Origin of the sequence: Sphingomonas sp. DBB INV C78 (assembly GCF_042693015.1) — a bacterium.
In the GTDB taxonomy this organism is placed as follows: domain Bacteria; phylum Pseudomonadota; class Alphaproteobacteria; order Sphingomonadales; family Sphingomonadaceae; genus Sphingomonas_E.
This window is the reverse complement of the sequence record NZ_CP170544.1, coordinates 4,884,828-4,999,550: the sequence shown is the minus strand read 5'-3', so window position 1 is coordinate 4,999,550 and position 114,723 is coordinate 4,884,828. Positions and strand designations below refer to the sequence as shown.

The following is a 114,723-nucleotide window of genomic DNA, read 5'->3' as shown; positions in this document are numbered from 1 at the left end:
CACGGTCGGCAGCGGCTGGTTGACCAGATAGGCCAGCGCCACATCGTTGGTGCTGACGCCGTGGCGCTTCGCGACGGCCCGTGCGGCGGCCAGGCGGGCGCGGTTGGTGTCGTTCAGATACATCTGGGCGAGATCGCCGCGCAGATCGGCCTCGCCGCTCGCCTCGATCTTGGCGAAGAAGCCGCGGCTCTGGCTGGAATAGGGGATCATGGTGAGATCGCCATGGACCGCGGCGAAACCGTCCTCATAATATTGGCCATAGCCCTGCGCCGCCTGGCCTTCGGGGTTAGGCTTGGCGAGGCCCCAATAAGGCTGGACGGCGACGAAGCCCTGATGGCCGATCGACTTCGCATAGACCTGCGCGGCCTGGATGCGTTCGGGCGACCAGTTGGAGGCGCCGAAATAACGGATGCGGCCGGCCTTCTGGTGGCCGATCAGCGCATCGATGATCGGCTGCACGGGCGCTTGCGGGTTGTCGGCGTGGAGCCAGTAGAGATCGATCGTCGCCAGCCCAAGATGATCGAGGCTTTCGGTGAGGTCGCTTTCCAGATCCTCGGGCGTGACGCGGTTGCGCCAGTCGCCGACACGCAGATCGACCATGCAGCCCTTGGTGGCGACGACGATCCCATCGCGGCCGCGGCGCTTCAGCCAATCACCGATCGTCCGTTCGCTGGCGCCCTTGGGAACATCGGGCACCCAATCGCCATAGCCGCGCGCGGTATCGATGAAATTGCCGCCGAGTTCGACAAAGCGATCAAGGATGGCGTCCGCCGCATTCTGATCGATCGCAGTGCCGAACATGTTGGTGCCGTAGCAGAGTCGGCTGACGTCGAGGTCGGTATGGTTCAGCTTCACCTTGTCCAGCATGGGCATCCTCCTTGTTTGTCCGCGATATACGACTCATTTGGACAATCGACTACGCATTTCGATGGTGCATGGCGGCCATGATAGCGATAATCGGGCATTGATCGCCGCACGGCATACGCAAATTCCGACGAGGGCAGCATGGACGACCTGGTACAACCCAAGACGGCGGACGTGGCCTATGAAACCGACGAGCCGGTGCGTTACGAGACGGACGGCGCGGTCGCCTATGTCATCATGAACCGGCCGCGCTTCAACAATGCGCAGAACAGCCAGATGACCTATGCGCTGGACGCCGCTTTCCGCCGCGCGACCGACGACGATGCGATCCGCGCGATCGTACTGAAGGGCGAAGGCAAGCATTTCTCCGCCGGCCACGACATCGGCACGCCGGGCCGCGACGTGACCAAAAGCTGGGACCGGGTACATATGGTGCCCGATCACACTAACAAGCCGGCCGCCGAGTTCCTCTACACGCGCGAACATGAGGTCTATATCGGCATGTGCCGGCGCTGGCGCGACATCCCGAAGCCGACCATCGCCGCAGTGCAGGGCGCGTGCATCGCCGGCGGGCTGATGCTGGCCTGGGTGTGCGACATCATCGTCGCGACCGACGACGCCTTCTTCCAGGACCCCGTCGGCCGCATGGGCATACCCGGCGTCGAATATTTCGCCCACGGGTTCGAGCTGCCGCCGCGCATCGCCAAGGAGTTCATCCTGCTCGGCGAACGCATGCCGGCGGAGCGGGCGTACCAGTTCGGCATGGTCAACCGGCTGTCGACCCGTGCGACCTTGGATGCCGATGTGAAGGCGATCGCCGATGAACTCGCCACGCGGTCGCGGCTGGGCAACTGGCTGACCAAGCAGGCGCTCAACCATGTCGAGGATCTGAGGGGCAAGCGGACGGCGACCGATGCGCATTTCCACATGCACCATTTCGCCCACGCCCAGAACGACATGATCGCGGCGAACAGCCTGGGCGGGCTGGATGCGAAGTCGATGGCGGCGGCGAACAAGGCGGCGGCGGGAGAGGAGTAGCCGCTCGCGACACTCAATCTCCATCGTCACCCTGAACTTGTTTCAGGGTCCACTCCTCCACCTGCGCGGTCCTCGTTTGTGGCACGGTGGATGCTGAAACAAGTTCAGCATGACGAGTTTTGTTTTGAGCGTGCGTGCTCCCCCTTCGCGCGGCAACGCTTTCCGGCTAGCTCTCTCCCCACGAGGCGCGATCCAGCGCGCCCGGCGGGAGGAGTGACGAATGGCGAGCGTATCGGACGACCTGCCCAAGCAGCACGAAGCGACGCAGAGCGAGAAGCTGGTGATCGCCGCCTCGTCGCTGGGCACGGTGTTCGAATGGTATGATTTCTACCTCTACGGCCTGCTCGCGACGATCATCACCGCGCAATTCTTCTCGGGAGTGAACGAGACGACGGGGTTCATCTTCGCGCTGGCGGCGTTCGCGGCGGGCTTTGCGGTGCGGCCGTTCGGGGCTTTGGTGTTCGGGCGGATCGGCGATCTGGTCGGGCGCAAGAACACCTTTCTCGTCACCATGGGGATCATGGGCCTTTCGACCTTCCTGGTCGGCCTGCTGCCGAGCTATGCGTCGGCTGGTGTCGTCGCACCGGTCGCACTGGTGCTGCTGCGGCTACTGCAGGGCCTGGCGCTGGGCGGCGAATATGGCGGGGCGGCGACCTATGTGGCCGAACATGCCCCCAACAACCGCCGCGGGCTTTACACCAGCTTCATCCAGACCACCGCAACGCTGGGGCTGTTTGCGGCTTTGCTGGTGGTGATCGGCGTGCGCTACGCCGTCGGCGAGGAGGCCTTTGCGGACTGGGGCTGGCGCGTGCCGTTCCTCGTTTCGATCCTGCTGCTGGCGGTTTCGATGTGGATCAGGCTCCAGCTTTCCGAAAGCCCCGTCTTCCAGAAGATGAAGGACGAGGGCAAGACATCGAAGGCACCCCTGACCGAGGCATTCGGCCAGTGGAGCAATCTGAAGGTCGTCATCATCGCGCTCGTCGGTGCCGTCGCGGGACAGGCGGTCGTCTGGTACACGGGCCAGTTCTACGCGCTGTTCTTCCTTGAAAAGACGCTGAAGGTGGATGGCGCGACAACCAACATCCTGACCGCGATCGCGCTGGCACTCGCGACGCCGGCCTTCGTCTTCTTCGGCTGGCTTTCGGATCGCATCGGCCGCAAGCCGATCATCCTGACGGGCTGCGCGTTGGCCGCGCTTACCTATTTCCCGCTGTTCGAGGCGCTGTCGAAATCGGCCAATCCGGCGCTCTACGCCGCGCAGCATTCGTCCCCGGTCAGCGTGACGGCCGATCCCGCGGATTGCTCGGTCCAGTTCGATCCGGTCGGCAAGAACAAGTTCGACAGCCGATCCTGCGACATCGCCAAATCCTATCTGGCGAAGGCGGGGGTTTCCTACACCAATGTCGAGGCGCCGGCGGGTAGCGTGGCGCGGGTGACGATCGGCGACATGACGATCGCCTCAGTCGATCCCGAGCTTGCCGCGGGGGCGAACCGGGCAGAGGCGATCAAGGATTTCCAGGGCCAGTTGAAGGCCGCGCTCGACGCCGCCGGCTATCCCGAAAAGGCCGATCCCGCGAAGATCGACAAGGTGATGGTGGTGGTCGTCCTCACCATCCTCGTCCTCTATGTGACGATGGTCTATGGCCCGATCGCGGCGCTGCTCGTCGAACTGTTCCCGACCCGCATCCGCTACACGAGCATGTCGCTGCCCTATCATATCGGCAATGGCTGGTTCGGCGGCTTCCTGCCGACCACAGCCTTCGCGATGGTCGCGGCGACAGGCGATATCTATTACGGGCTCTGGTATCCAATCGTGGTGGCCGCGATCACGCTGGTCGCGGGCTTCCTGTTCCTGCCGGAAACCTACAAACGCAGCATCGACGATTAGGAGAGCGGAGCCCGCCATGATCCCCACGATCACCGCCTTCGAAAGCTCACCCGATCGCGGCCGCGGGCTGGCGCGCGACATGCGCGTGCGCTGGGCACTGGAAGAAGTCGGCCAGCCTTATGACGTCCGCCTGCTCTCCTTCGCGGCGATGAAGGAGCCCGCACATCTGGCGCTGCATCCGTTCGGCCAGATCCCCACCTGGGAGGAAGGCGAACTGGTGCTGTTCGAATCCGGCGGGATCATACTCCATATCGCGGAGCAGCATGCGGGCCTGCTGCCCGACGATGCCAATGCGCGGGCGCGCGCGATCACATGGATGTTCGCGGCACTCAACACGGTGGAGCCGCCGATCGTCGATCGATCGATGGCAACGATCCTGGAACGGGACAAGAGCTGGTACGCGGAACGGCTGCCGATGCTGGACAAGCAAGTCCGCGCCCGGCTGGATCAATTATCCGCCCGGCTTGGCGACGGCGAATGGCTGGACGGCGCGTTCAGCGCCGCCGACCTGATGATGGTGACGGTGCTGCGCAGGCTGAACGGATCGGGCCTGCTGGAGGACTATCCGAATCTGTGCGCCTACATCGCCCGCGGCGAGGCACGGCCCGCATATCAGCGGGCCTTCGCCGATAAATTGGCGGTTTTCGCGGCTTCCGCTAGCGGGTGAGTATTAAGCGACCGGTTTGCGCTTCATCAGCGCCATCCGCAGGCAGCGACAGACGACCTCGTCGCGCTGGTTCCAGAGTTCGTGGCGGAAGGTGATGATGCCGGCATCCGGACGCGATTTGCTGTCCTTCAGTTCCACGATCTCGGTCTCCGCGCGCATCGTATCGCCGATGAAGACCGGCTTGGGCATTACCAATTTGTCATAGCCGAGATTGGCGATCAGCGTGCCGAGCGTGGTTTCCTGCACCGACAGACCCACCATCAGGGCGAAGGTGAAGGTGCCGTTGACAAGGATCTGGCCGAACTCGCTGGCCTTCGCAAATTCCGCATCGATGTGGAGCGGCTGCGGATTGTGGGTCATCGTCGAGAAAAGGAGGTTATCGGTCTCCGTCACCGTGCGACGGATTTCATGGACGACGCGATCGCCGACCTGCCATTCCTCAAACCAACGACCTGCCACCTGACGCCTCCCCCAACATTATCGTCACCCCGGATTTGTTCCGGGGTCCACTCCTCAACTTGCGAGGACGGCACATGCGGCACGGTGGACCCTGAAACAAGTTCAGGGTGACGAAGAATTATTCGCTCTTCTCCACGCGGACAAGCGTGACACCTTCGGCGACCTGCGCACCCGCCACGGCTTTCAGTTCGACAACCTTGCCGTCGAAGGGCGCGATCAGCGCCTGTTCCATCTTCATCGCTTCGAGGACGACGAGTTTCTGGCCCTTGGTGACGGTTTGTCCTTCAGTGACATCAACCGAGACAATCCGGCCGGGCATGGGTGAGAGGATGGAGCCGTCGGAGGCGCCGGCGCCGCCCTTGCCTTCGGTGCGGTCAGGTTCGACCACGAAAGCGGCGCCATCCTCGAAGTAGATGGTCTTGCGGCCGTCCTGCACTGAGGTGCGTCGCGTATCATACCAGAGGGCGTGATCGCCGACTTCGACATCCGCCGGCTGACTATCCACCGACATGCGAACCTGGCGTGCGGCCGGCGCGTTGAGCCGGAAGCCGAAGCGGGCGCGCGTAAGTTCAAAGAGTGGGCTTCCCCACTTATCGAGCATGTGCTCGCCACGGAAAGCAAGATCATCCGCCGCATATTGCAGCAGCGCATTGGACGGCTGCGGGGCTTCACACAGACTATCGATATGCTCACCGATGAAGCCGGTAGTGACATTGCCGTCGGCAAACTCCCCACTCTCAAGCAGGCGTTTCAGAAACCAGGCGTTGGTTTTGACCGGCTCGCACTCGATTGTTCCGCAGGCATTGGCGAGGCCGGCAATGGCATCCTTCCGGGTCTCGCCCCAGGATACCACCTTGGCAATCATCGGATCGTAGAAGGGGGAAATCGTGTCACGCTCCTCGACACCGGTTTCGATCCGCTCGCTATTGGGCAAAGCTAAATAATCCAACCGCCCCACGCTCGGCAGAAAACCCTTCGCCGGATCTTCCGCATAAAGCCGCGCCTCGACGGACCAGCCATTGATCGAAAGTTCATCCTGCTTCTTCGGCAGCGGTTCTCCGCTCGCCACGCGGAGTTGCCATTCGACGAGATCCTGGCCGGTGATCTCCTCGGTCACGGGATGTTCGACCTGGAGGCGGGTGTTCATTTCCATGAACCAGATGCGGTCCGCGCGCAGCCCTTCTGAGGCATCGGCGATGAATTCGATGGTGCCGGCGCCGACATAATCGACCGCCTGCGCCGCCCGCACCGCCGCGCCGCAGATCGCTTCGCGGGTCGCTTCGTCCATGCCGGGCGCGGGGGCTTCCTCGATCACCTTCTGGTGGCGGCGCTGGAGCGAGCAATCGCGTTCGAACAGGTGGACGATGTTGCCGTGTTTGTCGCCGAAGACCTGCACCTCGAGGTGACGGGGCGACAGGATATATTTCTCGATCAGCACGCGATCGTCGCCGAACGAGGACGCCGCCTCGCGCTGGCAGGAGAGGAGCGCGTCGGCGAAATCCTGGCCCGCATCGACGCGCCGCATCCCCTTGCCGCCGCCACCGGCGACCGCCTTGATCAGGACGGGATAGCCGATCGCGTCGGCCTCCGCCTTCAACCGGTCGGGGTCTTGATTCTCGCCCAGATAGCCGGGGGTGGTGGGGACGCCGGCATCCCGCATCAATTTCTTGGCGGCGTCCTTCAACCCCATGGCCGTGATGCTTGCGGGCATGGGGCCGACCCAGACCAGCCCCACATCCATCACCGCCTGCGCGAAGGCGGCGTTTTCGGAGAGGAAACCGTAGCCGGGGTGGATCGCCTCGGCGCCGGTCGCCTTGGCGGCAGCGATGATCTTGTCGCCGACCAGATAGCTCTCGCGCGCCGGCGACGGGCCGATATGCACGGCCTCATCCGCCTGGCGGACGTGGAGCGCGTTCGCGTCGGCATCCGAATAGACGGCGACGGTACGGATGCCCATGGCGCGCGCGGTGCGGATGACCCGGCAGGCGATCTCGCCCCGATTGGCGATGAGGAGGGAGGTGATCATGCTGACTTCCTAGTTCCTCCCCGAGCTTGTCTCGGGGAGGGGGACCATGCGAAGCATGGTGGAGGGGCAAAGCGATGCTGAAGGATATTGCGCCGAGAGGGCAAGCGAAGAGCATGAAGCGTGCCCGGCGTCTGCGGCGCGAGATGACCTTGCCGGAGGTGCTGTTGTGGACGGCACTCCGCGAACGGCCTGCCGGTCTCAAATTTCGGCGACAGCATCCCAGCGGGGCTTATGCGCTCGATTTCTTTTGTAGCGATGCACGACTGGCGATCGAAGTTGATGGCGAGGCGCACAATCTTGGCGCCCGGCCGATACGCGACGAGGCACGCGACAACTGGCTGGTGGCCGCAGGAATAGCGACGCTGCGGATTCCGGCGGCGGAAGTCTTGAAGGATCTGGCAGCGGTGCTGGAAACTATCGTCGCGACGGCGCAGTCGCGATTGCCCCTCCACCACCCGGCTGCGCCGGGCGGTCCCCCTCCCCGAGACAAGCTCGGGGAGGATCTTTAGGCGGCCATCCCCCATCACATCCGAAACACGCCGAACGCCGGGCGTTCGGGGATCGGGGCGTTGAGCGTCGCGGCGAAAGCAAGGCCCAGCACGTCGCGGGTCTGGGTGGGGTCGATCACGCCGTCATCCCACAGCCGTGCGGTGGCGTGGTAGGGGTTGCCTTCATCCTCGTAGCGCTGGCGGATCGGCGCCTTGAAGGCTTCGGCTTCCTCCGACGTCCATTTCTCGGCATCGCGGTGGACGGTTGCCAGCACCGACGCCGCTTGCTCGCCGCCCATCACGCTGATCCGGCTGTTGGGCCAGGTGAACAGGAAGCGGGGCGAGTAAGCCCGGCCGCACATGCCGTAATTACCGGCGCCGAAGCTGCCGCCGATCAGCACGGTGATCTTGGGGACGGTCGCGGTGGCCACTGCCGTCACCAGCTTGGCGCCATGCTTGGCGATGCCCTCCGCCTCATATTTGCCGCCGACCATGAAGCCGGAGATGTTCTGGAGGAACAGCAAGGGCACGCGGCGCTGGCAGGCAAGCTCGATGAAATGCGCACCCTTGACCGCACTCTCGGAGAACAGGACGCCGTTATTGGCGAGGATCGCCACCGGCATCCCCCAGATGCGGGCGAATCCGCAGACCAGCGACGGGCCGTAGAGCGCCTTGAACTCGTGGAATTCCGACCCGTCGACGATCCGCGCGATCACCTCATGCACGTCATAGGGTGCGCGCACATCATTGGGGATCAGGCCGTAAAGCTCCTGCGGATCGAATTTCGGCGGGCGCGGTTCGGTCACGTCGATGTCGATCTTCGATGTCGTGTTGAGCGTCGAGACGATGTCGCGAACGATGGTCAGCGCATGTTCGTCATTTTCGGCGACATGATCGACCACGCCTGACTTGCGGCCATGGAGATCGCCGCCGCCGAGATCCTCGGCCGAGATCACCTCGCCCGTCGCCGCCTTCACCAGCGGCGGGCCGGCGAGGAAGATGGTGCCCTGGTTGCGGACAATCACCGTCTCGTCGGACATGGCGGGCACATAGGCGCCGCCGGCGGTGCAGCTTCCCATCACGCAGGCGATCTGCGGGATGCCCTTGGCCGACATATTGGCCTGATTGAAGAAGATACGCCCGAAATGCTCGCGATCGGGGAAGACCTCGGCCTGGTGCGGCAGGTTCGCGCCGCCGCTATCGACCAGATAGACGCACGGCAGGCGGTTCTGCTCGGCAATCTCCTGCGCGCGGAGATGCTTCTTCACCGTCATCGGATAATAGGTGCCGCCCTTCACCGTCGCATCGTTGCAGACGATCATCACCTGCCGGCCCGAGACGCGGCCGATGCCGGCGATCATGCCCGCGCCCGGCACCTCACCATGATAGAGATCGCAGGCGGCTAGCTGGCCGATCTCCAGAAAGGGCGAGCCGGGATCGAGCAGCCGTTCGACGCGATCACGCGGCAGCAGCTTGCCGCGCGCGGTGTGCTTGCTGCGCGAGGATTCGGACCCGCCGAGTGCCGACGTCGCGACGCGGGTGCGGAGATCATCGGCCAGCGCGCGGTTGTGCGCGCTGTTGGCGCGGAAGGCTTCGGAGCCGGTGTCGATGGCAGAGGAGAGGACGGGCGCGCTCATGCTCCGATCAGCTCCCGCCCGATCAGCATCCGGCGGATCTCGTTGGTGCCGGCGCCGATATCGAGCAGCTTGGCGTCACGCATGAAGCGTTCGACCGGCCAGTCCTTGGTGTAGCCGGCGCCGCCGAGCGCCTGCACCGCCTCCAACGCGACCTTCACGGCATTCTCCGAAGCGAGCAGGATCGCGCCGGCCGCATCGAAGCGCGTCGTCTTGCCGGCATCGCAGGCGCGGGCGACGGCATAGACATAGGCGCGGGCCGAATTGAGCGCGACATACATGTCGGCGACCTTGGCCTGCATGAGCTGGAAGGCGCCGATCGGCTGGCCGAACTGCTTGCGATCGCGGACATAGGGCAGCACGACATCGAGGCAGGCCTGCATGATGCCAAGCTGGATGCCCGCGAGCACGGTGCGCTCATAATCGAGGCCCGACATCAGCACCCCGACGCCGCCGCCGACGGGGCCCATTACATTGTCTTCGGGCACTTCGCAGTCGTTGAAGACGAGCTCGGCCGTGGGCGAGCCGCGCATGCCGACCTTGTCGATCTTCTGGCCGATCGAAAAGCCGGGCATTCCCGCTTCGATGATGAAGGTGGTGATGCCGCGGCCGCCCTCCCCAGTCTTCGCGTAGACGACCAGCGTGTCGGCATAAGTGGCGTTGGTGATCCAGAACTTCGTGCCGTTGAGGACGTAGCGATCGCCCTTCTTCTCGGCCTTCAATTTCATCGAGACGACGTCGGAGCCGGCCCCGGATTCGGACATTGCGAGGCTGCCGACATGCTCGCCCGAGATCAGCTGGGGCAGGTAGCGTGCCTTCTGGTCGGCATTGCCCCAGCGGCGAAGCTGGTTGACGCAGAGATTGGAGTGCGCGCCGTAGGAGAGGCCGATCGAGGCCGAGGCGCGGGCAATCTCCTCCTGCGCGACGACATGTTCGAGATAGCCGAGGCCGAGGCCGCCATCCTTTTCCTCGACAGTGATGCCGTGGAGGCCGAGCGCGCCCATTTCGGGCCAGAGATCGCGGGGAAACCAGTCCTCGGCGTCGATCTTCGCAGCGAGCGGGGCAATACGGTCGGCAGCGAAGCGGGCAGTGGTGTCGCGGATCGCGTCCGCCATCTCACCCAGCGCGAAATCCAGATTCTCGGCCAACGGCCCTCTCCTTCGATTATCGCCGGCCCATCTACAGGCCGCCTGACCCTAGGTAAAATTGAAATCACGCGGGGCATGGCATAGATGCCATCTATGATCGACCGCTACCTGCTGCGCTATTTCCTCGCCGTGATCGACCATGGCAATTTCAGCCGCGCGGCCGAACAATGCAATGTCTCCCAGCCGACGCTTTCTGTGGGCATCGCGAAACTGGAGCGGGCATTGGGCAAACCGCTATTCCACCGCACCAACCGGCGGGTGGAATTGACCCCGGCCGGCGCGCATTTCGCGGTCCATGCGAGGCGGATCGAGGCGGAGTTCAACCTCGCGGAAGCAGCGGTCGCCGGCCAGGGCAAAAGGCGGACGGTGCGACTCGGCGTGCTGGCAACGATCCCGACGGCGATGGTTAGCCGGATCGTCGCGGTGCAAGCGGGCGGCGACGAGCAGGTGGAACTGGTCGAAGGCCGCGAGCGCGATCTGCTCGACCGGCTGGCGCGCGGGCGGATCGACGCGGCGCTGACGCTGCTGCGCCCCGACAATGATCGCTATGCGCGCGAGCCACTGTGGAGCGAAGGCTATGGGCTGGCGCTACCGGAAGCGCATCCGCTGGCGGGCGAGGCCGTGATCGCGGGTGAGGCGCTGGCGGACAATGTGATGATCGTGCGCCGCCACTGCGAAGTGCTGGCCGAGACCAGCCATTATTTCACCACGCGCGGCGTGCGGCCTTTCTTCGCCGCCCGGACGACGAGCGAGGATCGCGCGCTGGCGCTGGTGGCGAGCGGCCTGGGGGTGACGGTGATGCCCGACCGCCACGCCGCACCGGGCGTGGCACGCGCGCGGCTGGCGGGGTTCGATCATGTGCGGGAAATCGGGCTGCTGTTCGCGGCGCATGTCGATGCGGCGGACCTGAGTGAGACGGCGACGGTGAAGGCGGTGCGGGAGGCAGTTGCGCGCGCCTAAGGCCCCCCGACCAAAGCCGTTCTGGCACGATCCGGCAATGCGTCCTCATTCCCGACCGGCGTCTTTTCGGAACCCGACAGGCAGCTTCCCGTATTTTTCGCCAAAGTCCTGCCTGTCGGGACACGCGGACCTTGCGGTCGCGCACTTAGACTCCACTCGTCACCCCGGACTTGTTCCGGGGTCCACTGTGCCACACACATCGCCGTTGATAATCGAGCGGGACAATCCGTCATGGAATGATCCGCTGGTGTCGTTCGGACTGGAGCCGCTGCGGCTGTCGCTTGCGTGGCGGTGGACCCCGGAACAATTCCGGGGTGACGAAGAAGGGATGTCAGTTCCCCCCGACCGTTTCTGCCTTTCGGCCGTCAATCGGCCCGTCCCCAAATCTGACGGTTGTTCATCAGCTAAATTTGCCCCCGCGGTCTAGGAAACACGCTTACCACCCAGCGGGTGCATGAATTGCGCGGCATAACCGTGCGGGATCTCTTCCGGCACGCCATAGCCGTTCGGCCAGCGGCCGGCGGGGTAGAAGAAGGTGCCGAACAATTTGTCCCAGAAGGGAAAGTGGATCGCGAAATTGACGTCCACCGCTTCCTTCTCCAGCCCGTGGTGCCAGTGGTGGAAGCGTGGCGTGACCATGAAGTGGCCAAGCCGATCGAAATCGCCGCGCAGATTGGCGTGGATCAGCGACGAATAGACATAGACCAGACCGATATAGATCTGGAGAGCGACGGGCGAGAAGCCGAGCGTCATCATCGGGATCGCCGTCACCCCGCGCAGCGCCGCGATCTCGAAGAAATGCATCCGCGCGCCGGCCAGCCAGTCCATCTTCTTCGCCGAATGATGGATGGCGTGGAAATTCCACAGGAAGGGAACGCGGTGGAAGGCGCGGTGGAACCAATATTGGACGAGATCGGTGAGCAGCATGATCTCGATGATCTGGACCACCAGCGGTTGGCCGCCGATCAGCGCGCGGACATCGCCCCAGCCGCCGCTATGCGCGAGGACGAGCTTCGACGGCGCGAAAGCTAGAAAGGTCAGCGCCTGCACCATCATCGAGCTGATCAGGAAATAGAACAGATCCTCGCGCCATTCAGGGCGGAACAGCCGCTGGCCGCGATCGCGGGGTGCCAGCCGCTCCAGCGGCGCGAACATCAGCCCGGTCAGCACCAGATTCAGCACGAAGAAATCCATGCCGAAGAAGATGCCCCAGCTTTCAACCTCGCGGGCTTCGGCGCCCGACCCGCCGAGCAGGCCGGCGGCCAGCGCAATGCCCAGCGCGGTAAAGCCCAGCGCCTTGCGCGGCCGCAGCAACAGGCTGAGGAGAGCGAGCGCATAGGCGCCCAGGATGATGGCGTGGACCAGCGGCCGGAAGCCCGACCATTCCTTCGCGGCCATCAGTTCCGGCGTCGAAAGCCAGCCCGGATAGCGCAGCGAAAGCACCATGCCGAAGCCGGCGACGGCCAGCAGCAATGCGAAGAAGCCGGCGAACCAGCCCGTGCCGAAACGCCGCGCTTCGAGCGGCGCTTCCAGATCATGCATCAGCGATTTCAGATAACCCGCCATTCATTCCCCCGTCAGGCCGGCAGGATCGCATCGTCACCCGAAGGTTCGGGGCCATAGCGGTTCGGACCCTTGGTGCCGGCCGAACACATGAAATAGAGCAGGATGAGTCCGCCCACCAGCGGCACGAACCCGATCAGCATCATCCAGCCGGATTTGTCGAGATCATGGAGACGGCGAACCTGTACGGCGAGCGCGGGGACGAACATCACGAGGACATAGAGGATGAAGAGCGGCACGCAGACGCCGAGCATCGCGGGCGGCTCACTGGTCTCTGCGGACAGCATGGCGCCGAAGATCGGCACGTAGAGCAACATACCGATCGCGAAATGCATCAGCGCAAACATCCAATATTCACGCCGACACGAACGCCCGCGAAAATCGGCATACCGCTTCAGCGGCAAAATCATCCAGTCCATGACCCGTCCTCTGATTCTTCTCCATGGGATGGGCAATCGCCGCATCCGTCGCACAGGCTGGAGCAGCGGCCGAGACGGCGCCACGGCTGCGCGACGAGGCTGGCCGTGGGTTGCGCGAAACGAAGCACGCGCGACGAAAATGCAATTTACGTCGACGAAAATGCAGTGGGCGGGTGACGAGAGCACCGCATGTTCCTATGATGTTCCCTGACAGAAGGAATGGTCCAGGTTCCGCGAACGTGACGCGAAAGATCATCCATATCGACATGGACGCCTTCTATGCGTCGGTGGAACAGCGCGACCGCCCCGAATTGCGTGGGCAACCGGTGGCGGTGGGCGGATCGAGCGCGCGGGGTGTGGTCGCGGCGGCGAGCTATGAGGCGCGCAGGTTCGGCGTGCGATCGGCGATGCCGTCGATCACCGCGGCGCGCCAATGCCCGGAACTGGTGTTCGTGAAGCCGCGCTTCGACGTCTACAAAGCGGTGTCGCGGCAGATCCGCGCGATCTTTGCCGACTATAGCGATCTGGTGGAGCCGCTGTCGCTCGACGAAGCCTATCTGGACGTGACCGCCAATCGTCAGGGCCTGGCGTCGGCGACCGCAACAGCGGAGACGATCCGTGCGCGAATCCTGGCGGAAACGGGGCTCACCGCGTCGGCGGGGATCAGTTACAACAAGTTCCTCGCCAAGATCGCGTCGGACCAGAACAAGCCCAACGGCCAGTGCGTCATCACGCCGGCGCAGGGTGAATCCTTCATCGCGACCCTGGTGGTGGGCAAGTTCCACGGGATCGGCCCACGCACCGCGGAGAAGCTCAACAAGCTGGGCATCTTCACCGGCGCAGATCTGCGCGCCAAGGATCTCGGCTGGCTGCAGCAGCGCTTCGGCAAATCGGGCCTCTGGTATCACGCGATCTCGCGCGGGATCGACGAGCGCGCGGTGACGCCCGACCGGCCGCGCAAATCGAGCGGATCGGAAACCACCTTTTTCGACGACCTGACCACGCCGGCCGCCGTGGAGGAAGGCGTGTGCGCCCAGGCCGACGAGGTGTGGGACTGGTGCGAGCGAACACACAGCAGCGCGCGCACCGTGACGGTGAAGGTGAAATATGCCGACTTCCAGCAGATCACCCGCAGCCGCACGCTCGGCCATCCGATCGCCAGCCGCGAGATGCTGCAAGGCGTGAGCGTCGAACTGGTGCGCAGCATCTTTCCGCTGGCCAAGGGGGTACGGCTGCTGGGCGTCACCTTGTCGAACTTCGAGGATGCGGAGGCACCGGCGCACGGGCAACTCGCCTTCGTGCTGTAAGTTTGATCGCAAGGCGCGGGATGCGGCGGGGCGTGCCGAGGGCGATAGGACTGCCATGACCGACGATAGGAATTTGACCGCCCGGATCGAGGCGGTGGCCTGGGACGATGTTGCGGACGCGCTAGATGCGCGCGGCTGGGCGTTGCTGCCGGGATTGCTTCGCCCCGACGAGTGCGCGGCGATCGCGGCGGACTATGATCGCGAGGCGCTTTACCGCAGCCGGGTGGTGATGGCGCGACACGGCTATGGCCGGGGCGAATATCGCTATTTCGCTTATCCGCTGCCGGATGTGGTGGCGCGGTTGCGCGCCGCGCTCTACCCCCGCCTCGCGCCCATTGCCAATCGCTGGCACGAGCGGATGGGGCTCGCCCCCCGCTTTCCCGCCGATCATGCGGCCTTCGTCGAACGCTGCCACGCCGCCGGCCAGACGCGCCCTACCCCGCTGATCCTGCGTTATGGCCCCGGCGACTATAACTGCCTGCATCAGGACCTCTATGGCGAGCATGTCTTTCCGCTGCAGGCGGCGATCCTGCTATCGCGGCCGGGTGAGGATTTCACCGGCGGCGAGTTCGTGCTGACCGAGCAGCGGCCGCGGATGCAATCGCGGGTCGAGGTGGTTCCCGTGCGGCAGGGCGACGCCATCCTGTTCGCGGTCAACCAACGTCCCGTGACGGGCAGCCGCGGGGATTATCGCGTGGCGATGCGCCATGGCGTCAGCACGCTCACCAGCGGGCAGCGGCACATGCTGGGGATCATCTTCCACGATGCTGCCTGATCTGTTCGACGACGCCCCGCGCGACCTGATGCTGGAACCCGGCGCTGTGGTGCTGGGCGGCTTCGCAGCCGGCCATGATGCCGCGCTGATGGATGCGATCGGCGTCATACTCGACGCGGCGCCGCTGCGGCATTTGGTCACCCCCGGCGGCTGGCGGATGTCGGTGGCAATGAGCAATTGCGGGCGTGTCGGCTGGGTCAGCGATCGGCGCGGCTATCGTTATGACCCCGTCGACCCGGAAAGCAGCCGCGCGTGGCCGGCGATGCCCGGCCTGTTCAAGACGATCGCGGCGCGGGCGGCGGAAGCGGCGGGATTCCCGGCCTTCGTGCCAGACGCCTGCCTGATCAACCGCTATGAACCGGGCGCCCGCCTGTCGCTGCACCAGGATCGCGACGAGGAGGATCGGGAGGCACCGATCGTCTCGATCTCGCTCGGCTTGCCCGCAACCTTCCTGTGGGGCGGGCAGAAACGCGGCGACCGGCCGCGCCGTATCCGCCTGACGCATGGCGACGCGGTGGTGTGGGGTGGGCCGGCCCGATTCGCCTTTCATGGCGTCGATCCGGTGGCTGACGGAATTCATTCGCTGACGGGACGGGCGCGCTTCAATCTGACCTTCCGCAAGGTCTTTCGCAGCTGATTTCGGTCTAACGCGCGGGCGATAAGTCGTGGAGATCGGCGGATACTGTCGCCGCAGATCGCGCAAAGACGCCGCCCTTCGGCATCATGCTTAACCAGCATGGTTTTCGATCCACTATGGGACAGCGACTTTCTGCGAGTCGTTAGCATGCGGTTTTCCGCCCGCATCGCGTCTATGGGCGAATGGAATTGTTTGAGTGTTGGGGGGTCATTCCTGTGAAAATCGGTCTTTTCGCCGCGGCCGTCGCGGCTCTCACTGTCGGCGCTGCGCCGGCCTATGCCGCGACCACGGTCGTGGATGGCAAGTGCGTGTCGGTTGCCGACAAGTTCGGCTGCCTGTTCAAGGGCAATATCAACAGCAACCCCAACGGCAATCCGAACAGCTTCAAGCGCGCGGAAGAGGCCTATAACCTCTACAACAACACCCATCTTTCGGCTGGTCCGGACATCACGCTCAACATCCTCGGCTCGTCCGACGATGCCAAGTTCGGCGATGTCGGCAGCTTCAAGTTCAAGGCCGGTAGCAAGGCCGAGGGTAGCTGGGATCTGACCGGGTTCGACGTGGATTTCTTCGCCGTGAAGGCGGGCAATAATTTCGTCCTGTTCAAGCTGGACAAGGCCGCGAGCATCGGCTCGTGGAGCACCGCGCAGCTCGGCGGCAAGGATCTTTCGCATCTGGTGTTCTTCGGCAAGCCGACGGTGGTGACGACGCCGGTGCCGGAACCCGCGACCTGGGCGATGATGATCGCCGGCTTCGGCCTGGTCGGTGGCGCCATGCGGCGGCGGACGGTGCGCCTGGCCCACGCCTGAAGCATCGCGAAGATCGGGATGAACCCTGCCGGATCGCTTCCGGCAGGGTTTTTCTATGGGTTAAGCGGCGGAGCCTTACTCGCCCGCACCCTCCTCTCCCTTGATGATCGTCAGCTTCTTGCCCGAACTGCCCGTGCTGAGGCTGTCGCCGGTCAACACGACGGTGGTGCCGGGCGTAAGCACCGTCAGCACGCGGGCGCGGAACGCCTCCGGGATGTGCAGGCGCTTGCGTTCCGCCTCCGGCAATTCCTGATTGGCGGCGATCGACTGGCCGGGCAGCGGCAGTTGCAGCCAATGCAGCCCCTTGTCGTCGATCGCGCCCAGCGTGAAAGCCGCGGTCTGCGTGACCGGGCCGTCGATGGAGATGGGCGTGCGGCCGATTTCCACGCCGTTGCGCAGCACCAGCAGCCGGGCATCGGCCGCGCTGATGATGATCGAGACCGGCCCGGCGGGCGCGCGTTCCGGCTCCCACCGGCCGCTATCGGGGACGAACGACGCCGTGCCGCCGCCACGCAGGGCAGTCGGTGTCGGCGCCACGCGCGGCACATCGGCATTGTTGGTGATGACGACGGTGAGGCCGAGGCCGGTGACGCCATAAAGCGGTCGCGCAAAGCCCATCGGCAGCCGGATGCAGCCATGCGATGCGGGGTAGCCCGGCAGCGATCCCGCGTGCAGCGCGATGCCGTCCCAGGTCAACCGCTGCATGAACGGCATGGGCGCGTTGTTGTAGAGGTTGGATTTGTGATCCTTGTTCTTCTGCAGGATGGTGAAGACGCCGGTCGGCGTTTCATGCCCCTTCTTGCCGGTCGACACCGTGGAAATGCCGATGATGACGCCGTTGCGATAGACATAGGCGCGCTGCGTCTGCAGGCTGACGATGATCATCACCGGCCCATCCGGCGCGACATCGGGCGCCCAGATGAATTCGCCGGGCTTGAGCTTGGCGACCGCTTCCTCGACCGTGCCCGCGTTGAGCACCGGCTGCATCGCCCGCGCCGATCCTGCCGCCATCGCCATGCCGGTGCCCAGCCAGGCCATCATCACGCGCCGATCGACCAGCATCATTGCGCCTCCATCCCGCTGCAAGTGGCCGGACCATGACGGAAAACGGCCAGGGACGCCACGTTAAAGCGGGCCGATGATGGACCGGAGCGCCGGGCAACCCTATAGATCGATGCGATATCTTGCTCCGCTGGGGGGACGTGAGATGCGCAAGCCAGCTTTACGAGCCTTTTTCTGGTTGCTGCTATTCGCGATGGGCCTGACGCTCGTGGCCCATGGCGATGCCATCAGCTATCGCGGGCCGAGCACCGAAGCCGCCCTCAGCTTCGCCATCGGCGCGCCAATGCTGGTGATCAGCCCCTTCTTCTTGATCCGCGCGACATTGCTGGCGATCGGCAATGCGAAGCTGATGGCAGGAGGCAAGATCATCGCCCGCTGGCATGTATCGGCCGATGCGTGGCAAGCGTTCCGCAAATATGATGCCCGCCGCACCAGCCAGGATCCCGCACTGGCAAACGACTTCACGGTGCTGAAGGCGCCGCGCGACCGCGGCGTCGACGTGATCGTAGGCGAACGCCAACTGGTCGTCGATGGATCCTATCATGTGCTGCGGCCACGCGGCCTGCCGGAACTACGCGGCGTGGGCTGGCTGGGGCCGCCGGCCGACCCGGAATGCATCGAGTTCCGCATTGCTTATCCATCGCGCTACGGAACCCGACATATGTGCCTGCGCGTGCCGGTTTCCGTGCTGCAGCGGGAGGAAGCGCGACGCACCTTTTTCCATTTCCAGAGGATCATCCCGCCCCCCAAGGAGGGTCTCGTCTTCCGCGATCCGACGCGCGCGATCCGCATCGGCCTGCTGATGGCGGTGGTGGGCACGGCAATGACGGGGGTTGCCGCGATGCTCTTTTCGCGCGGAGCCATGGGAGACGGTGTGATCATCCTGCTCGGCGTCGGGCTGGGCGCGGTCGTGGGCGGGTTGCTGGTGTCAGCGATCGCGCTGGTTGTGCGGCAGACGTCTCGCCGGTGAAGATCATTGAGGGGAATCGGCGGCCGGCGTGTCGGGCGCGAGGATCGGCACCGTCGCTTCGGGCAGGATCACCGTCGATTTGAGCGCCGTCTCCGACATCACGAACAACGCGCCCGGTGCAAGCAGCGGCCCCAGCCGCGTGCGGAAGGCATCGGGGATGCGGAGCCTGTCGCCGTCGCCGGGGAACATCCGATCGGCCGGGGCATCATTGCTGCCGGGCAGCGGGATGGGTGACCATATCTGCGCGCCACCGTCGATGGTGCGGAGCAGGAAGGCCGAGGTGGCGGTGATCGGCGCTGGAATCTCCACCATCGTCCGGCCGATCTCGATCCCGCCGCGCAGCACGCTTAGCTTGCCGTCGCGCGCACCGACGATGATCGCGATCGGCCCTTCGGCCACGCGATGGGGCTCCCAGCGGCCGCCATCGGGCACGACCTCCGGCACGGGCGCGACATCGCCGACGATAGCCACCGTCATTCCGATCGGCGTCATCCCGTAAAGCGTGCGGGCGAAGGCGGGCGGCAGGCGGATGCAGCCATGCGAGGCGGGATAGCCCGGCACATGCCCGGAATGGATGGCGATGCCGTCCCAGGTGAGCCGCTGCATGAAGGGCATCGGCGCGTTGCTGTAGAGGTTGGAATTGTGCATCCGCGCCTTCTGCAGCAGCGTGTAGATGCCGACCGGCGTTTCATAGCCTTCGCGTCCCGCCGAAATGGTCGACGCGCCGATCAACAGGCCGTCGCGATAGACATAAGCGCGCTGCTCACTGAGGCGGACCAGGATGAAGAGCGGCCCTTCCCGCGCGGCATCGGCCTTCCAGAGGAACTGGCCGGGCTTGAGCCGGGCGATGCCCTTGTCATCCAAGGTCGGGACGGCCGGCGCGGACGGCTTCTTCGCCTTCGCTGCCGTCAGCAGGAAGGCGCCGCCACAAAGCCAGGCCATCGCAGTGCGCCGATCGCTGCCGATCATCTCGATTCACCGTCGTTTCGGGTGCAATCATCGCAAGAGCGGGCAGTTTGTTCCATGGCGGCGACACCGCGATTCAAATGAGCAAAGCAATCTGCTTGCCCCGCAGCCGGCGGACTGGCCTTCTGCCCCATCGAAACGAAAGCAGAATGGGAGAGGACATGGCCATGTCGCGACGCGAGGCGATGATCGGTGGCGCTGCCGCAACGGCCGTGGCGGCCAGCGGCGCAGGAATTGCGGCGCTGCCGGGCCAGGCGCAATTGCTGCGCGATCATGACGCGCTGGGGCTGGCCGAACTGGTACGCAAGCGCAAGGTGAGCGCGAACGAACTGCTCGACGCCGCGATCGCAACCGCGGAGGAGACCAATCCCCGCTACAACTATCTCGCGCTCAAGCTTTACGAGCGCGGCCGCGCGACGATTGCCAAGGGCCTTCCCGACGGGCCCTTCACCGGCGTCCCCTGGCTGCTGAAGGATCTCAACACCCATATCGCCGGTGAGCTAACCGGCCAGGGCAGCCGTTTTTACAAGGACTTCCGGCCGACGGTGACGTCCGAACTGGTGCGCCGGCACGAGCGCGCGGGCCTGGTGATCTTCGGCAAGACGACCACCCCCGAATTCGGCCTGACCGCGAGCACCGAGAGCAAGGCGACCGGCCTTACCCGCAATCCATGGAACCCCGACCATATCGCCGGCGGATCGAGCGGCGGCGCGGCCGCGGCGGTGGCGGCCGGCGTGCTGCCCGCTGCGCACGCCACCGACGGCGGCGGATCGATTCGCATCCCGGCATCCTGCTGCGGCCTGTTCGGCCTGAAGCCCAGCCGCGGCCGCGTGCCGATGGGGCCGCCGCGCACCGAAGGCTGGGGCGGCATGTCCACCCACCATGCCGTGACGGTGAGCGTGCGGGACAGCGCCGCGCTGCTGGACGCCACCCACGGCGTGGAACCCGGATCGCGCTATGGCGCGCCCAGCCCGGAACGCCCCTATCTGGAAGAGGTGCGGCGCGCGCCGGGCCGCCTGCGGATTGCGCTCAACCTGACGCCGATGATGGGCACGGCCGTAGACCCTGAGGTGGCGGAAGCGGTGCGCGCGGCGGCGAAGCTGTGCGAAAGCCTGGGCCATCATGTCGAGGAAGCCGCACCCAAGCTGGACGCCGCGGCGATCGGGCGGGCGTCCTTCGCGATCATCTCCTCATCCGTCGCGGCCGACCTGCAGGCGCGCGCGGCGCTGACGGGGATCAAGCCGGGGCCGGACGTGCTCGAACTGGCGACGCTCGCTTATTTTGACATGGGCCTGAAGATGACCGGCGTGGACTATGCCCGCGCCAATAATGATCTGCAGACGGCCGCGATCGCGGTTGCCGAGTTCATGCAAGGCTATGACCTTTTGCTCTCCCCCACCGTCGCCAGCCCGCCGCCGCTGCTGGGCGTGCTCGGCATGTCGCCGGCCGACATACAGAGCTATTTCAAAGCGGTGAGCGAGTTCATCCCCTTCAGCGGCCTCCAGAACCAGACCGGCCAGCCGAGCATGTCGGTGCCGCTGGCGATGTCGAAGACGGGCCTGCCGATCGGTATCATGTTCTCCGCCCGTTATGGAGACGAGGCGACCCTGTTCCGCCTGGCGGGGCAGCTGGAACAGGCGGCGCCCTGGGCTGCGCGGAGGGCGTTTGCTCCACGCCGAGGCTAGGCCGCGTGGACAAATTCTGATGGTGAACGACCGTCGGGTTGCGGGAGGTGTCTAGCGACTTCTGAAGGACAGAAAAGTCGGGGGAAACTGCCCCCCTCGTCACCCCGGACTTGTTCCGGGGTCCACCGTTACGCACGCACTGGCATTGATGATCGAGTGCCGGCGCTGCATCTAGAATCAGGCGACGCTGCCCAGACCTGAACCGTTAGGAATTCGCCCAGCCTGGCGGTGGACCCCGGAACAAGTCCGGGGTGACGGAAAGGGGGGATGTCCGCAACGTCGTCGTGTCCCGACAGGCAGAAATTCGTCGGAAATCTTGGGTTGCAAACGCCCCCCGAATTTACCCACGCGGCCTAGTTCAGAAGTCCATCACTCCCGTCACCAGCGCCTGCGTCGCACCGCCGATCCATACAGTATCGCCCTCCCCGCGCTCGACGCGGACGCGGCCCTTGCGGCCGAGGCAGGTGCCTTGGGCGGCGACATAGGGCGCGGTCGCCCGGCCGCTCGACAAGAGCCATTGCGCGACCGAGGCGTTGAGGCTGCCCGTCACCGGATCCTCGATCAGCGCGCCAAAGGGGTCGCTGAACAAGGCCCGCAATTCCCACGCGACCGGGCTGCCCGCCGGGTGCGGGCCGACGATGCCGATGTCGAGCCGGGTGGGATGATGCCGGGTCGGATCGACGGCGATCACCGCTTCGGCCGATTCCAGCAGCACCGCGATCCAGCCGGGGCCATTGTCCACCCATTGCGCCTCGACAATCGCCGACCGTTCGACGCGGAGCACCGCGGCGATCTCCGCGACGCGCGCTTCTTCCACCGCGCCGCTACGGATCAGCGGCGGTGCGGCGAAGGCGAGGCCCGCTTCGTCCTGGCGGATCGGCACGAGCCCGGCGCCGCATTCCTGCACGATCCGGCCGGGCTGGCGCGGCACGCCACCCGACGCCAGCCAGGCATGGCAGGTGCCGAGCGTCGGATGGCCGGCAAAGGGCAGTTCGCGCTCCAGCGTGAAGATGCGCACGCGATAATCCGCTTCCTCACTGGTCGGCGGCAGCAGGAAGGTGGTTTCCGACAGGTTCATCCAGCGGGTGATCTGCTGCATCGTCGCGGTATCGAGATCGTCCGCATCGGCGACTACGGCCAGCGGGTTGCCGGAAAAGGGCCCATCGCCGAACACGTCGACGAGGTGAAAACGGTGCGGCATTCTTGCGCTCCCGACAGGATCAATCAGGCTTTGGGCAGGTCGACGGCCAACGCCGCGATCTCGTCCGGGTTCAGCACCCAGGTGCGCGTCTTGCGGCCCTCGCGCGCCACCGGGCGGGTCAGCAGGATGCGCGCATCGGCCTTCGCATGCGGCTTGAACGCCACGAAATGGCGGATGCAATCGCCGAGCTTGCCAATGAACGGCGCGGTGCCGTCGAGATCGATCAGCGTGGCGGGTTCTTCCCAATCAGTAGCCATGGTCTTTCCTTGCTTGTCGGCCCTCATGCCCCCGGCCCCGCCCATAGCCGATAACAGACCGTGGTGCGAAAGCTGCCGCACCGTAATTATTTCGCGTCCGGCTTGACCGATGCACCATATGGCGCAGCCGATGCGGCGCAATGCCGCCTTCGGGCGTTCCCTCCCCACTGGTTCAGCCAGCATGGAGAGAGACAATGAAAAGCTGGATAATCGCGGCGTCGCTGCTGATCGGCACGTCCGCTTATGCGCAGACGACCCCGCCGGAAGGGACGATGCCGCCCGAGACGCCCACCGAGAGCGCGATGCCCCCTGCCGATCAGACGATGCCACCGGCAGATGCGACTATGCCGGCACCCGCTGAGACGACGATGCCGCCGGAAAATGCGGCTCCTTCGGCAAGCAGCATGCCGCCGCCAGCCAACCCCAACGCCGCGCCGATGTCCGAAGCGGCCCCCGCCCCGCAGCCTGCGACCAAGGATTATCCGCCCTGCACGCGCAAGCTGCGCGACAATTGCATCAACCCGGGCGAACGGCCGCGGTAAGCATCCTGTGACGCGAAGTCGCCGGGCGTATCAGGCCCGGCGACTCGTTCGGCAATTGCTTGGCGCCTCAGCGTATCAGGTGCACCACTCGATCCAGTGGGACCGGTTGTCGAAGCGGATCGTGGATCCGGCGATGCAGTGGCTCAGATAAGATTGGAAAGCTGCGATCGCGGCGGCAAGCGCGCCTCCCCCGGTCATGATTACCGCTGCGATGGCGGCAACCAGGCCCGCCGCGATCGCTTCGTTCAGGCAGCGCCGAATCTGTGCCTCATCGGGCGCCTCTATGATCAAAACAAGTTCGTGGCGAAGCTTCTTCATTTTGATGTGAGGCGGAAAGCCGCTGCAGAATCCGATCGGCTGAAAACTGTCGTCATAAACGGCGATAGTTTCCTCGACGAGGGCACGGCCCCCCGCGCTGCTGAAGTCGATAGCGGGACGCGCCTCAGCGATGGCTTTCGGGTCGCTCTTGGTGACGGCATCTTCCAATGAGCCATTTTGCGCGTGAATCCTCACGCCCTTCACCCAATCGGGGCAGGGATAGGTCGCGAAAGCAGCAACGGGAAGCATTACCGTCAACACCGGTCCGACGGGCGGATCGCCGATAAGATCGAAATCCCAGATGCCGTCCGCCGGCGGATCGATATAATAAACGGGGCTGAGGCGGATATTGGACCATCCACTCGAATTCACGCTTCCCAGCGCAGAAACGAGCAGCCTTATTCCAATAATATCAACAGAAAATGCCGCAACCTTGTCTACGGTCGCCACTTTTCTGGAATTATGAAGCGTGGTTATGAGTGCGGTCATAAAGCTTCTCCGTCAATAAGGACTGGATCAAAGCTCGACGGAAAATAGCAAATCACACATTTACTGCGAATCGTTTCGACAAAAGACGAATCCGTTTTGGATTGATTTCGATCATGGCGAAAAATCGACCAGAATATTGCTGGATAACAAGGGTGGTCAGGCAGCGTCCATTTGCTATCGCCGCACCCGCCGCGTCCACCATCGCCAGAAACACAAACCCCCGCCAGCTCGGATGACCTTGGCGGGGGATGTTGGCGCGCCCGGAACGATTCGAACGTCCGACCCTCAGATTCGTAGTCTGATGCTCTATCCAGCTGAGCTACGGGCGCGTTGGAGTGGCGCTATTAGTCGGGACTTCGATGCAGCGCAACCCCGTTGCCGCGGATAATTTGCGGCCTTAAAGCCATGGCATGGATCGAACCTCCAAGTCCGCGCTGCACGCCGCGCTTCTGATGCTCGTGATGCTGCCCGGATGCGGCCAGACGGGGCAAACCTATCCTTCGCTGGCGCCACGCCCGGTGGAAAAATTGTCGATCGAGGAGCCTGCGCCCGAATCAAGCGAGCCGATACCCGCCGCCAATGCGCCCACTGACGCGCAGATCGCGACGCAGACTGCCGCGGCCGAATCCGCGCGCGGCCGCTTCACCGAAGAACTGGCCGCCGCGAAGCGTGCGGTATCTTCCGCATCGGGGAAGGCGGTCGACAGCGAGGCATGGGTCGCAGCGCAGCAGGCGCTCAGCCGGCTCGATCAGACGCGGGGTCCGGTGACGACCGCGCTCGCCAGCCTCGACGAGATGATGGTCGCGGCCGGCGGCGCGCCTTCCCCAGCCCTCGCCGATGCCTGGGCGAAGATATCCGCGCTCGACGATGAGCAGCGCACCGCGTTCAACGCGCTGACGGCGGCGCTGACTCAGCCCTGACCTTGCACCGCCTGCGCATGTTCGCGGGCGAGCCGGACATAATTGGCGACGCCGGCCTGCTGCCCCGCAAGCTGTTCGGCGGTGAGATCGCGGACATATTTGGCAGGGCGCCCCGCCCACATCTGGCCGGAGGGAATGCGCTTGCCCGGCGTCAGCATCGCGCCCGCCGCCAGCATCGCATCGCTTTCGATCTCGCAGCCGTCCATGACGATCGCGCCGAGGCCCACAAAGGCGCGATCGTGGAGGCGACAGCCATGGACGATGGCGAGGTGGCCGATCAGGCAATCCTCGCCGATCACCGTATCATATTGCTTCGTCGTGACATGGACGATGGTGCCGTCCTGGATATTGGTGCGGGCGCCGACGCTGATCGGGGCGACATCGCCGCGCAGCACGCAATTGTACCAGACGCTGGCCCCCTCCCCCAAAGTGACATCGCCAATCAGCCGCGCGCCGGGCGCGATGAAGCCAGCCCTGGCAATGTCCGGCGAAACGCCGCGGAACGGCAGGATCGTCACGCCTTCCATGCGCCGACCTCCCAATCCCTGGCCTCGATTAGGTAGAGGATGGTGGGATTGTCCTCCGGCCCGAAGCGAGGATCGTCGAAATCGAGATCGGGCCGGCGCGTCATGCCCAGCCGCTCCATCAGCCCCCAGGAGGCGGTGTTGCGCTGGCTGGTGATGGCGATCACCCGTTCGCCCTTGACCACCCCGAACGCGAAATCGAGCGAGGCCGACGCGGCCTCGCGCGCATAGCCCTGCCCCCAGCAATCCTTGTCGATCCGCCAGCCGACCTCCAGTTCACCCGGCAACGTCGCGCCTTCGGCATCGAACAGCTTGAGGCCGCACAGACCGATCGGCCGGTCATCCTCCTTCCTGAACAGGCCGAAGAAGCTGAACCCGCGGTCGGCCTGCAGCCGGATCATCTTGTCGATCTTTTCGTCGCTCAGTTCGCGCGCCATCGGCCCGCCCAGATAGGTCATTACCTCCGGATCGGCGCATTGGGCGGCCGCCCAGTCCTTGTCGGCCTCGGTCAGGGGTTTGAGAATCAACCGCGCGGTCTCGATCATGCCTGTCTCCTTGCCGCCTTCCGTATAGCCTGAGGTCCGGCCGTGAAAGCCGTCGAAAGAGTCGGCACAATTTACACTCGTGAAACCTCGACTTGGTTAACCATCACTAAATAGAGCGGATTCCGGACAGTTTGACCAATTGGCACGGCTCCTGCTTGCAAGGGCCGGCACGAGCGGCGGGGCCGATCGACACGTGGCGATCCAGCGCCGTGGGAAAAGGACGTAGAAGTTATGTTTAAGAAGCTTGCTCTCGCTCTGGCGCTCTCCGGCGCCGCAACCTCGGCCCAGGCCGCGACCTTCATCTTCACCGACGGCCAGTATGGCGTGCAGTCGGGCCAGACCCTCGTCGCCGATTTCAACGGTGCCGACGATGCGCTGGTTTCGGGCAACAACTTCAAGTTCCTGACGGGCTCCTCGGGCGAGGGCGCGCAGCCCGATCCGGGCGATGCCACCCGCTATCTGTCGATCCTCGGCGGCGGCCACGCTGATATCAGCCTTGGCCAGGCGGCTTCGTTCGGTCTCGATGTCGGCTCGCTCGACAGCTACAACACGCTGACCCTGCTGTTCGCCGATGGCACCAGCCAGGACATCAGCGGCGACGACATCTTCGGTGGCGACGCCAATGGCGATCAGCACAGCCCGAACTCGAACGGCCGCATTCTCGTGACCGCCGACGCCGGCCAGACGATCGTCGGCCTGCGCCTCTCGTCGAGCTCGAACTCGTTCGAAGTCGATAACCTGGCCGTGACGCCGGTTCCGGAACCCGCCACCTGGGCGATGATGCTCGCGGGCTTCGGCCTGGTGGGTGCGGGGCTGCGCAGCCGCCGCCGCGAGGCGACTGCGCAGATCGCCTGATCCGCGCTCAGCTGACTTCAGCGCACAAGACCGCCGGCTACCGCAAGGTGGCCGGCGGTTTTGCTTTCACGCCCAACCAAGCGCGTCGAGGACGAGACGGATGTCGCCGGCAGCAAGCGGACCGCAGCGATCGAAGGCGCGCCGGTCGAGCAATTGACGCAAGCGCGATGCAGCAGGGCCAACGTCAGCATCGATCAACGCCGCCTGTTCACTCCGGACGGTGGCGCTAACCGCGCGGGCGCGCTCCCGCCAATAATTGCGGGCATAGCCGGGATGGTCGTTCAGGCTGTCCCAATCGATACCCGCGCTCGCTGCCATGGTGCGGGCGACGCGATCGACATTGGCTTCGCAGGCTTGCTCCATGGCACACCCCACATGCGCCAGCCCCAAGCGGGCAGACCAATGGCTTAGCTTGGGGCAAGCCCTTTATCTGTGGCAAACCTCACACCTTGCGACAAAGGCAACTGCGTCTTCTGAAGCGTTGGCGACGCCATAATGGCGAAATATGCGCCTGAATCAGGTGATATCCCGGATCGGAACGGCGAGGCATGGCGGAGCGTCGTCATATTTCGCGGCGCATCATTTGCCGCAACCTCGATTTTGGCCCGTTAACCTCCATTTGCCCTCCCTTCGTCTCGGCGAATCGGCGCGCCTGCCTTATGGTTGGCACCATGGAAACGATTGGCACCCGCATCGACGAGACAGGCACGCTCATACGGTCGGGCGGCGGCTTCGCGCTTCGCCGCGACCAGGGTGGCCGCATCGGCCTCGATCTGCACCGCGTGCCGGTCGAGCATGTCGAGAAGCGGGTTCGGGTGCGCGGCGTCGTGGTTGCCGACGACCTGATCGACGTGGACGGAGTCGCTTCAGCCTGAGGCTCAGGCCGCGTCGCGCCCCGCAACGTCGAGAATGCGGCCAGCCTGGGCATGGCCGCGCAATGTCGTGCGATGGACGACGCGGATGACATCGACGGGATGTCCCATCGCACTGTGCATCATGCGGTAATTGTCCCACAGGATGACGTCGCCTTCCTGCCAGGCATGCTCATAGATGAATTGCGGCTGGATCACGGCTTCGATCAGCGCCTCGATGAGCTCGTTGCCCTGGGCCTCGTCCATCCCGACGATGCCCTGAATATTGAGCGGGCAGATGTTCATGATGGCGACCTGCGTCACCGGATGCTGCCACACGATCGGACGCGCGAGCGGCGGATAATCGGGGAAGTTCGCCTTTGAATCGCCGACGCGGGTGCCGCCCGGATTGGCGAACTTCATTCTGGCGAGATCCGAGCAGAATTCGAACCGCGCCTCGACACCTCCCAGGCGCCGCTTCAGCCCGTCGTCGAGCGCCTGATAGGCGCGCGCCGTATCCAGCCAGGCGGTGCTGCCGCCCACTTCGGCCTTGTGCACCATGTTGAGAAGCGCGCCGGCATTCGGCACCTCCTGAAAGGCGAGATCGGTGTGCCAGGGGATGCGGCCATAGGTCGGCACGCCGTCAAACGCATAAACCGGGCCGCGCAGGCCGCCCTTGTTGGTGAGCAGGATCAGCTCGGGATGGCCGGGGAGACGGAGGCTTTCGATCGGATGCGGCTCAAGCTCGCCGAAACAGCGGCTGAGTTTCAGCAGCGTTTCCGGCGATGTGCCGACGCCCCGGAACAGGACGACGCCTGCTTCCCGCCAGATTGCGAGCAACTGACGCGTCGTCGCCTCATCCACGTCCTCGTTCAGATCGAGCCCCAGCACCTCCTGGCCGATATTCGGCAACGCCTTCGTGCGGAGCATGTCCTCATCCTCTCAGCAATGTTTCGAGGGAGTATGACATGCTCGCAATCGAAAGCGCCGGTCCATTTGGATGGGGCGGAGGCGCTCCGTTCTATTTTGCTCGGCTGACGCAGACTCCGCCGTCCGGCCCCACGGCGCCCTCGCATCGACGCAACGGGATCATCGGCTCATCGAGTTCCTTCAGGCGGTTATTGCCGTCGGCCCCGCGTTCGAGATCGAAGCCGTCATAGAGACGACCGCTCGCCGTATAGGTGCGGAACCGCAGCCGGGCATCTTCGACATCGACCACCTGATAAAGCTCGGTCGCTTCGGCCACCTTGTCGGGCTGGGTGCCGGCGCGATCGTTGAGCGCGTACATCTTCGATCCCGTCACCGAGACGAGATAGACCGGCCCCTGGGCAACGCCGGCCGAGTGCGCAACACGTGCAGCATCGCGCCCCGCCTCCGCGGTCAACCGGCTGTAGCAATGGTCATGGCCTTGCAGGACGAGATCGACCTTGCGCCGTTCGAAGACCGGCTTCCACGCGGCCTTCAGCTCCGCGGTGTCATTGGGCCGCGCGCAGGTGAAGATCGGCTGGTGGAACAGCACCACATTCCAGCGCGCCGTGCTGGCCGCAAGCGTCGCATCGAGCCAGCGGGTCTGGGCATTGAGCGCGCCCAAATCGAGCGCTGCCGTGCCATCGAGGATGATGAAACGGACGCCCTGATAGTCGACGAAATAGGTTGTCGCCTTGACCGGGTCCGCGCCATTGGCAGGAAGCGCGAACTGCAGGGGCCAATAGGGCCCGAGCTTGCGGCTCTCGCTGCCGTCGGGCTTGATCAGGTCCACATATTCATGGTTGCCGGTGGCCGGGAGCTGCGGGACCATCGCATAATTGAAGCCGCCCGCCTGGGTCCATTCGCCCCATTCGTCATCATGGTCGAGATCGTCTCGCTGGGCGACGAGATCGCCGGCATGGACGACCAGCTCTATCCCGCCATTGGCGTGGAAGGCCTGGCGGATGACGCGCGACGCATAGGTGAGAATGCCGTTCTGGGTGTCGCCCAGATAGAGGAAGCGGAATGGTTTGGCCGCAGCCGCGGCGGTGCGGAATTGCAGCCACTCGCTCCAGCCCGCACTTCCCTTCACACGATAGGCATAGGCGGTGTCCGGCTGGAGGCCTGAGAAACGGACCTGATGGTAACGCGCCGGGCCGTTGGCGCTGGTGATCTCGCGGCTGGTGCCAGCGACGATCCTCGCCTTTTCCTCCAGGGTTGGGCCGTCCACCGCCACCGCGATCTGCGCCTGGGCATCGAGCTGGGCCATGTCGGTGCGAAAGGCGACCGCCATTTCCCGCGACGGATCGGCACCGGCGGTCAGCACGATGCGATCCGGCAGGGTGCGCGGCGCATAAGGCAGCCCCGGTGAGCGCGGCACCGCCGCAGCCGGCACCTCGGCAGGCGCCGGCATGGTCGATACCATGCCGGCCAGAAGGAGCGTGCCGATTACGGCAGCCACGGAAACGGCGCGTCCCATCTGCTTGTCCCGATCAGAAGTTGGCGCGGATGCCGAACTTCGCCGTGAAGCTATACTCTTCATACTGCAGCAGGCGACGGGTGTTCGGGCCGCGCTGATAGGCGACATATTTGGCGTTGTTGATGTTCACCAGCTCACCGAAGATGGTGACATTGTCCATCACGCGATACTTCGCGCTGGCATCGAGCTGGAAGTGATCGCGGACATAGCGATCCTCCTCGGCGCTGCCGCGCAGCTCATCCAGATATTTGTCGCGATAGGTGCCAGCCAGGCGGATGCTGATCGGCCCCTTTTCGTAACCGAGCACGACGTTGAAGGTATGCTTGGACGAGTTGAGCAGCGGGATGTTGCGGAACGAGCCGTCCTCGTTCGGCACCGCCCCGTCGGCATCGGTGTAGGTGTAGTTGATGTTGGTCAGCAGGCCATCGAACGGCGCCGGCAGCGAACGGAAAGCCTGCGAATAGGCGATTTCGAAGCCGGTGATGTCCGCATCGCCGCTGTTGTAGCGGATCAGGGCTTCATCATAGGTGAAGCCGTTATAGTCATAATCTTCGACCGCCTGCTCGACGATATAATCCTTCAATTTCTTGTAGAAGAAGCCGCCTTGCAGCGCGCTTGACGGCGCGAAATACCATTCGGCGCCGACATCGACGTTCCAGGCGCGATATGGCTTCAGCAGCGGGTTGCCGATGTCCACTTCGGAATCGTCGCCATCGCGTTCCGCCTGAACGCGCGGTGCGAGTTGGCCGATATTGGGGCGGACGAGGCTCTTGAAAGCACCAAGGCGGAAGACGAGTTCATCGCTTGCTTCGTAGCGGACAAGCGCACTGGGCAGCCAATCGGTGTAGTGGCGCTTGATGCGATTGGGCGAGATGACGACCGTGTCCTCGTCCAGCTCGACACCGTCGACCTCCGTGCCTTCCGTGAGCAAGGTCACGAAATTGCCCTCGAGATCATTCTCGGTCCGCTCGACGCGGACACCGCCGATCACTCGGAGCGGACCGGCTTCGTAGCGGCCCATCAGGTAACCGGAATAGACGTCTTCACCGACGCGATAATCGGCGATGTTGGATTCGATCAGGCTATCGATCTCGTTGATTTCGAAGCCATCGATATTGGCGTTGATGAAATCGCGCTCGCCGCGTTTCTTGACGACCGGATCGATCATCGCGAGGCGATAGGTCTGCTTGCCGAGCACGTCCGCAACGGTGAAATCGCCGTCAAAGCCATCGAACACGTCGAGCGTCAGATCGTAATTCTTCTGCCGCAGCCGCGCCTTGCCCCCCGCCTGAACGGTGAAGGTGCCCTGCGACAACGGAATGGCATAAGCGACGTCGCCGCGGAAATTCCACTCGCGATCGCTGGAATCGCTCAGCGTGGTCCGCTCGAACTTGTCGAATTCATATTGCGACGGATCGTAAAAATCGTCCGAGCTCGGACCCGACACCGAATATTCCGGGATCTTGTAGTCCGAATAATCGAAGTCGACGGTCAGGTCGTCGCCCTCGGCCGCCTCGAAATCGCGGCGGAAGACGATCGGGTCGATCGAACCGTTCTCGACTTCGGTGGCCTTCGACCAGGCGCCCGAATAAGTGAAGGTCCATGGGCCGGTCTCGGTAACGCCGCCAAGCTGGTAGGACTGGATCTTCTGGACCTCGAAGCGGTCCTTGAGATCGCGCTCGACGCGGATGCGGGATTCGTCGTCAGGGTCGGTCAGGTCCCCGCTGTTGACGGTCGCCCGCGTCGTGCCGTCGGCATCGACCAGATTGGCGTCGCCCAGGTCGAACACCAGCCGGCGGCGATCTTCCTGGTCGGAAAAGCGGTTGTAGATGCCCTTGGCATAGAGCTTGGTCGTCGAGCTCGGCCGCCAATCGAGCGAGAGCGAGCCTCCGGTGCGCAGGCGACGGACGTCATAGTCGCGATATTCGAGGCTTTCGGCGAGGCCTTCATCATTCCAGTCGTCGGCTTCGATATTGTCGGTCTCGAACCTGCGCTTGTAGTAGGAGACACCGCCGGCGATGCCGAAATTGTCGGTGATGCGGGTCGAGAAATCGACGCTGCCCTTGGGCGTCAGCGATTCAGCATAGTCGTTGTACGACCCTTCGACCGAGACCGCGAGCAGATCCTTGCGGCGATCAAAGGCACTGGTCGTCTTGATTTCCACCGAGGCGCCGATCGTGTCGCCGTCCATGTCCGGAGTCAGCGATTTCTTGATCTCGATCGCCTCGACCAGTTCGGAGGCGACGACGTCGAGCGCGACCGAGCGGGTGTCGGCTTCCGGCGCCGGCACGCGCACGCCGTTGATCGACGCGGCGTTGAGGTTGGGATCAAGGCCGCGGACCGCGATGAAGCGGCCTTCGCCCTGATCGTTGAGCACATTGACGCCGGGCGCGCGACGGATGGCTTCCGCGACATTCTGGTCGGGAAACTGGCCGATCGAGTCACGGGTCAGGACGCTTTCGACGCCGTCGGCGGCGCGCTGACGCGACAATGAGCTCGACAGATTGGCCTGCTGGCCCATGACGAGGATAAGGCTGTCCGCGTCGCCGAGCAGGATTGCCTTGTTGAGCAAGCCGGTATCGGCAACCGTCACGCTCTCGCTGAAATCCTCCACGCCGCTATAGTGCGCGCGCAGCGTGTAGGTGCCCGGCGGCACGTCCGCGAAGCGATAGCTGCCGTCGCGCTTGGCTTCGACCTTACGGCCGAGTTCGACGATCGAGACTTCCGCGCCTTCCAGCGCACGGGTGCTCGATCCGTCAAGCACGACACCGGTAACATCGGCAGCTAGAGCAGCGGTGGACGAAGCCGCCAGCAAGGCAGCAATGATGAAGCGCGCGCGGCGGCAGGAAGTGACGGCCACTGATTTCCCCCTTGGATGATTTCGGGGGGCGCAGTCGCAGAACTCCTTTGCGGTTCGGCGTCACTCGTATGACAGATTCATGGATCCATTTGGGAGAAGATCGAATTTTCGTTGCGTTAGGAGGTGGATTGGTCTGCTGGCGTCAGCTTCCGCTTCAGCAAGATCTGATATGGCACCATCGCCACCAGAGCGACGATCAGGAACAACAGCACCGCGCCGCTCAGTCTTTGGTCGCCATGATTGGCGCCGACCAAGGCAAGCGCGATGCCGGGGTGGCGCGTCGCCGCCGCGAAGGCGAGTGTGGCGCGATCGCCGACGGCAGGACCACCCAATAGGTGACCGCCAGCCAACATCAGGGTGACGATCAGCGCCATCGCAACGATAGTGCCGTCACCGATGAGGCCAATGAGCGCTGGCCAAACCTTTGCGATGATCGGCACGAAGGCGAGCACGACAAGGCCCATTCCGATCTTCGCCACGATCGGTGCCGCCCGTTCGGCAAAGCGCGGCGCAAGCCACCGGCCGAGCAAGAGCCCTATGGCCAGCGGGCAGACCACGCCCAGAAAGATGTTGCTGGCGACGATGGCGGACGGAAAGCTCGCATGGACGCCATAATAAAGATTCAGCAGCACACCCCAGATCGGCACGGTAAACACCGCCAGCAGCGCCATCGCCGTATAGAGCCCATAGGCATATTCCGTGCGCCCGCCGAATTTCAGCATCTTGCCGGGCACGAGCGGCGGCACGGGTGAAATCGCCATCAGCATGATCGCCGCCTTGCTGGCGTGCGAGACGGGAAAGATCGCGATCACCGCCGCCGCCGCGAGCACCGGGATCAGGCTGACCGCAATCAGCCCGCGCGCCAACTGCGCTGGTCGACGCAGAACGTAAAGGAGATCGCCCCGGGAGGACGCCATTCCCACCGCCACCACCAATAGGGCCAGGCTGACGGTGAGCAGGATCGGAATGAGCTGCTTCAGCAATTCCACGGCATGGCATCTCCAATATGCCATGAGAGAATGCAGCGGCCGGGCCGGTGTGTAGATCGGGCAAATCCCGCATTGGCAATGATGAAACTACCGACATGGATCTCTCCGTAGTTTCACGGAGTTGCCAGCGATCTACAGCGCCCGAAGTTCAGGCCAATGATAGCCCGGCTTGTCCGATCGTTTCGGACAAGTTACTCCTTTTACCTTGCTGTCATGCAGTTGACGGTCGAATATAGGGCGACGGCAAAAAATTCAGGCCGACAATGCGGCCACCAAGCTGCAACAATTGAGGAGGATCACCATCAGAAAAGCGGCCGGCACTAGATAAAATATCATGCAGGGGGCTTATGAGTAGAGTGTTGCGTAAGATATTGATTGCCGATGACCATGGCGCCATGCGCCGCGGCCTGCGCGATCTGCTGGCGGAAAACCCGCACGGCCGGATCGTGGCCGAAGCAGCCGACGGGCATCAGGCACTGGAGATGGCGCGGGAAGCCAGGCCCGACATCGCGATCATCGATTATTCGCTGCCTTCGCTGAACGGGCTGGACCTGACGCGAGCCTTGAAGCGCGAACTGCCCGATATCGAAGTGCTGATCTACACGATGCATGATCGCGAAGAAGTATTGGCCGATGTGTTGCGCGCAGGCGCCCGCGGCTATGTGCTGAAATCCGATTCCGAACTGCATCTGCAGGCCGCCGTCGAGGCCATGGCAGAGCGCCGCCCTTATTTTTCCGGAATGGTATCGGAAGCGCTGCTCAAGCATTTCCTCGACAACAGCCTGCCGCACGCGGATCTCAATGCGCTGACGACGCGCGAGCGCGAAGTCGTCCAGCTCATCGCCGAGGGGCAGATCAACAAACGGATCGCCCATATCCTCGACATCAGTGTGAAGACGGTGGAAACTCACCGCGCGGCCGCCATGCACAAGTTGCGGCTGAAAACGACCGCCGAGCTGGTGCGCTACGCGCTGCGCAACAATATTATCGAGGCCTGACCGCGCCGTCGCGGCCAGGCCAGGCGATCTTCAGACGTCCTGTTTCCGCCGCCGCGGTACGCGCACCGAAACGAGCGTGCCGATCGGCAGCCGGCGGATCTCGAAATGGCCTGCCAGCGCCTCGATCCTGCCGCGCATGCCCGGCAGACCGACGCCGAGCGCACTTTCCGCCGCACCGGAACAGAGCGCGGGCACAATGCCGATCCCGTCATCCTGGATTTCCAGGATCAAATAGCCAGGCTGCTTGCGCAGCCGCACGAAGGCGTGTTTCGCCCGCGCATGCTTGACGATGTTGGCGAGCGCCTCCTGCGTCACGCGATACAGCGCCTGTTCGATGTCACGGAATCGCCGCCCGCATGAGGTATCAGCGATGAACTCGACGTGGAGGCCGGTGCGCCGGGCAAATCCCGCCACGAAAGTGCGCAACGCTTCCACAATGCCGCCACTACCCAGTTCGGGCGGGTGCAGTACGTAGCTTAGCGTCCGCAATTGTTCCTGCACCGCACCCAGCGCGGTTTCGATACCTGAATAGGCCCGCTCGGCTTCCGGGCCGTCTTCGTCGTGCCGCAAGCTCGGCAGGCTGAGTTGCATCACCGCAAGCTGCTGAGCGGTTTCGTCATGCAGTTCGCGGGCGATGCGCTTGCGCTCTTCCGCCTCAGCGCTCAGGAGCATCTGGCAGTAGCGCCGGCGATCGATTTCGCGCAGCCGGCGATCGGTGACATCGATGTGCGACAGAATGACCAGATTGTGGGCGCAGCGCAGCGCCTTCAGCACATAATGACGCGGCTCGCCATTCACGGTCAACGAGTAATCATGGTCAAACCGCACGACGCTACCGGTCTGAAGGCGCGCCAGGCCCAGCCGTATCGCCCTTGCATCACGGCTCGTCCGTTCAAACTGTCGACACAGCTCCAGGTAGCTGCGCCCCAGGAACGCGCCATCTGGATCATCGTCGCCCGTGGCGGCCAAGGTGCGCCAAGCGGTGTTGACCGCGACGATCTGCATATCCTCGCCAAGAATGGCGACCTGTTCGGGAAGAAGATCAATCAAGCCCTGAAGGAAGCTCGCCTGATCGGGCGACCCTTCAGTTGGCCAGATCTTCAGCTCGGGCGGAGCGCTACGCCGACGGCGACGTTCGAAGCCGGCGCGGGAAATATTGTCATTGGAAACTGGCGGCTTGGAATAAGCAACATCAGACATGGCCGTCCCCACGGTTGGAGTCTGAAACCCACGTACCTAATCGCCAGAAAGATGAGTCCCCCGACTCTCCGCTTATCCTCGCCGACTAAAATCCACCCTGAAACCCTGCCCCCAGAGATTCAGCGCAATACAGCCGCATATGGCGGACTGCTGATATTGCCTAGGCATTCTGCCCTAGGTCTTTACGCTGATACAACCAGAATTTTCCCCTAGGGGTAAATAGTGGGTTCCGATTGCGACGCGAGTCTTCACCTAGGGAAGATACTATAGGTGGCTCTGGACAGCGAGGCAGCAATACCCCACCAAGAGGAATGACCAAAAATAACATAGAGCAAACAACCCGATGGTTCGACTTTCGAGAGGTCGATTCCGCATTCGTCGACGAGGCGCCGACGCGCTACGTCACCGTCTCGCACATCAATGCACCGGCGCAGGCGGTGTGGGATGCCTTCTGCGATCCGGCGAGCTGGCCGCACTGGTTTCCGCATGTCGAGCGAGTCGTGCACGAAGGCGCGCTGGGCCTCGGCATGATCCGCAAATCCTGGGTCGCGGGCTGCGCCCATGTCGAAACCATGGTGATCTGGGATGAGCCCCACGCCTGGGGCTATATCGTCAACCGGGCGACCGAGCAGCTGGCGGCAGCGCAACTCGAACTGACGACCTTCGATCCGACAGACGATGGCGGCACGCGCGTCACCTGGACGCTCGCCTGCGAACCGCTGGACGGGATGAACTTCCTTGCGGCCAATCAGGACTTTCCGAGTTTCCTGAAGGAAATGCTGGATACCGCCATGGCACGGCTCCACGCCTATCTGGCAGGCGCAGACGCCTGAAAAAGCGGGCACATCGGCGGCCAGCTATGATAGCTTCGCCTGAACAGCGGGCAAATGCAGGGGAATAAGGATGCGGCCACATCTTGTCTTCGGCGCACTGATGATCGCGACTTTGGGCGCGCCTCTCACTCCTCCTGCCGCCGCGCAGATCTTCACGCGCCACATGTTCCGCGACCTGGACAAGGCCGACGTCGATACGCTCCGTCCACTGGTCCAGCAGGCGCTGAACGAAGATCCGGTCGGCCATGTCCGGCGGTGGGATTCGCCCAGCGGCAAGCGCGGCGCCCTTCAACTGATCGAGGGCGGTGTGAAGGCGGGTGCGACCACCGGCACGGTCAAGATCGTGCTGGTGCGATCCGACAGCACCACCAAGGCGCTCGTCTTCCGCTATCAGCAAGACGCCAAGGGCCAGTGGCGCACGGTGGGGTGATCAGTCCGCTCCATCAGGCGGGGCGCTGGAGAGCGCCGGTATTGCGCTGCGCCGCATGCTTGCCGGCGAGGTAGCCGAAGACCATGCCGGGACCAAGGGTGCCGCCGCCGCCCCCATAGGTCATCCCCATCATCGATCCCATCGCGTTGCCCGCGGCATAGAGCCCTTCGATCGGCTTCAAATCCACGTCCAACACCCGCCCCTGCGTGTCCGTCTTCGCCCCGCCCTTGGTGCCGAGCGCGCCCGATTTCACTTCCACGGCGTAATAGGGCCCGCCCTCAATCTTGCCGAGCGTCGCTTCCTTCTGGCCCTTGTGGTTGGGATCGCCCCAATAAAGATCATAATAGGAGTCGCCGCGGCCGAAATCCTCGTCGCTGCCTTTCTCCACCATCCCATTCCAGCGCGCGACCGTCGCCTCCAGCGCATCGCCGGGGATGCCAAGCTTCGCAGCCAGTTCCGTGAGCGTCGCGCCCCGTGCGATCCAGTCCGCCGGTTCCTTCGCACGCTGGCCGTCGCTCAGATCCAGCAACTGCGCGTCGAGGAAGCCCCATTTGTCATAAAAGGCCTGGTTGAAGATGCACCAGGCCGGCAGATTGGCGTAGGAGCAGCTATTGAGATCCTGCTCGTGGAACGCCGCGCCGAAGGCGTTGTAGTTCGCCGCCTCGTTGGTGAAGCGCTTGCCCTTCTTGTTGACCATGATTGTGCCGGGCAGCGTCCGCTCGCCAGTGAAGAGGATGCGGCCCATGGGATTGAGCGGGCCTTCCACCACCGGCATCCACCACGCCTCGCGCATCGAGCTCAGCATCGCGCCGGCCTTCATCGCCATGCGCAGGCCGTCGCCTGTATTGGTGCGGATCGAAACCGGACTGGTCAGCGGCCCGCGCAGGAAAGCGGCCTTGAACGCCTCATTATGCTCGAAGCCACCGGTCGCCAGCACCACGTTGGCCGCTCGGATCACGATGCCGTCGGTCAGCTCGACGCCGGTGACGACATCGTCCTCGATCAACAGTTCCTTGCCACCAACGCCCAACAGGAACGCGACGCCGCGATCGAGGCAACCGCGAAGCAGCCGCCCGACCAGCGCATGGCCCAGCCCGCGTTCGTCATTGTCGGCGCGGCGCTTCGCTTCCTCGGGCGGCAGCGGATCGGGAATCGCCTGCGCCAGCGAGGTTTCGCCGATCGTGAAATGAACGTGCGGCCAGTAATAAGGCGAGACTTCCACCCTGTCGCGCCATTCGCCAAGCTCGCCATAGGGATAGACCTCGCACTCCAGCGTCCGGCCGCCACGGCTGGCGGCGCCGGGCTGCTCCGGATGATAATCGGGGAAATGCGGCACCGCCATGAAGCGGACGGGCGTGTTCGCCTCAAGAAAGGAGACCATCTCGATCCCGCCATCGACATAGGCTTCCGCCATTTGCGGCTCGATCAAGCCATTCGACATCGACGCGAGATAGGTGAGCGCCTTTTCGCGGCTGTCTTCCTTGCCGAACGCCTTCTGGTGCGGGTTGCATGGAATCCAGATCTGTCCGCCCGACCAGGCGGAGGTGCCGCCGACTTTCTCGCCCTTCTCGACAACGAGAACCTTCGCGCCATGCTCCGCGGCGGTGAGTGCCGCCGTCATCCCCGCCGCGCCCGATCCCAGGACGACAAGGTCATAAGCTGCTTTCGGCATATCTCTACGCTCCCACCGCCTTTGCGGCGCTTTCGCTGCGGCACCGTTCACGCAGGAGATGCGGTGCTCGACGCTGTTGTCGCAGGGGATGCGAACATTGCTAGCTGGCGAGATTGCTAGCGGATCGGTCCCTGGCCTTGCAGGGGCCGAGGTTTCCTCCCTCAAGGCCGCGGCTGGACCACCGCATCGGCGCGCTTTTCGGGGCGGATGTAGATGGAGGTGAGTTCGGGGATGGCGGCCTTCATCCGTGCTTCGAGCTGTTCGATCAGCGCCTCGCCCTCTCCCATGGTCAGCGCGTCCGCGAAATCGGCGCTGATCGCGACGAAGACCGCGTCGGGCGCCGTGTGGATGGTACGGACATGATTGACCGCGGTGACGCAGCTTTCCTTGTCGAGCAGATCCCATACCGTCCGGATGAACCTTCACGTGCCGCCGATAATCTCGCGGACACGCGTCGCCAGCCCGTCCATCGCGAAAGGCTTGGTAATCATTGCCATGCCGGGCTCCAGAAAACCCGAGGCGAGCGCCGCATTTTCGGCATAGCCGGTCATGAACAGGATTTTGAGCTCCGGCCGCGTAACCCGCGCCGCATCGGCAAGCTGGCGTCCGTTGAGGCCGGGCAGCCCCATATCGGTGACCATCAGGTCGATCCGCTGCGTCGACTGGAGAATTGCCAGGCCGGCCGGACCATCGCTCGCCTCGATCGCCGCATAGCCGAGTTCGCTCAACAGCTCGACGATCAGACCACGCACGACCGGTTCGTCCTCGACGACAAGTACCACCTCACCTTCGTCAGCGCCCGGTGCGAGGTGTGCGCGATGCTCACCTTCCTCGATCTGCACATCGCCCTGGTAGCGCGGAAGATAGAGTTTGACGGTCGTTCCCTGCCCAATCTCCGAATAGATGCGGGCATAGCCTTCGGACTGGCCCGCGAAGCCATAGATCATCGAAAGCCCGAGGCCCGTGCCCTGGCCAAGCGGCTTCGTGGTGAAGAAGGGCTCGAACGCCCGTGCGATCACATCCTTGGTCATGCCCGCACCGGTGTCGGTGACGCAGACGCAGACATATTGGCCCGGCCTGACATCCCGTTCGTGCGCGGCATAGAGATTGTCGAGATGCGCGTTGCAGGTTTCGATGGTGAGCTTGCCGCCGTCCGGCATGGCATCGCGGGCATTGATCGCGAGATTGAGGATCGCGCTTTCGAGCTGATTGGGATCGCAGCGGGTAAGCCATAGCCCGCCGCCCTGCACGAGCTCCAGTTCGACCCGCTCGCCCAGCGTCCGCCGCAGCATATCTTCCATTGAGGCGATCAGCGGGTTGGCACGAACCGGCCGCGGATCGAGCGGCTGCCGCCGCGAAAAAGCGAGCAGGCGATGGGTTAGCGCCGCGGCGCGGGCAGCCGAATTCCTCGCCCCCGTCAGCCATCGCGACAGTTCGCTGCCCCGCCCCTGATCGAGCCGCGCCTGCATCGTTTCGAGACTGCCGCTGATGCCCTGGAGGAGATTGTTGAAGTCGTGCGCGATGCCGCCGGTCAGTTGGCCGACGGCTTCCATCTTCTGGCTCTGCCGCAGCGCATCCTCCACCGACCGCTGCTCGGTAATGTCGCGCCCCACGGCATGGATGCGGCCATTGTCGGGCACGGCTGTCCAGGACATCAACCGATAATCGCCCGACCGCATGCGATAACGGTTTTCCATCCTGAAAGTCGTGGCGCCAGCCGACAGCTTCGCCAGTTCATTGTCGGTTTCACCGGCATCGTTAGGGTGGAGGAACTCGAAGATCGATCGCCCGACCATTTCGGCTTCCTGCCAGCCGAGCATGCGTTCCGCCGAGGGGTTGACGGCAGTGATCTCGCCGTCGAACTGGCAGACCAGCATCAGATCCTGGCTGATTGTCCAGAGCCGGTCGCGATCCTGCGCATAGGCCTCCTCGGCCCGTTTCTGCGCGTCAATCTCAGTATTGGTGCCGACCCAGGCCGTGATTCTCCCGCGCGCATCGGCAAGCGGCAGCGCCCGCGAAAGATGCCAGTGATAATTGCCGGCTGCGTCGCGAAGACGAAATTCGGTTTCGTAGGTGACGCCGGTGGCCAGCGCGGTCGCCCACCGTTCTTCGGCCCTGGGCCTGTCCTCGGGATGAACGATCGTCGTCCACATCTCGCCATCAAGCGTGCCGCGCTCGACGCCGCAATAGGAATAGACGCGGTCATTGAACCAATCGAGCGAGCCATCGGCGCGTGCCGTCCACACCTGGTTCGGCATGTTCTGGGCAAGTGCGCCGAATTGCGCTTCGCTCTTTTCGAGCGCGCGCTGAATGCGGAGCCGATCGGTCACATCCTGTACCGCACCGACAAGCCGGATCGCCTGTCCCGCCTCATCGAACTCATAATCGGCCTTGCGCGCGATCGTTCGCTCCTCGCCCGTATCCGGGCGCCGGATGCGATATTCCACGTCGAGCGGCGCAGTTCCCGCCCTGCGGCGGGCGTCGTCCGATATCTGCCTGCGGTCCTCGGGAATGACCAGACGTTCGATCGTCATGGTCGACAGCTCGGCCGATGGTTCGAGTCCGAAGATGCGGCAGAATTCCACGGTGGCGCTGATCGTGTTGGCACGGATGTCGATCGCGAAAAGCCCGACGCCGCCGGCCGCCTGGGCACGGCGCAGCCGTTCCTCGCTTTCCATGAGGGCCTGCTGGGCCGCATATTCGCGGGTACGATCCCGCATCAGCTTGACGAAGCCGATTGCGGTCCCGCTTTCGTCACGGAGCGGGGCCATCTCGCTCAACCCCCAGAAGCGCTCGCCCGATTTCTTCAGATGCCAGCGCGCGTCCTGCGCACGCCCCGTGGCAAGCGCCTCGCGGCGTTTGATTTCTGGCCGGCGGCTTTCGCGATCTTCCGGAGTGAAGAAGATGGCCATCGGTTGGCCGAGCATCTCCGTCTCGCCCCAGCCGAGCATTTCGGCCGCCCCGCGATTCCATAGCGTGACATTGCCCTGGAGATCGGTGGCGACGATGCCGTAATCGATCGCGCTATCGAGAATCTGGCGATTATGCGCCTCTCGCTCGCTCAGCAACTCTTCGGCCCGGACGCGCTGGATATGTGCCCAGGACCGTTCGGTCACCTCGCGAATGATACCGAGTTCGGCTTGGCTCCATTGATGCGGAACCTTGTCATGGATCGCCATCAGGGCGGACAGCCGACCCTGCTTGATCAGCGGCACGCAGATCGTCGCCGCAATGCCGATATCCTGGAACGTCCCCGCCTCCTCTGGCCGGAGTTCCGCCAGATTGTCATTGATGATGAGGGGACGACCGGCATTGAGCTCGGTCACGGCCAACTCGCCGAAATCCGCGAGGCGGTATCTACCGACGATCGACGTCGTGTCGGGCGCATGCCAGTCGCCGCGGATGGTGAAGCCGTCCCCATCATCGTCCATGTCGGCATAGGCGCAATTGGACAGGCCGAGATGCTCGGCCGTCATCCGCGTCGTGATGGCCAGAATCTCGTCCGCATCACGGCAATCCTGGATCGCACGGCCAAGATCATCGAGAAACCTTAGCTTGGCTTCGCTCTCTTCCAGCGCGTGCCGCGTCCGCATCGCCTCGGTGGTTTCGACCACCACCGCGATGACCCCGGCCGGCTTGCCGTCATCGCCGCGCACCGGGGAATAATCCAGGTTCATCCAGGCCTGTTCGAGCCCGCCGCGGCGATTGAGCTTGAGAACATGATCCTTGTAGCTGAGCGTCCCGCCGGCGAGGCCGACGCGCATCACATTGTCGTTGAAGTCCGCAACCTCGTCCCAGCCCTCTCGGACGTTGGAACCGAGAAGCTGACTGTCGCGCCCGCCCGCGAACACCGCATAGGCATCATTATAGATCATGACGCCCATCTCGCCCCACAACAGGACAAGCGGCACCGGGCTGGCCAGCATCAGGCTGACAGTATGTTTAAGGGCCTGCGGCCAGCATTCTATCTGGCCAATCGGGGTGCTTCCCCAATCATGGCCGGCGATGCGACGCGCCATTTCGCCGCCCGCCGCCATAAAATTATATGCACCGCCCTCCACAGTCAGAGCCGGCTCCATGTTTTGCCCTTCGCTCTGGCCAGAGCCGAAAGCCGATTTTGGCGATGGCGCTCGAGCCCCCTTCCCCGATATTCCTCGCTGAACCCGATTGGAGCCGCAAGGTTCCGCCCGGTCTTCCATGATTTGGGAGGTCAGGCATCAATCCCGATCATTCTCCTCATGCGCCTTGCGCCCGAGATCATGCGGTCCCCCCGCGGGTTGGCCAGACACTATTTCGCCAACGTCGACATTGGCGGCAACGCCGGCGGGCCCGATCGCATTCAAAGCAGGGTCAGAATCCTCCGCCCCCGAAGGCACTGCATGGGCTTTGCGCGGTTGCTTGATCGATTTTGTCATCCGGCGTCTCCTCGCCTCTGGGCGTGATAATCGATCAGAGCCGCAGCGGTTCCTCCCCGAGGAATCGAGCGCAAGGAACGGCAGACCATTTCGGCGAGTTGATCCCATCTGTGAGAGCGAACATGCCGGCAAAACTGTGAAGATCGCCACATACAATGTGAACGGCATCAACGGGCGCCTGCCGGTGCTGCTCCGGTGGCTCGACCTCGCCAAACCGGACATCGTCTGCCTGCAGGAATTGAAGGCGCCGCAGGACCGGTTTCCGGGAAAGGCCATTCGCGATGCCGGCTACGACGCCGTCTGGCACGGCCAAAGCCGCTGGAACGGCGTTGCGCTGCTCAGCCGTGTCGGCGCGATCCATGAAACGCGGCGCGGACTGCCCGGCGATCCCGATGACATGCAGAGCCGCTATATCGAAGCCGCGGTGAACGGCATGCTCGTCGCTTGCCTCTATCTGCCCAATGGCAATCCGCGGCCGAGCGCCAAATTCGATTTCAAGTTGCGCTGGTTCCAGCGGCTGGAAACCCATCTCGCCTCGCTCATCGAGCTTGCGGCGCCCGTCGTCATCGCCGGCGACTTCAATGTGATGCCGACCGATCAGGACGTCTATGCGCCGGAACGCTGGCGGGAGGACGCGCTTTTCGCGCCCGAAGTGAAGCACGCCTATCATCGCCTTCTCGATCAGGGATGGACCGACGCCATCCGTGACCTGCACCCGCACGATACGATCTACACCTTCTGGAAATATTGGCGTGGGGCATTCGAGCGCAATGCAGGGCTGCGCATCGATCATTTGCTGCTCAATCCGCAGGCGGCCGCGCAACTGACCCGAGCCGAAGTCGACACCCGACCGCGCGGCTGGGAAAAAACCAGCGACCACGCGCCCGTCTGGATCAATCTTGCGGAAGCGCCGGGCGAGCGCGGCAGCGATAAACCTGGCATCTGATCGTTTTATATGCGTAAGGACTTGGCAACCATTCCTTCATTCGGAATGATTAACTTGCGGGAACTTGGACCCGGATAATGAAAGGTACGAATGATCTTGGAACGGCGCCCGCGCCGCTGGATCGTTCCATCTTTTTCATTTGAGGGATTTTGAGATACTGTTTCCTATCAATAAACCAGCCAAATGCTTGTCGGTAAAAGGTTTTGCGAAATTCTGACGCCCTTTCTCCCGCGCTGACGTTGTCCAGGCTAAAAGATAAGCTGGGGGCAGAGGTGGCGACCGTGAATCAGGTGTATGACCAGACCGCCGGCAAGCCGCCCGTCCGCCAAGGCCGGATGCCAGGGTCCAAAGGCCGCAAGTTCGACTGGCGCGGTCTGCGCCGACACGTCCCGGCACAGTATCTCTGGCCCATCCTGATGCTGCTCGGCATCTGCTTCGGCTGCATCGTCGGCGTGCTTGTCATATCCACGTCATCGCAGGACCGATTGCAGCTGGCCCGCGAACGCCAGGGGCTTGCCACTGCGCTCGATACCGCAGTCGCACTCACCATTCGCGACCTGCAGGATTATGCCAAATGGGACGAAGCGGTTCGCCACATCGCGCGCGACCTCGATCCCGCCTGGATGGCCGACAATGTCGTCGCCTATCTCGGGGAAACCCAAGGCTATACCTATATCTTCACGCTCGACGGGGCAGACCGGACGGTCTTCGCCAGCCAGAAGGGGAAGACGGTTCGCCTCGATGCGCGTCGCGTGCTCGGCCAGGGTTTTTCCAAGGGCGTCGCACGGGTGCGCACGATGACGCCGACGGGCGCCCCGATCATCGGCGGCTACAGCCGCGCCGGCGACGATCTCTACGTCTATTCGGTGGCGCAGATCGTCCCGCTGACCGACAAGGTCCGGTTGGGCAAGGGTCCGGTATCGCTGCTTGTCGTGGCCCAGCGGATTGACGGTGCGTTCCTTGCCCGCATGGCGGCCGATGAAAGTCTCCAGGGGCTTCGGCTGCATCTGGATCGCCCCCCACCAGCCCCGCGGATCGAACTGCCAAGCGACAATGCTCCGCTCGATGCCTGGCTCAGCTGGCATCCGGCCCAGCCCGGAACCGCGCTTAGAAGGGATGCCTTGCCCGCCACGCTTGCGGTTGCCTTGCTCACCATCATTGCGGCCGGCATCGTCGTCAAACGTGGCGCGCGTACCGTCGAGGCGCTGCAGGTCAGCGAAGCGCGGGCGCGCTATCAGGCGCTCCACGATGCACTCACGGGTCTTCCCAACCGACGCGCCCTGATGGAGCGGATCAGCCAGGCCGTGGCAGCCATGGAGCCGGTGAGGCTGCTCTACATGGATCTCGACGGCTTCAAGGATGCCAATGATCTCTACGGGCATGGCGCAGGGGACAAGCTGCTGCGGCAGGCGGCGCAGCGCATAACCGCAGCCTTGCCTTATGCTTTTGCTGCGCGGGCAGGCGGCGATGAATTCGCGGTCCTCGTCAGGGGCAATCACGCGCAGGGTCAGGCGCATATGGCCGAGGCGGTGATCGATGCCTTTGCGACGCCCTTCTCCACCGGCGATTTCTGGGTCGATCTCGGCGTCAGCATCGGCTGCGTCGATCGCCCGGCGCACAGCATGGACGATGAGGACGACATCATGCGCCATGCCGACGCCGCCATGTATGCGGCGAAAGCGGACGGAAAGCGCTGCTGGCGGTCCTACCGGCCCGAGATGGACGCCCATCATCATGTCCGCGTCGAGCTGGAAGCCGATCTGCGCGAAGCCATTGAGGGGAATGCGATCGACGTCGTCTACCAGCCGATCGTCGATGCCCACAGCAGGGCTATCGTGGCGGTGGAAGCCCTGGCCCGATGGCGCCACATGCGTCACGGCGACGTGCCGCCCGACGTCTTCATTCCGCTCGCCGAACGCAGTGGCTTGATCAGCGCGCTTGGCCAGGCCGTGCTGCAGCGCGCCTGCCGTGACGTCCTTCCCCTGCCGGTTTCCCTCGCCGTCAATCTATCGCCGGCGCAGTTCTGGGACAGCAGATTGGGTGCGGAGATCAGTGAAGCCCTCGATCAAACCGGCTTTCCGGCCGAGCGGCTTGAACTGGAAATCACCGAACAGTTCCTGTTGAGACGCCCGGAGGCGGCCGCCGATATTTTGCGGGAGCTTCGGCTGCTCGGCATCTCGATCGCTCTCGACGATTTCGGTGCCGGCTATGCCAGCATCGGCTATCTGCGACAGCTCAGCTTCGACCGGCTGAAGATCGACAAGCAATTCATCGCCCCCATATCGGAACGCGGATCAGCCGCCGAGCTTGTCGGCGTGATTGCGGCGCTGGGCCGCCTGCTGGAACTCGAGGTCACCGCCGAGGGGGTCGAAACCCCGCTTCAGGCTGAACTCGCATGCCGGGCCGGATGCTCGCAGCTCCAGGGTTGGCATTTCGGACGGCCAATGCCGATCGAGATATTGTGCGCGAACCTGGCAGGAGACGACGCGGCGACGCCTCTCGCCGCTGCCGTTCCCGCGACCTGATGAATCGGCTGCCGCGCATCGGCTGAGGGAACCTGACATGGCCCTACCGATTTTCTTCATGGACGGACGCTGGCGCGAGGGTGATGACCGGGGCCGCGCTTCGTTTCCATTTCACGGAGCGCGATATGGTCGGTGCCTCCTCCGCCCGGTCGAGCGATAAGGCCAGGATCGCATCCGCCGCCGCCGCCGCCCTGATCCACATCGCGCTTGGATATGGTCTGCTCCTGGGCCTCGGCTCGATCCCCGGAAGCGAGAGCCCACGGAATTCCGAGCCGATGCTGCTGATCGAGCTGGCTCCGCCGCCCGCGCCGATCCCTCCTGCCAGACCCTCGCGGTCGGAGCCCGGGAGCCACACGACGCGAAACGCCGATATCGCTGCTCCAGAGGGCGTTGCGATCGACAGTGTCGCGCACGTGCCTGAACTTTCCGTTCCCCCATTCCGCCTGCCCACCCCCTCCATTCCAGCCGGCGGAGGAATCGCGGAAGGCGACGGCCTGGGCAGTGAGGGGGACGGTTCGGGCGGCGCGGGCACGGGCGCCGGCGCAGGAGGCGGCGATGCCGAGGATTTTACCGAGGCTCGGCAGATTCGCGGTCGATTCCGGAATTCCGATTTCCCGGAATCGGCCGAGGGGGCTACCCCGCTCAGGGTGGGTGTTCGCTTCGCCGTCGGCCCCGCCGGCCGGGTCGATCAATGCGAGATCATCGCGCCAAGCGGTTATCCCGAACTGGACGCGATGACATGCCGCGTCATCATCGATCGCTATCGCTTCAGGCCCGCCCGCGACGGCCAAGGCGTGGCCGTCACCGAAGTGATGGAGGAAGCCTATACCTGGGTCTCCCATGATCGGGTCCGGACGCAGAATTGATCGCTGCGCCCGGCTTCACCCTTACCACTGCGGCCGGGCCAGGATTCTACGCCTGGCTGAGGTGAGCCTGCAGCGCTTCCAGCATCTGCCCATATGCCCCGCTCAGGATCTCGGCTGCCTGCTCACCCGTGAAATCGCCCGTCGCCACGCCCACCGCGCTCCAATGCACGCGGCAGCTATCGTCGCCCAGCGCCTCGACTTGCACGACCGCCCGATAGTCGGTGATCGGCATCGGCAGACCGCGGGGGATTGTGTAACTGAAGCGATGCTCTCCGTGATCGATGGCTTCGAGCACCTCGTCGATCGGCTCCATGCCAGGCATGTGCAGGCGACGGATCATGCCCGGACCCTCTCCAATCCGGTCGATCTGAATGCCGGGGGCGGCCCAGGCGATATTGCCAAAATCGCCCAGGACCTCCCAAACGCGCGCGCCTTGAAAGTCAAAGTCCTTTTCGATTTTCAGATTCATATCTTTCACGAGGCTGTCCTATCCATCTCTTGCCTGAAAAAGCACGTTGATCGCTGGCCCGCGCTACCGCGCGAAGCCGTCGCACCATCGAGGTTCGGGCGAGCATAAATTATGCGCGAGCGCGGCTGAATATGCCGCGGCGATCCTGAGCAGACCCGCGGACAAAAATGGCCGGCCGTGTTGCGTTGGCTCAGATAGAGGACTTCATCCGGGTTCGGTCTTCGATCCTGCATCGGCAGAGGGGTGACTTTTCACCTATACGAGTGATCGGAGGGTGGCCTCGCCACCCTCCGGTTCGCGGTCAGGCCACGCCTGCAAAGCGCAGCAGATCGACCATACTGAAATCCTCGCCTTGCTTCGAGGTGTCGACGGTCGGCAGGAAGGGCTCCCAGTCCGGTTCCTGCGACAGATAGGATGTTCGGTCACCCTGGATCAGGCCGAGGAACACCTCGGTAATGATGCGCCCGCCGACCGGACCGAGACGCTCGCCATTCTCGATCACGCCCGCTTCACGCAATATGTAGAACCACAGAGGCGTGCGATCATCGAGGCCATATTGTTTGAGATCGCCCAGATCGCCCTTGGAGAGGACGGGCAGATTCATGGCCTTGGCGACGCGCTGACCCGATGGCAGCGAGAAGGTCAGATGGCGCAGCAGATTGCGCTGGGCCAGCGACGACGGGTTGGTCTTGGCATCCGGATTGGAGACAACCGAGCCTGGCAGCTTGAACAAGGCGGTCGAAAGCGTCGTATCGATCTTCTTGTTGGGCCGCACCGATCCGTCGCGAAAATCGAAGAAGGTCGGCCAGTCGATGAAGCGCCGCGGCGCCCGGCAGCCGCCGGACAGATCGTCCGGATCCAGCGGATTGGACGGCGTGGGCGTGAAGATCATGCCGAAAAAGGGTTGGCTGCCGGGATTGCCGGTGAAGTTGGCGCGATAGGATGGCCGGACCTGGCTGTGGCCGAAGCGATAGGCGGCCACCGAGAACTCGACCGGGATGAACGGGTCGTTGTGCCACTTGTAGAATTTGCGCCCATTCTCGAGCACGTCGTTCACGGCCGCCTCGCCACAGGTCTTCTTCAAAAACTCGTGGACGATGATCCACTGATAGTGCCAGCGGACGATGCGCTGCGCCTCGGCGAATATCTGGTCGGGCGCCGTCAGCTTGATCTTCGTCTTCACATGCTCGACCGCGGCATTGTGGAATTTGAGGAACGCCACCTGCAGCTGTGAAATGATCAGATTCTCGTCGTCGCGGGGATCGCCGATCAGCGCAACATTCTGGCTGTTGCGCGGCACGTCCTGCTTGCCGGCCGTGCCGGTCTCCTCGAGCAGGAACTTGATGCCCTTGCCCGGCCCCTGATCGTAGAGGTGCGGGCTGCCGCCTGGCCCGGCGCCATAGACATTGTCGAGGGCGAGGCTAGGCGTCCGGAAATTGGCGATATGCTCCGGGTCCGACTGCCGTTCGAGGCTCGATGTCGGATCGAACGTCATGTCATGATCGAGAAACTGGCCGAGGAAGGTGAATCCCGCCGTGAGCGTCGGATTGTCGGAATTCTTCGCGGAAAGCGTGGGATCGGTGATCAGCTTGACCGGCCCTTCGGACAATTTGTCCTTGGCATCCATGATGCCGCCCGCTTTGCCGATTTCGAGCAAGGCTGCCCGGACATCGGGCGTGTCGGATGCAAAGGCCGGGAGCTTGCCAAACAGGCGGCCGAAGCGGCCGGAATCATAATAATGCGAACGGGGAGGCACGATATCGTGCGGGTAGACACCATGATGGGCCATGCTCACTCTCCTGCAACAGTTACTGTTTGAATGGAGGTCGACGCCCGCTCCTCACCGTGAGCGTGGTCATTTTAGCGAGCCTGTTGATGGGTTTAACTGAACCTTCGGGATCGCAACGGACAATCCTACCAAAGCGGCATTCGGCAAGACGAAGGCGTTTCTTCCTGCGATGAAATGCTATCCTTCTTGCCGGCTCCGGCCGGCCAGGCACAGGAAGAGCGATGCCTATCTACGTCCTGATCATCGACATTCTGGGCATCGTCTTCGCCATATCGGGTTTCCTGATGGCGTTCCGCCCGATGACGGTGCGCCGCTGGTGGCGAATGTTCAGGCGCGCTGGGGAGACAGAACGCCTTGCGGTTCCGGCAAAGGATGATCCGGTCGTCTACGCGCTGCGCATAGCCGGCGTCATGATCATGATTTTCGGCATCACCATCGCAGGGATGATGACGTTCGCCCATTGGCTGCTGGCCTGAAGCGCGGCGGACATACCGCGCGATAACGAATCGACGGCGCGCGCAGTTGCAAATGACATTGCGCGCGAGAGAGGTGTTGGCGGAGCTGTCGGCCACGCATCGGGACGAGATCAGGGGCCTGCGTCCGCGATCTCCTTATGCTCGAACGTGAGCATCTTGCCGCACGCTTGGGGTTCGCCGGGTTGCGGCCCTTCATCAAGCCAGTCGGAATATGCTTCGACTGCACCCAGCGATCAGCGGCACGTCGCCAAGCGAACGGCGAAGCTCGATGACTGGCGACGGCAGCTATCAGATGTCCTTTGATGCCATCCGACGCTGCTATGGCGGCGACAGCAGGCGTGCATCGTGGCCGCGTCAGCGGTGTCGCCGCATCCACGCACTATCAGATGGCGGGGCGCTTGAGGTCCCCGCCGTCACCGCATCCTGCCTCAGGCAGCCTGGACAGCCGAAAGGCGCCACACGTCCCCGGACTTGCGCACAAACGTCCACAGCTCGGCCGTCTCGGTGGGATTCGTCGGATCGCCCTCGATCACCGTTCCGGTGGCGCGATCCACCATAACGTCGATGCTCGCATAGCGCATCGCGATCGTCGCATAGTCCGTATCATGCTCGCGCCACGCCTCAGCGACATCGGCCGCGATCAGCTCAGTTCCGGTTACCTGGTTACGCCGCCCGTTGGTAGCGTTCCGGCTCAGCTCCTCGGCGAAATAGGACATCACCTCGGGCGTCGTCAGCTCGCGGAGGCGGGCATAATCCTCCCGCCCAAATGCGTCCTGCACCGCGGCCAGAAGCCGCTCGAACGCGGCCTTGTCGGACAGCTCGATCGGAATGTCGCGATCTTCGCCCGCCGTCGTGGCATAAGCCGTCGCGAACGGCGCCGCCGATGCCGAGGCGACCGGCTGCGGCCCGCCCGTGAATGGCGATACTACGCCACCGCTATGCGCGGCAGCCAGCACCGGCTTGCGCCGGAACATGCGCAATAGGAACCAGGCGAGGCCGCCCACCAAGGCGATCTGTAACAGCGCCATCAGGAAGCCGGCGCCGGCCAGCGAGCCAAAGCCGTTGCCCAACAGCGCACCGATCAGACCGCCGGCGATCAAGCCCCCGATCAGCCCCTTGGCCAGGCCACCCGATTTGGCCGCAGCGGGCTTTGCCATCGGCGAACGCGCTGCCGATCCCTGCGCCGGGTTCCTGTTTTCCGTCATGCTGCGCTGGACCGGCGCGACCCGATTGGGCGCCGTCGCGGTTGCCGTCGGCGCATCATGCGTCCGCGAACCCCGACTGCCAAAGCTGCCGCCGCGCCGCGCATCGGCCGGCGCCGCCAACATCACAGAAACGGCGAGCCCCGCTGTAAGAGCGCCAAAATATTGAAATCTTTTACCTGCCATCTCAACTCCTTCTGCTCCACCATATAGGTTGGGCAACCGCAATCGCATCAGGCGTTGGCCCCAATGATCAGGCTCCGGCCCAGCTCCGAGACCCAACTAGGCCGCCTCATCGTCTTGCGATGTGACAAATTGCTGCTCGACGAAGGAGCGTCGGTTTTCCCGCATCACCGTTCGGTTCGGCTACAGGCGCTGCGCCTAGGGGCCAAGAGGTGATCGGCAATAAGGTCCCCGTCGAGCGAAATGTTCACACCAATAATTAAACGAGGAAATCTATTGCGGCTGGCATGAAGCTGATGCTCGGCCTCTATCTTATTGTTACCGGCCTGCTGGCTGCCGTGGCGATTTCCGTCCCCAGCCTGGTGGTGCTCGGTCTTTTCCTCGGCATCGTGCCCGGTCTCATCCTTGCATTTGCGCCATCGGCTTTCCTCTACGGTCTTGCTTTCGGGGTTATCCGCTTTGTCCTGGGAGCCTTTCTCTCCGGATTTCTCCTCTTCATATGCAGCGCTTCGCTGACGCTCGCGCTGTTCTGGGCGTTACCGCAACCCGGTCTGGCGCGGGCCAGAGCATTGCTTGCCGATGCAGTTCTTCCCGACATCCAGCCCCCCGCGCCGATCGCGCTGGACGGACATATTCGCGTTGAGCGTAGGTTTGAGAACCGTTGCGACAATTTGTGCGTTGCCCTGCTGACCACGCCGGGAGTCACGGGCGTGACGATCGTGATCAAGGGACAAAAGAAGGATAGCATCCGCACCTGGCGGCTTGTTCCCGTTGCTGCGCCGGGCGAGGCGGTGATACCAAATGGCTTCGGCTTCGATGATCCGTCGGCGGAAAAAGTGCCCGGAGACTGGTCGGCAGGTCCGCGAGCCCTGGAAGCAGCATGGAATCTGCGACTGGCGGCCGGGGTGAAGCTTGTCAGTGACGATGATGCGCCGCCGCCCGCCTTTGTGATCGAAACAAGCGAACGACCGGTCCACGACGGCCGTCCCGGCCCCTGGTCGCTATCTCCGCGTGCCGGGCGGATCGAGACTGGTCAACTGCGCGACAACCGCGGAAACGTCCTGCTAAGGCGCCAGGTGGCTTCCATTGCCGCCCCAGCGGCGCCCCTCATCTCGACCTACACGGGTGGGATCGAAAGCGGACGGATGGAATGGTCGACCCGCACTCTCGCGCATCCCGCTCGATACGCCCAACTCGAATTTGAAAAGCAGGTGGTCACCCACACGAACATTGCGCGGGGCGTCGATCGTGAGGCGGCCATGGCCAAGGCGCGAGCCGAGCTCGTCCGGGCCCTCGACGACCCGTCTCGGGCCGCTGACGACGCGGCCTTCCGCCTCGCAAACCAATGGCTCGCATCTTTTGAACGGGCAAAAGCTATGACCGCGAGCGACGCCGTCATCGTCGAGCGAGTCGTTGCGGATCGACGGATAAGGAGTGCCGACGGATTATGGGCTGCGTTACGCGCCATGGGCGATGACGGGTCGCGTGTCCGTCGGCTTGTCGAAGCCCGCATCATGGACCGCGAAGGCGCCCGCGAGAACAAACAGTGGGGCCGTGCCCTTCGTGAACTTCCGGCTGGCGCCTTTGCGATAGAAACGCCGGAAGAAGCGACGATCTTGGCCGATCCCGATGTAAGCCGTTACGCAACGGCCATCATCGCGCGCCAGGCGGATCGTGGCCCCGAAGCACTGCCGGATCTCCTGAGGTTGCTCGAAGAGCATGCAACGGTCGATCCCGGGAAGTATGGCTATGGCGATGCCAGCGAAGCGATCAATGCCGTTCGAAGGGCCTTGCGCGCCCTCGGTGCGTCGGCCCGCCCGGCCTTGCCGCAGGTCGAAAGTCTCTTCGCGCGCCACGAACGGCTGCAACGGCTCCGTGGAGAAGATTGGGACGTGACATTGGTTGCGATGGGCATGCCACTCGAGCGTGTCGTCAAGCCGGCCAACCGCTCGGGCACATCAGCACAATATGTCGAGCGCGTCGCAAGGAAGGCGGCGCAGACGTTCGATCCGCGACGCGATTAGCGGTCTATCTTCGCCTTTGCATAAAGAACGCCAAAATGCATCCGCACCCACCCACTCTCGGGCACCGCATGTTGTCCCAAGATCGGCAGCCACTATGCGATCTTCGAACCGGAATGTCCGGGCACGATTCGTGATGGAGATGTTGCGACGCCCGAAACATATGAAAAAGCCCGCCAACTCATTGAGTTGACGGGCTTTTTGAATGGTGGGCGTGGCAAGGATTGAACTTGCGACCCCTGCGATGTCAACACAGCTCACCCGCGCAAATCTCCCGTTTTTTGCGGTATCCAGCATCAGCTTTGTCCCATTTGTCGCCTTTATGACCTTGTTCCGTTTCAGTGGTTGGTTCACCCTGACCCGACCGACCACTGCGGGTGACGTCGTAGAAAATCCTAAGCTTTAAGAAACAGATACGGAAAATTTCAGGCCCTGCCGGAGTCAAGTACGTGACCAAAGCGCCAAGGTCGACGAGCGTGCGAAAAGGCCGGTCACGAACCGACGTTGAGCGCGTTCATCACGTTCTTAAGGTGACCGCCTGGGGCTACGATTACTCCCTTCGCTCAAGTGATCCAAAGAGCCGGTGGGACGGAATGGCCTATTCAGAGCTGGCGACACTCGATTTCGCAGGTGAGCTCATTCGGACAGAGCGCAGCAAATACGCCTTGGGTAAGGTGACCCTGAGCGCCAGACAGGGCATATTGGAAGAACCTCTCACCGCTGCGGCTCGCTGCCTCGGCAATTTGTCGGGGAGAGGCGATGTGCTTGAGGCTTACATTTTCGTGCCTGTTGAGCGGATGTCGGAACTTGTCTTAGTCGCGCAAGCCGGTCGGATCCAGTTCATCAGCTTTGTCGCTTCAAAGCTTCGATATGGATCTGGCGCGGTCTATGGTGTCGCGCTTCACTCCGAGGCCGACGAGGAATGGCAGTGACCGAAGCTTTCACAGACTGCGGATTTCCGAGTGCTCGTATGTGCGGCCGCAGGAGCGATGGTCGCTCGTGCTCCATCTTGGCCCGTGGTGCGATGCCAGCGATTTCGTTCTACAGCCCCGTCATACAGCGTTGCCGCTGAAGCAACCTCCGCCTAAGCTTCGAAAACAGGGGGAACTAATGCCGAAGCGTAACAGCGTGCGTACCGGAAGCGAATTGTTCATCGTCGACAATAGGGACGAGGACTGGAAGGCCCAACGCTACCTCCACGATTGGTGCGGTCTATCCAAGGGCATCGACGTTGCCACGGCCTATTGGGAGATCGGCTCCCTTCTCGCTCTCGATGAGGAGTGGCAGAAGGTCGACGCGATCCGCATCCTCATGGGCGACGAAGTCAGTCGTCGTACCAAAAATGCTTTCCAACGCGCTGTCAGCGAGCGCGTCACCCGATTGAACGATAGCCTGGAAGCCGAAAAGGAAAAGAATGACTTCCTAAGCGGCGTTCCCGCGATTGCCGAGTCTCTGCGCACGGGAAAGATACGGGCCCGCGTGTATCGCAAGGCGAAATTCCACGCCAAAGCATACATCACCCACGCTAGGCAGGAGGTTATCGGATCGGCCGCATTGGTTGGCTCATCCAACTTCACGCGCCCTGGCCTCACGCAAAACATCGAGCTCAACGTGCAGATCACCGGTCAGCCTGTGAGCGTTCTGCAGGAGTGGTATGAGGAACACTGGGAGGAAGCCGAAGACGTTACGCCGGAGATGCTCCGGACGGTCGAACGGCACATCCAAGAGTTCACGCCATTCGACATCTATGCCCGCTCCTTGTTGGAATATTTTGCGCACAAGGAGCTTTCCGCTGGTGAGTGGGAGAAGCAGCAGTCAATGATCTGGCCGCTGCTCGACGGTTATCAGCGCGAAGGCTACGGTGCCCTGATGAAGATCGCGAGGCGCTATGGCGGCGCCTTTCTCTGCGATGGCGTCGGTCTCGGCAAGACCTTCGTGGGCCTAATGGTGCTTGAGCGCCTGGTTCAACATGAGCGCAAAAAGGTGCTGTTGCTCGTGCCTAAATCGGCGCGCGAGTCGGTATGGATCGCCAATCTGCGTAAGTATCTGCCCCGGCTCGCCGATGGCGTGTTCAGCAACCTCAAGATCATGAACCACACGGACCTGAGCCGCGACAAGCTGTCCGAGGAACTCCAGCAGGTCGCCGATCAAGCCGACGCGATCATCATCGACGAGGCGCATAACTTTCGCAACCCTGGCGTGGCCGGCGAAGGCCAGCGCAGCGAGTCCCGCTACCGCACGTTGCAACGGATCGCGCAGGGCAAGGAAATGTACCTGCTTACCGCAACCCCGGTGAACAACAGCATCCTCGACCTCATGCACCTGATTGGGCTTTTTGCGGGCGACGGCGAGAAGCTGAAACGCGCCCCTCTCGGCATCCATTCGCTGAAGGGTCATTTCCGATCGCTAGAGAAAAAAATCCGCCAAGCGAGCGGCGAAGCGTCATCCGATGCGCAGGGTGACCTCTTCGCCGTGGATGAGGACGTGATGAGCGGCGAAGCGCACGAGGTCTTCGCCCTCGACCCGATCGTGAGTGAGCTCGTCGTGCAGCGAAGCCGGGCTTATGTGAAGGCAAGTCAGCTGAAGGAAACCAAGGGAGCGGCTGTCTTCCCCGTCCGCGACGATCCAATTGTCGCCAATTACAAAAGCAGCACTCTTCAATCCACGCTGCTTGAACTCGTTGAGGACGCCTTCGCTCGCTCGCGGCCTCTGCTTTCACTCGCCATCTACAACCCTGACGATTTCCCCAAAGGAGTGGGCGACGAGACGGTTAGCGACTTCGATCGCGGTCGCCGCAGACAGGTGGTTCGCCTGATCCGCGTCGGGCTGCTCAAGAAACTCGAGAGCTCGACGGTTGCCTTCGACCATAGCTGCCAACGGCTGTTCACTAAGCTGCTCACCTTTGCCGAGGCGCATGTGGAGACGCCAGAGGAAAAGCGCCGGCTGGAGCGCGAGAAACACCGTCACGAGGACATCATCGAGTTCATCGCCGCTCGCCAAGCCGCGTGGCGGGATGAAGAGCGCGAGGAAGGCGACGACCTGGTCACGCCGGAAATGCTGCTTTCGGTCGATAGGCTCGATCGCGACCAATATGACGTGGAGGCGATCCTAGACGAAACCTACAACGACCTCATCCAGCTTGCTCGCTTTATCCACGAACTTCGGGCCTTCACGCCAGACCAGGACGGTAAGCTGAAGGCGCTCATCACGCTCCTCAAGACGGACCCGGTGCTGAAAGAGCACAAGGTCCTGATCTTCACCGAGTACATGACCACCGCTCGCTTCTTACGCGATCAGTTGCGCGAGGCTGGGGTCGAAGGTGTCGAGGAAGTCGACTCTGCAACCAAGATAGACCGTGGTGAGGTGATTAAGCGCTTTGCACCCTATTATAACGGCTCTTCGAGCCAGGAACTCGCCGACCGCAAAGCGCCCGAGACCCGCGTTCTCATCTCGACCGACGTTCTGTCGGAGGGCCTGAACCTCCAGGACGCGACGCGCCTCATCAACTACGACCTCCATTGGAACCCAGTGCGCTTGATGCAGCGGATTGGCCGTGTCGACCGACGCATGAACCCGGCGATCGAAGCCAAGCTGGTCAAGGATCACCCGGAGGTCGCGAAGCTGCGCGGGCGTGTCGCCTATTGGAACTTCCTACCGCCCGGCGATGTCGATCGGCTGCTCAACCTCTACAATCGCGTCGCTGGCAAGGCGCTCCGCATCTCCAAGCTGTTTGGCATCGAGGGCAGGAAGCTGCTGACCGCCAGCGATGACTATGATGATCTGCGCGACCTCAACCAGGCAATGGAGGGCGAGGAAACGGCCGAGGAGCGGCTACGCAATGAGCTACGTGACCTGCTGCTGTCCGATCCTGCGCTAGACGCGCGCCTCGTGAGCCTTCCCAACCGCATTTTCAGTGGACGCGAGCGCCTGGTAGGTGCGCCCAAGGGCATTTTCTTCTGTTGGTCGCTCCCCGGTCGCCGGCCCGATCCTGACCCCGAAGCCGAGGAGGCCGAAAATTGGACCGACGCGGATGGCCGCGTCGCGTGGTATTATCTCGATCTCGCAACCAGCCAGATCGGTGAAAGCGCGGCGCAAATATCGGACATGATCCGAAGCACGCCGGAGACGCAGCGCCGCCTCGACACCTCGCGTGACACGCTGCGTCAGGCGCGCGAGACGATCGAGCGCCACATCGGCAACACATATCTAAGACAGGTTCAGGCACCTGCTGGCGTCAAGCCGATCCTAAAGGCGTGGATGGAACTCAACTGATGCTCGACACCGGCAAACTCGATCAGATCACCAGCTTCCCCGCGCTGATCGACTATCTGCGCGACCAGTTGGACTGGCCCATCGAGGAATATAGCTTCGACGATCTTACCTACGAATGGGATCCCAAGGAGTTCGGCCTCAAGGTCGACGAAGTCGCCGGCCAAGTGGAGATTAAGCAGCTCCGCCCGATCGAGCGTGAGCCTTGGGGCATCTTCTTCCTCAGCCTTCCCCACCGCAAGATCCCGGTGACAGTGCTGCGCCGCATTCTGGGTCATCTGGCAGTAAAAAAGCGCGCCTCGGCTAATGCCGGCAGCCGGGCCGCTTGGGACAAGGGTGACTTGCTCTTCATCGCTGCGCATGGAGCGGGGGCGGAGCGCGGCCTCGCCTTCGCGCATTTCCACGAGGATAGGGCGCATGGCGACCTTCCCACGCTCAATGTGCTGGGCTGGGACAGTGGCGACACCATCCGCCGCCTCTCGGCTACCCACGCGACACTGAAAGATAAACTCCACTGGCGTGATCCAAGCGAGAACGATGAGCAATGGCGTGCCCGCTGGACGGCTGGCTTCCGCGAGAAGCCGGGCGAAGTGGTTGCAACCTCCAGGGCAATGGCAAAGGAACTGGCCCGACTTGCCCGCGAAATACGCCGACGTGCCAACGAGCTGTTGGAACAGGAGAACGACAGTGGCCCGCTCCGCACGCTGCACAAGGCGTTCAAGGAAGCGCTAATCCACGATTTGAAACACGACGACTTTGCGGACATGTATGCGCAGACCATCGCTTATGGTCTGCTCTCGGCGCGGATCAGCCGCGAGTCCGGGGCGCTGATTGCGGACGATACGACTGCGCTGGCGCCGCCGACCAACCCATTCCTCAAAGAGCTGCTCGAAACCTTCCTCCACGCGGGAGGGCGCAAAGGCGGCATGGATTTCGACGAACTCGGCGTGAACAACGTGGTCGAAATGCTGCGCCGCGCGAACATGGAGGCGGTGCTCCGCGACTTCGACGATCGCAACCCCAACGAAGACCCGGTCATCCATTTCTACGAGCTGTTCCTCAAGGAATATGACTCGAAGAAGCGGATGCAGCGCGGCGTCTTCTACACCCCGCGCCCGGTGGTCAACTTCATCGTCCGCTCGGTGGACGAGGTGCTGCGTACCGAGTTCGGCCTCGAAGACGGCCTCGCCTCCACCGCCACTTGGGGCGAGGTGATCGCGGCGAAGCCGGAGATCAAGCTGCCTGAGTGCACGAAGGAGGACGATCCTTTCGTCCGCATCCTCGATCCCGCCACCGGGACCGGTACCTTTCTGGTCGAGACCGTGGATCTGGTCTACGCGCGGATGGAGGAGAAGTGGCGCAAGGCCGGAAAGAGCAAGGTGGAGATCGCCGCGCTCTGGAACGATTATGTTCCGAACCACCTGCTCCCGCGGCTCTACGCCTTCGAGCTGATGATGGCGCCCTACGCAATCGCGCACATGAAACTGGGGTTGAAGCTCTTTGAGACCGGCTACCGCTTCGGCAGCGACGAGCGCGCACGCATCTATCTCACCAACGCACTGGAGCCGGCGCAGGACTTCGACATGCAATTGGAGTTCATGTCGTCTGCGCTGGCACACGAGGCCAAGGCGGCGAACGCTGCCAAGGAGGAGGCGTTCACGGTGGTGATGGGGAACCCGCCGTATTCGCTCGAGTCCGGAAACTTGAACGATCAGCATAAAGTCGTCGTGCAGCGTTATCGCTTCTTGGATGGTGTACGGATCAAAGAGCGTGCGGCTTTGCAGTTCGAGAAAGTGATCAACGACGACTATGTGAAGTTTACGGCGTTCGGCGAACGCCTGATCGCCAGTTCTGGCATTGGGTGCTCCTGCACAATCACAAGCCACGGCTTCGTTGACAGCTTGTTTTTACGTGGAATGCGGTCCGAACTTCTCAAAACCTACAAGGGTCTGGCCGTGTTGGACCTACACGGAAACAGCGCAAAGCAGGAAGAGAGCCCAGAGGGCGGCAGCAACCAAAACGTGTTCGACATTCAGCAAGGCGTGGCTATCACATTGGGTGTGGCAAAGCCGGAAACGCAACCGGTATTTGCCAAAGGTGATCTGTGGGGCGATCGCGACGAAAAGCACCATCGCATAGCCGGACACACGATCTACGAACTGACAAGAGAAGCGCCGTTTCCGCGATCGCCCAAATATCTTTTCGCTAGCGGCAATGCGACGGGTGACTCCTGCTACGAAAACTTTCCGGCGGTCTCTGATATTTTCCGCCAATATGGCGCGGGCTTTATAACTGCGCGAGACAATCTGGTGCTCGATTTTGATCGACAAATTGTCGCTGATCGCGTGAAGGCTTTTGGCAGTCCGGATCTGACGGACGCAGAGGCGCTCGAGACATTTAATGTGTCGGATAAGAAGGGTTGGTCGGTCGAGAAGGCACGTGCAAGCCTGCGCAGATCGGACATCGAAAACGATATGGAGGAAGCGCTCTATCGTCCCTTTGATTATCGAGCCCTGTTTTACAATGACGCCCTAGTCTGGGGACGATCATTTCCGACGATGCGACACATCGTCGGGGTCCGCAACAACGTATCACTAATTACCACGAAGGTGACCAAGGATCGCTGGGACGTGGGTTGCACAACTCGCGTTACAGCCCACAAGGCTGTGTCCGCATACGATACCAGCTCGGTATTCCCCCTCTTTCTAGCGCCGGACGGAGTTGGAAAGGGAGTCACCCCAAATTTTCAGCCATCGGTAGTTTCCCGGACAATTGAACTGATCGGACTCGCTTTCGACGATGGTAGCGCAAGCCAACAACCATCGTCTGCAGCAGAGTCCCTCGCCAATCGTGAACAGGTTGCGCCGCCTACGCGCGAACGCGGTGATCTCACCGCCACCTTCGGCCCACGCGACGTGTTCGACTGGATCTATGCGGCGCTCCATTCGCCGGCCTATCGCGCGCGCTATGCCGATTACCTGAAGAGCGACTTCGCCCGCGTGCCGCTGCCCGGATCGCGCGAGTTGTTCCAGGCGCTTGTGCCGCTCGGCACAAGGCTGGTGGCGCTACACCTGCTCGATGTCGACACCGCGCCCGAGCTGAAGGACCCTAAGGAGGTGCGCTTCGCCGGCCATGGTGAGACGCGCGTCGAGCAAGTGCCGGCCTGGACCGTGCCCAGCGGCGGTCGCGTCAATATCTCTGCCCATCGCTGGTTCGAAGGCGTGCCTGAGCGCGTGTGGAACTTTCACATAGGCGGCTACCAGCCCGCGCAGAAATGGCTTAAGGACCGCGCCGCGAAAGGCGGCAAGAAAGCCAACCCTGGCCGCATCCTCACCGCCGACGACCAGCTCCACTACCGCCGAATGATCGTGGCAATGGACAAAACCATCGACCTGATGGGCGAAATCGACCGAGTAATCGACGCCCACGGCGGTTGGCCAGGGGCGTTCAAGGGCATGAGCGATGATGCCAAGACGGAGGCGGCAAAATGAACGCGCCGGTCCGAACCCACGCTCGGTCGTTGTCGCGTTGGCATGGCCGCCCGGTCGAGCGCCACTCAGGCTGCTGGGCGGACGTCCGCGGGCGCATACCAGTGTTTGCCAGCGCGCCTTTCACAGCGGGCGAAGACTCGCGCGCGAACCCGTATCTGGGAGCCATCGTGCGCCTCCCGCTCGATGCGACGGAACGTCCCGTTCCGGTGGGCGCGGTTTCGCCGAGTTATGCGCTGGTGCAACACCGCGGCCTCGGCGAGCTGTGCATCGAAAGCTTGCAAGCGCTGGACCTTTACTATGAGCGGCTGCGCTGCGACCTGGAGATTTCGGAGCTGGGCGAGTGGGCACACCTGCGTTTCCGTCTCGGCGACACCTACACACTAGTGCCGCCAGACGGTCATGCTCTCGACCTATGCATCGACGTCTATAATTCGGTGGACGGATCGAGCCGCCTAATCCTTGAGGTGAGCTGGCTGCGGCTGATCTGCACCAACGGTCTGGTGGTTCGCAATTCCGAACTGGGCCTCAAGGCAGCGCACGACCGCCGGCTGGACCTCGACATGATCGGTCACGCCATTCACCGTGGCCTGAGGGCGGCGGACGAGGATCTTAAAACGCTTCGGCTATGGTGGGAAAGCCAACTTCGCTTGGACGAACTCATGCGCTGGGCGGACGGCCCGCTTGCCCTCCGCTGGGGGAGGGTGGCAGCGGCACGCTGTCTTCACATCTGCCGGACCGGACACGACGCGCGGCCGGTCCCGTTTGAGGGTGGCGAGCCGTCCAAAAGGGCGATGATCGCCGGCGAACTGGTGCCGGGCGCTGCCTTTCCCGCCGATACCGTTTATGATCTCGCCCAAGCGCTTTCCTGGATCGCCAGTACACAACCGGACGTGACCGAGCGCCGCGCATGGCAGTCCGACATACCGGAACTGCTCGACAAGCTCGACGGCTGGCCCAGGGGCGTTCCTGTAATGAGCGACGAGTCGGGATCATAGGCATGTGTCCATCGCTCGTCGCCTGGCTTGCATCTTCCCGCGCCAATCTGATCACCGGTGGTCCACTGTATCGGAAGTCGCACCTCCTTACGGCGGACGCGGACGGTACGATCGGCACGGTAAAAACCCGATCTCGTCATCGCGCGGTGGCACGAATTGAATGGCTGATGAAGAGATGAATGGCGAGGGCAGAGCAGAGGCGCGACAATGAGCCGACCCAATCATTCTACCGGTCTCCACGCCTTCGTCAGCCGCGGGCAGCACACCGGCAAGCTGCTTTACCCGCACTTGCACCGCGACGACGCCTATATCGTCTCAAGGACCCGCTTCGAGCGCGATTATGTCCGTGTCAGCGATCCCGCCGAGCTAATCGGCTGGCTGGAAAAAGGTTACCGACTGCGCATGTCCAACCCCGACGTCGGCATAACCGCGCCAAGCTTGGTGGAGCCGGGCGCGATCTATCGGGCGGTGCTACGCTGAGGGGTGAGGTGCCGATAGTAATCGGCGGAGGAGCGATTAGGGGGAGGCATGACTGACACTTTCGCCGAGACCCTATTGGAGCGTGCGCGGGCGCGTGACCTTGATGGCTATGCAAAGGCCATCGCGACCATCCCCGTCCACCGGCTTTCCACCATCGGCAATCTGGAGCCCTTCCGCCAATCAGTGGCGGCGCTGGTGCCGATCGCCACAAGCGGTGCCCCGGCGACCCGGCTCAGGGCGCTGGCGCTGATCGGCCGGGCGGATAATACGACCCGGCAAAAGCAGGAAGCGGTAGCGACCGCTGCGCGCGCGGCCGTTTGCGAACCTCCACCGCAATTCGGGCCCGAAGGGCAAGAAGCGCTGACGTCGGATGACCGCTTTTATATCTCGCTGGTCATCGCTCGCTCGGACGCGGACTGGGTGCCCAGCTATGCGGCGCGCGCGTTGGTCGATGAGGACGGGCAGCCCCGGCAGAAAAACGACGTGCGCAAAGCGTTCGCCGATCTAGCCTTCTCGCGTAGCGATACGCTGGCCGATGCCTTCGCGCTCCTCGCCCGCGCGATACCCGGCTCGCTGCACGAGGATCCCCGCACGAAGGAAGCCGAACTTTCGCGCGCGAAGCGGATCGTCAAGCTGCTGCCTGCAATCGAGGAAGCCACGCGCGGCGCTTTGAGCGATAATGGCGATGATCTGTCCGCCGCCTTCAACGACATGATGCAGTCGCTCATCTTCCGCTATGCCCGCCCAATCACCGGCGCGGAGAGCGACGAAGCGGCGGCGGGCGTGGTGGCTAGAGCGCTGATGCTGCTGTCGACACTGCTGCGCACTCGCTTCCTGATCTCAGTTGAAACCGAAGCCTATAAGACGGTCGGGCGGCTCAAGTACTGGCACAAGACTGACAGCTGGCCCAGGGATGCCGCGGCTGCGCGCCGTCGGCTGGAGCAAACACTACTCCAGGCCATCACGCTGCGCGCGCAGACTGGAAGCGCCTCACAGGAGCTGCTCGCCGTGCTGATCCAACTCGCGGGCGATCGGCGTCGCGTCGAGCCTCAACTCGCCCGACTCGCCGAAGTACCAGGTCTCGCTTCGGAGGTGCAGGATTGGCTGCGCGCGGGTGGTCGCCAAATGGCCCCGCGCTTCCGAACGGATGCTGCGGAGGAAGCCGGCTTGCGCGACATCGATATGGTTCTGGCCGGATCGGCGCTCCGCGCGTTACATGTTCAGTCGCTCGCTGACGGCGATGTCAAGGAAGCGCTCGTGAGCATGCGCGAACAGCGGGCGCCGCCAGTCGAAATCGCGCGAGCGCTGGTGCAGTTCCTCAACTATTCGCGTGCACTCGCCAACGATGTGCTTTCGCTCTCGCGCCGCCGTTCTCTTTCGGCGTTTGGCGAGGTCGGATCAGTGGTCGAAGCCGTGCCGGGCCGGCATCAGCGCGAGGATGGCCAAATGATCGTTACCGAAATGGTACAGATCAAACGCGCCGGGATTGAACGCCTGTTGCCAAATGGCACGACCGAAGTAATTGTGCCGGCGAAAGTTTCTGGAGTGGAAAGCAAGCGCAAATGAACGATGCGTCGCGGGCGTTTCTTACAGCTTTGTTCGAGCGGATTGTTCCTGTACCTAACGGTCTTTACCGTCTGATTGGACCCATCGGTCAATCTGAATATGAAGCGTTTCGAGAAATGGTGGGCCGGGGCGGCGATCCGACCGACACGTCGGAAGCGCCCCCTCCTCTTCCGGGCAGTGAAGGCCTAGCCGGGGTCCGTCCCGTTGAGCTCGATCCCGAACCTTTGCCGGAAATCACCCTCAACACCGCACTGCTTTTAGCGGATCCCGTCAAACAGGGCCGCATCTGCATTGATTTTGGCACGGCGGCGTCCAAGATCGCCTTGGAGCCTGACGGCGGTTATTTTGAGCCGCTCGAAATCGGCAAAGAGGACGGCAGCGACCCTTTCTGGGTGCGCTCGCTGATCGCACTCGACGCGGAAGGCAGGATGGTGTTCGGCCAGCGAGCGAAGCTGGCCGGCGACGCGGGCCTGCCTGTGCTGACGTCTTTCAAGAGTAAGCTGTGGGGAGCGCCCGCCGTACTAGAGGCAGTCGCACTAGAACATGACGGCATCCGCTTCACCTATCGCGACTGCATCCAAGCTTATCTCGGTTTCCTGACCCAGCTCGGCGCGTTGCGGCTCGAGGATCAAGGCATGAGCCCCTGGACGCCGCGACGGTATGCCATGCCCTTCGCTTATGACGCGGGGCGCCGCCATGTCCGCGAGGCGCTGGGCACGATGCTCGGCCGCGCCGCCATCCTCGCCGACACATTCGGAGTCGAGCTGGTGGGTGGAGTAGACACACGTCTTATGCGTGCCGCCCTCAACGCTGTGAAGAGCTTGTCAGCACCGGACTGGCTGCTTGCCGAGCCGGGCTGCGTTGGCGAGCCCGTTGCGGCCGGCGCCTTTGCCATGGATCAGGAACTCAACAATCAGACCGTTTACATGATCGCAGATGTGGGAGCGGGCACTACGGACTTCTGCATCCTCTGCCTGAAGAAGCTCGCCGATGGCGACCTCGTCCCAATCCAAATCCGCGATGGCGCGCTTTCCGTTGAGGTCGCCGGCGATGCCGTAGACGCAGCGCTGGTGGAATTTCTGGTGGAGGAACAGGCGGGCGAGGAACATCGCGGGCGACTTGCCCTGGACGCGCCCGACCTCAAGGAACGGCTCTTCGCTGCGACGGCAGCGGACGACGAGCAATTTGATCACGAGCTCCCCGGCCAGTTCTTGATCAATGTCAGCCGCCAAGATTTTCTCCGGAGCTCGCATTGGGCGAACTTTGTTAGAGAATTGTGCGAGTCGCAGGCGCGGTGCTTCGACGGTGCGGACAGAACCTATCTGCAGCAATATGGCGACGGAGCGATCCGCGTCGTTGTTACAGGCGGCGGCTCGGCCCTTCCACTCAGGGATGCGCTGGCCGAAGGCAGGTCGGAAGGATCCGTGCGCGTCTGGCGTGTTGCCGTCACCGATTTCCCGACCGGGGTCCGCGACCGGTTCGATCAGATACTCGATCGCCTGCCGCGACTCGCCGTCGCGCTTGGTGGCAGCCGTGAACTCCTGCCAACTGATCATGATAGGAGCTGCGCCATCACGAGCCCAGGCTACACCCCGGCATATGTCGTGCCGCCATTCGACAAGACGAAGACCGGCTTCGAGGATGAATGATTAAGATGGTCTGGCGGGTCGCTCCTATTTGGAACGACCCGCCGCCTCTCAACTGTATCGACGCACAACCGCTTCAGCTGATGCCAGCGCTCCCTTGGCCTGCGCCAGCGCGTCAAGAACGATCGTAGCCTCACGTCCGCTAGGATAGGGCCCCCGCGGCGGAAGGTTTCCCGCAGCAAGAGCGACCCCGTCAAAGGTCTTTCCGCTTGCGATCTCGCCGATCCGTCCGCTGTTAACACCGAACCAGGCGGCAATGTCATGCTGGCGGTCGCCGCGGGCAATCATCGTCTTGATGATTGCGGCGTCCCGTTCCGAAAGGCGTATGCCACTATTCACTGCGCGCATATGTTCTCTCCCCTCATGCCGCCTGGCGCCGCTTGAGCAGTTCGGTTTCGAACGCATCATAGGCCAGCGAGTAGCTGCCCTCATTTTTACCGATCTTCTGCGCATCGCCGCCGAATGCCTGGATAAGAACTTTGTACTTGCGGACGATCTCGTCGAGGTGCTCGGTCAAGAAGGTGCCGGGATCGGTCTTCCATTGCACCTTGCCTGCCGCGTCGGTCTCGAGAAGGGCCTTGAGCCCGTAAACAAGCGGCACAATGAAGCCGTCAGGATAACGGTATCCCATCGACACCTTGCCAAAGGGCGTAGTCGGTTTCGTGCGCAGATCCTTGGCCGGTGTTACGGCGCGTAGCATACCGAAGCTGCCTCCGGTGCGATTGTAAGCCAGTGGGAACTCCGCGTAGATTGTGTCGATTAATTCCGGGAGCTCTCCCGCGATCGCGAGCGCGCCACCGATCACCGTGCTGTGCAGTTCATGCGTGCCGTCCGCCATTTTGGTCGAGACATCGGCATTCTCCATCAGGGTGTCGAACGCTGAGGAGCACTTGCCTTTGCCGCTGTAGATGTCCGCAGGGCGCGGCGGTGATACGCCGGGTGGCAGTTCCGCCGCAGAGAGGGGCACCCACGAAAAGGCGACCAGATCACGTACCTTGATCTCGCCGCCGTCGTTGGATTTCCATTCAACCCGCTTGGCGATGCTCGCAGGCACGTGCTTGCGCAGTTCGTCGTAGAAGCCCTTCTTATTCGCCTTGGCCTCGTCTGCGAGTTGGCGGTTGTTATTACGCGCCGCACCGATCTCGAAGAGTGAGCTCGTGAAGGCTTCGAGCGCGAGCGTGTCCTCCGTGTCGGTTGGGATCAGAACTTCAACTGGAATGAGAAAATCGAGAGGTCCGCCGCTGCCCGAGGCGGTCGATGCTTTGAGCGCTGTTACCTCTTTCCGACTGGCCTCCCATGCAGCCCTGAAGTCTGGCCAAGCCTTGATCCTCTTGACTGATTTGGGGTCGCCGTGCGCGACGGCGAGGATATGAGTACCGATTGCCAGCGTGTTGTGACCCCCGTCCAGGATGCCCTCAATGTCAGGATTTTCGAACGTCATGTGGTAACGCCGCCGTTCGAGCTCTCGGCAGTTGGCCGAGGCAACTAGAATGCCCTTTGTCTTAAAAGGAAAGAGCTCCGGCGTCTTCTCGATCGACTCGATAATGTCGGCCGTGATGGGGCCGATCTTAGCTGTGCGTGGATTGGCCTCGAGATCCGCGGCGTCGAGAAGTGGCAGCAGGTTACGCGCACGTACGAAGCCGACGAGGCGCGTGACGGGCCCCTCGGTCTGGCGATCGACGGAGTCAAAGCGGATTATAAGTTCGTTGGGGTTCATGTCTCAGTCTTCCTTACCAGGAGGACCGGATCCGGATGGCGTCGACTTCAAGTCAACGGCGCGCGCGGTTGGCTATTCCACGAACCGTCACCGTCCGGCGACAACCCCATCCAGAACCTGTCCAGGTTCATATCCGACTCGCAGTCCAGCGAGTCGATGCGACTCCTGAAACAAAGGGTAGCCCGCGTCAATCCGCAAAGATCGCTAATCGATCTCCCGCGCCGAACTGGGACCGCGTGCTCGTCGCGCTTCCGTGACTTGAGCTCATTACAAGGCAAAGCACTGAAGCCTCAGTGTCCAGAAAAACGCCCAATTATATCGCGGTAAATCGTCGATAGTCAGAGCTGGATCTTCGCCAATGCAGGAAATGTCGTGGTACCCTTCTGCGTACCGCCGAGCATCAGCTCGCATATCGTCCATGAAGACCACGTCTCGGAGCAATCCAAATTCCCAGGTACGTCGAGCTCTACATATCGGGCTCGAGTTCTTACTCCTCCACGAGGAGATCTCCGGCACTGACTCCGAGAGCGGCGCTGATGCGGGCGATGTTGTCGATCGATACGTTGGTTTCCGCGCGCTCTACCGCACCGATGAAGGTCCGATGCACTTCCGCCCGATCGGCCAGCTCCTCCTGGCTGAGCCCCAGCCGCTTGCGCTGGGCGCGGACCTGCTGCGCGAACACTCGTCGAAGATGGGATGGCGGGGCAACTGGCACGCCATAAGGCGTCGACCGATGACGCCCTCACATTCTACAGCGTATACCTAGCATTTTGCGTTTTACCATGGCACGGCACCCGCTTCGCCACCCGCTCTTCCTGAGCCGCAGAACCAAGATGAGTGATATCCATGCCCCAGGTTGATTATGTGCTGACTACCTTCTCGCCCGCAATGTTCGGGGAGGGTGCGACGGCCCACATCAAGATCATCGAAGCCGAGGAGGCTCGATCCTTAGTCGACACCGATACTAAGATCGTCGCCACGCGAGTGAGCCACGATCGGCTGGCTCATGCACAGCTACCGGGTGCGTCAGAGGAGACGGCACGCTACGCGATGCTGAAGCCGGGAGTCTGCGCTATTCACCTTCACTACCGCGGCCCACAGGTCGGCGACGACGGCAAGCTGCCTGTGGGTAGCATGGTCACGTTCTACCTAATCGAGGTCGAGGAGTATCAGGTGCCCGAAGCAGCATGAACGCAGTTCGGCGATGCGACGCGCCTGGCTACAGACGACTTTCGCCACAGTCGGCCACCGCTACGGGCAGCCACCGCCAAGTCGGACAACCTCGACCCATTAGACAGTTTATAAACGCGCGTGGGGGTGCGCGCGCGTGAACCCCGCGAAGCCCGCAATCAACACACTTCGCATAGACAAACTAGGCTACGATGCGCGCGGCACGAATAACCTGGTTATGATGTGCGGTCTATTGTGACATCCAATTTGTTCTGACTAAACGGACGACCTCCTACGAAGGCAAAGGAGGCTTACTTCGTGAATATCAACATATTCGGAACTTTCGCTCCGCTCTACTGGGCGCACAACCTGCCGGTCATTCCGCTGAAGGAGCATGCTAAGGCTCCAATCATCAACCAGTGGTCGATGTTCGGTTCGCGCATGCCGACCGAGATCGAGATGCAGCACTGGCTGGCCTCGTTTCCGAAGGGCAACATCGGCCTGCCGCTCGGCCCCCAGTCGGGCCTGTGCATGATCGACATCGACACCGAGGACCAGGAGCTCGAAGCCGCGATCCGTGAGATCTGTGGTCCGACCCCGTGGGTGCGTGTGGGCAAGAAGGGCATGGCTCTCGCTTATCGCTTCGCCGGGCAGCCCAACTTCAAGCTGCGGGGCGCCAATGGCGCGATGATCTGCGAGTTTCTCGGGCTCGGCAACCAGGTCGTGCTCCCGCCGTCGATCCACCCAGATTGCCCCGCTTGCGGCGCCAAGAATGTGGCTGGCCCGAACGGAGCCTGCTCCGCCTGCGGTGTCCCGTCGATCGTGTATTCCGCCAACACCAACCTGTGGGAGGTGCTCGACCAGATCCCGACGCTGCCGATGACGATCGAGGAGCGCCTCCGCACCGCGCTCGCCGCCACGGGCCATGGGGCACCGTCAAAGGGCAAGCGCGGAACGCGCGCAGCTGCTGACCGCTCGGGCTCCGATTTTGCGTCGCGGTCGCGCTTCCAGAGCTGGCTGCAGCAGCACCTTGACGAGGCGAAGTCCGAGCTTGGCAAGGAAAACGAGGGTGGGCGGAACAATCGCCTCTTCCAAGTGGCCGTTCGCCTCGCGGAAGATGTTGCCGCCGCGGGTGAGGACTGGCCATCCTATGCCGACGAACTGGCCCAGGTCGCACTTGCGATCGGTCTGGGAGATCGTGAGGTCGCGGCCACGCTCGACAGCGCGTGGCGGACGGGTCGCGAAAATCCTACGGCCTGGATCAGGCTCGCGCGGGATTGGATATACGTGTCGGGTGCCGACCAGTTCATGCATCTCGCGAGCGGCGAGCGGCTGAGTCAGCAGGCATTTCGAACGGAGTTCAATCATCTGCTGTCGATGAAGAAGCAGGGAAACGTTGCCAAGTTCCTCACGGACGGGGGCTACATTGAGATGATCCAGAACGTGAGCTTCGACCCGTGCCAGCCGCGCGGCATATACGAGGCCTATGGACGCCACTGGCTGAACACTTACTGCCCTTCTGCCGTCGAGGCTCAGGAAGGGGATGCCACTCCGTTCCGGGAGTTCGTGGACTATCTGGTGCCCGAGCCAGCCGAGCGGGATCACCTTCTGAAGATGATCGCGCATCTCGTCCGCAACCCAGGCCAGAAGCTGAACCACGCTCTCATTTTCGGGAGCCGGGAGCACGGGATTGGCAAGTCGACGCTGATGGAGATCCTGTTCCAGCTCATGGGTCCTCGGAACTGCCGCAAGGCCACGACGGAGGAGATCGAGAGCCCATACCAGTCGTACATCGAAGGCAAGCTGCTTGTGCTCGTTGAAGAGATCAACTTCGGCGTCGGTCCCAAGGCGTATAACAAGATGAAGGATCTGATCACGGCCACGACGTCCCCCGTCCGACGCCTGTACCAGGACGTGCGCGAGGTTCCGAACATGGCGACATTCGTCTTCTTGACGAACCTCGAAGTGCCCATTCTCATTGATCAGGAAGACCGCCGCATTTTCATGATCAACAGCCCGGCTGTGCCGCGTGAACCGAGCTATTATGTAGAGTTAAACCAGTGGTGGCGAGCCAACCTTGGCGTGATCCGAGCGTATCTCGACGAGATCGAGCTTGAGGATTTCGACCCGTGTGCCCGTCCGCCGATGACCCAAGCAAAGGCCGCGCTCATCGAACGTAGCCGGACCCCGGTCGTTCAGGAGCTGCTGGAGATGCTCGAGGAGCGTCAACCGCCGTTCCACGTCGATGTCTTAACGCTCGGTCAAATCAGCGACGCGATCAACCGCCGCCTCCCGAGGGCCTCTCGCAACGCAATTCAGAACGCGCTGCGACAGATTGGCGCCGTGGATCTTGGGCAGCACCGCATTGGTAACGGCATGCGCATTCCCGGTCGCTTCATCGGCACAGGGGATCGCCCCTGCCTTTGGGCTGTCCGGCATCCAGATTACTGGCAGGCGGCGACGCCCAAGGATCGCATTGAAGAATATCTGGCAGATGAAGGGCGCTTGACCGACCTCCACTTGCCGGCATGTTTCGGGGTTATGCCCGCAAGCTCGCAGCCGCCCGTTGACGCCGAGGAGCCCGTTTTCCAGGAGGAACGGTTGCTGAGGCTCCTGCGGTCAATCTCGGCGCGGACAGTGGAACTCGTCCGGTAGAGGGCGCAGAGGCAGCTGTCTGTCTGTCTAGGTGGATCGGTGCAAACTACGGAGAATGGACCACCGCCTCAGTTGGGATGAGGTTCATACTCCATTACTTCTTAAAAGGGGGCAAGTAGATAGACAAATAGACAGGGTCGAGATCAGCGGCTCGGACTGAACCCTAATTTCTAATATTTTGGCTTATAGCTAGGCTACGATGTTCTTTTATCGGCTTTCAATGTACATCTCTGATTGACGCGGGACTCTCCGACTCCTAACTGCTGAAGACGGACCGACCCGACGCGCCAACGTCGAGCCGGTCCTGACCACCAACCGTCTACTGAGGAGACGAGTCGAATGGCTGCGAAGCCCCATAGCGTGCCCGATGGCGCGTGGAATACCCGATACGCCCACTATTTGAGCTTGACCCAGCGCCTGGAGCAGTCTCCGCCGGAGGAGCACGATGCGCTTGAGCGCGCGATCGCGGCGACCCAGGACGATCTGCTCGACACGCCAGCGCCGAGCTTCACCGCTGTGAAGCAAAAGCTCGAAATGCTCTGGCAGGCGGAATTGCACGGCCTCGACCAGGCGTCTGAAGAACGGCGTCTGGTGCTGGAAGATCTCTCAGGCCTTATTCATGCCCAGAGTGAGCTCCTAGGCGCCGCCTAATCCCCCTAATTCTGCAGTCGGCCGCCCGCTGTGCTTCAGCGGGTCGGTCGGCGCGCGTCAACGGAAAGGGCTGACAATGCCTGATAATTTCAAGAAGCTGCCGGATTATCTCCGCCGGGAGCTCGAATTGCGCCTGTGGGGCGAGTTCAATCCATCCGCCCCCTACGCCGTGATTGTCGCACAGGCAGCGAAAGCGGACATCGACATTGAAGCCTCACTAAACGTGGGACCAACACCTCATGAGGTCATGGACTACATTGCCCTCTCCGAGGAGGACGGCGAGCGTCTCGTCGGCGCCATCGAGTTCGAAATGAACGTCGAGGCGCTAGGATGCAGCGCCGTTCAGCAGATGCGCGCCGTCTACCTCGTCACGCTGCTCAGCGAGGATCAGCGCGCGAAGGGCGACGACGATTGCCTGTTCGGCTGCGCCTTCATCGATTTTGAGATCTTGCTCTGGGAGCATCCAGAAGTCGCCGATGATGATGGCCGTGCCATGCGGATGTCATCTCCACGCTGGTGTGCTCTTCACATGTTGCAACGAGGAGCCATTCCGGAAGCTATCCGTATCCAAGCCGAAAAGTTGATCGCGGCTGAAGTGATGGCTCGCTCGAACCGCGATCAATCGAACGCGTAGCCTAGCTACCGGTCACGCCGAACTTGAGGAGCGGCGGCGCTCCCCGCTACGCGCCTCATCCTCATGACGAGAAAGGCTATTGATGATCGAACCACCTTATACACCCCAGACCTTGGCGCAGCGATGGAGCTGCAGCGCGGAGAAGATCCGCCAAATGGTCCGCCGCGGCGACTTGATCGGTTTCCGCCCCGGCAAACTTATCCGCACTCCAGCGATTGAGGTTCATCGTTACGAATGTCAGCCCCATACAAACTTGTCCTGCACCGCGGAAAGCTTGCCCTCGCCTACGGCTCGGGACGAAGCCGCGTTCGCCTCTCGACTGGGACGAATGACTGCGGCGTAGCAGAAGCTCGCGCTCGGGACATTTGGAGAAACCTTCACAAGCCCGCGTCCGACCGAGTCGCTGACCTGTGGGCGGCCTACTATGAGGACCGTTCGAAGGAGCTTTCAGACCTATCCAGGCTGCAAAATGCCTGGAAGGCTCTGGAGCCGTTCTTTGGTCAGCGTCTCGGCACCACCATTGATCACGACCTGTGTCGCGAATATACGAAGTTGCGGAAGCGCCTCGACCGCGCGGACAGCACGATCCGGATCGAACTCGAATATCTGCGTGCCTGCCTGAACCTGCGTTACGGCCGTGGCAACACGCACGTCTGGACGCCGCCTGCTAGCAAGCCCCGGAGTCGATATCTAACCAAGGATGAGTTGGAAAGACTCCTAGCCCATGTGAAGGCGACTCATGTCAGGCTGTTCATCATCCTGGCAATCACGACCGGCGCTCGGATGAAGTCGATCCTGGCTCTGAAATGGGAACAGGTCGATTTTAAGCACCGGACGATCAACTACGCCCCAGCAGGTCGACACCAGACGAACAAGCGAGAGACGGAGGTGCCGATGAACACCCGGGCCTTCCTCGCGCTTGAGGAGGCTGCCCGAGGCGCGCTCACCACTCATGTGATCGAATGGGACGGCAAACCCCTCAAGAGCATCAAGAAGGCGATCAGAGAAGCGGCCAAGCGCTCGAGCGTGCCTTGCTCGCCCCACGTCTTCCGGCACACGGCGGGAGTGTGGATGGCCCAAGCCGATGTGCCGATGCAGAAGATTGCCCAGTTCTTGGGCCATACTTCGACCCGCGTCACGGAGCGGACCTATGCCCGGTACAGTCCCAGCTTCATGCAGGATGCTGCCGCCGCGTTGGACTGGTGACAGTACGACTGTGCCAACGGGGAACTGTGTGCCCCTGATACCAAAAACCCCGGAGATCGCGGATCTCCGGGGTTTTCGATGGTGGGCGTGGCAAGGATTGAACTTGCGACCCCTGCGATGTCAACACAGTGCTCTACCACTGAGCTACACGCCCGCCGTGAGGCGCTCCCCCTAACGAAGGGTCCCGCGGCTGGCAAGCCGCTCTGCGCAACTTTTACGAAAAAGCCCTCAAATGCCCGTCGCGCTGCCGACTTCGAACATGCGGTCGACCTCCATGACGAGATCGCGCAGGTGGAAGGGCTTGGACAAAACCTTGGCGTTGGGCGGGGTCGCCCCACCTTTCAGGGCAACCGCGGCAAAGCCGGTAATGAACATGACGCGCATGGCCGGCGCGATCACCGCCGCGCGCTGCGCCAGCTCGATCCCGTCCATCTCGGGCATGACGATATCGGTCAGCAGCAGATCGAAGGTATCGCTCTCCAGATAGGGCAGAGCAGCGGTGCCGCGATCCACCGCGGTCACGGCATAGCCGGAACGATCGAGCGCGCGCGCCAGATATTCGCGCATCGAATCGTCGTCTTCGGCCAGCAGAATGCGAATCATTGCGGTCCCCATAGCGGCCGAATTGCCGCCCGCATGTGGCCGTGCTTATGCCCCTTCTGGTTAAAATTTTCCAGCCCCGCGGCAGAAGTCGCCATGGCGCAATTGCAGATCGCGGCGCCTGTGCCTTAGATGGCAGCCGATGTCTGCGGTTCCATCCCAGTCCGAACGGACGCCAGGCTTTGTGCGGCACGGCCCTGCCCGGCCGACATGCCCCGTACTGCTTTCGGTGCCGCATGCCGGGCGGGACTATCCGCCGGCGATGCTGGAGATGGCGCGGGTGCCGCAGGCGCGACTGGAGGCGCTGGAAGATCGCCATGCCGATCTGCTCATCGGCGACGCCGTCGCGGCCGGCTGCACCGCCTTCGTGTCGACGCGCGCGCGCCCCTGGATCGATCTCAACCGCGACGAGCGCGAGCTGGATCCCGGCATGATCGATCCGCTGCCCCGCGGTCGCGGTCTGATCAGCAGCGCCAAGGTGCGCGGCGGCCTCGGCCTCGTGCCGCGCCGGCTCGCGGGGGTCGGAGAGATATGGAATCGGCGACTGACGAACGAAGAGATTGCGGAGCGCGTCGCCCAGCACCATCACCCCTGGCATGCCGCGATCGCCGCGGCCCTCGACGAGGCGCATGGCCGGTTCGGCGTGGCCTTGCTGATCGATTGCCATTCCATGCCGCCCTTGCCGGCCCATGGCGCCACGCGACCGCCGCAGTTCGTGATCGGCGATCGTTATGGCCGGACGGCGCCCTCGCTCCTGGTCGACCGGCTGACGGCGGTGATCGAAGGCGCGGGCTTCATCTGCGGCCGTAACAGCCCTTATGCCGGTGGCCACACGCTCGATCGGCAGGCGGACGTGCCCCGCGGTGTCTATGCGATCCAGATCGAGGTCGACCGCAGCCTTTATCTCGCGCCCGGATTGCGCGACCCCGGTGAGGATCTTCCCCGCATCCGCGCGGTGATCGCCGAGCTTGTCGCGGCCATGGTCGAGGAATTGTCGACGCCGCTGCGCCGCGCGGCGGAATGACCTCATCCACGCAATAAAAAACCACCTCGTGCTTGTGGCACGAGGTGGCCAAGGTTCAGGGAGGAAGCGCGCCCGAAGACGCGCTCATGCGCGGTCGCGAAAGGGGGACACGGCCCGCGCACTAGTCGGAAGATATGCCTCGACACCCCCGATTTCAATATGCCTGTCCAAGTTTTTCGGCGGTGCGGCGACTGTCCCCAAAGCCGCCGCCCGCCGCCATTCTATCAGGCCTGCAGCACCGGCTGCTGCACCGGAACCTTGCCGGCCTGCATCTGCTTCGCAAACAGATCGCGGATCAGCGTCAGCGAGAAGAGGTGCGCGTAAACGAGCGCGAGCACGCCGTTCTGGATCAGCTTGCGCGCCTGATCGCCGCGCAGTTCGCGGAGCTTTTCTTCCGAAATCATCTGGAAGCCGCGATAGATGAAGGGCTGGGCTGCGCCTTCGGGCTGGATCGCGACTTCGCCGTCGATCAAGAGCTTGAGATCGGTCAGTTCCTTGACGAAGGCCGCTGTGCGCTGACCGGCCTGTTCGAACTGCTCGCAGAAGCCGAGGACTGCCTTGGTCGCGTCCGACGGCTGACCGTCGACGAACAGCGGATCGCCCTCGCCGCCCTGACCGATCGCATCCGCGGTAGGATCGAAACAGAGCGAAAGTTCGTCGCTATTCTGCTGCAGCTTCGCGAGCATGAACGGGTAACGGCGCACATAGGCCGGGACGCAGACGTCGCTGGTCAGCTTGCCATTGTCGTCAACGAACATGTTGACGCCTTCGTTGAGGCCCATCAGCGCCAGCGGCACCGGGTTGGGGCCGGCCGAAAAGACGATCGGGAAATGGCGCTGGGCCAACCCGAACTCCTCGACCGTGAGCGGCACGGCATGGGCCTTCGCGAGGAAGGGCGCCGTTTCCTGGCGCCGCGCGACGAAATCGCTGTGGGCGCTGCTCGAAAGCGGCTGAAGCTGGTTGTAGAAAAGCGGCAGGCCGCTCGGCGGTGCGCTCGCCATGAAATGAAGTCTCCCGAACCTGTTATTGCGATCCGGGACTGATTCCCCGGACCCGTCAGCCTGCCCGTCTATGGCGCCACTGGCCGCGAGGCAAGGCGGGGGGATGCCTTCAGGGCACCAGTTTGCCGGGATTCATGATGCCTTTGGGGTCGAGCGCCGCCTTGATCGCCCGCTGCGCCGCGAGCCGGGCGGGGCTGGCGAGCCGGGCATATTCGGCAAGCTTGGTCTGGCCGATGCCATGCTCGGCGGAAATCGAACCGCCGGCGGCGACGGTGAGATCATGAACCATGCGGCTGACCGCCGCGGCGGTATCCGCAAGCCAGGCCGGTCCGGCGACACCCGCGGGCGCGCGGACGTTGAAATGGACATTGCCATCGCCGAGATGGCCGAAAGCCAATACCCGCACGTCGGGGAAGCGGGCCTCGACCTCTTTGCGGGCCGACAGGATAAAGCCGGGCATCGCCGATACCGGCACCGACACATCATGCTTCGCGGCGACACCGTCGATCCGTTCCGCTTCCGAAATGTTTTCGCGCAACTGCCAGAGCGCGTCCGCCTGCTTCTCGTTGGCGGCGATCACCGCGTCTCCGGCCAGGCCGGCCTCGATCGCCGCGCCCAACGCGGTGCCGAGCGCGTCGGCGGGATCGGGCGCGCCGGCCGGCGCCGTCGCTTCGATCAGCACATGCCAGGGATGCGCCCCCGCCAGCGGATTACGACTGCCGGGGATGTGCCGGATCACGAGTTGGAGCGCATCGTCCGGCACCAGCTCGAAACTCTCGATCGCCTCGCCGGTCGCCGCCTCCAGCCGCCGCAGCAGGGCGAGCGCCGCTTCGGGTGACGGCAATCCTGCCCAGGCGACGGCCCTGCGCCCGATCGCGGGCAGGAGCCGCAGGCTGGCGGCGGTGATGATGCCCAGCGTCCCTTCCGCCCCGGCAAGAAGCTGGCGGAGATCATAGCCTCGATTGTCCTTGCGCAGCGCCGTCAGCCCGTCGAACCGCGAACCATCGGGCAGCACCGCCTCGATCCCCAGCACCAGCGCGCGCATCGGCCCGAAGCGCAGCACCTGGGTGCCGCCGGCATTGGTGGAAATCAGTCCGCCGATCGTGGCCGATCCCTTGGCCGCCAGCGACAAAGGAAAGCGCAAGCCCTCTGCTTCCGCCGCCGCGTGGAGATCGGCCAGCACCACGCCTGCTTCGGCCACCGCCACCCCGTCCGCGGCGGAAATGGAACGAATCGCGCGCATCCGCCGGGTCGACAGGATCAGCGCCGATCCATCGGCAGGCGGGATCGCGCCGGCGACCATCGACGTATTGCCACCCTGCGGCACGATGGCGACGCCGGCAGCCGCGCACATCGCCACCACATCGGCGGTTTCGGCCGCATCGGCCGGCGAGAGCAATGCCGCCGCTTGGCCGCGCACCCGGCCGCGCCAATCGACGGTCCACGGCTCGATATCGACGGGATCGGCGGTGAAGCCCCGTGGCCCGAGCCGCGCCGCAAGACGTTCGAGAAGAACGGGTTCGGGGGGAGACGTGGTCATGGTTGCCCGCTATAGCTGCGTCACAGCCCGACGGAAACGACCACGCGATTAAGCTCTTGTTCAAGCATCACGGGGAATCGGTGTCAGCCATTATGCGGGCGATTTCATGATTGGTGCGGGCATGCTTTCCGTGCTGCTGCTGACGGGCGGCAGCGCGGCGATCGTCGTTTCGGAACCACAGGTACAGCCGATGCACCTGGCGCAGCTCACTATCCGCCAGACGGTGATCGTGCGCGTGCCGACCCGCGGCACCAATGCGCCGGCCCCCGTCGAGTGGAAGGAAAGCAAGGGCCCGAAATGCGTGTCGATGTCGGCGGTGGCCGGCGCCGCCGTCGTCAAGGCCGACAGCGTCGACATCATCCTGCGCGGCGGCGGGCGGGTCCGCGCCCAGTTCGAGGACGAATGCCCCGCGCTCGATTATTATAGCGGCTTCTATATCCGCCCTTCCGGCGACAAGCGGGTGTGCGCTGGCCGCGACACCGTTCATGCCCGATCAGGTGGCGAATGCCAGATTCGCCGTTTCCGCACCCTTACGCCCGTGAAATCGACCAAGAAGTAGCCGCAAAACCGCTGCGAATCGCCCACCCTGCTTGACAAATCGGCCCTGTCCGCCCAAGCGCGCGGGCAGGTGCGGCGCGGTCTCGCGCGCTGCCGTATTTCCAGGTCGCTTATGACTTTCGCCGATCTCGGCCTTTCTGACGAACTCCTGCGCGCTGTGACCGAGTCCGGTTACACCGAGCCAACCCCCATTCAGGCGCAGGCGATCCCGCCAGTGCTGATGATGAAGGATATCATCGGCATCGCCCAGACGGGCACGGGCAAGACGGCCAGCTTCGTGCTGCCGATGATCGACATCCTCGCCCACGGCCGCAGCCGGGCGCGGATGCCGCGATCGCTGATTCTCGAACCGACCCGCGAGCTTGCCGCCCAGGTCGCCGAGAATTTCGAGAAATACGGCAAATATCACAAGCTTTCGATGGCCTTGCTGATCGGCGGCGTGAACATGGCCGATCAGGTGGCGGCGCTGGAAAAGGGCGTCGATGTCCTGATCGCGACGCCGGGCCGGCTGATGGACCTGTTCCAGCGCGGCAAGATCCTGCTGACCGGCTGCAGCCTGCTCGTCATCGACGAGGCGGATCGCATGCTCGACATGGGCTTCATCCCGGACATCGAGGAAATCTGCACCAAGCTTCCAGCGACGCGGCAGACGCTGCTGTTTTCGGCGACGATGCCCGCGCCAATCAAGAAGCTGGCCGACAAGTTCCTGAGCAATCCCAAGCGGATCGAGGTTGCGCGGCCGGCGAGCGCAAATCTGCAGATCGAACAGCGCCTGGTCGAAGTCTCCTCCCGCGGCAAACGCGCCAAGCTGGAGGAAATGCTTCGCGCCGAGGACCTTCGCACCGCGATCATCTTCTCGAACCGCAAGACCACCGTGCGCGATCTCGCCCAGAGCCTGCGCCGCGACGGCTTCGCCGCCAGCCAGATCCATGGCGACATGGAGCAGTCCGAGCGCCTGCGCGAACTGGACCGTTTCAAGACCGGTGAGATCAACATCCTCGTCGCGTCGGACGTCGCTGCCCGCGGGCTCGACATCAAGGGCGTCAGCCACGTCTTCAATTATGACGTGCCGTGGCATCCCGACGATTATGTCCACCGCATCGGCCGCACCGGCCGCGCGGGCGCGACCGGCAAGGCCTTCACCCTCGTCACGCCCGAAGATGCGGAAGCCGTCGAGAATATCGAGAAGCTGACGCAGATGAAGATCGAGCGGATCCGCAAGGCCGAGCCGGCCCCGGAACCCGCAGCCGAAGAGAAGGCGCCGGCCAGGCGCACCCGCGGCAAGGCGGCCGCCGCCAAGGAAGCACCTGCCAAGGAAGAAACCAGCAAGGCAAAACCCACCCGCGCGAAGGCGGCGCCCGAGCGCGAGGCGAGGCCCGCCCGCCGCGAGGAACCGCGCCGCGATCGTCGTCCTGCCGATGATGGCCCCGACGATGGGTGGAACGGCCCGGTTCCCACCTTCCTGGATTTCGGTTTCGGCACGCGCTAGAGCCTGATCGATCGAGGTGGAAGCGCTACACGCTTCCGCCGATATCGTGAATCAGGCTCTATTCAAATGGTTGACCTTGATTCACGTTTCAGGCCCTGGGGGCCTGGAACGATCAAGGTCCAACGCGCATCCCCTCAAAAACACTGAGCCTGCCGGGAAGCCGCATCGGTCCGTAGATCCGATGCCGACTTCCCGACAGGCCCTCCCCCGCCCGACCCGATGAGTCGAAGACGCCTGGCTTAGCGCGACGCGAGTTGCGTCGGACCGTTGAGGCGCGCGATCAATCGGGTATCGCGGTTATAGGGATCCTCCAAAGCCACCACCCTGCCATCCGGCCCGGTGTCTGCCGTGAAGTAGACGAGCCAGACCGGCCGTGCTGTGCCGAGCTTCACAGTTGTGGTCGATCTTCCCGCCAGCCCACGCTCGAAATCGGCGAGCTTGCCATTGTCGAGCCGCACGATCTCTTCGGCGAGCTGGTCGATGTCCTTCACGCGGATGCAGCCATGGCTGTAGGCACGCGAGGTCTTCTCGAAATAGGCCTTGGCGGGTGTGTCGTGCAGGTAGATCGCATGCGGGTTCGGCATGTCGATCTTGATCTTGCCAAGCGCATTGCCCGGCCCCGGCGCCTGCACCACGGCATAACGCCCACCACCGGCAGCCACAAACTTGTAACCGCGCTTGCCGGGTTTCAGGTTCGATGAACGGATGATGCTGGCCGGCACCGTCCAGGACGGATTCACCACCACCGAGCTGGCCGTCATCGTCATCTGTGGCGTCGGCGTCGCCGGCTTGCCGACGACGACGGTGTAGGTCGACACCTCCTTGCCGTCGTCGACCAGATCGAGCGTGTAGCTCGGCACGTTCACATAGATATGGTCGCGGCCGAGATCGCGCGGCATCCAGCGCCAGCGTTCCATGTTCGCCATCAGCCGGTCGCGGCCTGCCTGATCCGTGGCCGGCGTCGCGGCGAGCGCGTCGCGCAGCGCGACATAGCGTGCATCGGACGGCAGCAGCGACCGCAGCCAAAGGCGAACCTGACCGGCCGCAACCGCCTGCTTCATCGCGATGGTAAGCTGGTTGAGATCGCCATCCTTGCGCTCGATATGCCAGTCGAAACCGCTGCGATCACTGACGCGGCCGAGCAGATAATCCTGCGCGAGCTTGAGCGCGGCGGCATCGGCCATCGCGTCGAGCTGGGCACTGCCACCACTGCGACCAAGTTCGGCGCGGATGGGCTCAGCCCGATAGGGCGCAGCATCAAGCCCCTCGCCCTTGGCGGCGTCGATCTCCACAAGCAGCGCTTCCACCATCGCCGGAGTCCAGCGGAACGCGAAGACGGGCTGGGCGGCCTGCGGCTCGGGAAGGATCACGGATGCAAGCGCCTGGGCTCCGCCCACCGAGGCCGGTTCGTTGACGAAGGCCAGCACCGCGGCCGTCGCAGCGCCCGCCACCAGCAGACCGCGCACGATGCCGAACCGTGGGTTGCCATTCCGATCTTCCGTTCCGTCGAATTCCATGACGCCTACTCCACAAACGCGGCGCCACCCCGCGCCCGGGATCGCTTCGGATGACGAATGCGATGGCGGCGTCACTAGCCATTACGGAGAGAGAAGCTTTCGCGTTGCGTCCGGCGTCGCCGCGAGAGCGACGATGGCGAAACAGGGCGGCCGATTTTCAGCTTCGTCGCAGCGCGCGGCATTTTCGTCCCGCCCCGCTGGCGCTCTGGCCAGCGCTCGACAAAAGCGGGAGCATGCAACTCGTATTACGTGACGAACCGGGCATTTTGAGGCACATGTCGCCCAGTAAGAACCGGGGGATCACTACCTACATGCCAGCCGCGAAGTCGGATGCGCGATGGAGCGATGCCGTGCCGCTGACCGTGGCACTTTGGCTGTTCATGCTGCTTATCTTCCTGCCGGCCATCCTTTCGCGTCATCCCAATGACTGGGCCGGCGTGGCGCTCGATTCCTCGACCGTGATGCTGTCGATGGTGCTGGGATTCATATTGTTCGCGATATTTCGCGGAACGACCACATGGCCCGGCCTCCCGCGCACGGTGCTGCTGGTTGCGGCGACGTTCGGCATCGCGCTGGGCCACACCATGTTCGATCTGCTGTTCACGGCCTGGGTCGCAGAGCATTTCAACGAGACCTGGAGCAACATCCCGGTCAACTTCGCGCGCGCTTCAGGCTCGCTGCTTAATTATGTCTGCGTCTTCACGGTGAATGTCGCGCTGTTCCAGCTCGCTTTCACGCAACGGCGCGCCATGACCCGCGAACGCCAGTTGGTGGCTGCCGAAAATGCCGCCCAACGATCGGAACTGGAAGCGCTGCGGCTACAGCTCAATCCGCATTTCCTGTTCAACACGCTCAACGCAATCTCGGCGCTGATCGTCACCCGCCGCAACGAGGATGCGGAGGAGATGACGGACAAGCTTTCCAACTTCCTGCGCGCTTCGCTTGCCTGCGATCCGACCGAACTGGTGCCGCTGGAAGAAGAATTGGATCTGACCGCCGATTATCTCGGTATCGAGGCCGTGCGCTTCGGCGAGCGGCTGCGCGTGGAGATCAGTTGCGCCCCCGCTGCACGTAGCGTCCATGTACCCGGCCTGCTGATCCAGCCGCTAGTGGAAAATGCGATAAAATATGGTGTCGCACGGTCGGCCCAACCGGTGACGATCTCGATCGATGCGTCGATCGATGGCAACAATCTCTGCCTCAGCATCGCCAATGACGGCGGCGCGAACCTGCCTTCGGTAAAGACCACGGGCGCCGGCGTTGGCCTGCGCAACGTCCGGCGACGGCTCGAGGCGCTGTATGGCGAGCGCGCCAATCTTAAGGCTGAAGCGGTCGGTACTGGCTTCCTCGCGCGGATATGCCTGCCGCTGGATGAGGCTATGACGGCAATTCCGTCCAAAATCGCCGCACAATCGTAATTCCGGCCTGCTTTTCGATTAGTAACACTTGTCTACGCATCCCTCCCTGTGGGAAATTCGTATCTGGGGATGACTCTGGGGGATGGGACCATTCGATGCGCGTGCTGCTTGTTGACGACGAGGCACTCGCGCTCGACCGACTGAATGCGCTGTTCGCCAATGTCGACGGCGCCGAGGTGGTCGGCCAGGCGATGACGGGCGAGGAGGCGCTGGAAGCCATCACGCGGCTTCAGCCCGATCTCGTCATCCTCGACATCCAGATGCCGGGGCGCAATGGCCTGCGCACTGCGGCCGACATCATGGTCGAGCCGCGCCCCGAAATCGTCTTCGTCACCGCACACGAGCATTATGCGCCCGACGCGTTCGACGTCGACGCTGCGGACTATGTGCTGAAGCCGATCCGCTTCGATCGGCTGCGCCAGGCGGTCGAGCGCGCGCGTCGCCGCCGCGCCATGCGCGAACAGGCGGAGCGGGTCGATTCATTGGAAGAACAGGTGCTGAGCCTGCGCACCAATGCCGCCGAGGCGCGCGACGATGCGGCCTTCTGGGTGCCCGAACGGCATGGTCAGCGCCGCGTGCCGCTCGATACCATCAACTGGATCGAGGCCGCGCGGGACTATGTGCTGCTTCATACCGAGATGCGCAGCCATATGCTGCGCACGACGATGGGGGCGCTGGAGGAGAAATTGGTGGGCAGCGGGTTGATCCGCGTCCATCGCTCGGCCTTCGTGCGGCCGGAACGGGTGACCGAGGTGCGCAGGGCGAACCGGTCGATTGCGCTGATCCTGGCGGATGGCGCAGAGGTGCAGGTGGGTCCGAGCTATTCGGACGTGGTGGACAGCGCGCTCGGCCTGAACTGAGGCGGCGCAGCTATCGGCAAACGGAAGATACAACAACGCCGCCGGACACGGATCTCAACCGATGTCCGACGGCGCTGGCCAGTCCCGCACCTGCTCAGATCACATGCGCGAACGACGTGGCGGCAGTGACGAACAGGCTGGTGGTGAACATGGCCGCGAACCAGGTGGCGGCGGTACGAACATAATTGGCAGTCATCTTTCATTCCTCTTTGAACATTCAGGCCATTCCCGGCCCGCTGAGTGTGGATTAGGCGTGTCGCTTGCCGCTTTCCTGCCTTGCGCGACTGCCCCCGGTTTCCACGCGACGGAGTTGCTTTTCCGCGACGAGGCCCACGGGGATCGCGACGAACTTGCAGCGATCAGGCCGAAGCCGACGAACGGAGCAGCAATGCGAGCAGCAGAAGGCGACGCTGCGTGCGCGGCGACGCCTGCTTGATCCGGTCGATCGGAAGGCGGGTGTCGAGCTGGCGGCTGCGCATCAGACGATCGCCGGACGCGGCTGGGCATCGGGGCCAGCGTCGGCGGCGAACTGACGCATCGCCGCATTGCCGGTGAGGTGAAGCAGGATGCCGAAGCCAAGGCAGATCGGCCCGAGGATCAGGGGCAGTAGCCGCACCTCGCCATCCATCATGATCCAGGCGATCAGGATCGCGAGGTTGAGCGAGCCGAGGACCAGCATCAGCCGCTCGATCACCCGCGGATAGGCCGCGATCTCCCGGCCATCCACCGTGCGGATGCCATGAACGCCGCGCTGGTCGCCCATCTTGTAGAGATAGAAACGGCCCTTGGCGCCGGCAGTCAGATGCCCGGCGACCTCATTGGCGACCTGAAGCTTCCTGATGGTCTTCAGGCTGCCGTCGGCGAGTTGGAAGGTGACGGTGTCGAACAGCGTCTGGCGCTTGACCGCGCGCTTGACCTTGGCTTCGAGGATGGTTCCGTCGATGATCGAGTTGCTCATGGCGCACTCCCCTGATTGGCGTTGGCACGCACAATCCGCGATCGGGGCGCTGGCGATATCGCCGCGCGACGATACCGTTGCATTGAACGACAATGAGGTGGCCGATGCCTGTCCGTTGCGACGAAGATGATCGATCCGTCGACGGGGGCGGAAGCGCTTGATTGCCCTGCCCCGGATCGCCTAGCGCTAGGCCATGACCAAGCCCGCCTTGCCCGCCGATTCCGAGACCGCCGCCGATCGGCTCGCCTGGCTCGCAACCGAGATCGCCCGCCACAATGCGCTCTACCACGCGGACGACGCGCCGGAGATTTCGGATGCCGAATATGACGCGCTGATGCGCGAAAACGCTGCGATCGAGCGGGCATTCCCACAGCTCGTTCGCGCGGATTCGCCGTCGCGGTCGGTGGGATCGGCACCGTCGGGGCCGCTGGCCAAGGTAACCCATGCCAGGGCCATGCTCAGCCTCGACAATGCCTTTGCGGACGAGGACGTGACCGAGTTCGTCGACCGCATCCGCCGCTTCCTGCGGCTGGCAGATGACGCGGCGGTGCCGATAACCGCCGAACCCAAGATCGACGGTCTCTCCTGCTCGCTCCGCTACGAGAAGGGCAGGCTCGTTCAGGCGGCGACCCGCGGTGATGGTGCGGTGGGCGAGGATGTGACGCCCAACGTCCGCACCATATCCGACATTCCGCAGACCTTGCCCGCGGGCGCGCCGGACGTGTTCGAGATCCGCGGCGAAGTCTATATGGCCAAGGCCGATTTCCGCGCGCTCAACGCCCGGCTGCTGGCCGAAGTCGAGGACGCCGCCAAGGCCCGCCAGTTCGCCAACCCCCGCAACGCCGCCGCGGGTTCGCTGCGCCAGAAAGACGCCACCGTCACCGCTTCAAGGCCGCTGCGTTTCCTCGCCCACGGCTGGGGCGAAGTCTCGGCGCTTCCGGCCGACACCCAGTATGGCGTGATGCGCGCCATCGCGGATTGGGGCCTGCCCGTATCGGACGCATTGGTCCGCATCGACAGCGTGGACGCGATGCTCGCCCATTATCGGGCGATCGAGGCCGAACGCGCCGACTTGCCCTTCGACATCGACGGCGTCGTCTACAAGGTCGACCGACTGGACTGGCAGGAGCGGCTGGGTTTCGTCGCGCGCGCGCCGCGCTGGGCGATCGCCCACAAATTCCCGGCAGAACAGGCGCAGACGACTCTGCGGACGATCGACACACAGGTCGGCCGCACCGGCAAGATCACCCCTGTCGCGCGGCTGGAGCCGGTGACGGTGGGCGGCGTCGTCGTCACCAACGCGACGCTCCACAATGCGGATGAGATCGAGCGGCTGGGCGTGCGCCCCGGTGACCGGGTGGTCGTGCAGCGCGCGGGCGACGTGATCCCGCAGATCGTGCAGAATTTGACTCGCGATGAAGAACGCGATCCGTGGCATTTCCCCACCGAATGCGCGGAATGCGGCTCGGCATTGGCGCGTGAAGAGAGCGAGGTCGATTGGCGCTGCACCGGTGGTCTGATCTGCCCCGCCCAGCGCGTCGAGCGGCTCCGCCATTTCGTAAGCCGCCATGCGCTCGATATCGAGGGGCTCGGCCTCACGCATATCGAGGCCTTCTACAAGGATGGGCTCACCCACTCGCCGGCCGACATCTATCGCCTGCACGAGCAGCGCGACGCACTGATCGCCCGCGAACGCTGGGCCGAAACCTCGGTCGACAATCTCATCCGCGCGATCGACGCCAAACGCACGCCGCCGCTCGATCGATTCCTGTTCGCGCTCGGCATCCGCCATGTCGGCGAGGTGACGGCGCGCGACCTCGCCCGCCGCTATTCGACCTGGGCCGCGCTGACCGCGAAGATCGAGGAAGCGCGTGCCCACCGCGCGGGCCTGGTGCAGGCGGTCGGCGAGACGGACGAGAAATTCCGTGCCCGATCCGCCAAGGAACTGGCCGCGATCATCGAAACGCCGGGCATCGGCCCGGAGGTGGCGCAGGCGCTGGTCGATTTCTTCGCCGAGCCGCACAACCAGGAGGTGCTTGCTGACTTGCTCGCGCAGGTGGAGGTGCAGGCCGTCATCCACGAAACCCGCGCCTCCGAAGTCACCGGCAAGACCGTGGTGTTCACCGGCAGCCTCGAAACCATGTCGCGCGACGAGGCCAAGGCGCAGGCCGAAGCGCTGGGCGCGAAGGTCGCCGGCTCCGTCTCCGCCAAGACCGATCTGGTGGTGGCCGGGCCGGGTGCGGGATCGAAGCTCAAGAAAGCCAGCGATCTCGGCATCCCGGTGATCGACGAGGCGGCCTGGCAGGCGATCGTGGCAGGTGCGGCATAAGCCGAGGTCGATCGACATTTATTGGCCGTCACCCCGGACCTGTTCCGGGGTCCACAGAGCCGCTGACGGCCCGCTCAAAGCTTCTGGCCGATGGACGTGCTGTCCGGTGGACCCCGGAACAGGTCCGGGGTGACGACTAAATAGTCTCGGCCTCCCGGCGGAAGGCGCGGCTGATCTTGTTTGCAAAGGCCATCAGCGCCGCCTCCTCCGCGCCATCGCGGGCGGCAGCCGACATGCCGGCCAGCGCGATCGTCACCAGATCGGCCAGTTCGTCGGCGCGCGCGGGATATTCGCCAACGATGAAGTCGCGGATCGCCTCGCCGCTCGCCGTCCTTGCGGCCTTCGCCAGTTGGTAGGCCTCGGGATCGCTGCTGTTGCGCGCGCCATCCAGCACCAGGCATCCCGCGACACCGCCCTTCTCCGGATAGGTCTCGGCCGCCAGCATCAGCGTGCGATGGATCACGGTTGCGACACTGCCGCCTTCCGCACACGCCCGCCCGAAGATGTTGGCGTCGCCCGCGGCATAGCGTTCCAGCGCACACGCCAGCAGGCCGGCCTTGCTGCCGAACGCGGCGTAGAAGCTCGGCGGCTTGATGCCGAGCTCGGACACCAATTCGGCCACCCCGACAGCATCATAGCCGCGCGCGTGAAACAGCTTCATACCCGTTTCGATGGCCCGATCCTTGTCGAAAGAGCGTGGCCTGCCGCGCGAACCCGCTTTTTCTGTAGTCATCACTAAATAATCCTTGCACCTCGCCTGCGACTCAAATATATAGCGATCACTACATTAACTCAAGGAGGCCGTCATGGCTGATTTCTCTGGAAAAAATGTCCTGGTCCTTGGCGGCAGCCGGGGTATTGGCGCGGCGATCGTCCGGCGCTTCGCATCCGGCGGCGCCAAGGTCGCCTTCACGTATGTCGGATCGAAGGACGCATCGGATGCGCTGGCCGCGGAAACCGGGGCCGAGGCGATCCGCACCGACAGCGCCGATCGTGACGCCCTGATCGCGACGGTCGCGGGGCGCGGCGCGCTCGACGTGCTGGTCGTTAATGCCGGCGCGCTCGTGCTTGGCGATCCGCTGACGCTCGATGCCGATGCGATCGACCGGATGATCGACGTCAATGTCCGCGCGCCCTATCACGCCGCGGTCGAGGCAGCGCGCCAGATGAACCCCGATGGCCGCATCATCGTGATCGGATCGACCAATGGCGATCGCATGCCCTTTGCCGGCGGCGCGGCCTATGCGCTCACCAAATCGGCGATGCAGGGCATGGTCCGCGGCCTCGCCCGCGATTTCGGCGACAGGCGCATCACCGTCAACAGCGTCCAGCCCGGGCCGACCGACAGCGACATGAACCCCTCCGACGGCCCGATGGCGGCGACGATGCACAGCTTCATGGCGATCAAGCGCCACATCCACACCGACGAGATCGCCGAATATACTGCCTTCCTCGCCGGCCCCCATGGCGCGATGATCACCGGATCGCTGCAGACGATCGACGGCGGCTTCGGCGCCTGATGGCAAAGACGCCAGTGCCGACAGCGCACTGGCGTCGCCCGCACCGATCCCATAGCTTCGATACGGGCACGAAATATCGGCCCGAACATGGGGGAGGATGCCAATGTCGACGAAGGAGCTGTTCTATGTCGCGATCGGCCTGATCGCGATCGCAATGACAATCTATCCCAACCGTCACCTGTTCACCCGCCGCGCGGGTGGCCTGTCGGCACTGGAAGCCTTTTACTATCTGATTGCGGCGGCCGGCCTCGTCATCGGCTGGTATTTCAACTTCCGCTTCATGCGCGAATATGGCGATGCGGCGACCTGGAGCAACTGGGTGAAGCTGCTGTTCGTCAATCCGGCTTCGGCATCCGGCGGGCAGGATCTGCTGTTCGCGAACGGCGTGCTGTTCATTCCCTGGACGATCGTCGACGGCCGCCGTGCTGGCATGAAGTGGAACTGGATCTGGTTCCCGATGAGCGCGGTCACCAGCTTCGCCTTCGCCATGGCGCTGTTCCTCGGAATGAAGGAACGGCAATTGCGCTGGAATAGGTCGCAAGGCTGAGCGTTCAGGTTTCGCCCTGCCAACCCTTTCGTAGGTCGTCCAGATCATGCGGCCCGCCGCGTTCGAGCGCGCGGATATATGCGGGCCGCGCCTTCATCAGCGCCAGATAGCGGCGCAGTTCGGGATAAGGCCCTAGCATTCCGCGCAGCGACGCCGCCTCGATCACGAATGCGGCTTGTATGTCGGCGCCAGTCAATTCGTCACCGGTCACGAAGTCGCGCCCCGCAAGCTCACGCTCCATGAAGCCGAAATGCCGGTCGATCTCCCCATGGATACGGCCATGGAGCGGCGCCCCCGCATCGCCCAGCATCTCCAGATAGATGCCCATGATGTAAGGCAGCATCACCGATCCTTCGATCAGGTGCATCCACTGGAGATAGCGCACCCAATCGTCGCTGCCGATCGGCGGCCGCAACCGGCCGCGGCCGTGGACCTCGATGACATATTCGATGATCGCGCCCGATTCCGCGATCACGCGATCGCCATCGGTGATGACGGGCGCCTTGCCCAGCCCGTGCAGCCGCTCATATTCGGGCGGCGAGAACAGCCGGTCGCGGCGCTGATAATGTTCGATTGCGTAATCGAGCCCCAGTTCCTCCATCAGCCAGAGGATGCGGTGCGATCGCGAATTTTCGAGATGGTGGACGGTGATCATGGCTGCCTCCGCGGCCAGTCTGTCAGGCCCGCCCGGCTTCTGCCATCAGGGTATGAGCATCGACGCCGCAATTTGGGCCACCATTTCCCCTCGCCCGTCTCGCCATGCTACACTGGCGCCCATGGAAATCACATTGGATCGCCCTCCCGAGGGCGCTGCCGCCGACTGGACGATTGATCAGGACTGGGACCGCTTCACCGCACAGGAACACGCGGTCTGGGACACCTTGTTTGAACGCCAGGCAAAACTACTACCTGGGCGCGCCTCCAAGGCGTGGCTCCGCGGGCTCGACGTGCTTCGGCTCTCACGCCCCGGCATCCCCAATTTCGAGGAGCTTTCCGAACGGCTGATGGCGGCGACCGGCTGGCGCGTCGTTGCTGTGCCCGGCCTCGTCCCCGATGACGTCTTCTTCGATCATCTCGCCAACCGTCGCTTCGTCGCAGGCAATTTCATCCGCCGCGCCGATCAGCTCGATTATCTGCAGGAGCCCGACGTCTTCCATGACGTGTTCGGCCATGTACCGATGCTCGCCGACCCCGTTTTCGCCGATTATATGCAGGCTTATGGTCAAGGCGGGTTGCGTTCGCTCGGTTTCGGCGCGCTCCACAAGCTCGCGCGGCTTTACTGGTACACGGTGGAATTCGGGCTGGTGCGCGAGGACGATGCCTTGCGCATCTACGGCTCCGGCATCGTTTCCAGCCATGGCGAGAGCATTTTCGCGCTCGACGACGCCAGCCCCAACCGGATCGGCTTCGATCTGAAGCGCGTGATGCGGACGAAATACCGGATCGACGACTATCAGCAGACCTATTTCGTGATCCCCAGCTTCGACGAACTGCTCCGCACCACCCTCGATACCGATTTCGCGCCGCTCTACGCGGAACTGGAGACGCTCGATGATCTCGAACCGGAAACGGTGCTTGCGGAAGACGAGGTAATCACGCGCGGCACGCAGGACTATGCGCGGGGGAAGAAGGGGTAAGAGCGTCTCTCCCGTTCGTCCCGAGCGAAGTCGAGGGACGCGCCACAAGCGCGCCGCTTAACGTGTCTCGACTTCGCTCGACACAAACGGCAGCCGGGGGAATAGCCTAACCCAAAGCCTCGGCCATTTCCGCCAGTTCCAGCCAGCGCATCTCGGCCTCGTCCTTGCGCGCCCGCGCCGCATCGATCGCCTTGGTCAGTTCGTCGAAGCGCTTGGGATTTTTCGAGTAGAGATCGGGGTCCGCAAGCGCCGTCTCATCCCGCGCGATCGCGGCTTCGATCTTCTCGATCTCGGCCGGCAGATTGTCGTAGTCGCGCTGATCCTTGTAGCTGAGCTTGGTGCGCACCTTCTCGCGCGGCGCCTCCACGAGCTTGGCCGCCGCCTTCTTCGCTTCCTGCTTCGGCGCCCGCTGGCGTTCCCAATCCTCATAGCCGCCGGCGACGATATCGACCTTGCCCGATCCGTCGAGGCCGAGCGTCACCGTCACCGTGCGATCGAGGAAGTCGCGGTCGTGGCTGACGATCAGCACCGTGCCGTCATAGTCGGCGATCACTTCCTGCAGCAGATCGAGCGTCTCCAGATCGAGATCGTTGGTCGGCTCGTCGAGCACCAGCAGGTTGGAATGGCGCGCAAACTCCCGCGCCAGCAGCAGGCGCGAACGCTCGCCGCCGGAAAGCGAGCCGATCCTGGCGTCGGCGAGCGACGGATCGAACAGGAATTCCTTGAGATAGCCGTGGACGTGCTTCTTCTCGCCCAGCACCGTCACCCAGTCGCCGCCGTCGGCGAGCACGTCACGCACGCGCTTGTCCGGTGCCATCAGGCTGCGCTGTTGGTCGATGATGATGCCGTCCAGCGTCTTGGCGAGCTTCACCGTCCCCTCGTCGGGCGGCAGTTCGCCCGTCAGCAGCTTGAGCAGGGTCGTTTTGCCCGCGCCGTTCGCGCCGACCACGCCGATGCGGTCCTTTCGCGTCACCCGGAAGCTGAAATCCTTGATGACGGCACGGTCACCGAAGGTCTTGGTGACATGATCGGCGTCGATCACCACCTTGGTCTTCACATCATCGCTGGCGATGGCGAGCGCGGCCGCGCCCTGCGGCCCCATCATCGCCGCGCGCTGCGCCCGCATCTCCTTGAGCTGGGCCAGTCGTCCCTGATTGCGCCGGCGCCGCCCCGTGACGCCGCGCTGCAGCCAATGCTCCTCGATCTTCAGTCGCGCATCGAGCCGCTGGGCGTTACGCGCCTCATCCTCATAGACCTTCTCGGTCCACGCCTCGAACCCGCCAAAGCCGATCTCCGCTCGGCGAATGGTGCCACGGTCGAGCCACAGCGTCTGCTTGGTCAACCGGGTCAGGAAGGTGCGGTCATGGCTGATCGCGACGAACGCGCCATTGTAGCGGCCAAGCCATTGTTCCAGCCAGTCGATCGCGGCGATATCGAGATGGTTGGTCGGCTCGTCGAGCAAAAGCACGTCCGGCTCCTGCGCCAGCGCCCGGGCGATCGCGGCGCGGCGGCGTTCGCCGCCCGATGCGGTCGCGGCATCCCGCGAAAGGTCGATGCCGATCTGGTCGGCAATGGCCTCGACCTCGTGGCTCGCCGCGTCATTACCGGCGAGCGCATAATCGCGGAGCGTCGCGAAGCCCGCCAGCGACGGTTCCTGTTCCAGCAGGATCACCTTGGTGCCGGGCACCACCGTCCGCCGCCCCTCGTCCGCGTCGATCGCGGCGGCCAGCAGTTTGAGGAGCGTCGTCTTGCCGGCGCCGTTGCGCCCGATCAGCGCGAGGCGGTCACGCGGCTGGATATAGATGTCGAGATGGCGGAACAGCCACCCCGAACCCTGGACGAGGCCGAGATCTTCATATGCGAGAACAGGTGCGGACATGGGCCGCGACATAGGGACGAAGGGCGGCCGGGTAAACCGGCATGCGCCGCTTTCCTAAAGCGCGGCCCTCAACGTCGCCCGCACGCCCTGATGCGCGGCATCATAGGCGATCTGCGACTTCAGGCTTGTCGCCATCGCCCGCACGAGCTTGCCCCCTAGCCCCGTTCCCTTGGGTGACCCGTTCATCTGCAAACCACAACCATCATCTTCCACCGAAAGGCGGAAATGGCCGTCGCCGTCGGATGCAAACTCGATACGGATCTCGCCCGGCGCCTCGGCCGGATAGGCATATTTGCACGCGTTGCTGACAAGCTCGTTGACGATCACGCCCACCGAAACCGCGCGATCGGTTTCCAGCCGGATCGGCGCGGCCGCCAGCTTCAGCTTCCGCGGCGCCTGGGGCGTCGACCAGGTTTCCTCCAGTTCGGCCACGATCGCGGCGAGATAATCGTCCATCGCCACGCGCTCGACATCGCCCGATGTGTAGAGGCTGCGGTGGACCTGGGCGATCGCCTGGATACGGCGCTGGGTGTCCTGCAAGGCCGAACGCGACGTCTCGTCCGACAGCGCGCTCGCCTGTAGCTGCACGAACGCCGAAACCAGCTGAAGGCTGTTGGCGACGCGGTGGTTCACCTCCTTCAGCAGCGCTTCCAGCCGCTCGTTGCTGGCCTGCAATGCGGCCTCCGCGACCTCCTTCTCCCGCAACAATTTCATCTGCTGCAGCGCCTGGATGAAGGCGCTGTCGAGCAGATCGAAAAAGTCCTCGCCGGGCGCCTTCACCACATAGTCCGACGCCCCGGCCTTGAGCGCGGCCACCGCGATCCGGCTTTCTTCGGACCCCGTGACATAGACGACGGGCGGCGCATCGGGCAGCGCGCGGATCTGCTCCAGCGTGGTCAACCCGTCCTGCCCCGGCATATAATGGTCGACCGCGATCAGGCTCGGCCGTTCGGCACGCGCCTTCTCCACGCCTTCGGCGCCGTTGGCTGCCAGCGAGACGACATAGCCGCGCCGCTCCAACGCCCGCTGCACCAGCCGGCGGAGGCCATCATCATCGTCGATGTAAAGAACGTGGACGTCGCGGCGGATCATTGGTCTTCGCCGACCTCCGGCACCTGGATGACCGACAGGAACAGGCCGAGCTGGCGGATCGCCTGCGCGAAATTCTCGTAATTCACCGGCTTGGTGATGTAGACATTGCAGCCGAGATCGTAGCAGCGCTCGATCTCCACCTTGTCGTCCGTCGTCGTCAGCACCACCACCGGCGTGCGCTTCAACGGCCCATCGCCCTTGATCTTGGCGAGGATATCCGTCCCGCTCATATCCGGCAGGTTGAGGTCGAGCAGCACCAGCGCCGGGCCGTTCAAGGCCGGGCCATTGTCATGCTCGTAGAGGAATTCCAGCGCCGACGTGCCATCGGTGAAATGATGGATATCGTTGGAAATACCGGCGCGCCGGATATTCTTCTCGATCAGGCGCGCATGGCCTTCGTCATCCTCGATCATGACGATGTTGACGGGTTGATGCTCGGTCACGACAGGGCCCCTTGCTCAGCAGTATATTGGATGGGAATGGACAAGCGGAACGTGGCGCCGCGGTCCAGTTCCGAATGGCAGTCTATCACGCCGCCGAGGCGATAAGCGAGCGCGCGGACATGGGCGAGGCCGATGCCTTCGCCCGGCTGGTCCTGCGTGCCCGATCGGCGGAACAGATCGAAGATGCGCTCATGGTCGCGCGGATCGATGCCGCGGCCATTATCGACCACCTCGAAGATCGCGCGGCCCATTCCGGCGTGGCCGCGCACGATGATCTCGCCCGGCCGGCCCGGCTTCAGATATTTGAGCGCATTCTCGATCAGGTTGGAGAAGATCTGATCGACCGCGACCCGGTCGCTGACGATCGCAGGCAATGATTGCTCGATCTCCACGATCGCGCCGCTATCCTCGATCCGCTGCTGCAGCGTATCGCGAATATTGTGCAGCAGGGCGACCATATCGATCGGTTCGGCGACGATCACGCGGCGGCCCTGACGGGAAAGCTTCAGGATCGCATTGATCAGGCGGTCCATCTTCTGGGTCGAGGTGCGGATGAAGCCGATCGCCTCGGGCAGATCCTCCATTGCCGCGACGCGGGCTTCTTCGGTGGCGATGCCGGGCGCTTCCGTCTCCACCCGCTCGATCAGTTCGGCCACGGCGCGGCTTGCGGTGTCGAGTTCCGCGGTGAAGCCCATCACGTTGACCAGCGGCGATCGCAGGTCATGGCTGACGATGTAGGCGAAGCGCTGGATCTCGTCATTGGCGCGCTGCAAATCTTGCGTGCGTTCCTTCACCGCGCCTTCGAGATTCTCGTTCAGCCCGCGCAATTCGCGCTCCGTTTCATTGAGCGCTCGCGTGTAGCGGAGGATCAGAGCGACGGAGGCATAGCCCACCGCCACCACCAGCAGCGCGGCAAGCATCAGGATGATGTATAGCCGCTCGACCGCCGCCCGCTGCATCGCCGTTCGCTGATCGAGCAGGCGCTGCTCTTCCTCCACCATTTCCAGCGCCGCGGCGCGGATCAGGGCGATCGTCCGCGTGCTGGTATCGGTGCGGAAGATGCGGAGCGCCTGGGCGTTGTTGCCGGCCGCCACCATATCACGCGTCGCGCGCAGCAGGATGATCTGGTTGGCAGTCAATTCCCGCAGCCGGACGACGCGGTTGCGTTGCCGGGGATTGTCGGAGGAAAGCTCGGCGATCTCGTCAAGCGCCGGCGCAATGCGCGATACGGAATCATTGAGAATATTCGTATAACGTCCGTCGCCGGTCAGGATATAGCCGCGCCGCGCGGTCTCCGACCGCTCGATCATCAGGCGATATTCGGCCAGTTGCCCTTCGACCCGATGGGTATGATCGACCAGCGCGGCATATTCCTGCCCGCGCCACACCGTCTGCGCCGCTAATCCCCCCGCGATCATCACCGCGATAAAGCCGATGGCGACGAGAAATGTCACGGTCCGCCGGAATTGGCGGTCGGTAAGGTTGGAGCTGCTAACCCAGGAAAGCTTCACGAACGCGGGGATAGCGGCTTCTCCGCGATTGTGAATTGATGAAGATTAAGATCCCGGAACGATTGTCGCTGTCAAGCAAGCGCTTCAGGCCAGCGCGCGTTCGAGCGCCTTGCGCCATCCCGCGATCAGGTCGGCCCGCCGCGCTGAATCGCCCGCCGGTTCGAACCGGTCGGCACGACCGGCCAATGCCGCGACCCCGGCGGGGCCGTCCCACAAGCCCACCGCCATACCAGCCAGAAAAGCCGCGCCCAAAGCGGTGGATTCGAGATTGGCAGGACGCTCGACCGGGATCTCGAGAATGTCGGCGAGGAACTGGCACAGCCAGTCATTGGCGGACATGCCGCCATCGACACGCAATGCGCTCGGCCGCGCCGCGCCATCGTCGATCATCGCGGTGACGAGATCGCCGGTCTGGTAGCCGACCGATTCCAGCGCCGCGCGCGCGACATGCGCCGCCGATGAGCCCAAGGTTAGCCCGCAGATCAGCCCGCGGGCATGCGCATCCCAATGCGGTGCCCCCAGCCCGACGAACGCAGGCACCATATAGACGCCGCCATTGTCCGCGACGCGCGTCGCCATGTCGTCGGTCTGCGATGCGTGGGTGATGAGGCCCAGCCCGTCGCGCAGCCATTTGATCGCCGCGCCCGCGACGAAGATCGATCCTTCGACGGCATAGGCCGCCTTGCCTTTCAGTCGATAGGCCGTGGTCGTCAGCAGCCGGTTTTCCGACGCGACTGCCTTGTCGCCGGTGTTGAGCAGCATGAAACAGCCGGTGCCATAGGTCGCCTTGGCCATGCCCGGCTCGAAACAGCCCTGCCCCACCAAAGCCGCCTGCTGGTCGCCTGCCATCCCTGAGATCGGGATCGCCGCGCCGAACAGGTCGATATCGCAATGGCCGAACAGGCCGCTGCTGTCGCGCACCTCGGGCAGCAGCGACGCCGGCACGCCGAACAGATGCAGCAGATCGGGGCACCAATGCTGGGTATGGATATCGAACAGCATCGTCCGGCTGGCATTGGTGGCGTCGGTCGCATGCACCTTGCCGCCCGTCATCCGCCACAGCAGGAAACAGTCGATCGTCCCGAACGCCAGTTCGCCGCGTTCTGCCCGCTCGCGCGCGCCCGGCACAGTGTCGAGCAGCCAGACGATCTTGGTTGCCGAAAAATAGGGGTCGAGCAGCAGGCCAGTCCGCTCGCGCACCAGCGCCTCATGCCCTTCGGCCTTCAGCCTGTCGCACAGGTCAGCCGCACGCCGGTCCTGCCAGACGATCGCGTGGTAGATCGGCTCGCCCGTCGCGCGATCCCACAGCACGGTCGTTTCGCGCTGGTTGGTGATGCCGATCGCGGCGATGTCGGTGGCCTTCAAACCCGCCTGGTCGATCGCCTCGCGCGCAGTATCCAGCGTGTCGCGCCAGATGTCCTCGGCATCATGCTCCACCCAGCCATCTTCGGGATAATGCTGCGCGAATTCGGCCTGCGCACTCGCCACCGCCCGCGCCTGCGCATCGAAGACGATGCTGCGGGTCGATGTCGTCCCCTGATCGATGGCGAGGATATGGCGCGGTTCAGACATTGGCGGTCTCGCGGGCAAGGCGGGCGGTCAGGCGGTCGGCGGTATCGGGCGGAACATGCAGGCCGAGCTTCGACCGCCGCCACAAGATGTCGTCTGCGGTGCGGGCGAACTCGTGCCAAACCAGATAGGCGATCTCGCGCTCGGTCAAGCCGCCGCCATAATCCTCGCCCAGATCGGCAAACGACACGGCATCGCCGATGACGCGCTCCATCCGCGTGCCATAGGATCGCGCCATCCGTTCGGCGGTCGCCTGCGGAAGGAACGGCCAGCGCTGCCTGACCGAAGCGAGGAAGGCAGCAAAGTCCGCGCCCGGCATGTCGCCACCGGGTAACGCCGTGCTGTCGGTCCATGGCCCCCGCGTCATCGTGACGAAGGGGGCGATCTTCTCCAGCGCATGTTCCGCCAGCTTGCGATAGGTGGTCAGCTTGCCGCCGAAGATGGAGAGGATCTGGGGCCCCTCCTCCGTCCCCAGCTTCATCACATAATCGCGCGTCACGGCGGAAGCGCTGTCCGATCCGTCGTCATAGAGCGGGCGGACACCCCAATAATGCCACACCACGTCCGCAGGCGTGATCGGCCGCTCGAACCAGCGGTTCACGCTCTCGCAGAGATAGGCGATTTCGTCCTCGGTGATCGTCGCACTTTCAGGATCGCCATCGACGGCGATGTCGGTGGTGCCGACCAGCGTGAAATCCCGCTCATAGGGGATGGCGAAGACGATCCGCTTGTCAGGGTTCTGCAGGATGAAGGCGTGCTCGCCCGCGAACATGCGCGGCACGACGATATGGCTGCCCTTCACCAGCCGGGGCGGTTGCTCGGCCCTCGCGCCTTCGATCGCGCCGATCAACTTGCCGACCCACGGCCCCGCGACATTGACGATATGCCGCGCCCGCGCCTCGCTCTGTGCGCCCGTCACGCGATCCTCCAGCGACGCGATCCAGACGTCGCCGTCGCGTCGCGCCGCCGTCAATCTCGTGCGTGTGCGGATATCCGTGCCCCGCTCGGCCGCATCCATGGCGTTGAGCACGGTCAGCCGGGCATCGTCGACCCGGCAATCCGAATAGGTGAAGCCCTTGGCGACATCGCCTTGCAGCCCCGCGCCCCGCAGACTGCCCTTCAGCCGCACTCCCGCCGAGCCCGGCAGCTTCTCGCGCCCGCCAAGATGATCGTAGAGGAACAGGCCCAGCCGCACCATCCACGCCGGCCGGCCGCCGCCGCGATGGGGCAGCACGAATTCCAGCGGATGGATGATATGCGGCGCGATCGCCATCAGCCGCTCGCGCTCCATCAGCGATTCCCGCACCAGCCGGAACTCGTAATATTCCAGATAGCGCAGGCCGCCGTGGATCAGCTTGGTGCTGGCCGACGATGTATGGCTGGCGAGATCGTCCTGCTCGACCAGCAGCACCTTAAGCCCCCGCCCCGCCGCGTCGCGCGCAATGCCGACACCATTGATGCCACCGCCGATGATGAGGAGATCGTGAACAAGCATGTCGGGCATCAATGCGCTCGGGCAAAGGCCGGGACGACATCGCCCTCGGGCCGGTCAATGCGCGGGATCATCAACTGGATGACACCCACCGCCAGCAGGTAAGACGTGGCGGCGAAGACGAACAAGGGCGCGTAACCCAGCCCCGCGGTCAGCAGCAGGCCGGCGATCTTCACGATCGCCATGCCGCCCAGATTGCCGCAGAACGCGCCGAAGCTCGTGACCCGGCCCACTTCGGCCGCCGGCGTCACGTCAGCGATCAAAGCGAACAAATTGGTCGAGAAAGCCTGATGCGCGCCGATCGCAAGGCCGAGCAGCGCCACCGCTGTCCAATATTCCGTAACACCAAGCGCAAAAGGCACCGGCGTCACCAGCAGCGCGGCGACCAGCATGGATCCCTTGCGGACATGGTTCACCGATCGACCGGCCGCGATCAGCCGCGTCGCCAGCCAGCCCGCCACGAAGGCGCCCACAGCACCGCAGCCATAGGCCACCGCCAGCGGCGGCCCCAACTCAAGGCCTGACAGGCCGAACATGCGATTAAAGAAATCAGGCATCCAGAACAGCAGCAGCCACCAGGTTGCGTCCGAAAGCACTTTCGCAATCGCGATCGCCCAGGTTCGGCGATATTTCAGCACCGCGCCGATCCCGGCCAGCGGTGATCCCGTTGCCGGCGCACCCTCACGATCGCCAAAGCTGACGCCGCGTGTCGCCAACAGCCACGCAATACCCCAAACTAGGCCAAGCATGCCACCGACCACGAACGCCGCACGCCATCCCCACCACAAAGCCACCACCGGGATCACCAGCGGCGTCAGGATCGCGCCGATGCTGCCGATCGCGTTGGACATGCCGAAACCGAAGGACCGCTTTTCGGGCGGAAAGATCGTCGCGATCGTCTTGATCGCCGCCGGCGTGCCCATCGCCTCGGTCGCGCCCAACGCCGCGCGGCAGACAATGAACTGCGTCATCGTCCGCGCCCAGCCATGGGCGATCGCCGCGATGCTCCACGCGATCACGCCGATCGGGTTCGCCCATTTGACGCCCAGCCGATCGACGATCCAGCCGGTAAACAGCAGGGCAAACGCCGCCGATCCCTGGAACCACGCCGCCAGCGTCCCATAATCATCGTCGGTCCAGCCAAGGTCCGCCGCGATCACTGGTTTCAGCACCGCGATGATCTGACGATCGACGAGGTTGAGGATCGTCGCCGTCAGCACCAATGCGAACAGGATCGTCCGGCGGCGCGGCGAAATCGTCATCCGAAGGTCACCTGCCGACCATCCTGGACGAGCGGAATGGCATTGCGGCGGAGCTGTCGCGTGCCCGGATTGAGCATCGCCTCGCTTGTATATTGCGCCAGATAGACGCGGCGCGGCTTGTCCGACGTGTTGGCGCCGGTGGCGTGCAGCAACAGGCTCGAAAAAGCGACAATGCTGCCGGCCGGCACTTCCACCGTCACACCGCGCACTTCCGCCGGCGCGCCGACCAGATCGTTGCTGCCGGCCTGCCGTTCATGCGTGATGATGCCGTTGCGGTGGCTGCCGGGGATCACCCGCACCGTGCCATTCTCCTCGGTCGCATCGTCCAGCGTGATCCAGCAGGTCAGGTAGGGCGCATGATCGGCCGGGCCGCCATTGCCGACGACATAGCCCGAATCCTGATGCCAGGAAAAAGGCATGCCCGCCTCCGGGCACTTCACGACATATTGATCGAAGAAGAAATAGGCGGTGTCGCCCAGCGTCGCGCGGCAGACGTCGGCCATCGTGTCGCTGAACAGCACGCCGCGCAGCGCCGGCACTTCGCGCTGGCATTCGTTGGCGAAATAGCGCTTGCCGCGATGGCTGAGGTCCAGCCGGTCGACGCCGGCCGCGTCCATCTTCGCATCCTCGCGCGCAACGAAGGCGTCGCATTCGGCACGCAGCAGTTCCAGCGCCGCGCCCTCAAGGACGCGTTCGAAAACGGCATAGCCCTGGGTTGCGAACTGCTCGGCCTGCTTCTCGAAATTCATCTTCATCTCCTCACGCGCGGGTCTCTGCCTGCTCGCAAGGCCTGTCTAACGCGCCGGCGAAGCGCGCCGCAAGAAGATTCTGACAGCGCTGTCTGATTGAACTCTGCTCGTCATCCCAGCGAAAGCTGGGATGACTTTAAAATGGGAAGCTTTAGGCGCGTTCCTTGGTCGCGGAGAAGCGAAGCGAGGGATGGCGCTGCATGACGTAGTTCAGCTCCCACGCATCCTTGGCCATGAACACCGGCTGGCCGTCGCGATCGCTCGCCATCGCATTGCGATGGTTGCCGGTGAAATCCTTGATCTCCGCATCATTATCGGCCGACAGCCAGCGCGCCGTATCCCAGGGCGAACTGTCGAGCTTGGCATCGACCTTATATTCGTGCTGCAAGCGGGAGATCAGCACTTCGAGCTGGAGCTGCCCCACCACGCCGACGATCATCTGTGAACCGATCGCCGGGTGGAACACCTGGATCACGCCCTCTTCGGAAAGATCGTCGAGCGCCTTCCGAAGCTGCTTGGTCTTGGTTGGATCGGCAAGCTGCACGCGACGCAAAATTTCCGGCGCGAAATTGGGCAGGCCGGTAAAGCTCGCCGCGCCCGCCACCTCGGTCAACGTGTCGCCGACGCGCAGGGTGCCGTGGTTGGGGATGCCGATGATGTCGCCCGGCCAGGCCTCGTCCGCCACTTCGCGATTCTGGGCGAAGAACAGGATCGGGCTGTGGACCGCGATCGCCTTGCCCGTGCCGGACTGGTTCAACTTCATGCCGCGCTTGAACCGGCCCGAGCAGAGCCGCATGAAGGCCACGCGATCGCGATGCTGCGGATTCATGTTCGCCTGGACCTTGAAGATGAAGCCCGCCACCGCGGGATCATCCGGGCTGACCGGTTCAGGCGCCGCCGGCTGCGGCCGCGGGCTCGGCGCGAAGTCGCGCAGCGCGTTGATCAGTTCCGGCACGCCAAAATCGCGCAGCGCCGATCCGAAATAGATGGGCGTCAGGTCGCCATGGCGATAGGCACCCAGGTCGAAACCCGCATAGCCGGCCTCGGCCAGCTCCAGCTCCTCGCGCAATTTGCCGACGGCGTTCGCCGAAAGCAGCTCGTCCAGCTTCGGATCGTCGAGGCCTGACACCGCAACCGATCCGCCGGCGGCCGGCAGCAGCCGCTTGCCGGCGATGTCGTAAAGCCCCTCGAATTCCCCGCCCATGCCGATCGGCCAGATCATCGGTGTGACATCGAGCGCAAGTTGATCAGCTATCTCGTCTAGCAAGGCAAAGGTTTCGCGACCTTCGCGATCGACCTTGTTCACGAAAGTAATGATCGGCACCGAACGCAGTCGGCACACCTCGAACAATTTGCGCGTCTGCGCCTCGATGCCCTTGGCCGCGTCGATCACCATCACCGCGCTGTCGACGGCGGTGAGCGTGCGATAGGTGTCCTCGGAAAAGTCCTCGTGCCCCGGCGTGTCGAGCAGGTTGAAGGTGAGCCCTTCATATTCGAACGTCATCACCGAGCTGGTGACCGAGATGCCGCGCTGCTGCTCGATCTTCATCCAATCCGATCGCGCGCGCCGCGTTGCCCCGCGCGCCTTCACCTCGCCGGCGAGATGGATCGCGCCGCCGGTCATCAGCAGCTTTTCGGTCAAGGTGGTCTTGCCGGCGTCGGGGTGCGAGATGATCGCGAAGGTGCGCCGGTCGGGGCGGCCGGTGGGGCGGTCGTTCATATTATGATGGAGCCTGGAGGTTCGTCGGTTGCGCGCCCGTTAGCAGGATCGCGCCCGATTGGCGAATCTCGTCCGGCTTTCACCGACAAAGAAAAAGGGGCCGGTCCGAAGACCGACCCCAATTCTTGTCCAGTCTCTCCCGAAGGAGAGAGCGTGGTCCTTACGAGCCCGAACCCGGACCGAAGGTGATTTCCACGCGCCGGTTCTGCGGCTCGCGGACACCGTCGGCGGTTTCGACCAGCGGGCGGCTTTCGCCGAACGCTTCGGTCGACAGGGCCGTGTCGGGAACACCCTTGCCGGCCAGGTAGGACTTCACGGCGTCGGCACGACGCTGCGAGAGACCGACGTTGTACTGGTCCGAACCCGACTTGTCGGCGTGACCGGCGAGCATCACCGAAGCCGAACCACCCTGGGCATAAGCCGCAGCGGCGTTGTCGAGGATGCCAGCGGCTTCCGGCGTGATATCCGACTTATCCCAGTCGAAGAACACGATGAACGGACCCGGGACTGCCGGCGGCGGCGGCGGCGGAGCAGGCTCCGGCGGCGGCGGCGGCGGGGGCGGCGGGGGCGGCGGGGGCGGCGGGGCCGCAGGTTCGCCGAAGTTGAAGATCAGGCTGCCGAGCAAGCTGTGCGAGCGGAACTTGCCCTTGACGGCCGAACCGTCGGCCGCAACCAGCTTGATATCGTCGACATTGAAGTAACGATATTTGATACCGACATCGATCGAGTCCGTCAGCGGAGCGCGGACACCAGCCAGGATCTGCCAGGCGAACTTCGAGTCGCTGTCATCCAGGAAGGCCGTGCCGTTGTTCAGCAGCTGATAGTTATCAGCCTTGACGCGGGCGATACCGACACCGCCGCCGATGAAGCCCTGCAGGCCATCGTCAGCGCCGAAGTCGACCAGGCCGTTGAGCATGAAGCTCAGTGCCGAAGTCTTGCCGTCGGCGAATTCGTCATAGGTGCCAGCGGGCGAAGTCGGGCCGAAGCCGGCCGGAAGCGGGACCGTCGTGTTGAACGAGTCGATGAACGCCTGCTTGTAGCCGATTTCGCCTTCAAGCCGGAAAACACCGAAATCATAACCGATGATGCCGTCGACATCCCAGCCATATTCCGAGTCAACCGTCACGGCATTGTTCGCGAGAACGCCTGCAGTGCTGGTCGCGTCGTAGTCGATGTCTTCGACGATCATGGCGCCGCCCTCGACGCCGACATACCAAGCACCGTCACGCGCCATCGCGGGCGTAGCCAGCGCGGTGGTTGCGAGCGCGGCCATGATGGCGAGCTTACGCATATCATTCCCCTTTCAAAGCAGTTCCTCGCGGAAGCACTGCTACCTAACCAAACTGGATTATTCGTGCAAGCACGCATATTCCACATCTGTTGCGGAAATGTCTCACAGATCAGGCATAACCGCCCGCTTCATGACCCCATTACAGACGACGCGTAAACTCTTACTGAGGCGCCCGGTTTCCTGGTGCGAAAAAAAATTGTTTCAGGAAGCTATCAATCCATGGCTTCCAAGGGTTGCGATGATCGTCGCGATCGCCGCGCGCGCCTCCGTATCGACCGTCATTCCGCCGCTGGGAAGTGCGATGGCCGGCGCCTGTTCTCCCACCACCTGTTGTCCGTCGACCATCACTCCGAAGCTCGGCAAGGGGTCTGCGCGCCACACGTCGCCATCGTGCCACACCCATGTGGCTGCCGGCACGAGCCAGATCGTCATCCCGGCGATCGGCGCTACGAACCGCCAGCCGCCTTCGGTCCACAGCGCGATCTCGCCGGCGTGATCGATCCAATCGCCGGTCGGCGAGTCGCCGACGATCCACGCCTTGCCATCACCGGGGGATGAGGGCGGCGAGTCGACATTCAGCGCTTCGGCCACGGGGTGAAGCGCGCCATCCAGTCGTGCCAGCGCTTCATTATGGGCCATCTCCTTCTGTGCCTGCCCCGGCAGGATGAAGGGCAGCGCGAAACGCGGGGTGGTGTCGCCCATGAATTGCCTCCTTTCAGATTGTCAGGCTGCCGCTGACCGGCAGGGAAAGGCCGCCGCCCCCCAGCTGGCGCACGCTCACCGCGATGCCTGTCGCTGCCATCGCATCGTCCGCAGCACGTTCCGCCGCGCTGTAGAGATAGGCCGGGGCGGCGGCCGTCACTATGCGCGAACGACCGGATGAAGGCGTGATGACCAGGCGGTAACGCTCGCTCTCCTCACCGATCGGCGCATCCATTCCATCCGGCCAGGACCAGCCGAGCCGGCTGCGTCGGGTCCAGGCGATCGCGATCCCGCCGTCGGGCATAAGGCGCAAGCGCAGGTGCACGGGCGATGGCGGGCGAAGCGCCCGGGCGGAGACGATCGCGTTCCGCACCACCGGCGCAGCATCGCCAACACCGTTCGCCATGACGTGGATTTCGCCGTCGATCGCCGCCGGCGGCAGCGGTATCGGCACCAGATCGTCCGCTTCGATCAGCACGAATGGACCGCCGGCGACATGGCCGGCGGCGCCCCCCTCGGTCCCGCGTCGCCCCCGCCATAACCGGGAAAGCCGGTATCGCCCTCCACCCAGCGAGATGGCGTCGCCGAACTGCAGCAATTCGCCGTCGATCATGGCCAGGTTCGCACCCTGCGCAAGAGCCGCATCATCGCGGCTCACCAGCATCATCCCATCGTGCAGCAGGGCGATATCGACGCTGCTCGCATGGTCGATCAGGGCCGCACCGCGCTCCGGCAATGCTGTCTCGGCGAAACCCAGCACGGCCGGCGCCGCGGTCCCGCCGGCATCCTGCCAGCTCGATCCCCCGTCCAGACTGTAGCTGAGCGCCGCCCGGCGCCAACCCGGTGACACCCCGGCCGCCGCAGCCCAGATATGCGCCACAGCCGCCCCCTCTTGGTCGAGCGGCGGTAGATCCAGCAGGGCGATCGTCGTCGGACCATGCGGCAGGTCCGGTTCCGCAGTACCGTTGCCCGGTGCCGCGATCGCACTCACACCGCCCGCGGCGACGCCCGTCAACCGCAGTTCGAGCGCCATTCGATCCAGCGTCCAGCCGGATATGCGCATCGTCTGCGTCAGGCCCGCCACCGCAACCGCCTGCCCCGGCCGTAACGCAACGTGCCGCCACGGAAGCTGGATCTTGCCCTGCACCCGCGCGGCCCATGCGTCCGCCAGCCGCCGTTCGGCGACCGCCTTGGCCGCCCCCGTGCTCATCGCCGCGGGCAATTCGATACGATCGACCCGCCGCCCCGGCCCGCCGCGCCGCGCGCGCTGCAACCCCGCCTGATAGTCACGCGCCGGTTCGTGATAGGCGATCGCGATCTCATCCGGCAGCGTCCCGGCGGCCGCGCGATCCAGGCCGATCCGATCGACCCTTCTGCCGTCCGGCTGGGCGCCCAATTGATCTGCGGCAATCAATGAGGTCGTCCCCGTATCGGCGATCAACAGCCGACTGCCGTCGTCGTGCAGCGAAAGCGGGATCGCTCGCGCCAGCGCCTCGATCACGCCGCGGACACTGTTTCCCGTCGCCGCGAAACCGTCCAGCGCCACCGCCGTTTCGCCGCCGATCGCGCCGGCACTCAGATCCGCGGCGATCGCCGCCAGACTTACCGCCTCGGCATCCGCTTCCACTTCAAAGGTCAAGGACGGGATGCGATTGCCATAATCGGCAAGCTGGAAATCCTCGAACACGGCATAGGCCACGCCGCGATGGGCCGGCGCCTGCCCGATACCTTGGGCCGATGCGATCAGCGGATCCACCGCCTGCCCCTCGTCCCCCAGATGCAGGCGGAAGCCGGTCTCGCTCTTCCAGTCGCCGGCAGCGCCGCGCAGCAGCTTGCCGTCTGCCCAGATGCGATGGACCGCGCGGATCGGTCGCGCCGAAAGCGCCACCGCAAAACTCGCCGAATAGCTGTAGGTCGTCGTCTTCGGCCGGCCCTTGCCGCCACCCGATTTATGCTTCTCCTCGCGCAGGTCCGTCGCCCAGATCACTGTGCCCGCCACCCGCATCGTACCGAACAATCGCGCGATGGGCTCGCCATAGCTCGACAATTGCACAGTGAGATCGCCCAGCCGCGGCCCGTGATGGCGCGGCGCCAGCAGCCGCTGGTCGATCTGCTGGCCGATCGCGGCGCCGATCGCGCCGCCAACCGGCCCGCCGATGATCGTCCCGACCGTCGTCAACACCAGCGTCGCCATGATCCCTCCTCAACCCTTGCGCCAGACGGCGAGCACCGGCCAGCGCGGCGGCCCCGGCGTCTCGACGACACGCCGCAGGCCGGCATCGGCATGGACGAAGCCCGCGGCGGTCGCCACCAGCAGATGCACCTGCGCCGGACCCGCCTCGACCAGCAGCAGATCGCCTGCCGCCCCGCCTTCCGCCTCGATCCGCCGCAACCCCGCCGCCTCGGCTGCCGCTTCCACCCGCGCCAGCGCCACTCCGCGAAGGACATAGTCGCGCGGCAGCGCCGTCACACCGAAAGCGATCCCCGCCACGCCGACGCAATCCAATCCGTCCGCCGCGCTGCGCCCCTGCGGCCGGAAGCGCGCGCCGACGCAGGCCCGCGCCCGCGCCACGATCTCGCTTGTCATGCGCCCGGATAGCGGGTCAGGAGGTCGTTGCCCGGCAGGAAGGGCTCGCCGCGGAAGTTGACCGCATTGGCAAAGCGTCCCGCGCATGTCGCAAGGCTCTTGTCGCAACCCTCGCCGATCTCGACGAGCATCCCCGGCACCGCCGTTGCCGGTGGCGCCTCCCGTAAGGTCAGCCAGCCGCCGTCCGAAGAAAGGATCGCGCTTGTCAGGCCCGCATTCGGCCCTTCCATCCAGCGGAGCCGGCCATAGCCATACGCATTGCCGACCGCGCCCGCATCGATGCGATAGGTAATGCTATCCATTACCTCCAGCAGCGATACCAGCCGCCGTCGCGAAGTCATGTCCACGCGACAGCGCCGATCGCCCAGCTCCGCCCGGCATTCGGGCGATGTATATTCGACCACCGGCTGCTCCAGCAGTGCCGTCGGGCCTGCCAGTTCGGCGGTGAAGGCGCCGTCGCGCAGGGAAACTCCGCCCAACTCGCCCCGCGCCAGCGGCAGCGCCTCGCTTGCCGGGTCGGTCCAGTCGATCGCGAACAGCCGCACCCGCGCGCCATCCCATCGCCCTGCCGCCAGGTCATCGCCGCGGATGGCGTCGCTGGTGAGCGCGCCCGAAATGTCGAGCGTATCCACCTCGAACCCGTCGGACAGGCTGATCGACGAGGGCAGCATTCCCGGCGCGGCGCGATAGGCCAGCCCGTCGATCATCAGGTCGCGGTCATGCGCGGTAAAGCCCAGCGCCACCCCGTCGCGCCGGTCGAGCCGCCAGCAAAGCGCGATGGTCGTCAGCCCGGGCGCGATCCAGGCGACCATGCTCAACCCTCCCGGATCTCGACCAGCGGGACCGACGCCACCTCACCGGCTGCAAAGGTGGCGAGCCCCACCTCCAGTTGGTCCTCGGCAACCCGCTCCGGCCGCAGCACATGCAGCCGCATCGGCAACCCGGCAGCATCGCACCCGATCGAGGCATAGCCATTGCCATGCAGCAGCAGATGCGTCGCCATCGCCTCGATCGCTGGCGCCAGCAATTGGCGCACGCCGTCCGGCGCACCTGTCACCGCCAGGGTGAGCGATCTTACGCCTTCCCCCACCAGCCGCACCGCTCGCTGCGCGACCGGATTGGCCAGCACGGCATCGCGCACCTGCCCATCATAGCTGCGCGGCCAGGCGCCTTCCGTCGCCCATCCCATCATCGACCGCGCCAGCGCCGGCCGCAGCGGACCAGCGCCGCTTTTTCGTCCGAAAAGCCGCATGGATATTCTCCACAGAATATGGAACGTCATCCCAGCGAAAGCTGGAATCTCAGAAGGATCAGGCGCGCCGCCGCCTCAAAACCCTCCGTCACCCTGAACTTGTTTCAGGGTCCACCGTGCGACAGGCTACGTCTGCGCGATTGGAGAGATGGATGCTGAGCCGTAGGCGGGCGCAGCCCAAACACGTTCAGCATGACGGCGGTGTGTTATGCCGCCCGCCTTCACAAAACCCGCACCGCCGGCCTTTTCTCCTGCCCCAGCATCAGCTCGGTCATCGCCCAGACCAGCGCATCGGCACGGTCGGGCGATCGCCCCGGCCCTTCATAACGGCCACCCGCCACAAGCCCCGCCAGCTCATCCTCCAGCTCGGGAAACGCCCCGACATGAAAAGCCCGCCCGCCTGAATAGAGTGCCGCCACCGGCTCGGCCCGCGCACCTTGCCGCGCGTCGCATGGACCAGCCTCAGCGGCAGCCGCTCATCAGCGGCGCGCAGCACACTTTCCACCATCGCGCCGCCATTGTTCGCCTCGGCCACCACCCGGTCGGCCCGATGTGCCTCCGCCGCCTGCGCCACCGCGCGCGCCCAGCCTTCCGGCCCCACGCCCGCGACGCTGGCATCGGCCAGCACATAGGCCCGTCGATCCCGGCCCAGCCCGACCGCGACGATCCCGCAGGCATCGCCGCCGCCCGCACCCGCCGGCGGGTCGACGCCGATCACGACGCGCACCATCTCCGGCACATCCATCACCCTCCGTTCCTCGATCAGCGCCCGGCTCCATAGCGCGCCCGCCACCTCGTCGATCAGTTCGCCGTCCAGTTCCTGGCGGCCGAAGCGCGTGCCGCCATAAGTCTCTTCCATCGCCGCGATGAAATCGGGCGGCAGATGCGGCCGATTGCCGATCGTCCGCCCGCGCGTCACCACGACCCGCTTTTCGGTCAGCAGCCGCCGCACCAGCGGCACCGGCCGCGGCGTCGTCGTCGCCACCGCGCGCGGCCTGCTCCCCAGGCGCAGGCCCATCATCAGATTGTCCCACACCGCGATGCCCTTGGGCCACTTCCCGATCTCGTCGGCCCAGGCGAAATGATGCTGGGGCCCTCGCAGGCTTTCCGGTTCTGCCGCCGAATATAAAAACGCCTGCGCGCCGTTCGGCCAGCGCAGCCGATTGAGCGACGGCTCCCACGCCGGCATATGGTTGGGCGGTGCGATGCTGAGCAGCCCACTTTCGCCCTCCACCATCACCGCCCGGCCCTCCGCCATGGTTGCGCCGACCAGCGCAATCCGCGCCTGCCCGTCCCGCTCCGCCCGCCAGCGCACCCATTCCGCACCGGCCCGCGTCTTGCCGAAGCCGCGCCCCGCCTGGATCAGCCAGATCCGCCAGTCGCCCACCGGCTGCCGCTGGCTCGGCCGCGACCAGAAGGACCAGCTCCACTGCATTCCCAGCAGATCGGCGGCCGCCATGGCGGTCAATATCCGGTCGCGTTCCGCCTCGCCGCACAGCGCCAATATCTCGGCGTGCGAACGATCTCCCCGCCCGATCGGCATCATCCCGCCTCCGCCGCGGCGCCTTCCGTCATGCGATCATGCATCTCGGCCAGCTTTTCCCGCAGCCGCACGCAGGCCGCCTCGGGATCGGCGATCATCACGGCACTGCCACCCTTCACGCTCGTCCGGTGCATCTGCAACAGCTTCAGAACCATGCTGTTGTCGGGCATCTGCACCTCGCCGGTCTGACGCCCGCCATAGATGATCGGCGTCGGCGTGCCGCCCAGCGCGCGTTCCAGCGCCATCATTTCCAGTCGGTCATAACCCTCGGCCAGCGCCTCGGCCCAGGCGGCGCGAAAACCGGCATCGCGCTGACGCAATTTGTAGAGGCCGGTCTCGCTCATCCCCACCGCGCGCACCGATGCGCGGACATTACAGGTAACCGCCAGATGAGCGAGGAAAGTCTCGCGCTTCTTGATGCTCCAGGCGCCGTCGCGCTGCTTGCGACCCAGGATGTTGGCTTCCTTCATCTTGGCCATCGCCCGCTCTCCAGAACGAAATCGGGCCGGCGGTGATCGCTCACCCCGGCCCGGACGCATTTTTCCAGCTTGCCCTCTATGTGCCATAACAGCGCGGCGCTGTCAAGCATATTTAACCTATTTGGTTTCTTGTCTCACTTTTTCGAAAAAGGCCTGCTCGCGCTTGATCCACGACGCGAGTGATGGCCGGGCGTGGATCGCCGCCAGATAGGCCGAAACCTTGGGATGCCGGACCGCATCGATCGCGCAGCCGACATGGCCGAAATTGACGAAGGGCTGCACCATCGCAATGTCGGCCAGCGTCAGCCGGTCATCGACCAGGAAACCCGATTCGGGGATACGTTCCTCCAGGAAATCGATCAGCGGCGGCAGTTCGTTCGCCTGGGCATGGTCGGCCTCGGCCAGATTGCCCGGCTTCTTCAGGAACATCGGGCTGACGACCCGGTTGAAGAACATCTTGCGCATGCAGTTGGTGAAAACGGTGTCGGCCACCTCGTCCCACCAGATCGCCCGCGCGCGTGATCGCGGCTCCGCCGGGATCAGCGCCGGTTCCGGCTTGATCGCTTCCAGATAGGCAACGATCGCCGAGGAATCGGAGATCGCGAAATCGCCGTCGCGGAATCCCGGCATCAGCCCGAACGGGCTCGCCTCGCGGAATTCGGGGTCGGTGGATTGCAGCCCGTGCGCTTTCAACTCGATCTCGATGCCCTTCTCCGCCGCAAACATCAGCACCTTGCGCACGAACGGCGACATCGAGCTTCCATAAACGATCATGGCGCATCCTCTCCGGCTTGTGACGCGATCCTACACATTGCCCCCCGTCCGTGGCAAAGGCGCCCCGCGCAAAGAGGAGTTTGCCATGCAGATCGCGGTGCTCACGTTCGACGGCTTCAACGAGCTGGATTCGTTCGTCGCCGCCGCAATCCTCAACCGGCTGCGCGGCGAAGGCTGGGCGGCGTACATCACCTCGCCCGATGGCCGCATCACCTCGATGAACGGCGTCACCGTCGAACGCCAGCGCCCGCTCGATTTCGTCGAGGAGGCCGACGCCGTCATCATCGGCAGCGGCATCAAGACGCGCGAGATCGCCGCCGATGCAGGTCTCCTCGGCCAACTCCGCCTCGATCCCGCCCGCCAGCTCATCGGCGCTCAATGCTCGGGCACGCTGCTGCTGGCCAAGCTCGGCCTGATCGGCGATGTACCGGCCTGCACCGATCTCACGAGCAAGCCCTGGGTGGTCGAAGCCGGCATCACCGTCATCGACGCGCCCTTCCACGCCGCCGGCAATATCGCCACCGCGGGCGGCTGCCTCGCTTCACCCTATCTCGCGACGTGGCTCATCCTCCGCGGCGCCGGCCGCGCCGCCGCCGAAGCCGCGATCCACTATATCGCGCCGGTAGGCGAGAAGGAGGCGTGGGTGAAACGCGCGATCGACACGGTGACGCCCTTCCTGCCGGCCGAAATGCGGGCGGCATAGCCATGGCCGTCAGGGAATTCTTTTTGTCCGCCTGATTCTGTGGCTTGGCCCGCGCACCAGGCACTCGCTAAGGGCTGCGGCATGAGCATTGTCGCCACGATCATGAATGCCGCCACCGGGCAGCCCATCCAGAAGATGACCTTTGGCCGCATGCCAAAGCCCTGGATCAGCCTCACGCTGGAATCCGGGGAAAGGGTCACCGCCGAACGGATCGATGTCGGCAAGCCCGCGCCCGGCAAGTTTGTCGCGCCCGTCGAAATCTGGGTCCGCTCGAATAGCTGATCCCGCCGTCAGCAGGCGATGCCACCGCTGACGACCGGCCACGGGCACCAAGCTTTTCAGCTCGATCGCGTCGGATCGGTCATCGGGTCCGCCAGTTCCCGCGCGCCCAGCGGCCGCATCCACGGCAGCGATCCCGTCTGCCGCTCGATCATGCGGTGGACGACGGGCTTGTCCGGCCCTTCGTGCAGCGCGCGGATGCGGTCGCTATTCTCGGCATCCGCCTGCGTGCGCCGCTCATTGTGGCGCACATATTCCAGCCAGGTCGGCACATTGTAGCGCTCGATCCACAGCTCCGGATCGCCCAGATCGCGCGCCAACGTCCAGTGCCGCGCGCCGTCGCGAATGCGGATACGGCGGCGCTCGTTCATCGCCGCCAGGAAATGAATCACATTGGCCGGCGCGATCCGATATTCGATGGTGACGACGATCGGCCCGCTCGATGGCTGCACGGGCACCGCTGTCGTCGGTTCGGTCCACCGGCTCAGCGGGTCCATGTTGAGGTGCCCCACCTCCGCCAGCGGCAGCCGCAGCCCGAGCAGCAAGCCCAGCCCCTGCGCCGCGCCCGCCGCAATCAAGGCGATATGCACGCCATGTTCCTCGGCCAGTTCGCCAAAGCCCCACGCGCCCAGCGCCATGCCGCCGAACGCCGCCATCTGGTAGATAGCGAGCGCGCGGGCGACCACCCAGCGCGGCGTCGAGAGCTGGACCGACACGTTGAAGCTCGAAAGCGCCAGCACCCAGCCGCCGCCTGCCACCGCCAGCGCCAAGACCGTCAGCACCGTGAAACGGCTCACCCCCACCACCACCGCGCCCACCGCCAGCGCCAGCGTCGCAACCCGGACGATCGTCTCGGTCGAAAATCTTGCCCGCAGCCGCCCGCTGCTGATCGCACCGCCCACTGCGCCCAGGCCGAAGGCGCCCAGCAACATGCCGTAGATCAGCGGGCCACCCGCAACCAGATCGCGCGCCACCAGCGGCATCATCGCGGGCACGGCGCTGGCGGCTAGGCCGAACAGCCCGGCGCGCAGCATCACCACGCGCAGCGCCGGCGACATCGCGACATAGCGCACGCCCGCCGCCATCGCGACGCCCAGCGTCTCGCGCGGCAGCAGCCGGGGCGGGCGTTGCGGCCGCCAGCGTGAAAGTACCGCAATCAACCCGACATAGCTTACCGCATTGACCGCGAACGCCGCTGCCGGCCCCGCCGCCGCCACGATCATGCCGCCAATCGCCGGCCCCACGCTCCGCGCCAGGTTGAAGCCCATGCTGTTGTAAGCGACGGCGCCGGGCAGCACCGGCCGCGGCACCATGTCCCCCACCGATGCCTGCCACGCCGGTCCATTCAGCGCGGTGCCGCACCCGATCAGGAAGGTGAAGGCCAACAGCAGCCACGGCGTCAGCACGCCTGTCCACGCGCAGACCGCCAGTGCCAGCGAAACGGCCAGCATGAAGCCCTGCGCGCACAGCATCACGATCCGCCGGTCGAGATTATCGGCGATGGCACCCGCCCACAGCGAAAACAGCATGATCGGCAGCGTCGTCGAAGATTGCACCAGCGCCACCAGTGTCGGCGACTTGGCGAGCCCGGTCATCATCCACGACGCGCCAACCGACTGGATCAGCCCGCCGAAATTGCTCGCCATGCTGGCGATCCAGACCGCGCGGAATATCTCGATCGAAAGCGGCGACGGGGGTTCGGAAGAAGAAGCCTGGCCTTCCATATTCCCC

At 63.9% G+C, this 114,723-nt stretch carries 99 protein-coding genes, 3 tRNA genes and 2 pseudogenes (2 of these 104 running past the window's edge); 46 read left to right on the top strand and 58 right to left on the bottom strand.

All coding sequences use genetic code 11. The annotated features are described in order from the left end of the window. Positions 1-867, bottom strand: the 5' portion of a protein-coding gene (locus ACFB49_RS23870; RefSeq protein ID WP_380874356.1) for an aldo/keto reductase. The gene continues 105 nt to the left of window position 1, outside the view; 867 of the gene's 972 nt are visible here — the first part of the coding sequence; it begins with the start codon at positions 865-867; its stop codon lies beyond the left edge, outside the window. Positions 868-1,005: 138 nt separating this feature from the next. On the opposite strand from ACFB49_RS23870, the gene ACFB49_RS23865 reads away from it, so the two are divergent. From ACFB49_RS23865 to ACFB49_RS23855, 3 genes are all read left to right on the top strand, one after another. Further along, positions 1,006-1,902: an enoyl-CoA hydratase gene (locus ACFB49_RS23865; RefSeq protein ID WP_380874355.1), complete on the top strand. Its 897-nt coding sequence runs from the start codon at positions 1,006-1,008 to the stop codon at positions 1,900-1,902. Positions 1,903-2,122: 220 nt separating this feature from the next. Next, on the top strand, positions 2,123-3,790 hold the full coding sequence (locus ACFB49_RS23860) for an MFS transporter (protein ID WP_380874354.1): 1,668 nt from the start codon (positions 2,123-2,125) through the stop codon (positions 3,788-3,790). 16 nt (positions 3,791-3,806) lie between these two features. Beyond that, positions 3,807-4,457: a glutathione S-transferase family protein gene (locus ACFB49_RS23855; RefSeq protein ID WP_380874353.1), complete on the top strand. Its 651-nt coding sequence runs from the start codon at positions 3,807-3,809 to the stop codon at positions 4,455-4,457. Between the two features lie 3 nt (positions 4,458-4,460). Here ACFB49_RS23855 and ACFB49_RS23850 read toward each other — a convergent pair whose 3' ends face one another. Together ACFB49_RS23850 and ACFB49_RS23845 are read right to left on the bottom strand one after the other, a co-directional pair. Then, positions 4,461-4,916 carry a MaoC family dehydratase gene (locus ACFB49_RS23850; protein ID WP_380874352.1) on the bottom strand — a complete coding sequence of 152 codons (456 nt, stop codon included), beginning with the start codon at positions 4,914-4,916 and terminating at the stop codon, positions 4,461-4,463. A 118-nt stretch (positions 4,917-5,034) separates the two neighbouring features. Then, positions 5,035-6,942, bottom strand: coding sequence for an acetyl/propionyl/methylcrotonyl-CoA carboxylase subunit alpha (locus ACFB49_RS23845; RefSeq protein ID WP_380874351.1), 1,908 nt, complete (start codon positions 6,940-6,942; stop codon positions 5,035-5,037). Between the two features lie 113 nt (positions 6,943-7,055). On the opposite strand from ACFB49_RS23845, the gene ACFB49_RS23840 reads away from it, so the two are divergent. Further along, the gene (locus ACFB49_RS23840; protein WP_380874349.1) at positions 7,056-7,451 is read left to right on the top strand and encodes an endonuclease domain-containing protein; all 396 of its coding nucleotides are present in this window, start codon (positions 7,056-7,058) and stop codon (positions 7,449-7,451) included. A gap of 14 nt (positions 7,452-7,465) precedes the next feature. On the opposite strand, the gene ACFB49_RS23835 is transcribed toward ACFB49_RS23840, so the two are convergent. Both ACFB49_RS23835 and ACFB49_RS23830 read right to left on the bottom strand, forming a co-directional pair. Then, a complete protein-coding gene (locus tag ACFB49_RS23835) occupies positions 7,466-9,067 on the bottom strand; it encodes a carboxyl transferase domain-containing protein (RefSeq protein WP_380874348.1) in 1,602 nt (533 codons plus the stop codon). Further along, positions 9,064-10,179, bottom strand: a complete 1,116-nt coding sequence (locus tag ACFB49_RS23830) for an acyl-CoA dehydrogenase family protein (RefSeq protein WP_380880096.1) — start codon at positions 10,177-10,179, stop codon at positions 9,064-9,066. The genes ACFB49_RS23835 and ACFB49_RS23830 overlap by 4 nt, the downstream gene beginning before the upstream one ends. A 126-nt stretch (positions 10,180-10,305) precedes the next feature. On the opposite strand from ACFB49_RS23830, the gene ACFB49_RS23825 reads away from it, so the two are divergent. Next, a complete protein-coding gene (locus tag ACFB49_RS23825; RefSeq protein WP_380874346.1) occupies positions 10,306-11,172 on the top strand; it encodes a LysR family transcriptional regulator in 867 nt (288 codons plus the stop codon). A gap of 423 nt (positions 11,173-11,595) precedes the next feature. On the opposite strand, the gene ACFB49_RS23820 is transcribed toward ACFB49_RS23825, so the two are convergent. Beyond that, positions 11,596-12,738 (bottom strand): sterol desaturase family protein, encoded by a 1,143-nt coding sequence (locus ACFB49_RS23820; RefSeq protein WP_380874345.1) that lies wholly within the window; start codon positions 12,736-12,738, stop codon positions 11,596-11,598. 11 nt (positions 12,739-12,749) lie between these two features. After that, a complete protein-coding gene (locus ACFB49_RS23815) occupies positions 12,750-13,154 on the bottom strand; it encodes a DUF805 domain-containing protein (protein WP_380874344.1) in 405 nt (134 codons plus the stop codon). Between the two features lie 200 nt (positions 13,155-13,354). On the opposite strand from ACFB49_RS23815, the gene dinB reads away from it, so the two are divergent. From dinB to ACFB49_RS23795, 4 genes are all read left to right on the top strand, one after another. After that, positions 13,355-14,461, top strand: a complete 1,107-nt coding sequence (dinB, locus tag ACFB49_RS23810) for a DNA polymerase IV (RefSeq protein WP_380874343.1) — start codon at positions 13,355-13,357, stop codon at positions 14,459-14,461. A 55-nt stretch (positions 14,462-14,516) separates the two neighbouring features. Beyond that, entirely contained in the window at positions 14,517-15,236 is a 720-nt protein-coding gene (locus ACFB49_RS23805) for a 2OG-Fe(II) oxygenase (RefSeq protein WP_380874342.1), read from the top strand. Beyond that, positions 15,226-15,873, top strand: coding sequence for a DNA oxidative demethylase AlkB (gene alkB, locus ACFB49_RS23800; RefSeq protein WP_380874341.1), 648 nt, complete (start codon positions 15,226-15,228; stop codon positions 15,871-15,873). The genes ACFB49_RS23805 and alkB overlap by 11 nt, the downstream gene beginning before the upstream one ends. Before the next feature lie 215 nt (positions 15,874-16,088). Continuing rightward, the gene (locus tag ACFB49_RS23795; RefSeq protein ID WP_380874340.1) at positions 16,089-16,682 is read left to right on the top strand and encodes a PEPxxWA-CTERM sorting domain-containing protein; all 594 of its coding nucleotides are present in this window, start codon (positions 16,089-16,091) and stop codon (positions 16,680-16,682) included. A gap of 75 nt (positions 16,683-16,757) precedes the next feature. Here ACFB49_RS23795 and ACFB49_RS23790 read toward each other — a convergent pair whose 3' ends face one another. Further along, positions 16,758-17,747, bottom strand: a complete 990-nt coding sequence (locus tag ACFB49_RS23790; RefSeq protein WP_380874339.1) for a L,D-transpeptidase — start codon at positions 17,745-17,747, stop codon at positions 16,758-16,760. 142 nt (positions 17,748-17,889) lie between these two features. Here ACFB49_RS23790 and ACFB49_RS23785 point away from each other — a divergent pair, with 142 nt between their 5' ends. Then, positions 17,890-18,714 carry a hypothetical protein gene (locus ACFB49_RS23785; RefSeq protein ID WP_380874338.1) on the top strand — a complete coding sequence of 275 codons (825 nt, stop codon included), beginning with the start codon at positions 17,890-17,892 and terminating at the stop codon, positions 18,712-18,714. A 3-nt stretch (positions 18,715-18,717) separates the two neighbouring features. On the opposite strand, the gene ACFB49_RS23780 is transcribed toward ACFB49_RS23785, so the two are convergent. Next, positions 18,718-19,683, bottom strand: a complete 966-nt coding sequence (locus ACFB49_RS23780; RefSeq protein ID WP_380874337.1) for a L,D-transpeptidase family protein — start codon at positions 19,681-19,683, stop codon at positions 18,718-18,720. 158 nt (positions 19,684-19,841) lie between these two features. On the opposite strand from ACFB49_RS23780, the gene ACFB49_RS23775 reads away from it, so the two are divergent. Beyond that, the gene (locus ACFB49_RS23775) at positions 19,842-21,365 is read left to right on the top strand and encodes an amidase (RefSeq protein WP_380874335.1); all 1,524 of its coding nucleotides are present in this window, start codon (positions 19,842-19,844) and stop codon (positions 21,363-21,365) included. 358 nt (positions 21,366-21,723) lie between these two features. On the opposite strand, the gene ACFB49_RS23770 is transcribed toward ACFB49_RS23775, so the two are convergent. Next, positions 21,724-22,566: a PhzF family phenazine biosynthesis protein gene (locus ACFB49_RS23770; protein WP_380874333.1), complete on the bottom strand. Its 843-nt coding sequence runs from the start codon at positions 22,564-22,566 to the stop codon at positions 21,724-21,726. Between the two features lie 23 nt (positions 22,567-22,589). Continuing rightward, a complete protein-coding gene (locus tag ACFB49_RS23765) occupies positions 22,590-22,823 on the bottom strand; it encodes a hypothetical protein (protein WP_380874332.1) in 234 nt (77 codons plus the stop codon). A gap of 194 nt (positions 22,824-23,017) precedes the next feature. Here ACFB49_RS23765 and ACFB49_RS23760 point away from each other — a divergent pair, with 194 nt between their 5' ends. Beyond that, positions 23,018-23,365: a hypothetical protein gene (locus ACFB49_RS23760; protein WP_380874330.1), complete on the top strand. Its 348-nt coding sequence runs from the start codon at positions 23,018-23,020 to the stop codon at positions 23,363-23,365. Between the two features lie 75 nt (positions 23,366-23,440). Here the strand turns inward: ACFB49_RS23760 and ACFB49_RS23755 are convergent, their stop codons facing one another. The 3 genes from ACFB49_RS23755 to ACFB49_RS23745 form a co-directional block, all read right to left on the bottom strand. Next, entirely contained in the window at positions 23,441-24,172 is a 732-nt protein-coding gene (locus tag ACFB49_RS23755; RefSeq protein WP_380874328.1) for a hypothetical protein, read from the bottom strand. 52 nt (positions 24,173-24,224) lie between these two features. Next, a complete protein-coding gene (locus ACFB49_RS23750; RefSeq protein ID WP_380874326.1) occupies positions 24,225-24,386 on the bottom strand; it encodes a hypothetical protein in 162 nt (53 codons plus the stop codon). A 38-nt stretch (positions 24,387-24,424) separates the two neighbouring features. Further along, positions 24,425-24,501 (bottom strand) — tRNA-Arg (locus ACFB49_RS23745). An 81-nt stretch (positions 24,502-24,582) separates the two neighbouring features. Between ACFB49_RS23745 and ACFB49_RS23740 the strand changes: the two genes are divergently transcribed. Further along, entirely contained in the window at positions 24,583-25,092 is a 510-nt protein-coding gene (locus ACFB49_RS23740; protein WP_380874324.1) for a hypothetical protein, read from the top strand. On the opposite strand, the gene ACFB49_RS23735 is transcribed toward ACFB49_RS23740, so the two are convergent. Further along, the gene (locus ACFB49_RS23735) at positions 25,083-25,619 is read right to left on the bottom strand and encodes a gamma carbonic anhydrase family protein (RefSeq protein WP_380874322.1); all 537 of its coding nucleotides are present in this window, start codon (positions 25,617-25,619) and stop codon (positions 25,083-25,085) included. The two genes, ACFB49_RS23740 and ACFB49_RS23735, sit on opposite strands and share 10 nt — an antisense overlap. Beyond that, entirely contained in the window at positions 25,607-26,161 is a 555-nt protein-coding gene (locus tag ACFB49_RS23730; RefSeq protein ID WP_380874320.1) for a GNAT family N-acetyltransferase, read from the bottom strand. Before ACFB49_RS23730 ends, ACFB49_RS23735 begins: the two co-directional genes overlap by 13 nt. 231 nt (positions 26,162-26,392) lie before the next feature. On the opposite strand from ACFB49_RS23730, the gene ACFB49_RS23725 reads away from it, so the two are divergent. Next, positions 26,393-27,016 carry a PEPxxWA-CTERM sorting domain-containing protein gene (locus tag ACFB49_RS23725; RefSeq protein WP_380874318.1) on the top strand — a complete coding sequence of 208 codons (624 nt, stop codon included), beginning with the start codon at positions 26,393-26,395 and terminating at the stop codon, positions 27,014-27,016. 66 nt (positions 27,017-27,082) lie between these two features. Here ACFB49_RS23725 and ACFB49_RS23720 read toward each other — a convergent pair whose 3' ends face one another. Then, positions 27,083-27,379, bottom strand: coding sequence for a hypothetical protein (locus ACFB49_RS23720; protein WP_380874317.1), 297 nt, complete (start codon positions 27,377-27,379; stop codon positions 27,083-27,085). Between the two features lie 308 nt (positions 27,380-27,687). On the opposite strand from ACFB49_RS23720, the gene ACFB49_RS23715 reads away from it, so the two are divergent. Beyond that, positions 27,688-27,891 carry a DUF5818 domain-containing protein gene (locus ACFB49_RS23715; RefSeq protein WP_380874315.1) on the top strand — a complete coding sequence of 68 codons (204 nt, stop codon included), beginning with the start codon at positions 27,688-27,690 and terminating at the stop codon, positions 27,889-27,891. 3 nt (positions 27,892-27,894) lie between these two features. On the opposite strand, the gene ACFB49_RS23710 is transcribed toward ACFB49_RS23715, so the two are convergent. From ACFB49_RS23710 to ACFB49_RS23695, 4 genes are all read right to left on the bottom strand, one after another. Further along, positions 27,895-28,797 (bottom strand): TauD/TfdA dioxygenase family protein, encoded by a 903-nt coding sequence (locus tag ACFB49_RS23710; protein WP_380874314.1) that lies wholly within the window; start codon positions 28,795-28,797, stop codon positions 27,895-27,897. A 91-nt stretch (positions 28,798-28,888) separates the two neighbouring features. Further along, positions 28,889-30,259, bottom strand: coding sequence for a fibronectin type III domain-containing protein (locus ACFB49_RS23705; protein WP_380880094.1), 1,371 nt, complete (start codon positions 30,257-30,259; stop codon positions 28,889-28,891). A gap of 67 nt (positions 30,260-30,326) precedes the next feature. Further along, positions 30,327-33,173, bottom strand: a complete 2,847-nt coding sequence (locus ACFB49_RS23700) for a TonB-dependent receptor (protein ID WP_380874312.1) — start codon at positions 33,171-33,173, stop codon at positions 30,327-30,329. 116 nt (positions 33,174-33,289) lie between these two features. Next, positions 33,290-34,162 (bottom strand): bile acid:sodium symporter family protein, encoded by an 873-nt coding sequence (locus tag ACFB49_RS23695; RefSeq protein ID WP_380874310.1) that lies wholly within the window; start codon positions 34,160-34,162, stop codon positions 33,290-33,292. Positions 34,163-34,509: 347 nt separating this feature from the next. On the opposite strand from ACFB49_RS23695, the gene ACFB49_RS23690 reads away from it, so the two are divergent. Beyond that, positions 34,510-35,160: a response regulator gene (locus ACFB49_RS23690; protein WP_380874308.1), complete on the top strand. Its 651-nt coding sequence runs from the start codon at positions 34,510-34,512 to the stop codon at positions 35,158-35,160. Positions 35,161-35,190: 30 nt separating this feature from the next. On the opposite strand, the gene ACFB49_RS23685 is transcribed toward ACFB49_RS23690, so the two are convergent. Beyond that, positions 35,191-36,360, bottom strand: coding sequence for a sensor histidine kinase (locus ACFB49_RS23685; RefSeq protein WP_380874307.1), 1,170 nt, complete (start codon positions 36,358-36,360; stop codon positions 35,191-35,193). A gap of 311 nt (positions 36,361-36,671) precedes the next feature. On the opposite strand from ACFB49_RS23685, the gene ACFB49_RS23680 reads away from it, so the two are divergent. Together ACFB49_RS23680 and ACFB49_RS23675 are read left to right on the top strand one after the other, a co-directional pair. Beyond that, complete coding sequence (locus ACFB49_RS23680; protein WP_380874306.1) at positions 36,672-37,193, top strand: SRPBCC family protein; 522 nt, start codon at positions 36,672-36,674, stop codon at positions 37,191-37,193. Positions 37,194-37,263: 70 nt separating this feature from the next. Next, positions 37,264-37,623 carry a hypothetical protein gene (locus ACFB49_RS23675; protein WP_380874305.1) on the top strand — a complete coding sequence of 120 codons (360 nt, stop codon included), beginning with the start codon at positions 37,264-37,266 and terminating at the stop codon, positions 37,621-37,623. A 13-nt stretch (positions 37,624-37,636) separates the two neighbouring features. Here ACFB49_RS23675 and ACFB49_RS23670 read toward each other — a convergent pair whose 3' ends face one another. The 3 genes and pseudogenes from ACFB49_RS23670 to ACFB49_RS23660 form a co-directional block, all read right to left on the bottom strand. Further along, positions 37,637-39,295 carry an FAD-dependent oxidoreductase gene (locus ACFB49_RS23670; protein WP_380874304.1) on the bottom strand — a complete coding sequence of 553 codons (1,659 nt, stop codon included), beginning with the start codon at positions 39,293-39,295 and terminating at the stop codon, positions 37,637-37,639. A 161-nt stretch (positions 39,296-39,456) separates the two neighbouring features. After that, positions 39,457-39,672: pseudogene (locus tag ACFB49_RS23665) on the bottom strand (cation transporter); the annotation flags it as partial. A gap of 45 nt (positions 39,673-39,717) precedes the next feature. Next, on the bottom strand, positions 39,718-43,314 hold the full coding sequence (locus ACFB49_RS23660; RefSeq protein WP_380874302.1) for a PAS domain S-box protein: 3,597 nt from the start codon (positions 43,312-43,314) through the stop codon (positions 39,718-39,720). Positions 43,315-43,846: 532 nt separating this feature from the next. On the opposite strand from ACFB49_RS23660, the gene xth reads away from it, so the two are divergent. The 3 genes from xth (at position 43,847) to ACFB49_RS23645 (ending at position 48,047) form a co-directional block, all read left to right on the top strand. Next, positions 43,847-44,656, top strand: a complete 810-nt coding sequence (xth, locus tag ACFB49_RS23655) for an exodeoxyribonuclease III (protein ID WP_380874300.1) — start codon at positions 43,847-43,849, stop codon at positions 44,654-44,656. Between the two features lie 272 nt (positions 44,657-44,928). Further along, the gene (locus ACFB49_RS23650; protein ID WP_380874298.1) at positions 44,929-47,181 is read left to right on the top strand and encodes an EAL domain-containing protein; all 2,253 of its coding nucleotides are present in this window, start codon (positions 44,929-44,931) and stop codon (positions 47,179-47,181) included. Between the two features lie 275 nt (positions 47,182-47,456). Then, on the top strand, positions 47,457-48,047 hold the full coding sequence (locus tag ACFB49_RS23645; protein ID WP_380874297.1) for an energy transducer TonB: 591 nt from the start codon (positions 47,457-47,459) through the stop codon (positions 48,045-48,047). Between the two features lie 46 nt (positions 48,048-48,093). Here the strand turns inward: ACFB49_RS23645 and ACFB49_RS23640 are convergent, their stop codons facing one another. Together ACFB49_RS23640 and ACFB49_RS23635 are read right to left on the bottom strand one after the other, a co-directional pair. Next, on the bottom strand, positions 48,094-48,516 hold the full coding sequence (locus ACFB49_RS23640; protein WP_380880092.1) for an SRPBCC family protein: 423 nt from the start codon (positions 48,514-48,516) through the stop codon (positions 48,094-48,096). 301 nt (positions 48,517-48,817) lie between these two features. Further along, positions 48,818-50,305, bottom strand: coding sequence for a heme peroxidase family protein (locus ACFB49_RS23635; protein WP_380874295.1), 1,488 nt, complete (start codon positions 50,303-50,305; stop codon positions 48,818-48,820). 221 nt (positions 50,306-50,526) lie between these two features. On the opposite strand from ACFB49_RS23635, the gene ACFB49_RS23630 reads away from it, so the two are divergent. Further along, positions 50,527-50,781 carry a hypothetical protein gene (locus ACFB49_RS23630; protein ID WP_380874294.1) on the top strand — a complete coding sequence of 85 codons (255 nt, stop codon included), beginning with the start codon at positions 50,527-50,529 and terminating at the stop codon, positions 50,779-50,781. A 428-nt stretch (positions 50,782-51,209) separates the two neighbouring features. Here ACFB49_RS23630 and ACFB49_RS23625 read toward each other — a convergent pair whose 3' ends face one another. Then, on the bottom strand, positions 51,210-52,169 hold the full coding sequence (locus tag ACFB49_RS23625) for a Tim44 domain-containing protein (protein WP_380874292.1): 960 nt from the start codon (positions 52,167-52,169) through the stop codon (positions 51,210-51,212). A 284-nt stretch (positions 52,170-52,453) separates the two neighbouring features. Between ACFB49_RS23625 and ACFB49_RS23620 the strand changes: the two genes are divergently transcribed. Then, positions 52,454-54,190, top strand: a complete 1,737-nt coding sequence (locus ACFB49_RS23620; protein WP_380874290.1) for a hypothetical protein — start codon at positions 52,454-52,456, stop codon at positions 54,188-54,190. Positions 54,191-54,393: 203 nt separating this feature from the next. Here the strand turns inward: ACFB49_RS23620 and ACFB49_RS23615 are convergent. Next, positions 54,394-54,463: transfer RNA gene (locus ACFB49_RS23615), tRNA-Leu, on the bottom strand. Between the two features lie 317 nt (positions 54,464-54,780). Between ACFB49_RS23615 and ACFB49_RS23610 the strand changes: the two genes are divergently transcribed. From ACFB49_RS23610 to ACFB49_RS23580, 7 genes are all read left to right on the top strand, one after another. Beyond that, positions 54,781-55,119 carry a hypothetical protein gene (locus tag ACFB49_RS23610; protein ID WP_380874289.1) on the top strand — a complete coding sequence of 113 codons (339 nt, stop codon included), beginning with the start codon at positions 54,781-54,783 and terminating at the stop codon, positions 55,117-55,119. Positions 55,120-55,297: 178 nt separating this feature from the next. Then, positions 55,298-58,459, top strand: a complete 3,162-nt coding sequence (locus tag ACFB49_RS23605) for a helicase-related protein (RefSeq protein ID WP_380874288.1) — start codon at positions 55,298-55,300, stop codon at positions 58,457-58,459. After that, entirely contained in the window at positions 58,459-61,947 is a 3,489-nt protein-coding gene (locus tag ACFB49_RS23600) for a type ISP restriction/modification enzyme (RefSeq protein ID WP_380874287.1), read from the top strand. Before ACFB49_RS23605 ends, ACFB49_RS23600 begins: the two co-directional genes overlap by 1 nt. Positions 61,948-62,048: 101 nt before the next feature. After that, positions 62,049-62,942 (top strand): DUF932 domain-containing protein, encoded by an 894-nt coding sequence (locus tag ACFB49_RS23595; protein ID WP_380874285.1) that lies wholly within the window; start codon positions 62,049-62,051, stop codon positions 62,940-62,942. 207 nt (positions 62,943-63,149) lie between these two features. Next, a complete protein-coding gene (locus ACFB49_RS23590) occupies positions 63,150-63,422 on the top strand; it encodes a hypothetical protein (protein ID WP_380874283.1) in 273 nt (90 codons plus the stop codon). Between the two features lie 75 nt (positions 63,423-63,497). Beyond that, positions 63,498-64,988 (top strand): hypothetical protein, encoded by a 1,491-nt coding sequence (locus tag ACFB49_RS23585; protein WP_380874281.1) that lies wholly within the window; start codon positions 63,498-63,500, stop codon positions 64,986-64,988. Then, positions 64,985-66,637 carry a hypothetical protein gene (locus ACFB49_RS23580; protein ID WP_380874279.1) on the top strand — a complete coding sequence of 551 codons (1,653 nt, stop codon included), beginning with the start codon at positions 64,985-64,987 and terminating at the stop codon, positions 66,635-66,637. Before ACFB49_RS23585 ends, ACFB49_RS23580 begins: the two co-directional genes overlap by 4 nt. A gap of 358 nt (positions 66,638-66,995) precedes the next feature. On the opposite strand, the gene ACFB49_RS23575 is transcribed toward ACFB49_RS23580, so the two are convergent. After that, the gene (locus tag ACFB49_RS23575) at positions 66,996-68,351 is read right to left on the bottom strand and encodes a hypothetical protein (protein WP_380874278.1); all 1,356 of its coding nucleotides are present in this window, start codon (positions 68,349-68,351) and stop codon (positions 66,996-66,998) included. A gap of 487 nt (positions 68,352-68,838) precedes the next feature. Next, positions 68,839-69,033 (bottom strand): helix-turn-helix domain-containing protein, encoded by a 195-nt coding sequence (locus ACFB49_RS23570; RefSeq protein ID WP_380874277.1) that lies wholly within the window; start codon positions 69,031-69,033, stop codon positions 68,839-68,841. 164 nt (positions 69,034-69,197) lie between these two features. Here ACFB49_RS23570 and ACFB49_RS23565 point away from each other — a divergent pair, with 164 nt between their 5' ends. From ACFB49_RS23565 to ACFB49_RS23545, 5 genes are all read left to right on the top strand, one after another. Then, positions 69,198-69,542, top strand: a complete 345-nt coding sequence (locus ACFB49_RS23565; RefSeq protein ID WP_380874275.1) for a hypothetical protein — start codon at positions 69,198-69,200, stop codon at positions 69,540-69,542. A 297-nt stretch (positions 69,543-69,839) separates the two neighbouring features. After that, positions 69,840-72,176, top strand: coding sequence for a DUF5906 domain-containing protein (locus ACFB49_RS23560; RefSeq protein WP_380874273.1), 2,337 nt, complete (start codon positions 69,840-69,842; stop codon positions 72,174-72,176). Positions 72,177-72,515: 339 nt separating this feature from the next. Next, a complete protein-coding gene (locus ACFB49_RS23555; RefSeq protein ID WP_380874271.1) occupies positions 72,516-72,827 on the top strand; it encodes a hypothetical protein in 312 nt (103 codons plus the stop codon). 76 nt (positions 72,828-72,903) lie between these two features. Then, the gene (locus tag ACFB49_RS23550; protein WP_380874270.1) at positions 72,904-73,461 is read left to right on the top strand and encodes a hypothetical protein; all 558 of its coding nucleotides are present in this window, start codon (positions 72,904-72,906) and stop codon (positions 73,459-73,461) included. 552 nt (positions 73,462-74,013) lie between these two features. Further along, entirely contained in the window at positions 74,014-74,667 is a 654-nt protein-coding gene (locus ACFB49_RS23545; RefSeq protein WP_380874268.1) for a site-specific integrase, read from the top strand. 79 nt (positions 74,668-74,746) lie between these two features. Here ACFB49_RS23545 and ACFB49_RS23540 read toward each other — a convergent pair. Beyond that, a tRNA-Val gene (locus ACFB49_RS23540) sits at positions 74,747-74,821 on the bottom strand. 74 nt (positions 74,822-74,895) lie between these two features. Continuing rightward, a complete protein-coding gene (gene cpdR, locus ACFB49_RS23535; protein WP_380874267.1) occupies positions 74,896-75,270 on the bottom strand; it encodes a cell cycle two-component system response regulator CpdR in 375 nt (124 codons plus the stop codon). 139 nt (positions 75,271-75,409) lie between these two features. Here cpdR and ACFB49_RS23530 point away from each other — a divergent pair, with 139 nt between their 5' ends. Continuing rightward, positions 75,410-76,291 (top strand): N-formylglutamate amidohydrolase, encoded by an 882-nt coding sequence (locus ACFB49_RS23530; RefSeq protein ID WP_380874265.1) that lies wholly within the window; start codon positions 75,410-75,412, stop codon positions 76,289-76,291. A 224-nt stretch (positions 76,292-76,515) separates the two neighbouring features. Here ACFB49_RS23530 and ACFB49_RS23525 read toward each other — a convergent pair whose 3' ends face one another. Together ACFB49_RS23525 and ACFB49_RS23520 are read right to left on the bottom strand one after the other, a co-directional pair. Further along, complete coding sequence (locus tag ACFB49_RS23525; protein WP_380874264.1) at positions 76,516-77,292, bottom strand: SapC family protein; 777 nt, start codon at positions 77,290-77,292, stop codon at positions 76,516-76,518. A 109-nt stretch (positions 77,293-77,401) separates the two neighbouring features. Next, entirely contained in the window at positions 77,402-78,832 is a 1,431-nt protein-coding gene (locus ACFB49_RS23520; RefSeq protein WP_380874262.1) for an FAD-binding oxidoreductase, read from the bottom strand. A gap of 106 nt (positions 78,833-78,938) precedes the next feature. Between ACFB49_RS23520 and ACFB49_RS23515 the strand changes: the two genes are divergently transcribed. Together ACFB49_RS23515 and ACFB49_RS23510 are read left to right on the top strand one after the other, a co-directional pair. After that, entirely contained in the window at positions 78,939-79,391 is a 453-nt protein-coding gene (locus tag ACFB49_RS23515; protein ID WP_380874260.1) for a hypothetical protein, read from the top strand. A 111-nt stretch (positions 79,392-79,502) separates the two neighbouring features. Next, the gene (locus ACFB49_RS23510; RefSeq protein ID WP_380874258.1) at positions 79,503-80,879 is read left to right on the top strand and encodes a DEAD/DEAH box helicase; all 1,377 of its coding nucleotides are present in this window, start codon (positions 79,503-79,505) and stop codon (positions 80,877-80,879) included. A gap of 239 nt (positions 80,880-81,118) precedes the next feature. On the opposite strand, the gene ACFB49_RS23505 is transcribed toward ACFB49_RS23510, so the two are convergent. After that, a complete protein-coding gene (locus ACFB49_RS23505) occupies positions 81,119-82,396 on the bottom strand; it encodes a L,D-transpeptidase family protein (protein WP_380874256.1) in 1,278 nt (425 codons plus the stop codon). A gap of 311 nt (positions 82,397-82,707) precedes the next feature. Between ACFB49_RS23505 and ACFB49_RS23500 the strand changes: the two genes are divergently transcribed. Together ACFB49_RS23500 and ACFB49_RS23495 are read left to right on the top strand one after the other, a co-directional pair. Then, positions 82,708-83,814, top strand: coding sequence for a sensor histidine kinase (locus tag ACFB49_RS23500; protein WP_380874254.1), 1,107 nt, complete (start codon positions 82,708-82,710; stop codon positions 83,812-83,814). Between the two features lie 95 nt (positions 83,815-83,909). Beyond that, the gene (locus ACFB49_RS23495; RefSeq protein ID WP_380874252.1) at positions 83,910-84,674 is read left to right on the top strand and encodes a LytR/AlgR family response regulator transcription factor; all 765 of its coding nucleotides are present in this window, start codon (positions 83,910-83,912) and stop codon (positions 84,672-84,674) included. 478 nt (positions 84,675-85,152) lie between these two features. Here the strand turns inward: ACFB49_RS23495 and ACFB49_RS23490 are convergent, their stop codons facing one another. Continuing rightward, on the bottom strand, positions 85,153-85,632 hold the full coding sequence (locus ACFB49_RS23490) for a hypothetical protein (protein WP_380874250.1): 480 nt from the start codon (positions 85,630-85,632) through the stop codon (positions 85,153-85,155). 193 nt (positions 85,633-85,825) lie between these two features. Here ACFB49_RS23490 and ligA point away from each other — a divergent pair, with 193 nt between their 5' ends. Next, positions 85,826-87,961: an NAD-dependent DNA ligase LigA gene (ligA, locus tag ACFB49_RS23485; protein WP_380874249.1), complete on the top strand. Its 2,136-nt coding sequence runs from the start codon at positions 85,826-85,828 to the stop codon at positions 87,959-87,961. 136 nt (positions 87,962-88,097) lie between these two features. Here the strand turns inward: ligA and ACFB49_RS23480 are convergent, their stop codons facing one another. Next, on the bottom strand, positions 88,098-88,694 hold the full coding sequence (locus tag ACFB49_RS23480) for a TetR/AcrR family transcriptional regulator (protein ID WP_380874248.1): 597 nt from the start codon (positions 88,692-88,694) through the stop codon (positions 88,098-88,100). A gap of 73 nt (positions 88,695-88,767) precedes the next feature. Here ACFB49_RS23480 and bdcA point away from each other — a divergent pair, with 73 nt between their 5' ends. After that, on the top strand, positions 88,768-89,481 hold the full coding sequence (bdcA, locus tag ACFB49_RS23475) for an SDR family oxidoreductase (protein ID WP_380874246.1): 714 nt from the start codon (positions 88,768-88,770) through the stop codon (positions 89,479-89,481). A gap of 103 nt (positions 89,482-89,584) precedes the next feature. Further along, positions 89,585-90,028, top strand: a complete 444-nt coding sequence (locus ACFB49_RS23470) for a DUF2834 domain-containing protein (protein ID WP_380874245.1) — start codon at positions 89,585-89,587, stop codon at positions 90,026-90,028. A gap of 4 nt (positions 90,029-90,032) precedes the next feature. On the opposite strand, the gene ACFB49_RS23465 is transcribed toward ACFB49_RS23470, so the two are convergent. Then, positions 90,033-90,683 (bottom strand): glutathione S-transferase family protein, encoded by a 651-nt coding sequence (locus ACFB49_RS23465; RefSeq protein WP_380874243.1) that lies wholly within the window; start codon positions 90,681-90,683, stop codon positions 90,033-90,035. 121 nt (positions 90,684-90,804) lie between these two features. Here ACFB49_RS23465 and phhA point away from each other — a divergent pair, with 121 nt between their 5' ends. Further along, entirely contained in the window at positions 90,805-91,665 is an 861-nt protein-coding gene (gene phhA / locus ACFB49_RS23460; protein ID WP_380874241.1) for a phenylalanine 4-monooxygenase, read from the top strand. Between the two features lie 106 nt (positions 91,666-91,771). Here phhA and ACFB49_RS23455 read toward each other — a convergent pair whose 3' ends face one another. From ACFB49_RS23455 to ACFB49_RS23370, 18 genes and pseudogenes are all read right to left on the bottom strand, one after another. Then, the gene (locus ACFB49_RS23455) at positions 91,772-93,544 is read right to left on the bottom strand and encodes an ABC-F family ATP-binding cassette domain-containing protein (RefSeq protein WP_380874239.1); all 1,773 of its coding nucleotides are present in this window, start codon (positions 93,542-93,544) and stop codon (positions 91,772-91,774) included. Positions 93,545-93,598: 54 nt separating this feature from the next. Next, on the bottom strand, positions 93,599-94,636 hold the full coding sequence (locus tag ACFB49_RS23450) for a sensor histidine kinase (RefSeq protein WP_380874237.1): 1,038 nt from the start codon (positions 94,634-94,636) through the stop codon (positions 93,599-93,601). Further along, entirely contained in the window at positions 94,633-95,079 is a 447-nt protein-coding gene (locus tag ACFB49_RS23445) for a response regulator (RefSeq protein ID WP_380874235.1), read from the bottom strand. Before ACFB49_RS23445 ends, ACFB49_RS23450 begins: the two co-directional genes overlap by 4 nt. Further along, positions 95,076-96,533, bottom strand: coding sequence for an ATP-binding protein (locus tag ACFB49_RS23440; protein WP_380874234.1), 1,458 nt, complete (start codon positions 96,531-96,533; stop codon positions 95,076-95,078). Before ACFB49_RS23440 ends, ACFB49_RS23445 begins: the two co-directional genes overlap by 4 nt. Positions 96,534-96,674: 141 nt before the next feature. After that, complete coding sequence (gene glpK / locus ACFB49_RS23435) at positions 96,675-98,162, bottom strand: glycerol kinase GlpK (protein ID WP_380874232.1); 1,488 nt, start codon at positions 98,160-98,162, stop codon at positions 96,675-96,677. Further along, positions 98,155-99,663 (bottom strand): glycerol-3-phosphate dehydrogenase, encoded by a 1,509-nt coding sequence (glpD, locus tag ACFB49_RS23430; protein WP_380874231.1) that lies wholly within the window; start codon positions 99,661-99,663, stop codon positions 98,155-98,157. The genes glpK and glpD overlap by 8 nt, the downstream gene beginning before the upstream one ends. Next, positions 99,663-100,913 (bottom strand): MFS transporter, encoded by a 1,251-nt coding sequence (locus tag ACFB49_RS23425; protein ID WP_380874229.1) that lies wholly within the window; start codon positions 100,911-100,913, stop codon positions 99,663-99,665. The genes glpD and ACFB49_RS23425 overlap by 1 nt, the downstream gene beginning before the upstream one ends. Further along, positions 100,910-101,662 (bottom strand): phytanoyl-CoA dioxygenase family protein, encoded by a 753-nt coding sequence (locus ACFB49_RS23420; RefSeq protein WP_380874227.1) that lies wholly within the window; start codon positions 101,660-101,662, stop codon positions 100,910-100,912. Before ACFB49_RS23420 ends, ACFB49_RS23425 begins: the two co-directional genes overlap by 4 nt. Before the next feature lie 151 nt (positions 101,663-101,813). After that, positions 101,814-103,382 (bottom strand): peptide chain release factor 3, encoded by a 1,569-nt coding sequence (locus ACFB49_RS23415; protein ID WP_380874226.1) that lies wholly within the window; start codon positions 103,380-103,382, stop codon positions 101,814-101,816. Positions 103,383-103,542: 160 nt separating this feature from the next. After that, a complete protein-coding gene (locus tag ACFB49_RS23410) occupies positions 103,543-104,673 on the bottom strand; it encodes an OmpA family protein (RefSeq protein ID WP_380874225.1) in 1,131 nt (376 codons plus the stop codon). Positions 104,674-104,874: 201 nt separating this feature from the next. Beyond that, the gene (locus tag ACFB49_RS23405) at positions 104,875-105,375 is read right to left on the bottom strand and encodes a DUF2793 domain-containing protein (protein WP_380874224.1); all 501 of its coding nucleotides are present in this window, start codon (positions 105,373-105,375) and stop codon (positions 104,875-104,877) included. 13 nt (positions 105,376-105,388) lie between these two features. Next, a complete protein-coding gene (locus ACFB49_RS23400; RefSeq protein ID WP_380874222.1) occupies positions 105,389-107,569 on the bottom strand; it encodes a phage tail protein in 2,181 nt (726 codons plus the stop codon). Between the two features lie 9 nt (positions 107,570-107,578). Continuing rightward, positions 107,579-107,962 carry a peptidoglycan endopeptidase gene (locus ACFB49_RS23395; protein WP_380874220.1) on the bottom strand — a complete coding sequence of 128 codons (384 nt, stop codon included), beginning with the start codon at positions 107,960-107,962 and terminating at the stop codon, positions 107,579-107,581. Beyond that, complete coding sequence (locus ACFB49_RS23390; protein WP_380874218.1) at positions 107,959-108,774, bottom strand: DUF2163 domain-containing protein; 816 nt, start codon at positions 108,772-108,774, stop codon at positions 107,959-107,961. The genes ACFB49_RS23395 and ACFB49_RS23390 overlap by 4 nt, the downstream gene beginning before the upstream one ends. A gap of 2 nt (positions 108,775-108,776) precedes the next feature. Then, positions 108,777-109,214: a hypothetical protein gene (locus tag ACFB49_RS23385; protein WP_380874216.1), complete on the bottom strand. Its 438-nt coding sequence runs from the start codon at positions 109,212-109,214 to the stop codon at positions 108,777-108,779. 221 nt (positions 109,215-109,435) lie between these two features. Next, positions 109,436-110,757: pseudogene (locus ACFB49_RS23380) on the bottom strand (DNA-packaging protein). Continuing rightward, on the bottom strand, positions 110,757-111,236 hold the full coding sequence (locus tag ACFB49_RS23375) for a hypothetical protein (protein WP_380874215.1): 480 nt from the start codon (positions 111,234-111,236) through the stop codon (positions 110,757-110,759). Before ACFB49_RS23375 ends, ACFB49_RS23380 begins: the two are co-directional and overlap by 1 nt. Before the next feature lie 117 nt (positions 111,237-111,353). Continuing rightward, positions 111,354-112,010 (bottom strand): glutathione S-transferase family protein, encoded by a 657-nt coding sequence (locus ACFB49_RS23370; protein ID WP_380874213.1) that lies wholly within the window; start codon positions 112,008-112,010, stop codon positions 111,354-111,356. 85 nt (positions 112,011-112,095) lie between these two features. Here ACFB49_RS23370 and ACFB49_RS23365 point away from each other — a divergent pair, with 85 nt between their 5' ends. Next, complete coding sequence (locus ACFB49_RS23365) at positions 112,096-112,713, top strand: DJ-1/PfpI family protein (RefSeq protein WP_380874211.1); 618 nt, start codon at positions 112,096-112,098, stop codon at positions 112,711-112,713. An 81-nt stretch (positions 112,714-112,794) separates the two neighbouring features. Beyond that, positions 112,795-112,995, top strand: coding sequence for a hypothetical protein (locus tag ACFB49_RS23360; RefSeq protein WP_380874209.1), 201 nt, complete (start codon positions 112,795-112,797; stop codon positions 112,993-112,995). A 56-nt stretch (positions 112,996-113,051) separates the two neighbouring features. On the opposite strand, the gene ACFB49_RS23355 is transcribed toward ACFB49_RS23360, so the two are convergent. Continuing rightward, positions 113,052-114,723, bottom strand: the 3' portion of a protein-coding gene (locus ACFB49_RS23355) for an MFS transporter (protein WP_380874208.1). Its footprint extends 11 nt past the window's final position; 1,672 of the gene's 1,683 nt are visible here — the last part of the coding sequence; its start codon lies beyond the right edge, outside the window — the gene reads right to left on this strand; it ends in the stop codon at positions 113,052-113,054.

Excerpts from the sequence above, each read along its gene's own strand:
- ACFB49_RS23415 (WP_380874226.1), bottom strand. The coding sequence starts at position 103,382 with ATGAACGACCGCCCCACCGGCCGCCCCGACCGGCGCACCTTCGCGATC.
- ACFB49_RS23705 (WP_380880094.1), bottom strand. The coding sequence starts at position 30,259 with ATGGTATCGACCATGCCGGCGCCTGCCGAGGTGCCGGCTGCGGCGGTG.
- ACFB49_RS23690 (WP_380874308.1), top strand. The coding sequence starts at position 34,510 with ATGAGTAGAGTGTTGCGTAAGATATTGATTGCCGATGACCATGGCGCC.
- ACFB49_RS23865 (WP_380874355.1), top strand. The coding sequence starts at position 1,006 with ATGGACGACCTGGTACAACCCAAGACGGCGGACGTGGCCTATGAAACC.
- ACFB49_RS23840 (WP_380874349.1), top strand. The coding sequence starts at position 7,056 with ATGAAGCGTGCCCGGCGTCTGCGGCGCGAGATGACCTTGCCGGAGGTG.
- ACFB49_RS23600 (WP_380874287.1), top strand. The coding sequence starts at position 58,459 with ATGCTCGACACCGGCAAACTCGATCAGATCACCAGCTTCCCCGCGCTG.
- ACFB49_RS23725 (WP_380874318.1), top strand. The coding sequence starts at position 26,393 with ATGTTTAAGAAGCTTGCTCTCGCTCTGGCGCTCTCCGGCGCCGCAACC.
- glpD (WP_380874231.1), bottom strand. The coding sequence starts at position 99,663 with ATGCCCGACATGCTTGTTCACGATCTCCTCATCATCGGCGGTGGCATC.
- ACFB49_RS23775 (WP_380874335.1), top strand. The coding sequence starts at position 19,842 with ATGGCCATGTCGCGACGCGAGGCGATGATCGGTGGCGCTGCCGCAACG.
- ACFB49_RS23495 (WP_380874252.1), top strand. The coding sequence starts at position 83,910 with ATGCGCGTGCTGCTTGTTGACGACGAGGCACTCGCGCTCGACCGACTG.
- ACFB49_RS23790 (WP_380874339.1), bottom strand. The coding sequence starts at position 17,747 with ATGATGCTGGTCGATCGGCGCGTGATGATGGCCTGGCTGGGCACCGGC.
- ACFB49_RS23405 (WP_380874224.1), bottom strand. The coding sequence starts at position 105,375 with ATGGGCGACACCACCCCGCGTTTCGCGCTGCCCTTCATCCTGCCGGGG.
- ACFB49_RS23770 (WP_380874333.1), bottom strand. The coding sequence starts at position 22,566 with ATGCCGCACCGTTTTCACCTCGTCGACGTGTTCGGCGATGGGCCCTTT.
- ACFB49_RS23425 (WP_380874229.1), bottom strand. The coding sequence starts at position 100,913 with ATGACGATTTCGCCGCGCCGCCGGACGATCCTGTTCGCATTGGTGCTG.
- ACFB49_RS23640 (WP_380880092.1), bottom strand. The coding sequence starts at position 48,516 with ATGAATCTGAAAATCGAAAAGGACTTTGACTTTCAAGGCGCGCGCGTT.
- ACFB49_RS23710 (WP_380874314.1), bottom strand. The coding sequence starts at position 28,797 with ATGCTCCGCACGAAGGCGTTGCCGAATATCGGCCAGGAGGTGCTGGGG.
- bdcA (WP_380874246.1), top strand. The coding sequence starts at position 88,768 with ATGGCTGATTTCTCTGGAAAAAATGTCCTGGTCCTTGGCGGCAGCCGG.
- ACFB49_RS23670 (WP_380874304.1), bottom strand. The coding sequence starts at position 39,295 with ATGCCGAAAGCAGCTTATGACCTTGTCGTCCTGGGATCGGGCGCGGCG.
- ACFB49_RS23855 (WP_380874353.1), top strand. The coding sequence starts at position 3,807 with ATGATCCCCACGATCACCGCCTTCGAAAGCTCACCCGATCGCGGCCGC.
- ACFB49_RS23715 (WP_380874315.1), top strand. The coding sequence starts at position 27,688 with ATGGAAACGATTGGCACCCGCATCGACGAGACAGGCACGCTCATACGG.
- ACFB49_RS23660 (WP_380874302.1), bottom strand. The coding sequence starts at position 43,314 with ATGGCGCGTCGCATCGCCGGCCATGATTGGGGAAGCACCCCGATTGGC.
- ACFB49_RS23765 (WP_380874332.1), bottom strand. The coding sequence starts at position 22,823 with ATGGCTACTGATTGGGAAGAACCCGCCACGCTGATCGATCTCGACGGC.
- ACFB49_RS23610 (WP_380874289.1), top strand. The coding sequence starts at position 54,781 with ATGGCCTATTCAGAGCTGGCGACACTCGATTTCGCAGGTGAGCTCATT.
- cpdR (WP_380874267.1), bottom strand. The coding sequence starts at position 75,270 with ATGATTCGCATTCTGCTGGCCGAAGACGACGATTCGATGCGCGAATAT.
- ACFB49_RS23730 (WP_380874320.1), bottom strand. The coding sequence starts at position 26,161 with ATGATCGAGACCGCGCGGTTGATTCTCAAACCCCTGACCGAGGCCGAC.
- ACFB49_RS23645 (WP_380874297.1), top strand. The coding sequence starts at position 47,457 with ATGCTGCTGATCGAGCTGGCTCCGCCGCCCGCGCCGATCCCTCCTGCC.
- ACFB49_RS23470 (WP_380874245.1), top strand. The coding sequence starts at position 89,585 with ATGTCGACGAAGGAGCTGTTCTATGTCGCGATCGGCCTGATCGCGATC.
- dinB (WP_380874343.1), top strand. The coding sequence starts at position 13,355 with ATGTTCCCTGACAGAAGGAATGGTCCAGGTTCCGCGAACGTGACGCGA.
- ACFB49_RS23720 (WP_380874317.1), bottom strand. The coding sequence starts at position 27,379 with ATGGAGCAAGCCTGCGAAGCCAATGTCGATCGCGTCGCCCGCACCATG.
- ACFB49_RS23845 (WP_380874351.1), bottom strand. The coding sequence starts at position 6,942 with ATGATCACCTCCCTCCTCATCGCCAATCGGGGCGAGATCGCCTGCCGG.
- ACFB49_RS23480 (WP_380874248.1), bottom strand. The coding sequence starts at position 88,694 with ATGACTACAGAAAAAGCGGGTTCGCGCGGCAGGCCACGCTCTTTCGAC.
- ACFB49_RS23555 (WP_380874271.1), top strand. The coding sequence starts at position 72,516 with ATGGCTGCGAAGCCCCATAGCGTGCCCGATGGCGCGTGGAATACCCGA.
- ACFB49_RS23815 (WP_380874344.1), bottom strand. The coding sequence starts at position 13,154 with ATGGACTGGATGATTTTGCCGCTGAAGCGGTATGCCGATTTTCGCGGG.
- ACFB49_RS23605 (WP_380874288.1), top strand. The coding sequence starts at position 55,298 with ATGCCGAAGCGTAACAGCGTGCGTACCGGAAGCGAATTGTTCATCGTC.
- ACFB49_RS23530 (WP_380874265.1), top strand. The coding sequence starts at position 75,410 with ATGTCTGCGGTTCCATCCCAGTCCGAACGGACGCCAGGCTTTGTGCGG.
- ACFB49_RS23455 (WP_380874239.1), bottom strand. The coding sequence starts at position 93,544 with ATGTCCGCACCTGTTCTCGCATATGAAGATCTCGGCCTCGTCCAGGGT.
- ACFB49_RS23550 (WP_380874270.1), top strand. The coding sequence starts at position 72,904 with ATGCCTGATAATTTCAAGAAGCTGCCGGATTATCTCCGCCGGGAGCTC.
- ACFB49_RS23780 (WP_380874337.1), bottom strand. The coding sequence starts at position 19,683 with ATGATCGGCAGCGATCGGCGCACTGCGATGGCCTGGCTTTGTGGCGGC.
- ACFB49_RS23635 (WP_380874295.1), bottom strand. The coding sequence starts at position 50,305 with ATGGCCCATCATGGTGTCTACCCGCACGATATCGTGCCTCCCCGTTCG.
- ACFB49_RS23580 (WP_380874279.1), top strand. The coding sequence starts at position 64,985 with ATGAACGATGCGTCGCGGGCGTTTCTTACAGCTTTGTTCGAGCGGATT.
- ACFB49_RS23860 (WP_380874354.1), top strand. The coding sequence starts at position 2,123 with ATGGCGAGCGTATCGGACGACCTGCCCAAGCAGCACGAAGCGACGCAG.
- ACFB49_RS23370 (WP_380874213.1), bottom strand. The coding sequence starts at position 112,010 with ATGATCGTTTATGGAAGCTCGATGTCGCCGTTCGTGCGCAAGGTGCTG.
- ACFB49_RS23525 (WP_380874264.1), bottom strand. The coding sequence starts at position 77,292 with ATGGCGAGCGCACCGCCGAGCGGCCTGCCGCTTTTCTACAACCAGCTT.
- ACFB49_RS23805 (WP_380874342.1), top strand. The coding sequence starts at position 14,517 with ATGACCGACGATAGGAATTTGACCGCCCGGATCGAGGCGGTGGCCTGG.
- ACFB49_RS23420 (WP_380874227.1), bottom strand. The coding sequence starts at position 101,662 with ATGAATTTCGAGAAGCAGGCCGAGCAGTTCGCAACCCAGGGCTATGCC.
- ACFB49_RS23755 (WP_380874328.1), bottom strand. The coding sequence starts at position 24,172 with ATGACCGCACTCATAACCACGCTTCATAATTCCAGAAAAGTGGCGACC.
- ACFB49_RS23450 (WP_380874237.1), bottom strand. The coding sequence starts at position 94,636 with ATGATCCGCCGCGACGTCCACGTTCTTTACATCGACGATGATGATGGC.
- ACFB49_RS23675 (WP_380874305.1), top strand. The coding sequence starts at position 37,264 with ATGCGGCCACATCTTGTCTTCGGCGCACTGATGATCGCGACTTTGGGC.
- ACFB49_RS23825 (WP_380874346.1), top strand. The coding sequence starts at position 10,306 with ATGATCGACCGCTACCTGCTGCGCTATTTCCTCGCCGTGATCGACCAT.
- ACFB49_RS23490 (WP_380874250.1), bottom strand. The coding sequence starts at position 85,632 with ATGAGCAACTCGATCATCGACGGAACCATCCTCGAAGCCAAGGTCAAG.
- alkB (WP_380874341.1), top strand. The coding sequence starts at position 15,226 with ATGCTGCCTGATCTGTTCGACGACGCCCCGCGCGACCTGATGCTGGAA.
- ACFB49_RS23510 (WP_380874258.1), top strand. The coding sequence starts at position 79,503 with ATGACTTTCGCCGATCTCGGCCTTTCTGACGAACTCCTGCGCGCTGTG.
- ACFB49_RS23410 (WP_380874225.1), bottom strand. The coding sequence starts at position 104,673 with ATGCGTAAGCTCGCCATCATGGCCGCGCTCGCAACCACCGCGCTGGCT.
- ACFB49_RS23520 (WP_380874262.1), bottom strand. The coding sequence starts at position 78,832 with ATGACCACGTCTCCCCCCGAACCCGTTCTTCTCGAACGTCTTGCGGCG.
- ACFB49_RS23590 (WP_380874283.1), top strand. The coding sequence starts at position 63,150 with ATGAGCCGACCCAATCATTCTACCGGTCTCCACGCCTTCGTCAGCCGC.
- ACFB49_RS23395 (WP_380874220.1), bottom strand. The coding sequence starts at position 107,962 with ATGACAAGCGAGATCGTGGCGCGGGCGCGGGCCTGCGTCGGCGCGCGC.
- ACFB49_RS23630 (WP_380874294.1), top strand. The coding sequence starts at position 50,527 with ATGCCTATCTACGTCCTGATCATCGACATTCTGGGCATCGTCTTCGCC.
- ACFB49_RS23625 (WP_380874292.1), bottom strand. The coding sequence starts at position 52,169 with ATGGCAGGTAAAAGATTTCAATATTTTGGCGCTCTTACAGCGGGGCTC.
- ACFB49_RS23360 (WP_380874209.1), top strand. The coding sequence starts at position 112,795 with ATGAGCATTGTCGCCACGATCATGAATGCCGCCACCGGGCAGCCCATC.
- glpK (WP_380874232.1), bottom strand. The coding sequence starts at position 98,162 with ATGTCTGAACCGCGCCATATCCTCGCCATCGATCAGGGGACGACATCG.
- ACFB49_RS23785 (WP_380874338.1), top strand. The coding sequence starts at position 17,890 with ATGCGCAAGCCAGCTTTACGAGCCTTTTTCTGGTTGCTGCTATTCGCG.
- ACFB49_RS23400 (WP_380874222.1), bottom strand. The coding sequence starts at position 107,569 with ATGGCGACGCTGGTGTTGACGACGGTCGGGACGATCATCGGCGGGCCG.
- ACFB49_RS23685 (WP_380874307.1), bottom strand. The coding sequence starts at position 36,360 with ATGTCTGATGTTGCTTATTCCAAGCCGCCAGTTTCCAATGACAATATT.
- ACFB49_RS23375 (WP_380874215.1), bottom strand. The coding sequence starts at position 111,236 with ATGGCCAAGATGAAGGAAGCCAACATCCTGGGTCGCAAGCAGCGCGAC.
- ACFB49_RS23500 (WP_380874254.1), top strand. The coding sequence starts at position 82,708 with ATGCCAGCCGCGAAGTCGGATGCGCGATGGAGCGATGCCGTGCCGCTG.
- ACFB49_RS23760 (WP_380874330.1), top strand. The coding sequence starts at position 23,018 with ATGAAAAGCTGGATAATCGCGGCGTCGCTGCTGATCGGCACGTCCGCT.
- ACFB49_RS23735 (WP_380874322.1), bottom strand. The coding sequence starts at position 25,619 with ATGGAAGGCGTGACGATCCTGCCGTTCCGCGGCGTTTCGCCGGACATT.
- ligA (WP_380874249.1), top strand. The coding sequence starts at position 85,826 with ATGACCAAGCCCGCCTTGCCCGCCGATTCCGAGACCGCCGCCGATCGG.
- ACFB49_RS23820 (WP_380874345.1), bottom strand. The coding sequence starts at position 12,738 with ATGGCGGGTTATCTGAAATCGCTGATGCATGATCTGGAAGCGCCGCTC.
- ACFB49_RS23680 (WP_380874306.1), top strand. The coding sequence starts at position 36,672 with ATGACCAAAAATAACATAGAGCAAACAACCCGATGGTTCGACTTTCGA.
- ACFB49_RS23835 (WP_380874348.1), bottom strand. The coding sequence starts at position 9,067 with ATGAGCGCGCCCGTCCTCTCCTCTGCCATCGACACCGGCTCCGAAGCC.
- ACFB49_RS23385 (WP_380874216.1), bottom strand. The coding sequence starts at position 109,214 with ATGCGGCTTTTCGGACGAAAAAGCGGCGCTGGTCCGCTGCGGCCGGCG.
- phhA (WP_380874241.1), top strand. The coding sequence starts at position 90,805 with ATGGAAATCACATTGGATCGCCCTCCCGAGGGCGCTGCCGCCGACTGG.
- ACFB49_RS23565 (WP_380874275.1), top strand. The coding sequence starts at position 69,198 with ATGCCCCAGGTTGATTATGTGCTGACTACCTTCTCGCCCGCAATGTTC.
- ACFB49_RS23575 (WP_380874278.1), bottom strand. The coding sequence starts at position 68,351 with ATGAACCCCAACGAACTTATAATCCGCTTTGACTCCGTCGATCGCCAG.
- ACFB49_RS23365 (WP_380874211.1), top strand. The coding sequence starts at position 112,096 with ATGCAGATCGCGGTGCTCACGTTCGACGGCTTCAACGAGCTGGATTCG.
- ACFB49_RS23515 (WP_380874260.1), top strand. The coding sequence starts at position 78,939 with ATGATTGGTGCGGGCATGCTTTCCGTGCTGCTGCTGACGGGCGGCAGC.
- ACFB49_RS23465 (WP_380874243.1), bottom strand. The coding sequence starts at position 90,683 with ATGATCACCGTCCACCATCTCGAAAATTCGCGATCGCACCGCATCCTC.
- ACFB49_RS23505 (WP_380874256.1), bottom strand. The coding sequence starts at position 82,396 with ATGGAATTCGACGGAACGGAAGATCGGAATGGCAACCCACGGTTCGGC.
- ACFB49_RS23620 (WP_380874290.1), top strand. The coding sequence starts at position 52,454 with ATGAAGCTGATGCTCGGCCTCTATCTTATTGTTACCGGCCTGCTGGCT.
- ACFB49_RS23740 (WP_380874324.1), top strand. The coding sequence starts at position 24,583 with ATGGATCGAACCTCCAAGTCCGCGCTGCACGCCGCGCTTCTGATGCTC.
- ACFB49_RS23390 (WP_380874218.1), bottom strand. The coding sequence starts at position 108,774 with ATGGTCGCCTGGATCGCGCCCGGGCTGACGACCATCGCGCTTTGCTGG.
- ACFB49_RS23830 (WP_380880096.1), bottom strand. The coding sequence starts at position 10,179 with ATGGCGGACGCGATCCGCGACACCACTGCCCGCTTCGCTGCCGACCGT.